The following is a 115,343-nucleotide window of genomic DNA, read 5'->3' on the forward strand; positions in this document are numbered from 1 at the left end:
AGTTCTCCTTCTCCCAACTTGGGAGAAGGGGTTAGGGGATGAGGGCAAAACTCCTCTCAAAGTAGATTTTTTCTGAAGTTGACACCAATGAGTATTGCTGTGCCCCTACCAACGTATTTGTATCATTATTAAAGTGAAACGGTATTACTCATTCGAGTTAACATCTATTCTACTTTCAATTCCTACTTCCTCTAAAGCAGGTTCTTCAAGCGTAAACTCATCAATAAGCGTAATTATCACTGCCGCCGCAGGCACTGCAAGCAGCAAACCAATAAATCCAAATAACTTACCCATTACCAGAAATGTCACAATCACCATTACCGGATGGATATTAACTTGCTTACCCATCACCAAAGGCTGAACAATGTGGGCATCTATTTGATTCATTATTAAAAATAGGATCACCACAAATACTAGCTTTATTGGTGAAATGCTCAGTGCTACTAATGCTGGTAAAAAAGTTCCAATGATCGAACCAAAGTAAGGAATTATTTCAAATAAACCCGCAATAATCCCAAATGGCAGGGCTGAGGGAATCCCCAAAATCAAAAGTCCAAATGTTGCTCCAGCACCCAGAAATATCATCGCTATCCCTGTCCCAAAAATCCAACCCCGCAATCTTATCTCACAAGCATTAAGGATTCGTTTAAACCGCTGATGATGTCGCCGAGGTACTAATCTTAAAATCCCTTTCACTAAGGAATTAGGATCGTAAGCCATGTAAAGCGCTAGAATTAATGTCGCTACCAACTCTACAGTTAAACTCAAAGCTTCACCTAAGAAAACTGGTACTCCACTCAGTAATTGTTCGCTCAAGTTCCGTAATTGTATTAGAGCTTGGGAAATGTCCGGAATAAAACTGAATTTCTGACGTAGGCGCTCAACTTCTCCTGTCAATGTATTGAGATAAGTTGGTAATGTTTTGATTAATTTTTGAGACTCGAACGTCACACTAGGTAGGACTACAGTAGCTAATACTACAACAAATCCAACGATTAATCCAATTAGTAGCAGAACAGCAAGATCCTGTGATTTGACTAACTTTTGCAAAAACTCTAATAGCGTTCGCAAAATTAAAGCAATCAATGCTGCAACAATTAAAAGTTCTAATACTGGTAAAAGTTGGTATAGGATATAGAGTGCTAGAGCTACCATTACTGCCAATGGTGCGCCACGAGTTAACTGCGACCATCCATTGTCTGTATCATCATAATTCGCCATATTAGTTATTGTTCATCCGATATCTCTTTCATCTTGCTATTATCTGTTGAACGGACTCAACAGGTTGTACCCTTCTATAAATTTACTCAAATCTTTATAATTGATTGGACAAGTGTGATTCTATTAAAATCAAAAATTCAACCATTATATTCTCAGATAATTTTATCACCATAGAAAATAAATTACTATTAACACTAGAGCTCTTGCAGAAATATTTTATGGTATTTTAAAGGGGTTGCCAGTAAGCATCTTGAGAGAATATGCAATACGAACAAACCAAAAGCTTAACCGAGGGGGAATTTAAACGCTTGTTTGGGGTAAAAAGACTACACTTTACAACTACGAACTTCAGCTTACCGGATGAGTTTTCAACAATTCTGGTATTAGTAAACCCCCTAATTTATCACAAAATATTTCTGCAAAAGTTCTATTTAAGAGCGAGCGTTTGTGGTCGTGATGAAAGCCCCCCAAAGCATCGCCTGAAACTCTTATTTTTTCGTCAACTTTAAAAAGTTTTCGGTCTACTGCAATTAGGGAGAGCGAGCGCCTCAACAAATAAGAATCCTGGTAATAGTTGCGTTTCTCGGCGTCATGAAATTCTTAAACTTCCTCAAACCCAAACCAGTCCAGCCAGCTTATGAAAATTATGCAGTAGCAGTAATAGTAGTGCCAATCCAGTTATGTCCCTTATTGATGAACTTACCTGCCACATCATCATGCTTGATAACCTTAGTTGAATCCTCTTGTGAGATGTCAAAGTTACAAGCGATGGTACTGTAGTCCACTGTGGCAGTGGCATTGGTAGAATTATTGTAAATGCCGCCACCATCCCCAGACTGATAAATACCAGAAGTGAGTTCGATTCCAAAAGCTTTATTATGCTTGATAGTGCTGTTGCCCACTGTTAGAGTGCCATTGTTGTAGATACCACCACCAAAATGTGCCTGATTGTCACTAATGGTGCTATAAGTCATGGTAACTATCCCTACTTGATTCTGTGTATAAACTAACGCACCTCTGTTAGTATAAACAAGTAAGCCAAAGTCTACGTCCTTATCATTGTAGATGCCACCGCCGGCTGTCCCTGCCCTATTGCCACTAATGGTGCTATAACTCACAGTAACAATGCCTAAATTATCCCCATTAGTGTTGTTGCCCGCATCAAAACTAGAGTTGTAGATGCCGCCGCCTTCGTCGCTAGCATAATTATGACTAATGATGCTCTTACTCACCGATAGGTTCCCATAATTGTAGATACCGCCTCCAGTTGATGCATTATTGTCACTGATAATGCCACTGCTCACAGTAACGCTACCATATCCTTCTTTACCTGGAAATGAGTCTAGGGAGGGGGAATAGATACCATCGTTATAAATGCCAGCACCTTCAAGTGCTGTGTTGCCACTAATACTGCTATAACTCAGGGCTATAGTACCAAAATTATAGATCCCGCCGCCATCTGCCCCTGACTTATTGGCACTGATGAGGCTATTATTTACAGTTATAGTGTCGGCGTATATACTGCCAATATTACTCCCAATAGAGTTTAGGGTATCAAAAAATCCATCCTGGACGGAGAGATTATAGATCCCGCCACCGTCTGTCCCTGCCGTATTGCCACTGATGAGGCTGTTATTCAGAGTTACAATTTCAGACTGCCCGCCAGCACAGATCCCGCCGCCGTATGCCACTGCCTTATTATCAGTGATGGCGCTGTTACTCACGCTTAGGCTCTTTTGGCCATTGTATCCACCAGTAAAGATGCCGCCGCCCGCGCTCGCAGAGTTGCCAGTAATAGTGCTATTACTCACTGATAGGGTGCTACTGCCGAGCACATCGCTTTCATACTCAGAGCTGATACCACCGCCAACGCCTCCGCTGCTTACCAAGTTGTCACTAATGCTGCTCTTACTCACTGATAAGGTGCTATTCTCGATGCCAATACCGCCGCCATCTCTCACTGACTTATTGCCACTGATGATGCTATTACTCACGGTTATAGTGCCATTATGACCATACATGCCGCCGCCCTCCTCCGATGAGTTGCCACTGATGGTGCTGTAGTTCACTGTGGCGATGTCAGTGTTGTAAATGCCACCACCGGAACCGTAGTAAGGAGTCGAGTTGTCACTAATGGTACTGTGGTTCACTGTGAGGCTACCAGTGTTGTCAATGCCGCCGCCCTCGCTCGCAAAGTTACCAGTGATATTGCTGTAGTTCACTGTGAGGTTACCAGTGTTATAAATGCCACCACCATCACCCTCGTAAATCTTTCCGTCGGGGTCTGTTATATTAGTGTTTGCTATGTTGCCCGTGATGATGGTGTTGTTTAGTGCGAGGCTGCCAGTGTTGTAAATACCACCACCTTCCCCGATGAGTTGTCCGTAGAGGGTGACGTTGCTATTTGCTGTGTTGCCAGTGATGATACTGTTGCTCAAGGTAAGGATGCCTTCATTGGAGATAGCACCGCCCCCTGCTGTGCCTTTGTAGCTATTGGTAATAGTCAGCCCGTTGATTGTAGCTGTTACACCACTGGCAATATCAAAAACACGGGAAGCAGTATCATCCTTAATAGTTAGCAAGTTCGGATTTGTACCTTCAACGGCAAGGTCATCTGTGATACTCAGACCACTACCAGTCAAACTGATGGTATGAGCTAGTCCATCAGTAATCAGTCCACCAAATTTGATTATGTCTTTTCCTGTCAGGGCATTGGCATCTAGAATTTCCTGCCGCAGTGAACCTGCACCACTGTTGTTGGTATTAGTAACGGTAAATATAGCCATTGATATTACTGCAATTTGTCTTGAGGTGTATAAAAATTGCGCTCAAAGTTCGTCTTGATATTACTACGACTTGCGAACATTTTTTCTACTTATGATGGAGTATTGACAAATCAGTTTTTTAAAAAGCATGAACACGCTGTTGTTAGCAGCACTGTATCAGTGCCAATTGAGAATTGGCTGTAACCCATACCATTCAAAATGGCGCAAAAGCCCAGAATACAACTCTTTTGACTTTTGAATGAGTGACTTTTGACTTCCGCGCAGTGGTACTAGGTCTACTGCGCTAAACCATATGCCTATAACTGAGCATCAGTTGGTTTTTTTTGGTTCATAACTCACCTTGAGCAGATTACTTACTTAGTTACTAAAAGAACTAGTAGTTATCAAGGGATAATGGTTGGCGCGATCGCTCCTATTGGATAATACCTGCTTGTACTGGCGTAACTCTGACTTTACCTGTGCAAGGGTTAATTTTTAAGCTAATTACTTCTACTCAATTGCAACCGGATAGTTGCGCTGTTCCCATTTACTACTTTCAATCCAGAAAAAGGTAAAGCTGATTGGCTGTTGCTGGTCATCAGAAATAGAGATGTCTACAAAATTAACTCCTAACTTTGTGGAAGTAGAAGGTATATCTTGTACAGTTTGCCAATTATCCTGTGACCAGTGCAATTGAAAAGATGCTAAAGCTTGAATTCGCAGTGTATGACCTTTTTTAACTTTGTCTATTTGACGGTTAAACTTCCAAATTTCCAGTAATTTACACTCAGAGCGATCGCCTAAATAGCGATTCGCTATCTCTGGAATAAAATCAAACACCTGACCATCATGATTTGACCGTAGCAGCTTGATGTACTCCGAGTGTGCCCACATTAAAGGCATCGCAGAACCTGTTGGTTTTCCCAAATACATATGAATCTCAGGTCTATCTGCTTCATCCCAAACCTGTTCTGGCAGCAAACAAGTGTTTGAAGCAAATCCTTCCATCGCCTTGATATATGTTTTGATATCGCCACCAGCAGCTAATTCATAATGTCCTCGCTCTCCTGTCAAGAGAGGCCAAGCACGACCTTTACCGAAACCCGTGTACGCATTGCCATCTTCTTGCTGTCCGTAGCCGTCCTGGTTATAACGATGCCAACAAGGCCCAACGGGTGTATCTACTTTCAAGACTGCATCAATTACTTTCACAGAATCAACAATAATTGGGTCATCAGGTTTACGAATTCCGTAACGCACCAATTGCAGAAATCCGCCATCGACAATTTCCTTCGCCAGAAATTCTGTTGCTTCACCAGGTGGGTGATTGCGGATGAAAATATTTCCTTGATTAGGATTTTCGTTGGGTTGAGGATTATTGATATCTGTAGGAGTAATCCGGATATAGTGCCGTTTGATGCCAGCAACTAGGGTTCCTTCGGTAGTAACTGTCCAAGCTTCAATGTGAGATTCTAAAAAATCAGCGTATTCTTCGATGAATTCTGCTGTTGCTTGATCCCCACTTTCACGAGCAAATTGAGCAGCACAAATTAGGGCGGCAATATTAGATGCCAGTGTTGATGGTGAATAACCGCTGTTTTCTTCCCAGCGTTCTTGTTGCGTAGCAGGGCCGTGACGAATTAAATAACCCGCCGCCCGTAGAATCATTGGATAAACATCAAAGTTTAAGCAATTCTTTTCTTGGTGTAATCGCCATGCCAGTAGAATCGGAAATGCCACTTCATCAAGCTGGATACCTTTCCAGTAGGGTGTGCCATCAACCCAGAAATTCTGGGCAAAACCACCGTCTTCTTGTTGGCTGGTGGCAAGATAAATGAGCGATCGCACTGCTGTTTGAGTTTCTCCAGCAGCCACTAACCCTGCAACACTGCTGACCAGATCCCGCGTCCAAACAAGGTGATATCCTCCTTGGTCTTGGTCGTTTTTAGCTTCACCCCAAGGGATGGCAAGAGATGCAATTAAAGCACCTGGATAGGTTTTGTCTTCATGGGCCAAAAGTTGACTAATGCTGTTGTTATACAACTTCCCATCATCAAAAGAAATATTTTCTAATGAGTGGATGCCCCGGCGCGATCGCTTCCACTGTTCGTTGTATTGCTGCTTCTGCTGTTCAAAAGGAATATTCAGCGACTGAAACAGTGTGGAAATTGCATTGTGCAGATTGCTGCCAAATGCCAGTCCTAAAGTAAACTCATTATTATTATCTAGATTTAGTTTTCCAGTCAAAGCCAGATTGCCATCCACAGCGCTGTCAAACTCCCAATCCATCTGGAAATTATCAGCTAAATCTGTCCAACCATCACTTTTACCTACATAGCCACAGGAAAGACGAGTAAAGGGAACCGTTGCACCCAACGCCAACCATGTTCCTCCTTTTTGAGCTATTAGAAGATCATGCCCGGCAACTTCTATAGCGTAACCATTATTACCCATACCTCCGACTTCCAGATGCGGCGCACACAAAGCGTATAAATGGAGTTGGGAAAGAAACTCTCGCTCTCCTGTTAATTTTGTGTGTTGTAAAATACAGGATAAATGCGGGTCAGCAATCACTTCCTTAATTACGGTATAACGTCCTTGTGGATCAGAATTAATAATCCGATATCCTAAACCATGAGTCCACATCGGTTCCACTCTTGATTCGAGATGGCGTTTCTCTTCGTGGAAAAAGCTTTTCCCGTCAGAAATTAGGTACTGCAAATCCCGAATTTGCGGTCTGTCCACTGTGGGATGGTAGACTTCTGTGACAACACCGTTCCAGATAGTAAACCAAATGTTACTGGAAGTAGAGTAAGCTGTTCCTACTCCATCTTTACTCGCCTGAGTCCATCGGGGATCAAGACCAGGTGAGCCAAAAGCCTGTGTTTGACCAATAGTTTTTACCATACTTTCTTGTTTGAAATGCATTTTGAAAATGCTGTAGTTGATATTTGTGGGATTAATAATTTATTCAGAAGATTGAGAAGATTTGCGAGTAGCAACTAAGGACTTTGCTTCAATAAAAATTTGTTTTATTTCTGGGTGGTGTTGGCGAAGTTTTGCTTCTAAGCTCTCCACAGTTAATGCTATTTCCTCACCTGTAAGATTTTTAGAAAACTGGATTTCTAAGTTGAGTAATACTTCCTGTGGAGCAAGCTGCATTGTTAGGACACGCATAACTTCTTGTACTCCTGGTTCGGTTTTTGACAAGGAACGAATATTGCTTATAGTTTGAGGATTAGCACTTTCACCAACTAATAATCCTTTACTTTCCCTAGCTAGTACTATTGCTACTATAGCCAAGATAATGCCAATAACAATAGAGGCGATGCCATCAAAATAAATATTATTAAATAAATCTCCTAATAAGATTCCGAGCAAAGCAACGATTAAACCTAAAATTGCGGCAGAATCCTCAACTAATATTGTAAATACTGTCGGGTCTTTGCTGTTTTTGATTGCTTGCCAGAAACTTTGCTTCCCCTTGGTCGGCAAAAACTCTTTTAAAGCCACAATCCAAGAAAAACCCTCGAATAATATTGCCATACCTAAGACAATATAATTCCACATTGGGTCTTTTAAAGGGCTGGGATTAATTAAATGAGTAATTCCTTCATAAATTGACATGCCGCCGCCAATGGCAAAGATCAGGATAGCAACGATTAAAGTCCAAAAGTAAAGTTCTTGGCCGTAACCAAACGGATGGCGATCATCAGCTGGCTTTTGGCTCATGCGAATTCCCAGCAAAAGTAACAGTTGGTCGCCAGTATCTACCATCGAATGAATACCCTCAGATATCATGGCAGAACTACCCGTAATGGCAGCGGCGATAAATTTAGTAATAGCGATCGCTAAGTTAGCCCCCATCGCCGCAAAAATGGTTTTATTAGATGAATCAGTTGCCATGATTGTAAAGAAGTAGCTATCCAAAAAATAGGGTTAAAGAGGCTCTAGGGGTAGAGGAGAGTTCCGAAAATATAGCGCTTTTCGTTTGTATGCAATACACTTTAACCTCTCTCCTAAAAGGAGGAGCCACTGCGTTGGGTAGCTCTGCTGACTTAAAGCACGTGGCGTCAGAGGCTTTGAATTTACTCCCCTTCCCTTGTAGGGAAGGGGTTGGGGGTTAGGTCTGTATTCGACTCAATTAAGAAGCGCTATAGCTTTTGCAGTCTCCAAAATAGCTTTTGTTGTCTCCGAAATAGCTTTTGTTGTCTCCGAAATAGCTTTTGTTGTCTCCAAAATAGCTTTTGTAATCTCCGAAATAGCTTTTGCGATCTCCGAAATAGCTTTTGCGATCTCCGAAATAGCTTTTGTAATCTCCGAAATAGCTTTTGCGATCTCCAAAATAGCTTTTGTAGTCTCCGAAACGAATTTATCCCTCTCCAGAACCTCCAAGTATCCCTTTGCTATTGAAACCTCTTCAACTCGATAACCAATACCCAGCCCAAACCCTTGATTTTTCGTTACTGATGCATAAGTCCTACTTCTAATTTGCCTGTCTTATTGGTAACTTCCCATTGAGTTTGTTTCCCTTCTCGCCAAAAGCGCAATCCAACTGTAGCGTCTCCTACACTTAGATTTGTCAGTTCCAAATCTGATAAGCACTCTGGTAGTGAAGGCTGTACCTTTAACTTTCGCTGTGGTGCATCGGCTTCAAGTCCTAAAATGGTGCGAATCAGTAAAAGAATCGAGCCAGCAGCCCAAGCTTGGGGAATATTGGCATCTGGATAAGGCACAGGAAAGTTATTCTCTTGGCGTTCAATTCCAGCAAATAATTCTGGCATCCGCCCAGATTGAAAATAATTAGCAGCAGCAAAAATACCCTCAGCAATACGGTTTGCTTCTTTGTGATAGCCGTAACGCTTTAAGCCGGCGGCAATTATCGAGTTATCATGCGGCCAAACACTTCCTCTTTGATAACTAATTGGGTTATAAGCTGGATTTTGAGATGAGAGAGTCCGCACACCCCAACCGCACCACATATCTGGTTGAAAAAGTCGCAGGGCCACCTTTTTCGCTCGTTCTTGGGGGACGATACCAGACCAGAGTAAATGCCCAGGATTTGAGGTGATCGATTGGATTTGCTGCTTGTTGCTATCTAAGCCAAGACAGTAAAATCCTTCTGAATCCATCCAAAATTGTTCATTGAATCGTTGATAAAGTGATTCTGCTTTTTGACGGAGGTTTTGCGATCGCTCTTTTTCTCCCCACATCTCATAAATTAAAGCTGCTTTTAGCCAAGCATCGTAGACGTAACCTTGAACTTCACACAAAGCTATTGGGGGATCAACTAATTTCCCATTCGGGTAAACCATTGATTCACCTGAATCTTTCCAACCTTGATTGGCTAATCCCTTTTTGGAATGAGTTAAGTACTCAACAAATCCATCGCCATCAAAATCGCCGTATTTATCAATCCAACTCAGTGCCTTATCTAGTGGCGATCGGCACTCAGAGAGCATCCCCAGGTCAGCATTCCAAGAATAGGTTTCAGCTAAAGTAATAATCCAGAGAATGGTAGTGTCTACCGTTCCGTAATAGGGATTGTATGGGAGTTGATTGATTTTAGTTAACTCGTCTTCACGCAGTTCATGCAGCATCTTGCCTGGTTGGGCATCATGCCAGTCATCTAACTCAGTTGCTTGTAGTTGAGCCAACCTCACAAGCGTACCACGAGCAAAATCGTGGTAAACTGCCATCGTTTGCAAGCTGGTAATTATAGAGTCCCGTCCAAAGACAGCCATAAACCAAGGAATACCAGCCGCAGGCATCCAAAACTTATGGCCGTTATCATCTACTTCAATCCGCAAGGCTCCCATATCAACAAGCGCCTGCTGATAAAATCCTTGAATATCAGCATTAGACGATCGCAACTTTGTCGCATTAGTCAGAAATTCATCACTGATCTCTCCAGCTTTTGTATTGTCAGACACAGTAGAGTTTTCTTGAGGTTTGAGGATTTCTCCATTGGCTTTGGCTGTAGTGTTGATAGAAGTATGCCATGTTTTACCAGGAGCGATCGCTACATCAAACATCAAACGACCGTTTGCATATCTTGCTGTTGAACTTGCACAAACTGTCTCAGTTACAATGCCTCGGACAAAAGAACCGTTACGGTACTCCGTAGAAAGTATTCCATCTTTCCATGTTGTTGCTGTCTCTCCCCGTGTCAAAATCTTCTTTGCTTTCACCTCAAAGATATCTGCAAAGTCTGAACGAATCGCCAACATCAGTTGAAACTCAACTGCTTCTAAGTGATGATTGGTGATCTCGATATCTTCGTGCATCCCTCCTACAATGTCGCGCCGGATGGTTACAAGCAAACTACCAGAAGGGAAAATGCCGTTGACAGTCGTAAGTTCCGGGTTTGTGAATTGGTAAAGCGCACTGTGATGCGTAATGTTACTAGAAGCTAGCAGTAAAAGTTGGTAACGATTGAGAGAAATTTCGTAATAAGAAATTAAGCGTGTATCACGAACAAAAAAACCTTGGGCTTGATTGTCATCAATGGAACCATCACTAGCTGTAACTAAAAACGAGGAACCATCGTTAATTGTGATCAGATTAGGATTGACAATAACTTTTGTGGGCATATGAGTAGAAGGCAGAATAATTTTAGATTTTAGATTTTAGATTGAACAATCTAAAATCCCAAAGACGCTCCTACGTCGCTAACGCTGCGCTATCGCTACCGCTATCACAAATCCTTGCATTAAAAAGGCAGGAGGTAGAAAGTACAGGTATAGGAGGTAGCTTTATTCTTTATTAGTCCCCAGTACCGCAAGGCGGAAGTCAAAAGTCAAAAGTCAAAATGAATACAGCGTAAGCGTTTCGTTGATTTAGAATGGGTTGTTTATTTCCGCCGCGCTGTACTAGTGCCTAATCCCTTTTTTAACAAAGTATATTCAGTTTAATTCCCCTGCCTCTACAGGCAGCACGAATTGAATGCTTAATTCAAATCCCCATTACAAAACGTAATTACGAATTACGAATTGCGAATTGCGAATTGGTTTAACCATTGTCCTCAAACCCTGGATATAAGGTCATGCCACCATCTACAAACATTGTTATACCGTTAACATAATCAGAGTCATCAGAAGCCAGCCAAACTGCTGCTTTGGCAATATCATCAACATCACCCACTCGTTTTGCTGGAATCAGTTTGAGTAAGTTCGCCTCTGCTTCTGGTGTGTCCCAAGCTGATTTATTGATTGGAGTTTTGATGGCACCAGGGGCAATACTATTGACACGAATTTTGTGGGGAGCAAGTTCTTGAGCAATACTTTGCATCATCATATTTATACCACCCTTGCTAGCAGCATAATTAACGTGCCCTGCCCAAGGTATTACTTGATGCACGGAACTCATGCAAATAATCTTACCTGCGGCAGATGAAATATCAGGCTTGACACCTCGACGCAAGAATTCTTTTGCAGCTTCTCGCGCACACAAGAATTGTCCTGTTAGGTTTAGTCCAATGACCATGTTCCAATGGTCAAGGGTCATATCTATAAATGCTGAGTCTTTTTGAATGCCCGAATTACTCACTAAAATATCAATAGTGCCAAATTCTTGGAGCGTTTTGCTGAACATCGCTTTTACTTCGTCTTCTTTGCTGACATCAGCTTGAATGGCAAATGCTTCTCCATTAGCGACTTTGATATTATCGACAATTTTTTCGGCTTTTTCAGCTTCCGAATGGTAGTTAACAGCTACTGCTGCACCTGATGCGGCCAAATGGTGAGCTATAGCTTCACCAATGCCAGAACTAGCACCTGTCACAAGTGCTTTTTGACCTTTGAGCAGGTTAGGGGAATAGCTCATAATGCTTTCGGTACTTTTAAAAGTTGCATTTGTTGCAAGTATCTGAACACTTGCATGATATTTTTGCTTTCTGAGCGTAGTATGTAAGTTGGCGATTTAGATTCTCAAATCAATAAAGTTTTGATTTTTAGAGCAAAACTTTTTTTAGTGTAAGAAATACCCAGTATTTTCCTAATCTATCTAAAGAAAGATAAATAGTATATTGTTTGACTGATTAATATTTCAATTATTTATCATTTCTGTGACAACAGGGTGTCTTTAGTTTTAAGATTTGTAAAGTTGTAATTTTAAAGCTTATTTTAATTTTAATAAAAATTTATGGTATATTCAGAGCAACTTGTGTAATTAGTTAAAGTAAAATTTTCAGTTAATCAATCTAAATGACCTAAAGAAGAGAACCATATAAGACGTTAGGCATTTTTAGCCGCCTCTAAAATGTCTGATTGGCTATTGTCAAATAGCCAATCTAAGAGACCAAATCAAGAATAATAGCAATTTTGTATAAAGCTGTTTATTTAAAAATTTACTTTCAAAATTGAAGTGCATCGCAAATTTTTAATGTTTTTTAATAGGTTTAGCTGCGGCGTTAGCAGTAGTATTCTTGACAATATGAGTGGTGCGTTAGGCGGATGGCAATTCCATGCAATGCATCTACATACTTAGATCCATGAAGGAGAAAGCGATGCCTAGTCTGTCTCTGAATAACCAAGATTTACCATACCCTGACCCTCTACACCCGATCATCGTCCACTTTGTAATCGCGATGGTGCTTTTTTCTTTCATATGCGATGTGCTGGGTTATTTCACCCGCAACGTGCGTTTGTTTGAGGTGAGTTTCTGGAATATGTTTGTTGCTTCGGCAGCCATTTTTGTAGCGGTGATTTTTGGTCAGTTTGAAGCAGGTTTGGCAAACATCTACCAAGCCGTTCAGCCAACGTTGAATTATCATACTATCTTGGGTTGGTCACTGGCGGCTATTGTCGTGGCGATCGCAGCTTGGCGTTTTGTGATTCGCAACCGCAACCCCCGAAAAATATCGGCTGCTTACCTGGGTGCTGCAACATTTTTAGTATGCCTAGTGTTTTTGCAAGTGTATTTGGGAAGTAAATTGTTTTGGGTATATGGGTTGCACGTAGAGCCTGTAGTTCAAGCCATGAAACAGGGAGTTTCACCATGAACTGGCAACTGATTGAACAGTTGAGATTGCGGCTGGGTGCTAACGGATTACCCTACGAAATTCCTGTACATCCGCAGTTGGTGCATCTAACGCTGGGTTTGTTGATCATTGGGATCGTTTTTGATATAGCAGGAGCGCTGTTTCCCTTAGAAAAGCCAATTTTCAAATTTTTGGGATTGACAGTCATCCGTTCTAGCTTTTTTGATGTCGGCTGGTACAACCTTATAGCAGCAGCAGCTATCACGTTTTTCACGGTTGCTGCTGGTTTTTTTGAGCTACTGTTGGCAAATCCACCAGTTGATCAAAAGAGTGTTTGGGGGTTAAATGCTGGTTGGACAATGCTTTTACATGGTTTGGGTGGCGTTTTGTTGTTGGGGATCATTGTAGGCATGACTGTATGGAGAGGTTTGCAACGCTACCGCTGGCGTAAAGATGCTTCCAGGCAGGTGCAGTGGAGTTACTTGTTAGCAGGCATTGCGATAATGGGCATATTATTCGTTCACGGAACTTTGGGGGCGCAATTGGGAGAGGAATTTGGGATTCACATTACCGCTGCTAATACCATTTCCAAAAATCTTTACAACAAATAATTAAACGAGAATTTATCGAATTTTATGTTTAGTGTTTTTGAATATGTATTAATGGCGTTTTATGTAGCAGTGCTGCTCATCATCAGTCGGTGGATTGGGCAGCAGGCGTTTTCTTGGATGCCTCCTCAAGCTACAACAGAAGCACAACGGGTAGATGATTTGTTTAGCTTCTTAGTCTCAATTGGAGCATTCATCTTCCTGGGGCTGGTTGGCACTATGGTGTATGCGATCGTCTTCCATCGTGCCAATCCGAAAGACTACAGCGAGGGACACCCCTCTAGAGGTAATGCGAGACTAGAAATATTGTGGACAGCAACCCCGACTTTGTTAGTAGTGTGGATTGCTTTGCAAAGCTTCAATATTTATCAGCAATTAAATATTCTCGGTCTAAACCAAATTGTGCATTTGCACACACCCCTAGAATCTGCACCTGCCTACGCCGCAACTGTCAGCGATGTCCCCAAACCTGCGTCTGAAACTATCGATGTTTTCGCTAAACAGTGGGATTGGTCTTTTCGTTATCCAAATAATGTTACTAGTAATCAGCTGCATCTGCCGATCAATCGCAGCACTCGCTTAAATCTGCAAGCGCAGGATGTGATCCACGGTTTCTACGTCCCTGAATTTCGCTTAAAGCAGGATATTATTCCAGGGCGCAAGATTAATCTTGTGCTAACACCCATTCGCCCAGGTAAATATCGGCTGAAAGATTCTCAATATAGCGGTACTTACTTTGCCTTAATGGAAACGGACGTATACGTTGAATCCCTTGATAAATATAACCAGTGGCTCACGCAAACTGCTAATAGCGAACAAACTCCAGCAAATCAGGCAGTTGCCGAAAATATCCAACCACCGAAAACATTGTTTAATAGCGGCTGGTACACCGTCGCACCGGCTCAACCTGCCGTAGCGAATAAAAGGAAGATAAATAATGACACATGATTTGAGTGAAGATATTACCGGGGATCAAGAATCGAAAAATTACCAGAACAAGTCTGAGAATACTTGGCGGGAATATTTCAGCTTCAACACCGATCATAAGGTGATTGGAGTTCAGTACATGGTAATGACCTTCATTTTCTTCCTGATTGGCGGGCTGTTGGCGATGCTCATCCGGGCTGAGTTGCTCACCCCGGAATCAAATTTAGTTGACCGTCCCCTCTACAATGGTTTGTTCACCATGCACGGGACAATCATGATTTTCCTGTGGATTATTCCCTTTAATGCAGGTCTTTCTAACTACTTAGTGCCGCTAATGATAGGAGCGCGGGACATGTCTTTTCCCTTGCTCAACGCCATCTCCTTTTGGATTCTGCCACCAGCTGGTCTTTTACTACTGTCTAGCTTCTTCCTACCTAACGGGACTGCACAAGCTGGCTGGTGGTCTTATCCACCAGTTAGTCTGCAAGTTCCAGGCGATCAGTTCATTAACGGTGAATTCATTTGGATAGTTAGCCTAGTACTAATAGGTATCTCTTCAATTATGGGGGCTGTCAACTTTGTAACCACTATCTTTTGGATGCGGGCACCAGGGATGACATTTTTCCGAATGCCCGTCTTTGTGTGGTCAGTTTTTAGCGCCCAGTTGTTGCAGCTGATTAATTTGCCTGCCTTGACGGCTGGATTGATCCTGCTGTTGCTTGACCTCTCGTTCGGTACACAATTTTTTAAACCGGACGGAAATGGCGATCCGATCATTTACCAACACCTATTCTGGTTCTACTCTCACCCAGCAGTTTATATCATGGCACTACCAGCCTTCGGCATTTTTGCTGAGGTTTTGCCTGCATTTTCTCGCAATCCCCTATTTGGTTATCGGTCAGTTGCGATCGCAACCTTAGGTATTGCTTTGATCAGCATCTTTGTTTGGGTACATCACATGTTCACCAGTGCCACCCCTGGTTGGATGCGGATGACCTTCATGGCTACCTCAATGTTGGTTGCCATACCCACTGGTATTAAAGCCTTTGCTTGGACTGCAACTATCTGGAGGAGTAAGCTGCACCTAGAGACACCAATGCTGTTTGCAATGGGAGGTGCAGCGATGTTTATTTTTGGCGGTGTTACTGGTGTAATGCTTGCTGCCACGCCATTTGATATCCACGTTAATAATACTTACTTTGTTGTGGGACACTTCCACTACATCGTTTTTAACACGATTACAATGGCAATCTTCGCGGCAATTTACTACTGGTTCCCCAAGATAACTGGAAGAATGTATGCCGAGGGTTGGGGTAAGCTGCATTTTTGGCTGACCTTTATTCCTGCCAATATCACCTTCTTTTCCATGCACCCATTAGGTTTACAAGGGATGCTACGCCGAGTTTCTTCCTACGATCCACAGTATCAAGGATGGAATGTCATCGCTAGCCTGGGGTCATTCTTACTAGGAGCATCGACACTGCCTTTTATTGCTAACATTGTTGGTTCCTGGCTATATGGAGCCAGAGCAGTCGATAATCCCTGGCACGCTACGGGATTGGAATGGACAATTTCCTCACCACCTCCGCGAGATAACTTTGAAAAGATTCCTGTTGTCAACAGACCTCCTTACGACTATGGCGATCCAAAATATTCGTTCGTGGAAAATTCTAATGATGGTGAGTCTCACTAGGGAATGGAAACAAGGGGAGACAAGGGGAAATTATTGAACAAGTCTCTTCCTTATCTCCCCCCTTTTCCTTGTCTACCTTGTCTCTTCCCAATGCCCAATTCCCAATGCCCAAAATTATGCAACGTGGCAACATTCATATAGATGAAAGTCCGATCCGTTTTGACCAGTGGCGACGACGCTTACCGAATTGGTTACAGCGCTTTCTGCCAAGTGGTGGCGGAAGTCATGAAGATCATCATGGTAAGGGAATGTTCGGGTTTGCTGTATTTCTGCTGTCGGAAAGCATCATCTTTTTGAGTTTTATCTTTACTTATGTTGTTCTGCGACTGACTACTAATAAGTGGCTACCGTCTGGTATTTCTGGCCCAGAATTATCTACACCTGTGATTATTAATACGGTAGTATTACTTTCCAGTAGCTTTATCATTCAACCAGCAGAAAATGCTCTCAAGCGTAATCAACTCAATAAATTTCGCTGGCTGTGGCTGATGACGATCGCAATGGGAACTTACTTTCTGATTGGTCTATTAATTGAGTGGAAAAATCTCGATTTCAAGATCACTACAGGATTAGTTGGTTCCACATTCTACTTGCTGACAGGTTTCCACGGTCTACACGTTCTGGCTGGTGTTGTGCTTCAGATAATTATGCTGATTCGCTCCTTCATTCCAGGCAATTATAATAAGACTCACTTCGGTGCAAGTGCGACCACTCTTTTTTGGCACTTTGTTGATGTAATTTGGGTCTTCCTTTTCTCGCTTCTCTACCTTTGGCGGGCATAAAAATGTTTAGAAATTCCAAGTATTTTCAGGAGTAATTTTATGAATTTATTCTTACAAGAGCTACCAGCCTCAGAACTCGCCCCAAAAACAATTCAGGAAACTCCAGTACCAGAGAAAGACCCCCTAATTGCACACAATTTACAAAAAGGGCAGTATGTTGGCATTGTTGGGCTGGCGATCGCTCTAATTGCTGCTGTAGGATTTTTTAGTCGCCGAGTTGAATACGCTATTGCATTCGCTGTGATCCTTAGCATTCTTTTGATTGCTTTCTTTATATTCATCTAGTTGAAGCTCTGATTAATTAAACATCCTACTTTCACAATATTTGGAAGAGACTCTATGAACAGCCCAGTTTATCAAACTGTGATTGTCGGTGGTGGCTTTACGGGACTATTTACAGCCTTACACCTAGCTCACGAACATTATCCTCGCTCTGTGATTTTGATTGATCAAAACGAGCGCTTTTGCTTTAAGCCATTACTCTATGAATATTTCGATGGCGAGATGGATACCTTCCAAGTAGTGCCACGTTTTTCGGAATTACTTAAAGGTAGTGGTGTCATCTTTGTTCAAGATACAGTTGAGTCGATAGACTTGGATCAAAAGGCAGTCAAATTAACTTCTGGAAATTCCTACAACTACAGCAATTTAGTATTAGCTTTGGGTAGCGTTACTACCTATCATCAAGTTGAGGGAGCCAAAGAAAACGCTTTTCCTTTCTGGACGCAAGAAGATGCGATCGCTCTAGAGCGGCATTTACGTGATTGTTTACATAAAGCAATCCAAACCAATGATCCAGAAGAACGCCGGAAACTGTTAACAGTAGTCGTAGTTGGTGGTGGTTCTTCCGGCGTGGAAATGACAGCAACTTTAGCTGATTTTCTTCCACTTTGGTATAGCGCTTTGGGAGGCAATTCTGATGAAATCCGTGTGATTCTCCTCAATCATGGTCAAAAAATCCTTGATGGCGATATTAACGATCCACTACGCCCAATTGCTGAGAAAGAATTACAAAAACGCACTGTACAAATTGAAATGCTCACAGGAGCTGAAGCCACTGCTATTCGTCCTAACTCAATTGAATATAAGCGCAATCAGCAAATTGAGACATTAGCAACACATACTACAGTCTGGACAGCTGGCACTTCCACCCATCCACTAATTAAAGATTTGGCAATTCCCAAAGAACATCGGGATCATCAAGGTCGCCTCCTAGTCACTCCTACCATGCAACTGCTCGACTTTCCAGAAGTTTTTGCAGGCGGTGACTGTACAGTAGTTCAGGATAATTTGCAACCACCTACAGCCCAAGTTGCTTATCAACAAGGGGCTAATATTGCCAGTAATTTGAAAGCATTAGCGTTAGGAGAAGAACTAAAACCTGCTAAGATTAATATCCGGGGAACCCTTTTGAAATTGGGGATAAATGATGCTGCTGCTAACCTTTTCAATGTTTTTGAAGTTGCAGGCGAACCTGCGCATTTAATCCGTCAAGGCACTTATTTAACGCTATTGCCAACACCAATTCATGATTTCAAAGCCACAACTGAATGGGTGGATGAAGAGATTTTTCACCACCACCTCGACTCTCAAGATGTAGGTAAAAAAGTGGTGCAAGCAGTAGAATTAGTTGGTGCTGGGCTTGTGGGCGCTTTAGTTGCCAGAAAGTTATTGAAAATGTTAGGAGACGAAGATAAAAGGGACTAATGGGACTTAGGATGTCTTGGTGATTGAGGAGTATAGCGATCGCTTCTCGTTGAAAGTTGTGCGAGGGGAAGTGGTTAAAGTTTGAAAGTATTCATCAATCATCATTGATAAAATAGAATAGGATAAATTTTGATGTTGTTTAGTCATCAATTGTGAATTTTAAAATTTATACCATGTTCTTTACTTATTACTGATTCTGCGAGGAATTATGCTGCTAACTGAACGTCGCGCCGATCGAGTAGTTCTCTACAATATCAGTTGGCAACAATTTGAAAATTTATTAGTAGACTTAGGTGAAAGTCGTGCAGCTAGAGTAGCTTATGATGATGGTGCATTAGAGATTATGACACCATTACCAAAACATGAATATTACAAGGAAATCATTGGTGACATCATCAAAGATACAGCTGAAGTTTTAGAGCTAGATTATGAGTGTTACGGCTCAACTACCTGGAAACGAGAACTAAAAAAGGCTGGGATCGAATCTGATAATTGTTTTTATTTCCAAAATGAAGCTTTAATTCGAGGCAAACTCAAGTTTGATTTAAATCAAGACCCACCTCCAGATTTAGCTTTAGAAATTGATGTTACCAGTAAATCTTTAGATCGCTTTCCTATCTATGCACGATTAGGTGTACCTGAAATCTGGTCTTATGACTCTGGAGAAATCAAAATTTACCAGTTGCAAGGAGAGGAATATCTGAAAAGGGAAACAAGTTTAGTGTTTCCTAATCTGAATATTCAAGAGATTCCATCACTAATTGAAAGATACCGCATGGCAGGAAGACGGGTTTTCCGACAAAAAATTAGGGAATGGGTTAGGGGGCAGATGGGTTAGATAGGAAAGATTTTGGGATGTGGGGTTAAAGGGGGTAAGGAGGGCGATCGCGCTTATTTTTTGGGTTTTGGTGGTCTAGCCAAAGCAGTAGTATTACCCCCTTTAGAGTTACCTTTACTTCCCCTCTCTCCTTGCCTTGTGGATAATCTTCTATACTAACGTTCTCAAGTATATATTTTTCAAATGCTGTTATAAGTTATAGTCTAGACTAGCAGCAAAAGTTTCCTCAATTGCCCATTCGTTACCCTCAAATAGTATGGGCTGAGGAAAAGGGAAAGGGGAAAAGGAGCCTTATTGATGAATACGCCTACTCATACCAATGTACAGGTGCAAAAAATTCGAGCCATTGGATTAACGGTGACAAACTGCGATCGCTCCTTGGATTTCTATACGCAAGCACTCAGTTTTGAACTCGTTTCTGACATCACTGTTGAAGGACAAGATTACAGCGACCTGCAAGATGTGACTGGGGCAAAAATTCGCATTGTTACCTTGCGACTTGGAGATGAACTAATCGAGTTGATAGAGTATCTCAACATTAAAGGAAAACCCATCCCCAGCGATTCACAAAGCAATGACCTGTGGTTTCAACATCTGGCAATTGTGGTGAGTGATATAGATCGCGCCTATGCACAAGTGCGTTCATTTCCCATTCAACCCATTTCAATTACTCCACAGACAATACCACCTGATAATGAAGCATCTGCTGGAGTCCGCGCCTTTAAATTTAAAGACCCTGATGGTCATGATTTAGAGTTAATTTGGTTTCCTGCTGATAAAGGAAAAGATAAATGGCATCAAAACAGAAATCGCTTGTTCTTAGGAATTGATCATAGTGCGATCGCTATTTCTAACACCGAGCAGAGTCTAAAATTTTACCGCGACCTTCTGGGAATGCAGGTAGATAGCCGCAGTCTTAACAAAGGTGAGACGCAAGCTCGGATGGATGATTTACCAGGGGCCGAAGTCAGAATTACAGGTTTGCGACCACCTGAAGATGGGGTGGGAATTGAACTTTTAGATTACATTACGCCTGCAAACGCTCGTCCAATACCAAGTGATTGGAAAAGTTGTGATATTACACATATGCAAATTGAGTTAGTCGTAAATGATATTGAGCAGGTTGTAGATAGGCTGCGGCAGAACGAGGTTCAGTTTGTGTCATCGCGGGTTGTGCAGTTTACTGATAGTTTATTACCTTATCAGCAAGGTTGTTTAGTTAAAGATCCGAACGGACACACAATATTGCTAATTGCGGAATGATGCAAGTGAAATTATCGCTGCTCAAAGAAGCGCTTATTCTTAACTCTTTGAGAAAAATCTTTGCAATGTATAATCATAAAATTAGCGTGAAAATATCATCTTGAGTGCAATCGCTAATATTGCAACTCTAATACCTTTTCCAAAACAGCATTAGACAGCCCAATCTCCAGCTTCGCACCGAAAAGACCGTCATTGAAATATATAGCTTGCTGTTGCTGAAATTGGCAAAATATTGCTAATACTACGCTTGCTTTATTATTCCTCAATTGATGTTTCTTCCTGCGATAAATTTGCTAACTCCGATGCTAAGGTCTCTTCCAATAGGTCTACAATTGCGTGTGCATCAGTAGGGGACTTCATTATTTCCGCTTCCGGGTCAGAGCGATTTTTAACATTTGGAATATCTTGGCGTAATTCCTCAAGCAAACTGATAATTTTAGCAATTTTCTGCTCAGAGAGCAGATTGAGTTGAAGGCTAAGTTGTGCCCGTTGCTCCGCTAACTTTTCTTGTCGCTCTTGTTTAATCAATACCCCTGTTGTCACCAATAATGAACCCGCAGTCAATGAAAATTGTAACCAAGGAAATGGAAATTCCTCAAATTTTGGTACACCTAAACGTCGTGGTAAGACATTGGGTGTTACCCACAGAATAATTGCAAGCAAAATGCTATACAGGAATACAGGACGACCAAAAAAAACGGTTACCGCTTCTACAATCCGTTGGTGTTGTGGGACATTTTTTTCGGAACGTCTGTGCAATGCGATGATAGTCTCAATATTTTGACTAATAGATTCCGGTAAGGGGGCAGTGGGCAGAATGTTTTGACGAGGTATTTGAGACGATACTTGCGGTGAATCACTTGCATTTGGTTGATTGTTGGTTTGCATTGGGAGTCTAACGTTATGAATGATTCCTTCAACTTATTAATTTAAATTTTGACTGCAAAACTATACTTAACTGTACGACAAATCGGTGATTCCGACACTTGCTAATCGCACTTCTATATGGAATTATCTATTAATACGTATACTGAAGTGATAATTTGTTTTAGTACTGAAGAAAGTTATTAGCGATGGCTACGCCCGCCGTACTCCTACGGAGAAGCAAGCGGGAGCGTAGCGTCTCGTAAAGAAGGCATCGTACCTTTTAAGCAAGCTTTAGCTAAAGCGACAGGATTGCTCTATAGTCTGAGTCTCTTCGAGTTGCACCATTATCAAAACAGCTGGCACATCGCCTACTGTTCCAGATAAGTGACCTTTTTGACCTTGCGCGTCTGCTTTCGTACCTTGGTCTTCTCCAAATGAAATTTCGCCAGGGCCCATCTCGACTCGCTGGCCGTCCATAGTCTCCACAAACCAGCGTCCCGATAGTGGGATAATCCACTGGGGCTTCGGGTTTTCATGCCAGTTTCCAACCCATCCCACGGGTAGCACAGTAAAGGTGATTGTCGCACCAGACTGCTTCAACTTAGAAAGCCACTGGGGCGAGGTATCCGGGGCTATGCCTTTTTCGATGAAGTCCTCAATTTGACAACGGGACTGGTGACTTATACCGTCGTAGTCAGTCCAGACGTGCCAGTAGTCAATTGTTGGCTTGTGTGATAAATTATTCTGCATAAAAATGGCTCTTTTTTATTGTGGAGAATTTTATCCAAAATGTATTGCGAGTGGCTCATGAGCGGCTACCAAGCTCGTCTGAAGCCATAGTGGATAGCTAAAGCGTTGAAACCATAACTATGATACATCTTGCCGTCAGCTACGATGCAGCCTTTGAAGATCAAGACGCAAACGGCATATGACGGTCGATACACTGGATTTGGTGTTACGCGTACTGGTTACTGCTGCCAATGTACCTAAGCGTTGACGGGGCGACAAACAAGTGTTAGTCAAAGTTCAATTGACCGACAACAATTTGCAGACAATCTCCACCCACAATTAGTGGGAGCATCCCAATGCAAGCCAAAAGACACAGGACTGGTACAAAAACCCTGTACAAACCTTTTTCCTTTGTGTTCTTTGCGTCCTTTGCGGTTCGTTATTTCATTCTCCGTCTAAGTCAAAATACCGTATAAAAATAAACTTGCACATTTGGGATGCTCCCCAATTAGTTGTTCCACACAAGCCAAAACCGATGGTTTAACTTCCCCTTTCACGAGGCTGAGGTCAAACAATCCTGTAACGGTTCCTTCCCTAATGTACAATCCACACAGATTTTAGGATACTTTTGCTTAAACAAGTTAATGAAGTGAGCAAGCCAGTAATTACCTATAGTTTGGCTTGCGCTAACTTGAGTCCACCCCGTTTCAAGTCCTTGTACTTCCTAAAAGTCGTCCTATACCAAGTGGCTGGAAAAGTTGCGATGTCGCAGGCATTTCAGACGAAAATGCACCAGTGATTAAAACTGCGATACCTTCTTTGCCAGACCAAGGCGTAGCTTGCTTCCCCAAAGGATACGATAAGCTTGACTACGAAACGCTAACGCAACCAACAATTAAGCAGTAAATCAAATTATTCTTGCAAACGAGGAATTACCACTGCATAACTTCAATTTTCTTAACATAAGTCAGAAGTTATTTATTTACACATCACGCGCTTTGAAAAAATTATAGATAGCAAGGGCAATGGCTAAAAGCAACACTGCATGAATTAAATTTCCGGCAATATGAAGTGTCAGCCCTAATGCCCAAAAAGCAATCAGTACAACAACGATACCCCAAAGTATACTAAACATATATTTGCTCTGAGTCAAGTAAGTTTTAATTTGTTCATATATTTTACTCCCTAACTTCACTTTGATTCTATTTGCCCTCAGAAAGGTTTATAAATTTAAATTATCTTTTTTCCTCAAGAAAATTAATTAAAAATCAGTAGATTGAAAAATGAATGTTTTATATTGTTATTGGCTCTTAGCTTGAAATTACGTTACCTTTTGCTCTGGTTAGGGTTGAGAATTCTGTTGATTTTTTGGGTAAAAGCACACCTATTCAAGTGGCTCAACTGGTTGGAGGATTAAGGTTATGCTGCAACATCTGATCACTCAACAACATTATTTCCTATTGAAGCTTTGCTCGGCACTGGGCTGTGGGTTGATAGCCGGAGTCTTCTTCGCCTTCTCGTCCTTCGTGATGAACGCCCTTGCCCGACTCCAGCCAGCACGGGGCATTGCCGCCATGCAATCGATCAATATCACGGTGATCAATCCGTTGTTTATGGCAGTGTTCTTGGGAACGGCTGCGGCTTGCATCCTTCTTTTTGTCTCCTCGCTATTAAAATGGCATCAACCTGATGCCGCCTACTTGCTCCTCGGCAGCTTGCTCTACCTTGTTGGTACATTAGGCGTGACAATCGTGTTCAATGTGCCGCTCAACGAAGCCTTGGCGAGAGTCGAGCCGGACAGCATCATAGGCGCGAGTCTCTGGTCTGGCTACCTTGCCAACTGGACAATCTGGAATCACATTCGGGCGGCAGCAGCGCTAGCAGCAGCGGCATCGCTGACGATCGCCCTCTGTTATCGAGCAGCGCAATCATAATATTGTGTGGTTAAAGCGGCTTGTGGCAACATCCAATAGCGAAACACAAATTTTATGAGTCTGCCATTCCCTTGCTACCTTTTGAAGAAAAAACGGTAAAACTTAGGTTGGCCAAGCTTTTTCCGCCATGCCTCCATGTAAGTGTAAAATACTGGAGTCAGATAGAGAGTCAATATCTGAGAGAACAGCAATCCACCAACGATCGCAATCCCCAAAGGCCGACGCGCTTCTGAACCTACTCCCGTCCCCAGAGCTATTGGGAGTGTCCCAATTAAAGCTGCCATCGTCGTCATCATAATCGGGCGGAAGCGAATCAAGCAAGCGGCATAGATGGCATCAAAGGAATTTTTCCCTTCCTTTCGCTGCGCTTCAATGGCAAAGTCCACCAGCATAATCCCGTTTTTCTTGACGATGCCTACTAGCAGGATAATGCCGATAAAAGAGTAAAGATTTAAATCAACCTGGAAAATCAGCAGCGTCAGTAATGCGCCAAAACCCGCCGAAGGCAGACCGGAAAGAATGGTGATTGGGTGAATAAAATCCTCATAGAGAATACCAAGAATCAGATAGATTACTAAAATAGACACCAACAACAGCACGCCTAAATCGTTGAAGGACTGTTGGAAGGTTTGGGCTGAACCCTGAAAGCTGGGAGTAATTGTTGAGGGTAGCATCTCACTGGCTACTTGCTTGATAGCATCTGTAGCCTGACTTAGAGATGTTCCTGGTAGGGTATCAAAAGAGATAGTTGCAGAGGGGAGTTGAGCAACGTGAGTGACAGTGAGGGGGCCGACATTCTGGGTGATATTGGCGATCGCACTCAGAGGAACCTGTTTTCCTGTACTCGATTGCACATAGAGTAGCGATAGGGCACTGGGATCTCGTTGAAACTCCGGTTTCACTTCTAAGATTACATAAAATTGGTCATTTGGGGTATAGATAGTTGATACCTGGCTGGAACCATAGGCAGCGCTGAGGGTTTGTTCAACTTCTTGGGCGGTAATCCCAAGCGTTGCAGCTTTATTGTGGTCAACTTGGACTTGGATTTGGGGAGTGCTGAGTTGTAAATCGCTGTCAACGTCCCGGAGTCCTGGTAGGGTTCTGACTTTCTCCAGAAGTTTAGGAACGTATTGGCGCAGGTCTTGTAAATTCAAGCTCTGCAACGTGAACTGATAAGTAGAATTAGTTTGTTGACCACCGATGGGAATGGCTGGCGGAGAGCGGAGGAATGTCTTAACCCCAACTACACGTCTCAACTTGGGGGTTAACTCTTGAATAATTTCGTCAGCACTCAGTTGACGTTGAGAACGTGGCTTGAGCCGAATTGTAATTCGCCCAGAGTTGACTGAGGCGTTAGGCCCACTTGCACCCACAATCGAGTCAACTGCTTCAATGTTGGGGTCTTGACGAATGATATCAACAACCTTTTGCTGGTGACGCCGCATATCATCAAAAGAAATATCTTGCGCTCCTTTGGTGTTCGCCATTAGTTGTCCGGTGTCTTCAGTGGGAATAAATCCTTTGGGAACGATGACGAACAAATAAACGGTCATTATCAGCAAAATGCCAGAACCAATCAGTGTCATCAGGCGGTATTTTAAGATCGGCTTGAGCGTCCAATCATATCCTTGCAGTAGTAAATCAAATACCCGTTCTGAAACTCGATACACCAGATTTGGTCTTTGCTGATGGGATGAAGTTAAGAATCGACTGCACAACATTGGCGTGAGACTGAGGGAAACAAAACCCGAAACCAAAATTGCCACAGCGATCGTCACGGCAAATTCATGAAATAATTTACCGATTATTCCACTCATAAACATGATCGGGATGAACACCGCCACTAGGGAGAGGGTCATTGACAAAATTGTGAAGCTGATTTCTTTTGATCCCTTCAATGCCGCGTCTAGGGGAGATTCGCCCATTTCTCGATAACGGACGATATTTTCCAATACGACGATCGCATCATCCACAACAAAGCCCACAGAGAGGGTCAACGCCATTAGGGAGAGGTTGTCTAGGGAGAAGCCCGACAGATACATTACAGCAAAAGTGCCAATAATCGCTACAGGTAGCGCCAAACTGGGAATTAGCGTCGCAGTTATGTCACGCAAAAATAAGAAAATCACCAAGACAACTAGACAAACTGAGAGAACCAAGGTAAACTTTACATCGCTGACAGAGGCTCGGATTGTTTGGGAGCGATCATACATAATTCCCATCTCAATCGATTTGGGAACTTGTTCACGTAGTGTAGGTAAAAGTTTCTGAATGGCATCAACAATATTTACAGTATTAGCTCCCGGCTGCGGCTGCACGGCAAGAACAACGGAATGGCGGTTTGTTACCTTCTGATCGCTATACAAATTTGAGACTTTGACGTTTTGTTCACTGTCAATCACCTGCCCCAAATCCTGGAGACGCACGGGCGCACCATTTTTATAAGTTACAATCAGCTGGCGATAGCTGGCAGCATCGGTGAGTTGACCGTTCGCCTGAATCGTATAGGTTTTATAAGTGTTAGAGAGACTGCCGGTTGGTAAGTTGACATTTCCCTGTTGAATTGCAGTTTTTACCTGAGTTAAACCAATTCCCCGCGATGCCAACTCTCGCGGGTCAAGCTGGACGCGGACTGCATATTGCTGTTGACCAAATACCTGTACTTGAGCAACACCATTAATCATTGAGATTGGCTGACCAACTGTTACCTCTGCGTATTCATCTACTGTAGAGATTGGCTGTGTCTCAGAATACATATAGAGGAAGAGAACTGGTGAGACAGACGGGTTAACTTTGCGGTAAGTGGGGGGGTGAGGCATTCCGGCGGGCAGTTGTCCTGCTGCTGCTGAGATGGCTGCCTGCACATCTTTTGCAGCATCCTCCACTCTGCGGCTAAAGTCAAATTGTAGGGAAATGTTGGTGCTGCCGGTTGAACTGGTGGAATTGAATGAATTGAGTCCGGCAATTTCAGTAAACTGTCTTTCTAGGGGTGCGGCGACCGAAGATGACATTGTTTCTGGAGTAGCACCAGGGAGACTAGCTGAGACAGAAATAAAAGGATATTCAACGTTAGGCAGCGCACTGATGGGTAACAGGAAATAACTCATCAGACCGAAGATGAGGATACCCATCATTACCAAGGTGGTCATGACTGGACGACGAATGAAGAGTTCTGAAAGGTTCATGGGTTGTGTTATCCCAGAAATGTGATCGGTATGTGCAATGAAATCGCTGAGTCTGTATTGTTTTAGGTTTATATTTCATAAGGGCAAATATAGGACAATCCCTTTCCACTCCGACTGATCGCTGTAATTAACCAGCAGCAGTAATTCATCAATTGCCTGTCTAATCGGCATCCGGTCATTCACTACAAACAAACCCAACATTTGCTCTCCCTTTAACAATCGCTCGTAAGCGAAATCTGGCATTGTTGCACGGTCATGAGTAAGGAGTATGCGATCGCTTGCTGCTGCCCAATTTAAAATTGCTGGGTCATCTACTTCCTGCAAACCAACATCCTGAACCCGAAGTAAGTCAAGATTCGGTTGACGCAGAAATAGTCCTCGCACAATATCGCCATTGAAATTCTCATCGCTCAATAACTTCAGCATTGACATTTTTTAAGATTATTGCTGGGCTAATAAGCGAGAACGAATTAGGCTCAAATCAGGTTGAACATTTGACAAACGTTGATGAACAGATTCAGCTAATTGTTCACGTTCAACGAGGTATGCTTCCACAGCATCTCGATGTCGAAGGTAGTAACCAATAGTCAGGTATACATCAGATAATGACAAGGATGAGTAACGCCCAACAATAGATTCAGGAGATGCACCATCTTGAAAGCTACGAATCACCATTTCTAGCAAAACCCTTGTATTACCTACTCGAATTGCACCTGTTGCATCTTCACTTAAGGGAGGAATTTCTTGTTCTATTGTTAAAGTCATAGTGTCATTATTCCAGAAACGCTAGGATCTAAATTTTAGTGTGGTACTACTTGGTAATTGGTAATTTGTAATTCGTAAGGCTATATTACCTGTTGAAAATCACGATCGTCCGCCTGTAAATGAGAAGACTCGACGGAACTTAACTTGACTGAGCTTTTTCCGCCACGATTCCATGTAGATATAGAACACGGGCGTTAAATACAGGGTCAATATCTGAGAAAATACCAGTCCGCCTACAACTGCAATACCTAGAGGACGGCGGGATTCTGAGCCAGCCCCAAATCCGATCGCTATTGGTAAAGTTCCCATGAGTGCTGCCATTGTCGTCATCATAATCGGGCGAAAACGCACCAAGCAGGCTTGATAAATCGCCTCAGATGGCTTTTTCGATTCATTTCGCTGGGCTTCAATGGCAAAGTCTACCATCATGATCCCGTTTTTCTTGACGATACCTACCAAGAGAATTATGCCGATGAAGGAGTAAACATTCAGTTCGACATGGAATATTATCAGCGTTAACAATGCGCCAAAACCTGCTGAAGGCAAACCGGAAAGAATCGTAATCGGGTGAATGAAATCCTCATAAAGAACACCCAAAATCAAATAAATTACTAGAACAGCGATCGCTAACAGTAAACCTAAACTCGGCAGTGAACTTTGAAATACCTGGCTTGCGCCCTTAAAGTTGGTGCTAATGCTAGCAGGAATCACCTGATCAATCAGTTTTTCAATCTCTTGGTTGGCATTTCCCAAGGAAACACCAGGAGCGAGGTTAAAGGAAATAGTGGCGGCGTTCATCCGACCGTTATGATTGACCATTAACGGGCTGACTCCCTGAGATAGTTTAGCGAATGTCTTTAGAGGGACTGCCACTCCAGTGCTGGAGTTAATGTATAAAGTCAACAGAGCGTTGATATCCTGCTGATACTGGGGTGCTAATTCCAGAATCACCTGATACTCATTGGTCGCTGCATAGATGGTTGATACTTGGTAAGAACCGTAGGCATTTCTCAGGGTATTTTCGATTTGCTCGGCGGTGATTCCATAAGTTGAAGCTTTATCGCGGTCAATGTCAATTTGAATTTGGGAAGCAAACTGTAAATCGCTGTTGACATCCTGGAGTTCTGTCAAGTTTTTCATCTTGACAACAAGTTGAGGAACATACTCCTGTAAGGGTTTGACATCAGAACTCTGGAGTGCTAATTGATAAAGTCCTGTACTTTGTTGAGCGCCAATCGGAATCGCTGGGGGATTTTGTAAAAATACTTGGATACCTGGAACAGTGGCGAGTTTGGTTCGCAAATTTTGAATGATTTCATCAGCACCAAGTTGGCGCTGCGATCGCGGTTTTAACCGAATAAACAAACTCCCGGAATTGGCTGCAACTGCTGCCCCACTGCCACTAGCACTGGCTCCCGCCCCGATATTGGAGTTGACTGCATCTATGTTTGGGTCTTGGCGGATCAGGTTAGCAACTGTCTGCTGATGCTGGACAAGATTATCGAAGGATGCATCTTGGGCTGCTTGAGTAATGCCTGTAATTTGTCCGGTATCTTGGCTAGGAATAAAGCCTTTGGGAACTATCACCAACAGCCCAACTGTCACCACGAATAGAACAACGGATAAAATCATCGTAGTAAAGTGATATTTTAAGACTTTTTTCAGACTCCAATCGTACAGACCCAGCAAGCGATCGAACACATATTCGGAAGCTTGATATAACCGACTTTGATGGGCATGATCCACAGGACGTAGAAAACGGCTGCACAACATCGGAGTCAGACTCAAAGACACAAAACCAGATACGAGAATTGCAACTGTGATCGTCACAGCAAATTCATGAAATAATCGTCCCAGCACTTCACTCATGAACAACATGGGGATGAAGACTGCAACTAAGGAAAGCGTCATTGATAGGATTGTGAAACCAATTTCTCTCGACCCATTCAACGCCGCTTCTAGGGGACGTTCCCCCATTTCCATGTGACGGACGATATTTTCTAGCATGACGATCGCATCATCCACTACGAAGCCCACAGAAAGGGTCAAGGCCATCAGCGACAAGTTATCTAGTGAGTAGTGCAGCAAATACATTACTGCAAAGGTGCCAATCAGCGAAACGGGTAATGCCAAACTGGGAATCACTGTGGCCGAGAGGTTCCGCAAAAAGAGGAAAATTACTAAGATAACTAGAGCGATCGTCAAAATCAACGTAAATCTGACATCATCCACTGAATCTCGAATCGACTGAGACGCATCATAGAGAACCCCAATTTCCACGGATGCCGGAATCTGGCCTCGCAAATTCGGAAGCAATTTCTTAATCGTGTCTACGACCTGCACCGTATTGGTTCCAGGCTGTCTTTGAATGGTGAGAATAATCGCGCGGGTATTGTTGTACCAGCTTGCTACCTTGTCATTTTCTACACTGTCAATGATTCGACCCAGTTGATTGAGATAAATGGGCATTCCATCTTTGTAAGACACAATCAGCTGGCGATAAGCAGCCGCATCCTGAAGTTGTCCATTAGTCTGGACTGTAAAATTCTTATGATTTCCCGAAAGACTACCGGTAGGCAAATCGACGTTACCCTGTTGAATCGCCGTCGCCACCTGATCTAGCCCAATTTGCCGTGTTGCCAATTGCTGCGGATCAAGTTGAATTCGAGCCGCATACTTTTGGGAACCGTAAACAGCTACCTGTGCCACCCCATTGATTGTAGATAGCTTTTGCGCCAAATAAGTCTCGGCATAATTGTCTACCTGGGAAAGAGGTAGAGTAGGAGAGTCCAGATAAAGGTAAAGAATCGGTTGATCAGCAGGGTTAACCTTGCTGTATGTAGGAGGATTGGGTAAATCCGTCGCAATTTGCCCCGATGCTCCCGATATCGCTGCTTCCACATCCTGCGCCGCATCATCAATATTCCGGCTCAGGTTAAATTGCAGGGTAATTTGAGTCTGTCCCAGAGTGCTAGTTGAGTTGAGCGAATCAAGTCCAGCAATGCTAGAAAATTGCTTCTCTAAGGGACGGGCAACCGATGCTGCCATCGTTTCCGGGCTGGCTCCCGGTCGAGCGGCACTTACCTGAATTGTGGGATAATCCACACTTGGTAAATCGCTGATTGGCAGCAAGCGATAACTCATGAAACCGAAGATTAAAATCGCCGCCATCACCAGAGTTGTCATGATCGGGCGACGGATAAATGGTTCTGAGAGGTTCACGAATCACCTCCGCCTGAGTTGGGGCGTTCTCCCCCCTGCTGCCTACCCCCTGCTCCCCTTCCTCTTCTTGAGGAATTTCCATTGGCATTTGAGTCATTGCGGCCTGTTTTGATGCGGATTTTGCTACCTGAAACGAGATTCGCCTGACCATCGGTGACAATTTTATCACCTGGTTGCGGCCCTTTCTCAACCACATCTAGCCCCTGAATGGTGCTGCTAACTGTAACTGGAACATTTTGTACTGTCATGTCTGGCTTAACTACAAAGACAAACTGTCCATCCGGGCCATTCTGCACCGCTTGGCTGGGGACAACCGTTGCATTCGGTTCTTCGGTCAGGGTTAGCGTTGCGTTGACAAATTGACCGGGAAATAAATGTCCCTGAGTGTTGTCAAAGTCGCCAATCAGTTGAATTGTCCCCGTAGTGTTATCGACCGTATTATTGACAAATGCCAAAACACCTGGTACAGGATGAGCTTGATTATCGGGGAACGTTACATCTACCTTCAGCTTGCCATTCTGCATATACTTTTGTACTTGGGGCAGATTTGTTTCGGGAATGGAAAAAGCAACTTGAATCGGGCGAATTTGGGTCAGGGTAACAAGTGGAGTTGTGCTGTTGGCTTGCACCACATTGCCCAGAGTCACCAGAATATTGCCAGCGCGACCATCAATTGGCGCATAAATTTTGGCGTAAGATAATTGCACTTTGGTATTGTCCAATGCTCCCTGGTCGGAACGGACAACGGCCTGAGCATTAGCGATCGCAGCTTGATCGCCCTGAACAACAGCTCCGGCATTAGTCAGCGCCACTTGATCGCTTTTCAAAACTGCTTGAGCATTAGCGATCGCTTCTCGATCTGCTTGTAGGGTTGCTGTACTTGCCTGACTGTTGGCAACATATTGCTGTGCTTGATCCAAACTGATCGCGCCCTTCTTATACAACGAACCATAGCGATCGCTCTGTCCTTTGGCAAATTTTTCTTGCGCTTGATCCTTGGCTAAAGTCGCCTGGGCTTGTCGCACCAAGGCTTGGTCTTTGACTAAAGTCGCCCTAGCTTGGTCTACCTGACCCAAGTCTCTAGCTAATGTAGCTTTTGCTTGTTGTACCGAGGCTTGGTCTTTCGCTACAGTTCCTTGAGCTTGCTGGATTGCAGCAGTTTGCGATCGGTCATCCAGGGTAAACAAAAGTTGTCCCTTTTTCACATCTTGACCTTTCTTAAAATAAACTCCAATGATCCGTCCACTAGCTTCGGGCGTAATTGATACTGTAGACCCCGATTGCACATTGCCAATCGCCTGCAATTGTACCGGAACCGTTTTTTGTGTCACCATTGCCACAGTTACAGGTGTTGCTTGCTGCCGATTACGCCCAGATTTTTCAGTTTTGTCTGACTTGGCTGCACCCGCATGTATACCCAAAAAACCCAGCCCAGCCAGCAATATCACCCCCAAAATTACCATACTAATCTTTCTTGGCGATCGTGGTAGCTTCGGCTCTATACTGTTTTCAGTCAAACTCTCATTAGCAATTTCATGGTTCATCAGAACCTCCACTGGATTTTAGTTTATTAAAAACAGAATTCAGTATGATCGGACTTAAGTAAAATATCTCTCAAACTCTCATTTCTCCGTGTCCTCTGCGCTTTTGCGGTTCGTTATTCCGAACTAATTGATTAGTTGCCATCATTTTCTGCTTGGCTTTTTTCCCTTGATTTAGCTGCTGAAGTAATTGCTGTTCACTTAACTGCATCTGGTTAGCCCATTCTGGCAGTGTGGGCGTCTGCTTTAATTCAACAGCCAGTTTTTTGGATTCAGCAAGTTATTGTCATCATCTGTTGAATTTGTTGGGTACAAAAAATTTCTTGTTCCTGGGTTAACAGAGGTATCCGTCCAATTTATTGAAGATAAGTACGTACTGTATCAGTTGTATATTGAAATGTTTTGCTTGTGTTATAGCTTTGGGATCTGGAGATGTTAAGTTATTCATAGTAAGTTAGCCTCTGCCTATTAATTAAGGGATTTTTTATTAGGAAAAAACCGCAGATAATGACTCGACGAGCCATAAAGGTTTTTATAAAGAAACCAAGTATCAAGCACTAACTCCAAAAGAGCAATCAACACCCAAATTGCTAGAGAAACAATTACAGGTAGGCTGAGATCAGGGAACTTCCTTTGCAAATCGATAATGCCAAATAACAGCAAAAATAAGAGCGAAACTCCCAGGAGAAAGGACAACTTGATGATCGCAAGAATGAAACGGCTCATCTCTAGGATGCGATTGTAAAGCCTGGAAAATCCCTCTAAGATTTCTTCGATGTTATTGATGACAAGTAAAATTTGTTGTCGGTGCAGATGGGTAGCTAAGGAGCATTGTTGCTGCACTTGCGCCCATTCATATTCATTCTTGAAATTATCTAAAAGCTTGTCCAAAGGTAGCATCTGGGAACTAGTTGCCCAAATTGGTAAATCTTTTAAATGCAAGGGAACTAAATAGTTAATTAACGCTATCAGAGTTTCAGCAAAATTACTGAGTTCGGGGGGAAGAGACTGAGTTAGACGAATGAGTTGGTCAATCTGAATCTGAAGTGTATAGTAGTCCTCATGCTGCCTTTGAGCGATCAACTGACTATTAAACGTCAAGAAAACAATTAACACCCCCAATAAAGCAGCTAGGGACTGGGATACAGCAGAAAAGAATTCAATCGCCACCTGTTTAGGCACTGTCAGCCAGGGGGCATTTTCCCGCATAGCAAAAACCAGAGTGACAACAAATGCAAGTCCGATGATCGCGAGTTGATGGTGGGTAACAGTAGCTATGACTGTCCGCACTAGGGGAGTGTTACTGAGTTTAACCAGGATTTGCAGACCTGGGACTGGTTCACAAATTTGAAGTCGTTGGGCTTTGCGGGTTGACATGATTGAAAGTGGCGATAGTAGATATTGTCAAAAGTATTCCATACACTTATTCGCCACGCTGTAAACTTACATGATTGGTCACAGACTGAATCAATTTGCTCTCTTCAGCAACCGCCCTAGCATACTGAGGATCAGCTAATGTCCCCAAGGTTCGGTTTTGCACTAATGCTTTCAGTTGTGCCTTAGTTAACTCCACAGTAATATCTGGTACAATGCCTACATGATTGATATCTCGACCTTTAGGTGTGTAGTATTTGGCGATCGTTAGTTTCAGCGCTGAACCATCAGAAAGTGGCTCTACAGATTGAACTAAACCTTTACCGAAGGTGCGAGTCCCTACTAACGTGGCGCGATTGTCATCTTGTAACGCTCCTGATAGAATTTCGCTGGCGCTGGCAGATCCCTTATCGACTAGTATCACTAAGGGTTTGTTGGTGAGAGGATGTCCCGACGCCTTGTAACTATCTTTAACTTGGTCTCGATTTACCAAAGACACGATCGCCCCTTGTTTCAACCACATACTGGCAATTTGCAAACTCGCATCCAGAAGTCCACCTGGGTCTGAACGCAGATCCAAAACGTAGCCCTGCACCTGCTGTTTTTCTAATGCTTGAATTGCTCGATGCATCTCTTTAGCCGCCGTTTGCGTAAACTCTGGCAAACGAATATAACCAATTTTACCTACTGGCGTTGTTTGCGTGTTGTAAGTTACAGGATGGATAGCAATATTTGCGCGGGTAAGTTTGAAAGTTTGCAATTGGCTACCCCGTTGAATCGTGAGTACTACCTTAGTTCCCGCTGGGCCAAGAATCCGCTTCACGGCATCCTCAATTTTCATCCCCTGAGTTATTTGACCGTTAATCCGGACAATTACATCGTCGGGCAAAATACCCGCCCTAAAAGCAGGCGTTCCTTCAATCGGGGCAATAACGGTTAAGGCTTTAGTTTTTTCATTCTGTGCCAGTTCCAGCCCTACACCACTGAGGTTGCCAGAAAGGTCGTTATTTAGGGCTTGAAATTCCTGGGGGTCGAAAAACTCCGTGTAGCGATCGCCTAATTTAGCCACCATTTCTTGAATTGCCCCATAAGCCTGTTTCTGGGAACTATAGGAGCGGTTAACATACTGCTGGCGAATTGCTTTCCAATCTTGATGGTTAAAGCTGACATCAACATAATTTTTATCTAGGATTTGCCACACCTCATCCACGAGTTTTTGGGGGCTAGTTTGGGGTTTACCTAGAGCTTTGGAAGCGTATAAACTTGTTCCTGCTAGGATTGCGGCAATAACGGCGAGTTCTATCTTGACAATCAATTTTTGCTTTAACATACTTCAATTATTGAAGAATAATACAGAATTCAGAATGCAATCACTGTGGGACTGAATATCCCCAGACGTACATAATTACTTCTGAATTATAATGACTAATTACTGAATTCTGTTTTGAGAAAACTACTAAGAATTATCTTGAGATTTCCCTTTGCGGTGGGGATAGGCAGTCTTAAAAATATCCTGAATTTTAGTTTTTTGTTCAGTCGTGAGATTCAGGCTCAACACTGCCTTACGCATTTTTTCACCTTGTTGCAATTTCGCTGACAATTGCTTTACTTGATCTGGGGTTAGAACTGCCTCAACTTGCTTGCGAACTGCTTCACGCTTTTCGGCGCGTTCTGGCGTATTCGATGCCGGAGAGTTTGTCGTAGAAGTATTAGATACCTTTGTCCCATTGTCCCCTTGAGACACATCTGGAGACTTAGAACTAGTGCAACCTGTCATTCCTCCAATAAAGATAGTTGCAAGTAGCAAGGTTGGTAAAATTATCTGTTTTTTAATCATTTACTTCTCTGGTTTTTGTTGTGTGTAATCCGACTGTTCTGACCAAAGAGGTAGGGGGCAGGGGGCATTGGGGATTGGAGATGAGTCTTTAATACTCGCTGACGAGTCTTTGAACTCCGTTAATGAGTCTTTGATACTCGTTAATGAGTCTTCGATACTCGTGAACGAGTTTTTGAACTCACTCCCTTGCCCCCTGCCCCTTTTCCTCTTCAGTGACTGTTTAAAAGATGTTTGAAAAGTTACTGCTTTACTCACACCAGCTAATCTTAAAAGTTGGGATGGGTTTGTGCATGAGCTAGAATTCCTAACCTGACCAGTAAAAAAGTACTCAAGTTATTGTGACTTTTTTCCTAATTTAGAAATAATTAATCAGTCGAAATGGCTCTATCGATACTAGAGACAGATTCGTTATATAAGGAAGAAGAGTTTCATCCTAAAATTGTGAAAATACCTATGGTTTTGTTACAAAGACCATTGAGTTGGAACAGTTCTATGGTTCGCTTGACCTACCCATCGTTTCGTCTATTGCTTTACCTAGAGTGGCTGTTATTAGCCACGGCAATGTTCATGGAAGTTCTGCTGCCGTTTGAGTTGTCCTGGTCGTTGCCGCTACGAGTTGTGGCGATCGCAACTTTCAGCTTGATGGGCTTGAGACTACCAATGGTGAAGCTGGAAACAAAATTACTTTATACAGCTCTGGAATTCGGTTTAATTTTGCTGCCAACAACTCAACATAGCTTATCTAGTCGTTCCGTTTTCCTCCTGTGTCTGGTACTGGTGATGCGGAGTTGTCTGGTATTTAAGCAATCAGGACAGTTGCTTGTCTTGGGTTTATCTCTGCTTACTTATGGAACACTGCTTTTGTCAAGACCGATTGTACCTAAGAATTTTATGCCAGATTTGATCGCTATGTCTTGGGATTGGCGATTAAGTAATATATTATTGTTTAGCTTAACGTTAGTATTCGCTTTGTTGTTAATTAATGCCCTGCTTGCAGAGCGCCAAAGTCGAGAGCAGTTAGAAATTGCCCATCAGCAATTAGAGATAACCAATCAACAATTGTGCCAGTATGCGCTACGGATTGAAGATCAGGCAACCTTGCAAGAACGCAACCGAATTGCCCGCGAAATTCATGATGGGTTGGGACACACTCTAGCCGCCCAAACCATTCAAATTAATAACACCCTGTTGTTCTGGGAATCAAATAATCACAAAGCATTGACATTTCTCAAACAAGCAAAGCAATTAGGGGCTGAGGCACTGCTGGAAATTCGGCGATCGCTTTCTGTTTTGCGTTCAAATCCTTTGCTAGGGCAATCTCTCAAATCTGCCATTGAAAAGCTGCTGACAGATTTTCAGCAAACCACAGGTATTGAACCTTCCTGTAAAATTGATCTACCGCACACTTTACCAACAGAAGTAAACACCGCCCTTTATCGCATTGTGCAAGAATCGCTGACAAATATTTGCAAACACGCTCAGGCAACGAGTGTCACCGTTGGACTACTGGCTCACGCTGGGATGATTCATTTGTCAATCGAAGATAATGGAAAAGGGTTTAACCCTACTCAAAATACAACCGGGTTTGGACTACAAGGGATGCGAGAACGGGCGGTTGCACTGGGCGGTCAGTTGAATCTCCACAGCCAACTAGGAACAGGTTGCTGTATTTCTGTTTCTTTGCCACTATCAAAGCTAGCTTATGATTCGGATTTTATTAGTTGACGATCAGCATCTTATTCGCCAGGGACTTAAGAGTATGCTTGAGTCGAATGCCCAGATGCAGGTAATCGGTGAAGCGGAGAATGGGCAACGGGCACTCGAGGTGATTGCGGCACTGCAACCTGATATTGTGCTAATGGATATCCGAATGCCTGTAATGGATGGAGTTGCGACAACAAAGGCGATCGCTCAACAATATCCTGAGATTAAGGTTCTCGTCCTCACCACCTTCGATGATGATGAGTATGTTTACCAGGCAATGCGGCTGGGTGCAAAGGGCTATTTGCTCAAGGACACCGAACCTGATGAACTAATGTTGGCAATTCGATCCGTCTACAAGGGACAAACCCTACTCGGCCCAGGATTGTTTGAGAAAGCACTTATGCCTATTGCCGCACCTGTCCCGTCCGTGGAACCCCCTCCAGAATTGGCGCAACTTACACCCAGAGAATTAGATGTATTGCGGTTAATTGCTTGTGGAGCCAATAACCGTGAAATTGCCGAATCGCTGTTTCTTTCAGAAAATACTGTTAAGAATTATGTTACCAATATTCTGAGTCGGTTGAATTTACGCGATCGTACTCAAGCCGCTTTGTTTGCCCATTCGTTGTTTGGTGGACTTAAATAGGCTAAAGCTTTCTTCTCTCCTGCCTTATCCAAACGACAAATTTTTACGCCGACCTACTTAGCCCGGATTTCTCACAAGCAATAAAAAATCAATTTACATCACCTGATGTCAGATATTTTTTCGATACATTATCAACTCGAATTTAAGTTGGAAAATAAATTAAGTATAAATCCGTAGCTATAAAACGAAATAATCACTATTTTTGTCTTAGTACTAAAATGCGATCGCAAAAGGGGAGTTGCTTCAGTGGCACAGGTAGTGATTAGGCTCAATATTTACCTTAATCAAGGGAGAATTGTATTTTATCTCACAAGATTTCTTGTTGGACAAGTGGGTTTTGTGGGATATTTTGTACCCGACTTAATGCATTTAAAAATGGCATAGAAGCAAAGATATACCATTCCAAGCTCTTCGATTCACTACCTGATATTTTATTTGATGTTATTGTTTTTAACATCCCTTTCTTAAACAAGAAGATGGACTTTTATTTTACTTTTCTTGAGTATTTTAATTGATTGACAAAAAGTGTTTTACTTAAACTCGGCATCGCAGAACTTTTCGGTATAGTGAATTTGTTAGACAGCGCCATTTTTAAGTAACTATCACTACCTCTCGATGGCTACATCAGGCAGGCGACTCCACTCATTCCAAGAGCCATCGTAATTCCGAACATTCGGATAGCCCAATAAATACTTCAAGACAAACCAAGTAAATCCAGAACGCCCACCGATGGCACAGTAGGGAAACACTTCCTTATCAACCGTAATCCCCTTACTGTTATAAAGATTTTTCAATTCGTTGAATGATTTAAAAGTTCCATCCTCGTTGAGAGTTAAGATATGCTCAAGATGCACTGCACCTGGAATATGCCCGGTGAGTTCACCTTCTTTTGGTGGCTGATTGAAAAACCACTCACCAGAATATTCTTCAAGTGTTCGGACATCCAACAACACGCGTAGGCGTAGCCCGTCGTAGACATCGCCTAGACCAATCGATGTCTGAACTTCATTATGTAATACTCTGAGACGATCATCAGGAGTTTTGGCATGGTAATCAGTGTCAGGAAACGTAGATAACTCAGTTGCTAGTGGACGACCTTCTGACTTCCATTTCTGGTAGCCGCCATTGAGAACTCGTACATTCTCATGCCCAAAGACTTTCAACAACCAGAAAATCCAGGCTCCTATACCAGGATAACTGCCATAGGCAATCACTGTTGTGTCATTAGTGATGCCTGAACGTGCCATCAACCTCTCAAAAGCGATCACATCCAAATTCATCTTTAAATCGGGCAATAGTAAGTCTGTAAAGATGTTCCAGAAAACAGCGCCAGGTATGTGAGCATTTTTGTACGGCTCTGGACTGATATCCACTTCGATAATGCGGACATTTGGCTTGTTGAGATGATTTGCAAGCCACTGGGTATCAACGAGAACGGATGGATGAGCGTATTGGGACACTTAATATTTCTCCTGTAATCACGCTAAAAGAATTAAAAGTTGTGTTTCCTTTTCGGATTTAGTCTTGATTGTGCTTGGGAAATACGATGTGCGATATCTGATGAACTAAGGTTGTGGAAATAGAGAATAAGGAAAAGCCGATGAGTGGGTGGAACACTGCTAAAGGAAAAGAAGTTTTCAAGTGAATTGTGAGAAATTGCAGTCCCAGCAGCACGGGGATACTTGCTGTAAGGCTCTGGACTCTTGGGGGAAACGGAATCAAAAACACCCATATCAACAAAATTAGTGAGAGTCCGCTGTATCCTCGCACGAGCCAAATATGTAGGTTCCACCAATCAGAGTTGTAGAAGTAAGCCAGTCCAACACTGAATACTTGGATTGCTAAACAGAGATTGAAAAACACTGCTGCGATAAAAAAACTGATTTGAATCCAGCGCACGGATATTTGTGTGTCATCAATGCCAGAATTTACAGTCATGGTAAAGTAATCCAAAAAAAGCAAACAAATTAGTCATTAGTCATTGGTCACTTGTACTGAGCGAACGCGAGTGCGTCTTTAAGAGTTGCCGAATGTAGCCCAAGGTAGAGAAGTATTAGTCATTAGTCATTGATAAAGAGTTTTTTGGTACATACCTCGCAAGAGAGTGGGCGAAAAAAAACTTTCTTGACTTCGGACTAATGACTCCGCGAAGCGGTTTGATGTGACTAAAGCTAAGATAGGTCTGGTTGCTATATTGCGCCTAGACCTCAAACGGGTACACTTTGCCAATCATGATTGCTTTAATCGCTCTATTTCATGCAATTGCTCAAGCTAAAGATGAACAGACGTTGCGATCGCACATATCTACAGAAATGAGTGAGTATTTTTCAGCTACACGATGTGGGCTGTTTTTGTTTGCTCAAACTTCTTTAGTTGACAGCAATATCCCAAAAGCACTGCAAATTGCATTATCACCTCAATCCAATCCAGTTGTGCCCTACTTGGTAGAACACCATGCTCCTGTTCATGAAGCTTTGGTAGTAGAACCTAAGACGTGGAAGTTGATTTGTCCTCGTGCTGACCACTGGCACGTGATGGCAGGGCCAATTGTCAGCACTGGTCAGTTAGTCGGCGTGATAGGTTTTACCCGTAAGCAAGGAATGCCTGCATTCGACTCACAAAACCTGACAGACTTGAGTGCGCTTTGTCTACACATTTCAACTTGGGTGGCAACGACGCGATGCCTACGGCGAGCTACGCCTACACAACACCTACTATTACAGACAGAGCGTTTAACAGCTCGTGAACTGCAAATTGCTTCCTTGGTGGCTCAAGGACAAACCAATGCAGAAATTAGTGCTGAACTTTGGATTACTGAAAACTCTGTCAAGCAAGCCTTAAAAAGAATGTTTCGCAAGCTTGAGGTTTCATCTCGTGCTCACATGGTTGCAAAGCTTTCCACAGTTTCAAAATAAATGAGCTTTTATTCGCCTCATTAATGTAATTGAATCATCGCAATGTTTTAGTTTTGATTGAGCGTGGCAAGGTAAATACTTTCTTTTCCATGCGGCTGCTTGTTGTGGAACTCAACGGCCGAAACTAAGAGATCTGATAGTGCCAATGTACTATATTATTTGATTGTTTCTAGAATAGTATGCTGACTCCAATCGGTGAATTGGATGAGATAGTCATGATAGCCACAAGGCTATTTGAGTCAATTGATTTGGAGAATCGCACTATTAGGTTACTGGGCATTTCGTTGTCTAATCTGGATAACGTCAAATAGTCCCAAGTGATTCAATTGCCAAACGATGCTTGTCAATATATGGTAAAAAGCAGGTCTTTCATTTCCTGGAAAACAAATGCTCACATAAAATTATGTAATCTTGTGGCTAGTTGAGAGGAGTCAGCGAATACCAAAAAATCAATTATTCCAGTGGAATTTTGATTGACAGTTATGATTATTTAATTATTAGAAAAGCCACAGAAATGAGCGTGCATACAAAAGCAAAAATAATTGCATGTTCCACTTTACTACTAATAATATTTATTGCAATTGCTATACCTAATATGAAAACAAATACTAATATTTTTAGAAGATTTTCTGATTGCCAATCAATTAGTGGCTCATCAATAGATGTTGCCATTGCTTGTATTAATAACTGTTGAAGTTGTATATTCATTTCCAGCTACTTTTTCCAATTTATTTGTTAATTATATAAAAACTAGCTTTAGTCTTGGTCTTAAGTCTTCTATCGTCAGGCATATTAGAAGGTAGAATTACGCAAGCAAGCTGGAAATATTACCTTTGATAGATTTTTCCTGATTTTCCCAAATTTAACAAAACTTTGATACTTAATATTTTACAGGTTTAAAAATAGGTAGACGTTGATTAAAACAGAAGCAAGTGCAGATTAAACTATTAAAAAAAGTGATTGCTTCAACATTGCGATCGTACATTCATAGTGCAGTGCCGAAAGCAATCACACCCAAATCGCATGGAACGATTAAAATTATAGAATAACTACTATTTTATGCTCAAGAAATCCTTAGTTATGCTCATCGTGGTAAATAGAACGGGAAATAGCGTTTTCTCGGCGGTTGAGTTGTTGCCGCACTTTTAATTGCTGCCAAAATCCCAGCCGCTTATTTTTAGCATTAGCTTCTGCAATTAAAAATTGGGTTTTGCTATCGTTCTTAAACTACTCAAACTGTGGCGTTGAAAAAAGCTCCAAATTGCCCTACTGGCATTAAAACCAAGCTGAATGTTTAACTGATTTAATTTAGTATCGCTTGAAGTGCCACCAGGCCAGAAATGCCCACCATTGACTATAGCTAACTGCAAGACTTCTGAGTTGTTTCTACAACCTGAGTAACGAAAAGCTTTGACTCGCAAGCGATTACTAGATTTAGTCCCAGTTAACTTTTGAAATTGAGATGAGAAAGCGCATTGGTCATGCCTTCGCCAAAAATTTACTGTTTCTGGAATAGAAACAAGTGCTTCTTTTTGACTAATGCGATCGCCATCATAATGTACACTTAAATCCTTCGTACCATTAATCATCATTATTGATACAGAAACTGAAGGATGACAACTGGGCACAAATCGAGCAGTTAGAGAGCCAGCTACTGATGCGAAAGCAGCAATTTTATTAGGCAGCTTACAGGCCAAAGCTTGAGTGAGTATTCCACCTTGAGAAAAACCAGTGGCATAGATTTTACGGCTGTTGATATTTCTAATTCGCTCTATATGTTCAATTAAAGCTGCTACAAATGAAATATCATCTACCTTTTTTCTCAGGTGACCTGTAAAGCTCCATTGATGGTCAAGTCCATTTGGATAAACTGCAATAAACCCTTTTTGATCTGCTAAATTATTGAAGCGAGAAACTTTAGCAATGGAATTACCGCTCCCACTATCTCCATGAAACACTAAAACTAACGACATTGCGTGTTTAGGGTTGTAAGATTTTGGTGTATATATATAGTATGTACGTAATTGTCCCTGGTTTATTAGTTTTTCATAATTTTCGCCCTGCAATATTTTTTCTTTAGGTCTACTTTTTGCTTCTACTTGAAGAGAATTAGAAGTCACTGCCAAAGTAGTTGAAAATAAGCAAATAAAAATATATTTAGAAAAAGAATATTTTTTATACATGTGTATGATTAATTCTATTTATAAAATTCTGTTCGCCTTAAGATTGTTTCTAGCATTTTCAATGTCAGTGAAAATAGCAATATCTACTGATGAGAAAATCCATCTTGATTATCATTGGGGAGAATACCAATAGTTAAACCATCACCAGATTTTGCACCTTTACTTATTGCATCCATTATCCCTACATTTTTACTGCCAGTGAGTAAAATCCATCCTTGTTTGGCAATAAGTTGACCTAGTACCGCAAGGCGGAAGTCAAAAGCCACTTGTACTGAGCGTAGCCGAAGTAAGTGGGCGGGAAAATTTCCAAATATGTAACGAAATATAAGTTCAGTAGATACCTTACAAATACGTTATTTCACCATTTTTACAAAACTAAACATATGTCGGTTTTATCGTGCCTACCTACTTAAAACTCACTCGTTCAAAAGTATTATAGAATGGGATTTTTAGAGTTTTTAAATGGTTACTCGTCTTGCAAAGTGACGCTCCTGCGTCGCTTTAAGCGAAGCTATGCCGTAGGCTTTACGCTGCGCTAACTGATGCCTACGGCAGGCTACGCCAACGGCGGGAACCGCCGCTCAACGCCAGTTCCTTTAAGTGGGGGAACCCCACCAACGGACTGGCTCGACTTTGCGCTATTTACGCGCCCGACGTACTAGTGTATAAGCATTTTGCTTTCTCATTTGCTGTCGCATTTTCTTCCCTGCCCATCACCACAATAATAATTTTTCTCAGAGAATTTTAGATTATAGCGGTTTTCAGGAGCAGAGGAGCAGAATGTTTTATGCTTTAGTATCTGCTATCTTGAGGTAGTACGATATTTGTTAAAATTTATGTAAAATTATCATAAATTTTCAGTGAAATTACTGCCATAGCTGTTAATTAATATGTTATTTGCTATATTATTTTGATGTCATCCTCCAGTTAATAAAGTAATTTTTATGACATATATCCAAAATTTCTCAGTGTCTATGCTTGGAGCAGCTTTAATTGCCTTGGGCACAGGGCAAATAGCGCAGGCAGTACTATTAATTGAATCAGAGTCAGCCCTAGTAAATCTTGATGCTAAAGAAGTGTTATTTACTATAAATTTTAATAGAGTGCCGGACTTTTTCACAGTTGATCAAGTCGGCAGGCAAGCCGACTCTTTCCAATACTTTATTGATGCAGATGGGGAATTGCCTGTATTTAGAGGTTCTCCATACTATAGTGAACTTGAGTCAATTATTCGCGGAGAAGAAATTCACGTTGCAGGTGACGTTCGGATACGTGATGTCTTCTCAATTGGCGCATCGGAACCAAATTCAGGAGGTTGGGGTAAGATTCGGGGTTCAGTACCATACAGCCTCGATGGCACTGTGCTAAAATTTTCAGCACCTCTAGAATTTATCGGTGATTCAGACGGTTTGTTTAGCTATCAATTAGAGTTGTACGAGTTTGGTGGAATCTCCGATTTGTTAGGGGATAAGAAGTCTACTATTGCCAGTGTTCCCGAACCTAATTTTGCATTAGCTGCATTAACTTTTGGAGCATTAAGTGTAGGCTTACGGCGGAAACGTAAACATAAATCAGCCCCCAGTCTTATAAATCAATATGGTTCAATTAAGGCTTGATCTTCGATCTGACTTTTCACGGTATCTGGAAAACCTCTCTTCTTCATCTCTCTCCTTTTAGAAAAGAGACTTTGAATTTTCCGCCTTTCCGTGTCGGGAAGGGGGTTAGGGGGTTAGGTTTTTTGTGGGCTTTTTCCACATAACGTGAAAAGTAAGGATCTTCGATAACCCATTAAAATAATTCGTAATTTATAATTAAGTTTTCTAACGGGGATAAAGACAAGAACCACAAAACTTGCCACTTGTTAGTTGCTCTTGACTTAAACCGACAGAATTAGTTAAAAAGGGGGGAACTATAGCAATACTGTTCAGTAGAAACGTTGGAATGCAACGTCTCTACAATTAACGCAAGCTGGTTTTAGCAGCCTGCCACGCGTGCCAAATCGGCATGGTAAACAATCCCCACGCCAAACCCGTAATCAACCCAAAAGGCATAACCAGATAATTATTAAAACTCCACAAACCAAAAACCTCTGCTGCCAATTCCAAAGGATAAGCCATCATCATCACACTTGCGATCGCCACACCACTCCAGCCATACTGACTTAACCAGTAAAATCCCTTACCACCAGTTAGCCCATACAATAGGCGAGTAATCAACAAACCCATGACAGTGCCATAGCAGCGCATACATACAGCCATAATAAACGGTGGTGCTAAATCTAACCCCATAGTTGGTTGCGGACATACATGATTACCCATGAAATAAATGATGTCCGCAATCCCAGGAAGCAAAGACACCCCAGACGCAGCCAGAAAGGGGGCCACTGGCGGGCCAAAAACCATCCCCGCCAACATAAAATCAGCAATCAAGCTGACCCAATTAACCTGCAATTCTTCACTGAAAGCTACTCTTGTCATCTCCCTCTCTCTGCGTCCTTTGCAACGGCAGTCGCTACAACGGGGGCAACCCCCGCCCCGCAACGCGCTGCCTCTTCTTTGCGGTACCCTCTAGCCGCTTTGCGTCTACGTCTGTTAACGTACCTTAGAAACATAGGGACTTGTCAACTTATCCAACTGCTGAATCAAAAGACTGAGAAACAACCCTACATCCGTCACCACACCCACCGATTCTACAGAACCGCGATCGCTTAACTTAGTGACCACAGCTGGATTAATATCCACACATACCATTTTCACCCCCGCCGGAGTCATATTCCCCACACCAATGGAGTGCAGCATTGATGACAGCATCAAAATCATCTCCGTACCTTCGAGGTGTTTAGCATAATCCTCCTGGGCTTTAATCAAATCCATTTGGGTATCAGGCAAAGGCCCGTCATCCCGAATCGACCCAGCAAGCACAAAAGGCACATTATTGTGGACACATTCATACATCACGCCACTTTTAATTGCCCCTGCCTCCACAGCTTTGGGAATGCTGCCATAACGACGGATACTATTAATTACCTTGAGGTGATGGCGGTGTCCACCATGCACGGCAATACCCCGCTTCATGTCTACACCCAAAGAAGTGCCCATGATATTTTGTTCAATGTCATGAACTGCGATCGCATTACCAGCCAACAGCGCTTGCACGTAGCCTTCCCGAATCAGTTGCGCTAGGTGTTCCCCGCCACCAGTGTGAATCACCACCGGTCCAGCCGTGACAACTACCTTACCACCAGCATCGCGGATTTTCCGCAATTCCCAAGCCACTTGCTCAACGACTAATTCCACACGCCGTTCGCTGGAAACACCCGCCGACATAAAGCTAAATTCTTGGGTGCTGCGTTGTTCCCGCGATTCAGTTTTACGGATGGTGCGGATACCTAACACGTCTACAATTACCTGTTCGCCAACTTCTAAATCGCGGAGTATCTTACACCGAGCGACTAAGCCATTAGCAGTTTGGCTAATTGCGATCGCCCCATCCATCCGCTGATTTTCCACCTTCACCCACTGACCATTAATCCGCACTTCGGTGGGATAAATCGTACTGACGTAGAAATCATCGGGCGCAACGCCATCTTGGATTACAGGCTCCAGTTTGGCGTCTCGCTCATCATGCGGTAAATCTACAGCACCCAAATCAATCAACATTGAGATGATTTCTTCCATCACCTCATGGGATGGTGCTGATACCCTCACCTCCGCTGCTGAAGTACTTTGTCGCTGTTCTCCTAAATTGAAATTCAGGACTTTGAAGCTTCCCCCAGCATCTACAATCAAATCCAAAGCACGGTTAATTAAGCCTGCATCTAGCAAGTGTCCTTCCATGCGAATGACGCGGCTTTCTACTGAGACATTGGCATGAATTTCATCCCTAACTGGTTCTGTCACCCGTAGAGTTAAGCATTTAGCCGCACCACCAGCTTTGAGAAATTCCGTCAGCGGCGTTTCTAGCACTTGGAAACCTACATCTACAAGGCGGGTTTTCAAAGCATCACTCGCCCTGTTCATAATCACGATGCTATCCACATTCACCGCATTACAAGCGAAGTTGACTGCATCGGCTTCTTCAATTGCGATTAGCTTTTCTGGTGCGACTCGCATTTCGATTAAGCGGTTGGAGTAAGAATCAAAAGCGCCTGGATAGTACAGCAAATACCCATTTGCTAGAGGACAAAAACAGGTATCCAGGTGATAGAAACGTTCGTCTATGAGTCGCAGGGAGAGCACCTCAATATCTAGCCATTTAGCTAGATAAGGGTGAGAATCTAATTCTGAGCGGAAACCATATCCCGCCCATAACCACCGTCCTTCTCGATCCAGCAGTGCGTCCCCTGCTCCCTCAAAGGGCAAATCTTTAGGAAGTTCATTGACTGTATAACCATTTGCCTCAAACCATTGTTTGAAGAAAGGCTCCTCTCCCTGACGTTCTTTGTGCAAAAAGCGACTGAGGACGACGTTATCCCCTAGTAACAAGCCAGCGTTGGCGGTAAAAACCAAATCAGGCCAACCTTTTTGGGGTGATACTAAGTCTACAATGGCGTGTTCTTTAAGAATCTGGTGTAGTCCCTGCCACTGTTCCACAGCGCGATCCCGCGATGACTTGTGAATATTCCCTTCCATCCAGGGATTAATCACATAATCCACATCATAGTGGTCAGGGGGACACATTAAAAAGCGAATACGAGAAGTCATAAAAATCTTACAAGCGTTTAGATGCTACAAGCTTACTTTGAATACAGATTTTAGTTTTTCTACATTGTCTAAAATCTGCTACTAGAGCTTCTATCTTTTGATAGTTGAAGGCTTTACAAAGGCTTCGTTCTTAATTCTATTACTGGAAGAGACAAAGTGAAGGGATAAGTACAGAAGCTGGCAAAATGACGTCAGGCTAAGAAAAGAATGAGTTAGTACTGCAAAGCGGAAGTCAAAAGTCACTTGTACTGAGCGTTTTGCCCTGAGTGTCCCTTGCGCGTCTCTAAGAGTTGCCGAAGCGAGCCGTAAAGCCTGCGGCATAGCTACACTTAGGGCGCAGCTCAAGGTAGAGAAGTAAAAGTCACTCATTCAAAAGAATTATATTCCTTGCTCTTGCGCCATTTTGAATAGTAGGTTTATTTACGTGCCCGCTGTACTAGGTAAGTCATGAATAGGCGATCGCTAGCTTAGTCTACTCGATAAACCAGACTCAGGATCTTCCTGTGTTACAAGGTTGGGGTTTAAACAAACGTTAACGTACCTTTGGTTTCATACCATTTCTTTGTGAGGCTGCGCCAAACCTTTTTGACTTTTTATTTCTTTCTTTGTATCCTTCTCTACCTCTACGAGACCGGAGGCGAATGCGCCCTTTGCGGTTCGTTCCTCATATAGTTTGACATATTTGACATATCTTTATACAGAATTGGTATCAATGCTACTCGAAGGTATATTTTTAGTATTTTCATCTAAACTTTATCAAATCTTTTTCCTTTTAACACAGATATTTTTGGTTTCGATTAATTTATATTATACGATTAGAAATTAATAACTGTTGTATTTAGTATCAAAGATTATTGCCAAAAACTGCAAAATAATTGAAACTCATTTTGGGTATATAAAATATTTTTAACTCAAATATTTTTAGACACTTTGATACTGTTTAAGTGTTAAATTTGGAGAAAAAATCTAGATATTTACTTGCTATTATGCTAGATATTAAGAGTTATAAAAGGGGCAAATCTAAAATTTTTCTAAATTTAGACATTAATTTTATATATGAAGATAATGCGTTAACTTTCAGATAACCATTTAAATTAAACTCCTGAAAAATTCCATTAGCTATAATAAATTAAAAATACATATTTTTAATTTATAGCTTAGATAAATCCTAATCTTTCCATTAGGATGTTCTGAGATAATAATTTAGTTTTGCCATTATCAACTGGCTATTAAAAATGTCTGAATTGCCTATTAAAAACGTGAATATAAATATTTTAATCTAGTGATTCATACTTATCACAGTGGGTGACAACATCCACAATTTGCAATTTATGAGTTAATCTGAATCTGACGGTTGAGCAGCATAAAATAGTTGTAGCGTTTTGCAATACGTCTTAGAGTAGCATTGGAACCAAAATGTATACTAGGAAACGATTATGACCATAAGAGTAAAATTTTACTACAGTTTATTAAGTTTTTGAGGAGATGAAGATTGGATGAAAAAGCAATTGTCACAGAACTGGATTATTTCTAAATCTGGGTTACGTTTTTTAATCATCATCCTATTAGTATTAGGTATATTTTTTCGCTTCTTCAATATTGACAAAAAAATTTATTGGGGTGATGAAGTTTTCTCATCATTACGCATATCTAGCTATATGCAATCAGAAATGAATGAGCAATTAAGTAATGGTCGTTTAATCAGCATAGAAGATTTGCAGAAATATCAGTATCCCAATCCGGAAAAAAACACAATTGATACAATTAAAGGACTTATTTTAGAAGACTCACAGATTTTGCCGCTATACATTTTGATGACTCGGTTTTGGGTAGAGTTGTTTGGCAATTCTGTAGCAGTGACAAGAAGCTTTTCGGCATTTATTAGTCTGCTCACTTTTCCTTGTCTTTATTGGCTATGTCAAGAATTATTTGAGTCTTCACTAATAGGGTGGATAGCCATAGGTTTAGTAGCCGTTTCACCTGTTCATGTTGTGTATGCACAAGAAGCACGAGCATACAGTTTATGGATAGTAGCCATCTTAATATCGAGCCTAGCACTGCTGCGAGCCATGCGTCTTAAAACAAAGGTTAGTTGGTGCATTTATACAGCAACATTGGTACTAGGGTTTTATAGTCATATATTTTTTACCTTCGTTGCTATTGCACAGGGAATTTATGTAGTTGCAATCGAACGCTTCCGATTCAGTAAAACATCGATTTATTATCTGCTCTCATCGTTTGCGGGGTTTATAGCTTTTGTACCTTGGCTGTGGATTATTATTACCAACCCTCAGCCGGAAGCAGTAACTTGGGCGAATGCTAAACAAACATTATTTGCGTCAGTTGCAAGGTGGGCTGGTATCTTTAGTCGGACGTTTCTTGATTTAGGTATTAGCCCTAGCGATCCAGGAAAACTTAAGATTGCCTTAATTCCTTTTATTTTAATTATTTTAGCTCTCATCAGCTACTCAATTTATGTTCTATGTCGAAGAACCTCTAAAGAAGTTTGGTTATTTGTCTTAACCTTGATTGGGTCTGTAGGGCTTCCCCTACTAATAGTAGATTTCGTCTTTCAAAAGCGATACGCTACTAGTCGATATACACTTCCTTCAGTTTTAGGTATACAGTTAGCTGTTGCTTACCTATTTACCACTAAGATCACGTCTATTTATACTAAAATTTGGCAAAAAAAGTTCTGGTCACTGGTAGCGGTTATAGTAATTATGGGCGGAATTATATCTTGTATCGTCCACTCTCAAGCCCAGATTTGGTGGAACAACCTGCCTCAAAAATACCAAGAATATCCGAAAATTGCTAACATTATTAGTCAAGGTAATAAACCACTTTTAATTAGTGATACTGATAACATACTTCCACCAATACAAATGCTTGGTCATCTAGTTGCTCCAAAAGTGCAATTTCAAATTGTAGAACCAAATAAGTTACCAGAGATTACTAATGGCTTTACTGACATATTCTTGTTCAAGCCCTCTGACTTCTTAAAAGCTGGAATTGAGAAAATTTATAACTCCAAGTTACAGCAGATCAACGACTTTCTCTGGAAAATAACAAAATCCACCTAAACCAAAAATAGAGGTGCATCTAGCGTTTGGCAGACTGCAATGCAGAACCTAAAAGCAGACAGTTAGTATTTGAATATTAAACTTCTTGCATAAATATTTTTTGCCTCACGCAGAGACGCAGAGGCACACAGAAAGTGTCTAAAATCAGGACTTTTGCAAGAAGTCTATTTTTCGTAGGTTAAAAATTAATATCAATTAGCCTCATAAGTGGCACAATTAGAGCCAAAATATACTTTAATTAAACCCATAGTTTAAGTATATACTCATATGGCTGCGGCTTATGTCATTGCCTCTTGACCACCCGCTAAAATTTGAAATCAGACTGCCATCTTCCCATCCTCAGTTATTAGAAGGACTGGACATATGGCTGCGCTTAGGTTTGATATCCGATACCCAAGTTAGGCAACTATGCCAAGAGTTTCTCGTCTGTACGGTGGTGTTGCAACCCCAGGCTGAAGCTGAAACAAAGGTAGCGTTTGTAACCTCTGACCCCGTGCAGCAGTTGTCTGTAGCAGCTTTACAATCTAATAGTCGTAGACAACTGCAACAAAAACCAGCTAAACCCAATTTTATCAGCACAATGTTGCAGTCCTTGGGGGCAGAACTGAGTGTGCGTTGGCTGCTTTTTCTAGGGGTATTCCTGGTAGTGGTGTCCTCTGGGGTACTGGCTGCGAGTCAGTGGGAGAGGTTTCCTGCTTCTGGACAGTATGGAGTTTTATTTGCTTATACTTTGAGTTTCTGGGGATTAAGCTTTTGGGCGACTAGGCAAAGCAACCTTAGATTGACGGCTCAGACATTGCTGATTGTTACGCTTTTGTTAGTCCCAGTGAACTTTTGGGCAATGGATAGCTTTCGGTTGTGGCAAAATCCTGTGGATTGGATTGTAGTTGCGATCGCTTGGCCTACTCTCACCGCTATTACTGTTTTACTCTATAAAAATCGGACTATTTTTGCTAATTTACATAGCGGTAAATTACCTCTAGTAAATATTCTGGGGCTGAGTTATTTGCATTGGGGTTGGCAATTATCAGGATTTCCCTTGATTGCCGTTTATGTGGCAATGATCGGCACAACAATCATTACCGTTTATCACAATCTTTACCACCAGCCTAATACTGTCAGCCAGGAAGATCGGCGCGATGTCTACGATGGGCTACGCCTACGCCAAAGATTAAGTATTAGTTTACCTGCTGCTGTAATTATTTATGCCTTGATAGTGCTGCTAATGCGGGCGATTTTTATTGCTGGGGTAAATGTCACGCAGTTGGGGTTAGCTATTGGAATTTGCGGCTGGTTGGTGACTTGGTTAGCACAGCAAAAGGAGAGGGGAGGAGGAGCAGGGGGAGCAGAGGAAGTAACAGTAATATTCTCCTCATCTCCCTCATTCCCTTTACTCTGGGAAGAACTCGGTGGCATTTTACTCTTCTTGGGTTGGCTGGTTTCGGTAGTAAATTATCCCTGGCAAGCAATAGCTGTAAGTGGTTTGGGTTTGTGGTTTGTGGGAAGTCGCTTGCAGCGGTACAGTTTCAAGGTTGACTTAGCAGCAGTTTTTGCCATCGGCTTACAGACGATTTGGCTCTTTTGGCGGTTAATACCTGATGACTTACACAAATGGGCGATCGCAATTGGCACTCAACTCACCAATTCTCAAAATGAACCTTGGGCGTTACTGGGGGTAGCTTTATTTCCCTACATAGTTTTGATGGTGGCGCTCACAGATAGCCTGTATCGCACCGAAAAGCGAGAATTAGCTAAGTTTGGCGAACTGCTCACCCTCTTATTTGGAACTTTTTTAACAACGATCGCTTTAGGAAATCCCACATTGCGATCGCTAAATCTGCTATTTTCCACCACCACTCTCGCATTTGTCACTCAACGCCGCTCCCCCTCATCTCTTGTGTTGATATATCTCACTCACATCATCGGGGTGCTGACGTTTTGCTCTACGATTAATTGGTTATTGCCAACCCTGAGTCAACAAGCTTGGGCAAGTATTTTATTGGCTCTGATGGTTGCAGAATGGAGATTTAGCCTAGAGGAAGGACTATGGCAAGGTAGTGCATGGGACATCGGTTTAGGACTAGCCGCCGCTAGTTTATTCCTATTATGGATGAATGCAGAATCATCTTGGTATAGCATTGCTGATGACCGAGCTTATTGGGGAGTTATTTGGCTAGTTACGCCTTTAGCTCTTACAGGTGTTGCCAATGCCACAATTATCGAGCGTCAGACTACTAGCCGTTACTTGAGTGTCTTGGCTGTAGGAGTTGCCCAGCTACTTACTTTACAGCTACCATCAACCCGATTAATCGGTTTGGCTGTGGCTGCGGGACTGATGTTCGTAAATACGCGCTATTTGCGAAACCAAACATCTGCGCTAATTACAGAAGGATTTGTTCTGAGTTTTATTGGGGCGCTGCTATGGACGGGTGTGCCTGGTTTACCTCGCCTCGCGCTAGCAGGTTGGTTTGTCGCAGGAGCGATCGTTATTCTAAGTCTCTGGTTAGCACGGACAGTTTTGAGCCGGCGCGGTAACGAATTAGCAGTGATATATGCAGCCGCCAGTGATCAATGGGCGATCGCATTGTGTGGTTTTGAGTTGTTGGGTTTGACGCTGCACTCAGTGCTGATTTACCAAGGGTTTACTACTTCGGGATTTTTGTACTTAGCTGCCACTGCTATCACTTTGGTAGCCATTGTTTATCGCAGTTGGCAAGAACCGACAAATTGGGCATTTTATGGCATCGGTTGGTGTTTAGAATTGTTAACTGCCCAGGTGTTTGGATTTGGGGAACGCTCAACTGTTAGGATTGCGATCGCAAATATTGCCTTGGGTTTAATTGCTCAACTTGTCGGAGAGTGGTGGCGACGACGATACCGATTAGAAAGGCTTCCTAGCAGCTTTCACATTTTGCCATTAATTTATGCTGCATTCAGTGTATTGCTGCGTTTGGACACTTTCACCGAGTGGACTGGTTTGTATTCTTTGGGTGTAGCTTTAATTATCGTTGGCGTGGGGCGACGGCGCGAGAACTTTAAACCCCTGCTGTACTTAGGAATCATTGGCTTATCCATTTCTGCCTATGAACTTTTATTCTATCAAATGTTACAAACTTCAGGAGGAGCATTAGGTGATGGATTGATAGCCATGTCTGCCCTTGGTACTAGTATCATGTATGCTTACCGCATTCTGTCGCCTTGGCTTGTCAGCTACTTACGCCTGACTCCCCAAGAACTAACAGAAATTGCCCATATTCATTGGGCTTGGAGTAGCTGTTTATTAATAGCTGCCATTCCTCTTCCCATTGGAGTTAACCGTTTGGTGGGATTGGCAACTGGGGTATTTTTAATTCGTTATGCCATCTTTCAAGGACGAAATTCGCGCACTTCCCCCAGCATCTTGGGAGAAATTACAATAGCCGAGATGTGGGTTTACCTCGGCTTATTAGAGATAGCCGGGATGAGAGTTTATTGGCGCGAGACAGCAGTGGGAAGATTTTGGGCTGGGCCGTTACTTCCTTGGAACGGTGCGATCGCCTGTGTGGTAGCCTATTTTCTGTACATCCTGCCTTGGGAAAGTTGGGGTTGGTCTAAAAGACCTTGGCAGCAAGCTGCCTACATCGTACCACTGATAATTTTATGGGAAACCAGAGTGCGAGTTTACCCCATTACCTTGCTACTCGCAGCTGGATTTTACATCTTCCTCGCGAAGGTGGGTGAAAACATCCGTTTTACCTATATTAGTGTGGCGCTCATTGATTGGGCACTTTACCGTTGGTTTAATTCCTTACATCTAACTGATTCTTTATGGTATGTAACGCCAATTGGGTTATCACTGCTTTATATTGCTCAAGTGGATTTTCAACTGAAGCTACCAGAGTACAAAACATCTCGTCATATTCTGAGAGTGCTAGGTAGTGGTTTAATTTGTGGGTGGGCAATTTTATTTCATCAAGATACAGCCTGGATACCGGGGATTTTCAGCCTTATCGCCATCTTTGCTGGATTAGCTTTGCGAGTGCGGGCTTTTCTCTACATTGGTACAGCCACTTTTTTAATCACTACAATCTATCAATCGGTAATTTTCAGCTTGCAGCATTCCTTTTTAAAATGGGTTGTTGGCTTACTAGTTGGTATCCTGCTGATTTATATCGCCGCCAACTTTGAAACCCGTCGCGCTCAAATAACTTCCTTAATTCGTAGCGCCATTGATGAATTTCAATCATGGGAATAGGGCCGCGCTTTTGCGGCGGTTAAACCGAAATTTTGATAGCATATTTGGCATTAGACCGTGGTCTACCATGTATTCTCGCGCTGTTTCCTGATTTCCACTGAAAAATAAAGCCCCCCATTACTGTTGTCAGAATCGACGCATCGTTCATTGTTCTGCGCTTGTCTTCAAGATGTCCAATAGCTTTGAGGATATCGTCAGTGATACAGTAGATCGCAATAATTTCGTTTATCATTTTCCTTTCGGAGTTTCTCTCCGCAAGGGATTTTACTCTATTTCTTTGTCCCGTTTTATCTAACTAGCAACTTGGGTTATGGTACTTTAAACAGAAGTATTAGAATAAATACGTTTTGTTGCTTAGAAAGGGAGTAGCTATTTTGTTGACTATCAAAGCTTTGTCAGTAGTTTGTACAAGCACGTTGTTACTCGTATTGGGTGTTAATGAAATAGCGTCTGCTTCTTCCTTTAATTCGACACCTGTATTTAACAACGTTGCTAACTACACTACTACTATTAGCGGAGATAATAATCTAGCTGATATTTACTATCCTAATCCAACAGACTTAAAAAAAAGCAATTATTCCTTTCCAGTAGCGCTATTACTACAAGGTGGACTAGTTGACAAATCAAATTACTCTAATTACGCTCGACAAGTTGCACGCTATGGATTTGTAGTAGTGGTGCCAAACAGCAAGCGTCCAGATCCAACATATGGCGACGAAGCATTATTACCCCAAACTACCCAAATTGATACAGCTTTACAACAAATTATAGTTGAAAATGAAAATGCTAGTTCACCTATTGTAGGCAAGCTGGATACAGAGAAAGTAGGATTATTAGGTCATTCGTTAGGCAGCATCGTAGGATTATCTGCAATTGGAAATTTATGCTTGGTGACACAAACACCAACATGTCCGGGTTCTTTCTCACGACCCAAACAAATTGTAGCAGGAGCATTCTTTGGTGGTAATCTTCGCGATAAAAATGATGTTTATCCTCCTATTAACAACGATGGAATACCAGTTGCACTCCTGCAAGGTGATCGTGATGGCAGAGCGCTGCCTTTCCGGGCTAGTTTAACTTATGACAAAATTAAAAATCCACCCGCTGCACTGATTAATATCAAAGGTGCCAATCATTTTAGTATCATAAATACAAATAATCCTGCTGGTGCAATTCCTGACCCGATAAATGCTACACTTAATCAGGATGTAGCTATTGAAACAATTGCTCGGTGGAGTGGTTTGTTTTTACGTGCAAGTATTCTTAATGATAAAAACGCTTTTAATTACGTTTATTTCACAGGTGATGCTACTGACCCTAATGTGACAGTAGAGAGTAAACGTGTTTCTGAATCGGCATCGACTGTTGCACCTTTGGGGATATTGTTTGCTTATTTTACGATTACTCAACTACGAAAAAGAATAAATGAATCAAAACGTCATTTTAAAAGCAATGCCTAAAACAGTCCTCGTTACTGGAACATCCAAAGGAACTCCGCTAGTGAGTTGTTACATACTCTTTCAAGGATGGCTACTTTTAAGCCGACTTACCAGGTTCTTCGTACTCCCCGTTCACACACGCTCACTGCATTTGGCAGTGTTACCTTTCCTCTCGTATTAGTATGTAGGCTCCACGAGTTGGGGCACGCAGGATATTTAGTATAATACAATATACTACAAAATTTTGCTCTGGGGCGATTTCCTACATTTTTTAATTAAATGTTCATGTAAATCATAGATGGGTTATTATTGTGATCTTTGCCACTTAATCTACCTTCTTTATGTTTATTTAATTACAAACCTAACCAGATAGGTATTCTAAAAGTTCGGCAGTCGCTGCGTTTTTCATAGTTCTAGCTCTAACAGATCCAACGTGATGAATATTATTAATTAAATATTCTTCGTCTAATGACAACAGCGATTCGATAGTGGTTACTCCAACTCCTTTAAGTTTTTCTTTTTGCCAATCGGTTATATCAAGAACATCAATACTTTGCTGAAGCTGCATCCTTACTATTATGGCAATTTCCTCATCTTGAACTTCTTGGAGATTTTGCTGAGGCAAGCTTTGATAAGCTAGATGAGTTGCTCCAAACTCATTAAATCTTCTAATATCTAAATTTCTACCAAGAACTTCAGAATAAGATTGAGGATTGGGAGCAAGAGATAAGATACAGCCATACTTAATTTCATAACGAGATCCAATTTTGGAATGGCTATTTCTTACACCATCATCTATTTTTCTAATAATTCCCGTATAGCAGAGAAGACGAAGTGCCTCTTTAACCATTTCTGGCACATCTTTATGAATCCAAAAGTAAACCGTCAGTTCTTCTTTACCTTCTTTAATTTGCCATTGATTTTTGTTGTGAATTGCTGTTAAAATATGAGTTTCTATAAAATTTCTGCCCCAATCTATTAAAGCTTTATGGCCTATGTATTTCTCACCTAACTTCGTATGTTCAGACCATATATCAGCACGGTAATAGTTTCTAACTACAGATTCTACCTCTGAAGTATTAACTTTGTTACTCTTGGAGAGAGTTTTGAAAAGAATTCTTGGGTTTCCACTAGCCGATAAAGCCAGAGTATTAAATAAACTTCTTTGCTTTTCAAAAGCAATTTTTACTGGTTCATCTGCTTGTTTTTGAAAAATCTCCCACATAAAATCAAGATAACCAGCTTCTAGAATATCTCTTTCAATTCGCTTAAATGTAGCATCATGAGTTATCTCAAAAAAACTACCATAATGAGTTACTCCAGGATATACGGCGGCATTACATGAGATGTAGGGCGATCTGAAATCGCGAAATAAAGTAAAAAATTGTCTTTGTTGTTCTGGTCTAAAAACATGGGCCGCTTCATCAAAAAAGAGACTAATTCGTTCTAAACCTAATGTTATACAAATATCTTCAAAGGCATCTCTTACATCGCTAATATCAGGTATGTTAATTATATTTACTGTATTTCCTGGATTTTGGTAGGATTTTTCATAGTTATCTACAATCTGCTCCAACTTAGTCTCTAATCGAGTTTGATCCTGGTTTGTATTATCTGAAAGGAGAGAACAAGCATACGAGCTAACTATAAGTCCTTTTTTACATAATTCTTTTAAAACCTCTCTAATCACTTTAGTCAACATCCAATGCCTGAACTGTAATGGATCTGAGGTATGAACTAGAGAACTTCCTCGGAAAGCAACGTAAACTGGTAGTATTTTTAATTCATTAAAACTGTTTTCTAACTCTATTCTGGCAACAGCCATCAAGAAAGATTTTCCAGTGCCTCTACTTCCTTCTAAAACTGTAGGTACAGGTGATTTAAAAAGGTTAACTATCTCTCTATCAAGCTGACTGCCAACGAATAAATCAAGAACTTTATCAGATCTAATGTCCTCAGTTCTATAGTAAAAGCCTGTCGTCATTTTCCCTCTACTGCACCACCAAAAAATAAGCGTATTTCGGGTATATATTGCAATTCATCCATCACATGAACTTCAATTTTATGTAATCTTTGCGGCTCTATCTCCTTTAAGTATCTCATACTTAAAAGGAAGTGACAAGTCGAGCTTATCAATTGAAACCTTTGTCTATATTGTTCAATTAAATTTTCATTCACAGACAAACTTGGTTTTTCTCGATTCCAAGTTGAGTAGTTACCATGAACAAATTCAGAAAGTTCTCTATAAACAGAATTAGCCGTATTGCGGTGAGCATTGATATGAGTAGATAACTCAGGAAAGAATACATTAGAGAATCTCTGAGATAGAACACCATTATTTTCATCATTGATCGTTTGCCATTTTAAATCTCTTGAACCATTTTTCCATTCAAGGTATTCTAATCTGTAAGCAGAAAAGTAGACAGATCCGAACAAGAGTTCTAAAGACAGCCTAAGAGAGGCGAAAGATTGTCTATACATCCCAGACAGCAACGATAGACAACTAAATTCTACTTGTTCAAGAGAATAATCAATCATCTGCTTTTCCTGACTGGATGGAATAACATCCATCCACTCTTGAATTGAGGCTGAGTAATCATACAGTTTTCCTAGAAAATTACAATGATTAACAGATACTTCAAAAATCGTATGGGTTGCTTCACTAATAGTTTTATAATATTCTTTTGCATTCACGATGGTCTCACAAGAGCTAGTTATATTTTCATTCGATTAGCATTTGTTCGATGTAATCTTTTCTTCAAGTTTTTTGGTTAACCTTTATAAAATAGAACTGCTCACTAACTTTAGCTAATGAGCAGTTTTGCTATTATAACCTCACTTATCCTCTCGCACAGGCGACGGCATGTCCAAAATCTCCATCAGCAAATCCAGACGAGAGGGGCGCGTCAGAAGTGGGACGATGTTCGGTAAACTGTAGTAGTCACCCGCGAAAGTGAACGTATCTACAGGTGCTTGCTGCTGCTTGAGTTGACTCTCCACCCAGTCGTAATGAGTACCCACACGGACAATCACCACATTGGGCATTATCGCCAACTCCCGGCAGTAAGTCTTGTAGACTTCACCGAAGTAAGGAGCCGCATTTTCACCCTCGTCCGTCACCAGAATTATCTGGTCAACTACCTGCTTCTTCTTCCGCATTGCTTCCAATGCACAGCCGATGCTAGTACCACCGCCTGCCTTGATGTGCTGGAAGGCACGCTCCCAGTCGGTCAACTCCTTGCCGTTTGCCGTAACAGCGTAAGGAATGGTGTCAAAGGCGTAGACAAACAGTTCTGCCTGAGTGATACCAGAGATGAGGGCAGCGAGTTGCAAACCCGTCGCGATCGCATTCTCCATTGAGCCAGACTTGTCCACCAGTAAGGCAGTTGGACGAGCGATCGCACCACGCTGCTTCACCTGTTCATTAGTCACTTTTTCCAATCGGGCAACGGTGTCTGCGTCAAAATCTGCGGCGTCTGCGGCAATCTGTGCTTTGAATGCTGAGACACGCCCACTCTTAGACGCTTCTTCCAGCTTGGAATCAATCAGCTTCTTGACTTCTGGGTGATCCATTGCACCTCTAGTCTGGAGAGACTTGAGGTTGTTGATCGCTTCTTGGGGAGACATGCTGTTGATTAACGCCACCAGCACAACTGGTGTGAGTTGCTTGATCGCACCAATTGCGATCGTGTAAGGAATATTGAACTCCACAATTAGCCGTGCCTGTTCTGCTGCACTTTCTGCCTTAGCAAGCTGCTTCAGGACATTTGCTAAGGAACCCTCTGGAGGAGTATCGCCAAACAGAATCGCATTTGCCCGTTCATTTGGCTTGATATGCAGTGAAGCATATAAGTGCTTCATTGCCTTACGACCTCGCAAAGCGGCGCGATCAAACACAGCCGGATTGCTCTCCCGTACCTTCAAGTAACGCCGTACCGCAGTCCGAGCGGAACGAGGCAGCTTGTTTTGCTGCTGCTTCATGAAGTCCACCACACGAGCCACCTGATAGGGTGGAAACTCTTGCAGCATCATAAATCCAGCATCTCGGTGTTCAGTGAAATTGCTAGTTAGCAAGTGAGCAACAAATACTTCCTTATGGTCGCGGACATTACCATGACGCTGATACCAGACTGCCAGGTGTCCGTAGAAAATTGGATCGAGTTCAACAATTAACTTGTGAATTTCTGCGACTTGCTCAAGTTTGCGGTGAGGAGTTGTGAGCAAACTGTTGAGCATTTCCAGGCGCAGGTCACGTTCTGCGGTATTCATAGGAACCTCCTTTAGGAATTTTGGATTTTGGATTTTAGATTTTGGATTGCAATCTAAAATTCAAAATTGAAGGAGGCAGATGTTGCACGCGTGGCGATAAAGTCACCGCGCAAGTTGTAGAAGCATTGTGTATAACTTGTGCAAAATTATCTAAGCTTCTGCGATCGGGGCGCGGCAACAACTGCCGATAGAATGTTATTTGAGAGAAGCGATCGCTCCTGTTTCCTCTAGTTGCTGCTTGAGAGTTTGGGCTGCTTCTTGGTTCAATCTTGACTGAACTACTTGAGGCAGAGAGTCTACAAAGTCTTTTGCTTCTTTGAGTCCCAGTCCGGTGATTGTGCGAATGACTTTGAGTAAGGTAATCTTTTTCTCTGCTGGAACTGATACCAACACAACATCAAACTCTGTCTGAATTTGTGGTTGAGTCTCATCTTGATCACGTTTGTCAATCCGAACTAATTTCGGTATAGAACTATCAACATTGAAGGCTCCTTCAATTTGCTTCACTAATTGAGCGGTTTCTTGAAGAGTTAAAGACTTGAGTTGTTCTAAAATTTCTAAAGTTTTCATAGACATAGCAACCTCCAATGAGCTGCACTTAACTCATAGTTGAAATAAAATAAGATCACCTCGTGCAAGTCGAAAAAGCTGTTGATTCACACACGGGATTTGAACCCATAGTTGCTTGATCTCAAATCAAGTGCCTTACCATTTGGCTAGTATGTAAGCTTTTTCAGTTAGGGCACGAAGTGAAAATTTTAGTTTTTAGAAAGTTGATTCAAAATAAATCGAATTTCCTTTTTATTACACTGCCGTTTACTAACAGCGTAAATCCTTTCACCTCTATACATCGCAGCAGAACGATGAATTATACCTTTGACAGCATCTGTCACATAATCAGTTGGTGGCGGTGGAAAATCTTCAAAGGTAATTAAATACCAAATCTCGTTTAGCTTATGGTATTGATGATAATTATCAATGATGACAATATCAGTTTGTTCCTGCTTTAGCTTCTGCTTTCGAGGTACTTTCTCGGCTGCACAAAGAATTCCAGTTTCCGGATGGATATAGAAGCGATCGCAATGGTTTGCATCTAGCTGAATTCGATACCCTCGGTAAGGCTTGCTATAAAAACTACCATCAATTATTTCTACATACCGTTCAACGTAGTCCCATACATGATCGATAACATGTTGTCCTGCCATTGTATGGGGATCTAATCGTTGACACAGTTTGCTATAAACGTCATTCCAAGGCTGTCCAACTTTCGAGCGTAAAAACCGACGCAGGGGACCAAGATGATCTGAAAGATACTTGGATTTATTTATTGGTTTAATCAGGTAGGGATTCAACAATCCATCCTGACTCGCGTCCTCGGTGATTTTGTCTAATTGCTTTTTAAAGCCAGTCACCTTTTTGAGGCTAATTTTCATCCCACCGCGAGGACGCTCAATTACAATCTCGCTCAAACGATGTTCGCTCATATCTCACGTTGTTTAAATGCAGTTGTACTAATTGAGTTGTTATTAAACATGAGTTAGCTAACATCATTGAACTCACCTCTGGATACGTGATTGAGTTAAGGTTATAGACAAATACGATTTAAATAATTAAAATTCCGCACAAGTTAGCAAAGCAGTTTTCACAGTTGCCTATACCAATTTGGCTACGCTCCCATCAAAGGGAGCGACAGGACTTGTTCGCGTAGCGTTCCCGCAGGGTACCTGCATATCCGTTGCCGGATGGTGTGTAGGCTTTACAAGTTAGGGCGCGGAAAGAATAAGACATTAAAGAATCTATCCAGGAATTTTTAACCGTAAATAGCTTCAGGACGGATGATCAAATCACCATTGGGACGGCGATCAATTACGTAAGCACAAAGGCGATCGCTATTTACATCTAAATGCCGAGCAACTCGCTCCTTCACCGCTACATCATTCATGCCTGCTGCAATTCCTAGTTGTGTTTTTGGGACATCAACAGAACGTCCTTCAAATCGAATATGAACCATTGCAATCACCTCTTGTTTTAATTACGAATTGATATTATATGGATCTGATCGGGATTGAACCGATACCCTCCCTGTGAGAGTTACACTCACACCTCGTGCAAGTCGAAAAAGCTGGTCGTGGTGCCACACGCAGGAATTGAACCTGCACTTATCGTTTTAGAGACGATCGCTCTACCATTGAGCTAGTATGTAAGCTTTTTCTGTCAGGGCACAACTGATATCCGGGAACTCTACCATTAGAGCTACAGATCCAAGGAGAGCATAATTGCGATGCTCTTATCTTGCTAAGGAAGCGTCTACACAACTTCAACCGCAGTAAAGTCTAGTGGAGCCGTCGGGAATTGTAGGCTTTGCCTTCCCGTTCGCGCTAGCGTTGCGTAGCAAAGGGTACCCAAATCCTGCAACCGTCCGTTTGTTGGCTTCGGAGTAGTTGAACACCAATCGCGGCCCCAAAAGTGGGCACTGCCGAAGGAAGTTGCTATAGCGTTTTCCCAAAAAGTGGCATCTATGCAATTGTTAAGGTTTCGAGAGGTTTTAATTTTGCCTTTTGAGGAGGCTTTTTTCTTTATACTACAAATGTAGTACGTAATCAATATAATGTCAAGGGGATACTACAAATTTCGCATTCCGATGTGAGTCATGAATAGTTACCAGCCGCGATCGCACTCAGAATTTGGTTTTCTATCAGTTCTCGGACTGTCAGTAGATCACAAACTTTTTTCCAAAGGACGATCACCTGCAAATTTTGTAGTCTGTGATACTTTTTCTTGGCTGCTGTTTAAGCAAATAGGTAAGACATTGATAAGAATCGCTTATGAACAGGTAGCAACTGAGTTGCTAACAATTAGCCTGAGGGAAGATAAATATCTTCAACAACTTTATGTATTTGATCAACAGCTTGATACAAGAAGGCTAACATTTGTTCAAGATTAAATAATTGACAATAAATTAATCTTCCACTTTTTCTAGTACGGCTAATTTGTAGCCATCAAAGGTTGACCCATATGTTGAATAGAATAAAAGAGACATTAAGGAATACAAAACTAAGAACTAGCTTTTTATTTATTGTTTTAATTTTGCAGCTATTATTAAGCATATAACTAATTTTTATTCTATTTTTCTATAACTTTGATGGATAGAAGATAAATTGGCTTTTATATCATGAACTAAATAAGTAAAGTGTTCTACTTTTATTTGATGTCGTTTGACATTTTTATAATTATAAATAATCTCTAATGCAAAGGTGAACAAATTATTTTGACTTCCGCACCTGATCATAGTAGATATGGGTTCATAGCTTTTTATTATTTTAAAAAATTATTTAATTATTCCTTTCAATTCTATTTTTCTTGCTGGCATGAACAGTCAGTTGACAAGAATGCGTAAAACCTGTTTGATGGAAATTAACTAACTGACAAGTCTGTCGCTCAACCGAGAAATTATGAAAAAAGTAATCATCATCGGCGGTGGAATTGGCGGTGCTGCAACTGCACTCGCCTTGAGTCGTGCTGGTTTTAAGCCTGTCGTATACGAGCGAACCAAAGAGCTGCGAGAAGTCGGGGCTGGGATTGCACTTTGGGCAAACGCAACCCATATCTTAAAGAACTTAGGCTTATTAGAAGAAGCGATGCAGGTTGGTTATCTGACCACAAACTATCAATTCAATTCACAATCTGGCAAGAAGTTAGTGAACGTCGCGGTCAATGGCTTTGAGTTGCCCGTTATCGGAATTCATCGTGCTGAATTACATCAGCTTTTGTGGCGTAATGTACCCAATGAAAAACTTATTTTAGGAGAAACTTTTGAGCGATTTGAGCGCCAGAATAATCAGGTTCATGCCTATTTTGCTTCAGGTTTGAGCGTTGAAGGGGAGGCGCTGATTGGTGCGGACGGGCTGCGATCGCAGGTACGAGCCACGATTTTAGGGGATGAACCACCCACTTATCGCAACTTCAAGAGTTGGCGAGGTTTGACAGATTGTGTTCCGAACAGATACCGTCCTGGCTATATTCAGGAATTTTTAGGCTGCGGTAAAGGATTTGGCTTCATGATGCTGGGTAAAGGAAAAATGTATTGGTATGCAGCAACCACTGCACCGAAAGCACAACCGGATGCCGCAGTGGGGCGTAAGAAAGAGCTGGAGAGAATTTATCAAGACTGGTTTCCAGCCATTCCTGAGTTGATTGCAGCCACTGACGAAGCCAATATTTTGACGACCGATCTCTATGATCGCCCTCCAACTCAACCTTGGAGTCAGCAGAATGTTACGCTACTAGGTGACGCTGCCCATCCGATGCTGCCAACGATGGGGCAGGGAGCCTGCACTGCTTTGGAAGATGCGTGTGTCATTGCAAAATGCTTGAAAGAACAACCTGATCCGATTAGTGCCTTTCGACACTATGAATCGCTACGATTCCCCCGTATTAAGGCGATTGTCGAACAGTCCGTGCAATCTGGCAAGATGGGCGAATTGAATAACCCTTTGGCGGTGGGACTTCGCAACACCTTTATGAAGGTGATGGGTTCAGCTATTAGCAATAGTTTCAAGTCACTCCATGCTTACCGAGCCTAGCTACCCTCAGATAACTTTTCAACTACGCCCCCACCGATAACTCAGGCAGCAGAACTACTAATTAGCGTGCAAGTAGCAATGGAACCAAAATGTCAGTAGATCGCAAATTTTTTCCCAAAAGATAATCTCTAACAAATGAGTCAGTTCAAATAAGTACTATAAAATATACAATTTATTAAAAATAATATCATTCTTTAAACGGTTTCAGGAAGTGAAATAATGAAAGGGTTGTGTATCGTCTTGTGAAAATAATTGACTTTTCCATCAGAACAATTAGCTATAACAGAATTTTATGGTTAAAAATTAGCCGTAAGCGAAAAGGTAGAAGATTAATTTATAGTCAATTATTTAGTCTCAAACAAATGTTGGCTTTTCTAGGTCAAGCTGTTGACAAAATACATGAAGTTGTTGAAGGTATTTATCTTCCATCGGGCTAATTCTCAGAAACTCAGTTACTATCTGTTTATAAGCGATTCTTATCAATGCCCCACCTACTTGCTTAAACAGTAACTGATAAAAAGTCTCATTGAATACAAAAATTACAAGTGATCGCCCTTTGGGAAAAAGTTTGTGATCTACTGACTGTGGTTGTGATGTTGAAACTTGGGTTAGTAAGTGTGGATTTGTGAAATTTCGCCGCGAAGCAAATTTGTGCTGGACTGCCCTCTTGGATCCGACAGATGGTAATTGCCATCTGGTTGATTCCACACAGGACTTACGCAAAATTATGAAAAAACGAACCGCAAAGGACGCAAAGGACACAAAGGAATGGAGTTTTAAAGGATTCTTGCGTAAGTCCTACCACAGTTAGAAGAGTAAATAAACCGTTCTGCCGACTGTGGCTAGGGCGGTTTTGTTTTTGCGTAGCTTGCCGCCGCAGGCATCGCGCTAGCGATCGCCTCTTCGACAGCTAAGAATCTAATCAGATGCGATCGCTTGTTCTCAATTCCGACGGAAATTACTCTTACGTTGCTTGTGCCTTGCGACTTCCTTGCGCTTGTGTTTTTCCAAAGGCGTTTCAAAGTGACGATGCTTTCTCATGTCTGGAAAAATACCTGCTTTAGAAACTTCCCTCTTAAATCGACGTAAGGCTGACTCTATTCCTTCATTTTCGCCCACAAATACTTGGGTCATTTTCATCTCCTACTTAATTGGTACTGGGCAATTTTAAGCCATCCAGTAGACCGGAGCGCAAAAAGGGCAGATAATGATTCTGCCCTAAAGACGTTAAAACTTAATTTTTTATCTCAAAGCTTAGTAGCGTCCTCGAGAGTATCCTCCACCACCACTATTGCCGCGACGGTCACCACCAAAGGAACCACCTCTATCTTCCTTCGGTTTAGCCTTATTCACTTTCAGGTCGCGTCCCATCCATTCAGCACCATCAAGAGCTTCAATGGCAGCTGTTTCTTCAGCTTCTGTACCCATCTCTACAAAAGCAAAGCCGCGTGGCCGTCCTGTTTCACGGTCAGTAGGCAACTGAACCCGCTTTACAGTACCATGTTCGGCAAAAACTGAGTTGAGGTCATCTTGTGTGACCTCGTAGGATAGATTACCTACATAAATTGACATGCATTATCTCCAAAATCATAGGTGTGTAGAGATTTAGATTTCGGAGACAAGCTTGTTAAGACCAAAAGGGAAAAGCCTGTCAATACTAAAAACAAACACTGTAACCGAATTTTATTCTCACTTAATTACCTTAGCACATCATTCAGTTCTTACCCACCCTAAAAAAGGAAGTACTAAGAGTCAGAGCGCTACGCGCGGGACTAAGGATTGGGGATTGGGTATTGGGAAGAATTATAATCCCCAGTTCCCAGTCCCCAGTCCCCAGTCACCTTATAACATTGAGTAGCAGAAATTCCCCAAATAATTGCAAAATAAATGCAGTTCGTCATTGTTACTACTTGGAAATGCCGACTACATTTGCTGACGCACAAAATTTACTTTCTGACCTCATCGCCCGCAACTGTGAGCGTGTAGACTATCTGATGATTCGCCTTGAAGAAGCAGAAGCGACTGATATCTTGTTGCGTGGCGACAAGGTAGAAACCCTCAGTGAAGGCATCTCCATTGGTGGACATATTTGCGCTTGCTATAAAGGTGGATGGGGGTTGAGCTGCTTTAACCAACTGACGACAATTAAGGATCGGATAGAAGAAGCGATCGCTGCTGCGCGGATGGTTGGTGATGAAGAAACTTTACTTGCACCCGTTGACCCGGTGCAAGCAGTATGCATTCTACCCCTAAAAGGCACCGACCCCCGAAACATCCCACTCTCGAAGAAAAAACAATTGTGCGATCACTATGCCCAATTGCTCAAAAGCGTTGATCGCCGGATTACCACTACCTCAGTGCGTTACGGTGACAGCGCCCAAAAAGTGATCATTGCTACCTCAGAAGGGACTTTGATCGAGCAATCTTGGGTGGATATGGAAATGCGCTTTGCCGCCACCGCCAGAAATGGCGAAACCGTACAAACTGGACGGGAAACTACAGGCTCTCGCAAAGCCTACGAAGATTTAGCTGATTTGGATGAACAGGTCAAAAGTGCTGCCCAAAGAGCGATCGCAGCTTTATCTCTGCCATCAGCAAAAGGCAATACCTACACCGTAGTTATTGACCCAATTCTCACGGGTTTGTTTGTCCACGAAGCCTTCGGACATCTTTCTGAGGCCGATATGGCTTATGAAAACCCCGATCTGCTGGAAGTCATGACCATTGGAAGGCGGTTTGGCCCAGAAGAACTCCAAATTTTTGATGGTGCTGCCCCAGAGGGACATCGCGGTAGCTATTTTTACGACGATGAAGGCACGCCTGCCACTACTACTCAACTAATTAAAGACGGAGTTTTAGTTGGACGTTTACATTCTCGTGAAACCGCTGGCAAATTGGAGGAAGCGCCTACGGGTAACGCCCGCTGTCTCAACTATCACTTTACTCCCATTGTGCGGATGACAAATACCTGGATTGAACGGGGTAAAACGCCAGTCAAAGACTTATTCACCGATATCAAAGAAGGAGTTTATGCCCGTAATTGGTTAGGTGGGATGACGAATGGGGAAATGTTCACCTTTAGTGCTGGGGAAGCGTGGATGATTAGAAACGGCAAAATTGCTGAACCTGTGCGGGATGTGACGCTTTCGGGAAATGTATTCCAAACTTTAGCGGATATTGAGGCAATTGGTGATGATTTTTACTGGGATGAATCCGGCGGTTGTGGCAAGGGAGGGCAAAACGGTTTGTCAGTGGGTTGTGGTGGCCCTAGTCTGCGAATTCGAGATGTAGTGGTTGGTGGAGAAACGTAAACCCCACCCAACCGTTGTCGCACTAAGTTTGTATTAAACAAGTTTGTAGTAAGCACTTTAGTGCTTATTACAGCTTTGCGTAAAATCGTAGCGTTTTTAATGCAAGGGGACGCATTGGTATTGTCAGTCGATGCATTGGCATTGTCAATCGATGCATTAGCATTGTCAGCCAATGCATTGGCATTGTCAGCCGATGCATTGACATTACCAAATTTAATTCGCTACAAATTAATGAAATGCTGTACTTAGTATTTGGGACAGACTACTAGTTTCAGGGGAGAATGACTCAATTCAAATTAATTTGCTAGCCAGAAAGCGACGTTACGCACATAGGTTTTGATATCTTCTAAAGCGCGTGGCTCTTTTTTCATGCCATCTCCTGGTGGCTCATCTACAAAAGTGGGACAGCCTTTGTTAATATCCCAGTTGTAATCTACTAAATGATGGAAGCTAGAGTTAGCTACTCCTCGTCCTAGTATATTCCCCTGTTCATCTTGATGATGCTCGATCGCTACAACCAGATTGAAGTTACGATCTGTAACTAAACTTTTACCAAGGGCAATTACCCGCGCGTTTGTATTGCCCAAAGACACGCCAATTCCACCTTCGTGGGGATGCGTTGGGAAAAATTCGATCCTTCCCGAAGGGGAATTGGGATTTTTTAAAAGTTCGTGAATGGGTTCAACAAGGGTAATTTTTTGATAATCGCCGTTAGCTCCAGAATGATAGTTGGGCCAGGAAATATAAGTTGTGTATGAGTCATCTCGGCTCCGGCGAGATTCATCGGGATCGGGATTTTTTGTGTTGAAATAGTGGACATCACCAATGTCAACTAAACCACACATCGAACAGCCCATATCCTGATGATCGCGTGTTGCTAGAATACCGCCGCCGCGTTGCCGAAAAGCATTAATTCCGGCAATGTCTTTTTCGGTTAAACCCTTATCCACCTCTAAGCCAAATAGCCAAAGTTGATCAAAATCTGATTTGTCGAGACTACTTAAAACTGGATCACTACCTACTGCATCTGATTCGTAATCGCGTCCCGTAACTTCAAACAAGGAGTTTCCTGCTTCGTCTTTAATCGATGCTAAGTAATCTTGTAACATCGAAAAACGAAAAATGCTCCAGTCATCTTCAGTTGTAGGAATCGTAGTCTGCAAAAGAATACGAATTGGTTTTGTCATAACCTCTGCCAGACGAACACCACAATTGAGTATAGCGATCGCTTTGCACTAATGCTTAAATTTTTAAATTCCTCAACATCTGTCCCAAGGATGAAAGGAACTCACAACTCTAGGTAGTAGCGCCACTAGTTAAAGATAGCTAATATAAATAAAACTAATTTTATATTCACTCTGGTTGATTCACCATACCAATCTCCAGTAGCGCGTGCTGGCGATTTACTGCCTGTCTGGATAGCCTCAATTAAACGTTCCTTAGCACAGTGACAGATATGAAAGCAGATCAACTCCTGAAAAACTATGCTGCAGGTGTCAGAGACTTTACTGGTGTCAACTTGAGCGAGGCAAACTTAAGGGAAGCCAATCTCAGTGGAGTAATTTTAGATAGAGCAATTTTAGATGGAGCTAATTTGAGTCACGCTAATTTAGCCCAAGCCAGTTTGGTTGAGGCAGACTTAAATGGAGCAGATTTAAGCAATGCTAATCTCAGTGGTAGCAACTTAAGCGGAGCTATTTTAGATGGAGCCATCTTGGATGGAGCAGCAATGGAAGGAGCTAATTTGAGTCAGGCTGATTTGACGGTTGCTAAACTGATTGACACTAACTTGAGTGAGGCGGATTTGCAGGAAGCAAACTTGATAGCGGCGAATCTAGATGGAGCCGATTTGAGTGGTGCAGATTTAACTGTAGCCGACTTATCCCAGGCAAATCTCACTCAAGCAGATTTGAACCAGACAAATTTGAGCGGAGCAAATTTGGATGGAGCCAATATAGAAGGAACAATCCTGGATGAGAATGTGTAACGCATTCCCCATAACTAAAGTTGGAGGCTTTTGTCAACGATATAAACCAAAATCAAAACAAGTCTTGCCGGATTGTTGGGGAAGTAAACTGCTGGCTGGACACAAAATTAGCCGAAGCAAGGATAAGCACAAATGCTCGCCTGGTCATTAGTCATTTGTGTTTCTAAGGACAAAGGACTTTTGACAAAGGACAACCCTCACTAGTTAATGTGCAATTTTCTTTGCGTAACAGCTTATCTACAACTGGGTGTTTGTCTCTTCAAATAAATCACTACCAGTCCTCGAATTACCCCACCCTAACCCTCCCCGATGTATTGGGGAGGGAACGAGAATCTCTTGTTTCCCCTTTACAAGGGGGGATTAAGGGGGGTAATTCGACTTATATGTACACCGTAGCCTACTAGGGGAGGGGCTGCTCTTGAGAGGTCACGCAGGGGAATCACAAGTAATTTATCGGACATGATATCAGTCGATGCATTGACATTGTCAGTCAATGCAATGGCATTGTCAGCCGATGCAATGGCATTGTAAATCGATGCAATGGCATTGTAAATCGATGCAATGGCATTGTCAGCCGATGCATTGGCATTGTCAGTCGATGTAATGGCATTGCAGGTCAAGAGACTTGTGTGTACACCGTAGCCTAAAAGGAGAGAGGTTTGGATGATCGCCCAGATCAGAACTCAAAACGCCGAGATGAGAACTTGGAATGTTGCGTAAGAGTCTATAACTCGTGTATACAGATTATCCGCTTGCAAGAAAAAGTAACGTAAATATATTTTCTACACACAAGGATACTACTTTGAAAAAGTTTGCTACAAGTAGTGTTATTTCCGATTGTCATAATTAAAACAATTGACTCTCAACTATCAATGGTGAACTCTACCCTCGTTGTCACACTTTATATCAACCCTATGACAGGGAATGATACTAATACTGGTTCACGGTTGAGTCCGTTTAAAAGCCTCACCCGTGCCTTAAAAGAAACAAAAATCCCCACGAGAATTCATTTGGAATCGGGGACTTACAGCGCCGCTAGTGGTGAGGTGTTTCCACTGGTCATCCCTGGAGGGGCGACAGTGGTGGGTAACGAAGCGAACAAAGGTGCAGGGATTGTAATTTCCGGGTGTGGCGAGTATCAAAGTCCTAGCTTTGGTATGCAAAATATCACGCTGCTCTTACTAGATAATGCGAGTATTTTAGGTGTAACTGTCACCAATCCCTCAGCAAAAGGTACTGGTATCTGGATTGAATCGGCTGCACCTACTTTAGCTAACAATACTTTGAGTGACTGTGGGCGGGAAGGTGTATTTACCACTGCTACTGCCAAACCCGCAATTTTAGATAACATATTTGTGCAAAATACAGCTAGTGGGTTAGTGATAGCAGGTCATAGCCAGGGAGAAGTACTACGAAATCTATTTCAAAGAAATCCTTTAGGCATAGCAATTAGTGACTTTGCTGCTCCGGTGATCGCAAATAACAAATTATCAGAAAATCGCACGGCGATCGCACTTTCTCGCAACGCTCAACCTGTGCTGCGTCAAAATCTCATTGTTAAAAATACCCAAGGTGGTCTATTAGTCAATGGCAATGCAGTCCCTGACTTAGGTAATACCGAAGATCCAGGCGATAATATTTTTCGCGATCATAGTGAATTTGATTTGCACAATGCCACTACACAAAAGCTGGTTTCCGTAGGTAATCAGTTGAATCCTTCTTTAGTCAAGGGCTTGGTCGAATTGATCCCAGCCAATCAAGTAGCGGTTAGCACCAGTTTCTCTAGCGTCCCGACAGAATCCCCATCTCAAAAACTCCCGACGTCTCCCCAACTAGATGGACATTGGGCAGAACCATTTATTCAAGCATTAATGAACATGGATTTAACTCATGGTTTTGCCGATGGTAGCTACCAGCCAGATAAACCCATGACTCGCGCCCAGTATGCTGTTCTAGTGGCGATCGCCTTTAACTCATTTCCCAAAATCCCAGCACCTGATTTTACGGACGTACCCAAGGATTTTTGGGCTTATAGCGCTATCCAAATCGCGGCTAGCGGTGGCTTTGTTGGCGGATTTAGCGATCGCACTTTCCGCCCCGATCAAAATGTACAGCGGCTACAGGTGATTGTCTCCCTAGTAAACGGATTGGGACTACCAGCTGCTGATAGCGATGTTTTAAAAGTATATAGCGATCGTCATAGCATTCCCGACTATGCCCGGACAGCCGTAGCCACTGCTACACAACGGGGAATAGTTGTCAACTATCCAGAGAAGAAAGTGCTTGCACCTTCACGTTCGGCAACAGGCGCTGAAGTTGCAGTAATGGTTTATCAGGCATTAGTCGCTATTGGGCAAACATCTGCAATTAAATCAGTCTATGTAGGGTTGCATTCTAGAAGTTGATAAGTAGAATAGGAAACACTGCTTATCGGCTTAGTAACTCGTGGAAAAAAAAACCATGTAGTTAAAAGCACGCTAGGCTAATATGCGATGGGTGACAAATCTTAGACCTATTGCCTAAAGCTAATAGCCCCATGTTAACAACACTTCCAGACACCTCTGCCAACTTAGCGATCGCCTTATTAATTAACTATAGTTTCGATCTCAGTGGGTATAGTGCCAATGAGCTAGTTGAGCGTTGGCAAACGCAATATCCCCTTAATTGGCTACACCTGGCAGTGATTGAGGCACTATATCAAGGTCGTTATAAAGCGGTTTCTGTGCAGCAAATTTTAGTATTTTGGCAACGCCGGGATCAGGCTACATATCATTTCAACATGGAATTTGAACGGATGATTTGTAGCAAATTTCCTCAAAGCTTAACCTCATCGGCTGCACCAGCCCTACCGCCTGCCAAGAAAAATCCTTCTGTAGAGAAAGTGACGAGTCCTCAATTACCACCAGCTAAGATTCGCAACGACTATCAACACAGTAATACTGCAACTCTACAACTGAAAAGTTCTGAACAAAAGGCATCTTTAAGTGAAGAAGAGGGAAAGCAGGAAGATAGAGACGATAAAACCGTCTTGAAGTCTCCGCTTTCTGGGAAATTTACCTCTTCGGCAACACTTCAGCTATCGTCTGCTGTCAGCCCTCGGCAAACTTCACAAGAAAGTCCACCGTCCTCTCCATCACTAAGTTCTCATAAACGACAGCCAAAACTGCTCCCACCTGCTGCTATTCATGCCCCAATCGGGCAATTTACTCCAGAAAAAAGCGATCGCTCTGAATCTTTTACATCTAAACTCAAAGCGATGACTGGCGAACAGAATCCGCCAATTGTGGGCAGTGGGGAGTAGGAGTGGGGGGAAAAGGAGCAGTTCTTGAGCAGTGGAAGCAGAAGTGGAATAATTAATGCCCAATGCCCGATGCCCAATACCTTTTAGATTTTTACTCTGCAACTAACTGCTTAAAGCGCTTATCATTGGCAATATCATCAAAATCGAGGTCAATTGCTGCGTCTTCTTTATACCTGGGATTAAGTTCAATTGCTTGTTGTAGAGTTAGCACAGATAGTTCAACTTGTCTTTGCAGTGCATAACAAGCTGCTTTGTTGTAATAGGCACTGGCATAATCTGGCTTAATTTCTAACGCTTTGTTAAAATTAGCGATCGCTTCATCATCGCGTCCCAATCTTACCAAAGTATAACCGCGTTTATCCCAGATTTTGGGAGAATTGGCTTGGAATTCTAGCGCTTTATCCAAAGACGCTATTGCCTCTTCGTATTGTTCCAATGCTACTAGGGAAAGACTGCGATTCAACCAAGCGACTGCATCGTCAGGTTTGATTTGTGTAGCTTTATCAAATGAGGTAAAGGCTTGCTGATGCTGTTGTAAGTTCCCAAAAGCAACGCCGCGATCGCACCAAGCTTGATGATAATCTGGCTGAATCTGAATAGCTCTATCATAGGAAGCGATCGCATCTTTATAGCGTTTCAACCTCCCTAGAGTTAAACCTCGTTTCAACCAAGCCACAGGTTCATCAGGTTGGATTTTAACCGCTTGGTTGTAAGCTGCGATCGCATCTTCATAACACCTTTCAGAAAACAGTGTATCTCCCTGTTTTACATACTCATCAGCAGTGAATTCCGGTTGTTGTGGCTGTTCCTGTATTTCTTCCTTTACTTCAGAATTTACAACCTCTGAGATGGATTCAGGTGTAATTTCAGTTAGTTCTTGAAGGATGATATCCTTTCTTTCTTGTGCATCCAATTGTAACTCAGAAATTTGAGAGGCAAACTCAGTTTCTAATCTTTGTAAATTCTCTACAATGAGATTTTTTTGTTGTTGAGCATTTAATTGCAATTCTGAGAATTGCGAAGTAAATTCAGAACCCGAATTTTCTAAATTCTCAATGATTAACTCTTTGCACTTTTGAGCATCTACTTGTAATTTGGATAGTTGAGCAGCAAAGTCTGACTGCAATGCTCCTAAACTCTCAACAATTTTATTTTTTTGTTCTTGAGCATCCCCCTGTAATTCAGATAATTGAGATTTTAATTCTTTATCTAATATTTCTAAATTTTCAAGTGTGATATCTTTTTGTTTTTGAGCATCTAGCTGTAAATTTGATAATTGATCAGCAAATTCTAACTGTAATGCTGCTAAACTTTCAAGAACTATATTCTTTTGCTTTTGAGCATCAGACTGCCATCCAGAAAGTTGAGATGTCAACTCAGACCTTGATACTTCTAAATCAGCAACGGCTAGTTCTTGCTGTTGTTGCACACCTAACTTTAAATTAGACAGTTCCTCTGCCATCACAGATACTAATTTCCCTAGATTATCCAGTGCTATATCTCTTTGTTGTTCGGCATCAAGCTCTAACTTAGATAGCCCAGAAGCAAATTTTGATTCTAAAGTTTCTATATTTTGTTGAGATTTTATGAGTTCAGTTTCTAATTTACTTAATACCTGTGCTTTAGCTAAATCTAGTTCAGATGTAATAGTAGATAAATTTTCTTGCTCACTTTTAATTTTTTGTTTTAAAGCAATCGTTTCCTGTTCTAATTCATCATTTATTTTTTTAGTTTCTTGAATAACATTTTCAGCTTCTTGCTTAACGGTAGTTAGCTGATTTTGTAATTTTTCCATCCCCTGTAGTTGTTGTATTGCTCTATCAACAATTTCACTGATTACCACCCGTCGTAAGAGCCAAAATAAAGCAATGATTGCGACTGGAAATAGACTTAATATAACTAGCCAGACATTGAGTAAGATAGTTGTACGGCTAAAAGCGCTATTAAAATCAGATTGGACTTGCTGTTGAATTCGCTTTTCAGTTCGTAGTCGCACTAATTCTTCCCGTTCCTGATTCGATAACACCGGAGTAGGAGTTAGTACTGGGGAGGGTGGTGCAGATTGTCCACTGGCAATTTCAACAGATAACAGTAAGGGTAAAAAGACAATAGTGCTTTTTACAATTAAAGCGAAAACAGCTTGATTTTTGCTCTTCATAACAACCATCTCAGTCTGTTGGTCAGTTTTTGAAGCGGCGTGCCTCTCTCCAATCTATAACAGAATTAAGTAGTCAAATGTTGTACAGGCAGTGGGAAATGCTGAATAAACCTTAACTAATCTGTTCCCTCATCCCTTAATGTAGGTAAAACTTCGGTGGTGGAGTGCAGTCAAGTTTTTGACAATTTTTTGGTGAAGTACTATTATAACATTACTAAGTTGTAGCTATTGCCAAAGACGGCAAAAACCAAGCAGCACGAATAAGATTTATCAACCTGTGGAAGACAGATTGCAGGAGCATCGACGCTTTCTTAGACCATTCACCGAACTAGGTTCAGACTTTGTTCTTACAAATGGCAGGGCGTTGAAACTGGAATTTGTCCCTGTACGCGAAGTGCCAAGTGTGCGTACTTCGCACTAACATTAGATTATCTAGGGTAACAGATTACTTGTCCAAAAATTAACTTAATAAAGGCGGTAGAAAATGAGTCGCATAAATCCTTATACACTACAATTGCAGATTACCCGAATGTTTGAGCAAGGGCAATCATTTTTTGCCACAACCAAGGTACAGGAATGGTTGAAAGAACGCAAACACAATCCAGAAGATTATGACATTATTTTCCATAAAAAACCCGCGCCTCCGGGTTCAAAAGAAGTGATGGTAGTGGAAATTGAATTACGCCGCAAAGATGGACAACCTGTAGATCCTTGGTTGCAGGAACAAGCAAATCTCCATGCCTGATTTTAACAACTAGGAATTTTCAATTTAAATTCATAATATCTTAACATAATTTACCAAAATCTAGCGTTCCCAATTGCGGAACGCTCTTTATTATCTTTGTATTTAAATTGCCCAGAACAAAATCATATTGAAGATATCTGGTTGCAGGCTAAAACATTGGGTTCGTTCGCGCAGCGTCTTGTAAAGCCTGCGGTATAGCTACGCTTAGGACGCAGCTCAAGGTAGAGAAGAGACGTTTTTGTGGCTTAATTCCTTTCTTCTCTGATTAACCGTTGCGGAAGTGGAGGAGTTGAGTCAAACAGAACAAAGCGATCGCTCGAAAGCGACTAATGCCCTGTAAAATAATGTTTGACTGTTACTGTCGTTGCCTATGGTTAAAATAGGCTATTTATATAGTGCGAAAGGGGGCTTGCTGAGATGCCAAAGAAGAATCAAAGCAATTCAAAGTGTAATGTCAAACCACAAACCTCAATTTTATCAGGTGTGATTCGACAAAGCTAACTATCTACTCCCGATGATATATCTAGGCGATCGCACCTGCAACACTACGCACCGAAGGATTTGTAGCAAAGGGTAATCGTTTATTGGAGAGCGAATTTACATAACTTTGTATCCAGACCGAAAATATCTGAAGGTTCGGATTATACCAAATATGCGGAATGGATATTTGCGCTCAAGGAATTAGCACCACAGGACTATCAGCATTCATTCTTTTAAAGGTAAAGATGATTTGACTGAGGCAAACTTTAACGGCAGCAGGTATCCAAGGAGCAGATTTTAAAGGATATTTTAAAATTAATCTCTTGTATTCTGATTTTTGAAACTGATAATGTCATAAGTGAAAAATACTATTAATCTTGCTTACCTGTAGAATTGAGGATATAAGTGATGGCTCTCATTGATGAAGTTAAACAGATTTGCGATCGCCTAGCCTCTGTTGGTTGGCGAGACTTGCTACTCCAGCAAGGGCTAGATATCACCGCAACAAACCTCCAGCAAGAATTAACTAAAGAACTACCAGCTATCAATCGTCAGATAGTAGGGTTTGAAGATTTTGCCTTTGAAGGGAAACGAGCAATAGAAGCAGGAAATCCATCTCAGAGCTTGCTGTTTCATGCCTTGGCTTCACCCAATGTTGTGAATAGCAATCTGAGTGCATATCCCACCCTAGTGGAACTCGAAATTATTGAAAATTTTGTTTATGGAGTGCAACCTCCTTCTTTGCAAGATTTGCAAGTTCTGGCTCAAAGACAACTAATAGCAATCGCTGTGTTTGCCTCAGAATATCGTCCTGCTTCGGAAACTGTCCACCGTCAGCACGCTGATATCTGTTTTTCGCGCACAGGTGTGGCGCGAGTCGGAACTGCTCAACCGCTATATAATGACAAACTGCGCGGATTTCTCCCAGCCGTTGAAGGTGACTTGAAAGAAACTTTTCGTGTTTTGCCAGTGCGTTATTCTGCCTATATTGCAGTTCAACGCACTGGTAATTTCCAGACCTTTGGCCCGTTGCGTTTTCAGGATGGAGATGATAAAAGACTATTCTGGGTTCCTCTCCACAAGCTATTCAACGGTACAGAATGCATTCGTGGCTTTGACTTACAAGTGGCTTTAAATGCTCATCATCTCAATCAAAAACTGCGGCGGATTCATTTAGTATTAAAAAACACAGGCTGGGATGAACCAGACATTAGTAACCCGCCATTTATTTTTACAGAAGGCATTGCTGAATTTACAACAGCGCCTGACTTTAGCACAGGGCTTTTAGTTCCAGTTGTTCATCCAAATCTAGTTGAAGCGGCTACTTACCAAGGGAAGCCGCTCACCTTTAAAGTTCCACCAAATAGTCCAACTCTATCTTCTAGCCTCGCAATTCCTGCGGATCAAACGACACAAGCAAGACACGCTCCAGAGTATGTTCATGTGCGCCATAAAATATTGCCCAATGGTCAACAAGAAAATCTCAACGACCAGAAAGATGTAGAGGCGGTTGTGAAAGCAGGTGGCTACGATGCTCAACACTACCTTGACTTTACAGGCGATGGGTCGATTGAAGCAATATGTCCAGAGTTGGCGGTGGCAATTCCTCGCAACGTACCTGCCTATTCTTTAGTAACTGCACCAGATTTTTTTCCCAGCTGCGACCAGCGAGAGCTATTAGAATGGACAGAGCAATCAGTACCTAGCAGACTCAGACAGAATCTCTGGCAAGTTATGCCAGAAACATTATCTGACAATCGCTTTGCTCCCAACCTGCAATTAGAAGATGTTGATTTTCGACCAGAAGATAAAACTGTAACTGCAATTGTCTCGTTACCTCGTCAGGGTTCGATGCAACAAATGCCGTTGAATGGTTCCCCAACAATCCGACAAGCATATCTTCCAGATGCGGCGGCTGGTGTGTTTGCTCCTGGTTGGGATGTCAGTTTTGATCGCACCAACGAAGTGGAACACTTAGCAAGCTACGGCTTAGGCAGTCCTTTTCCAGAAGACTCCAAACTTTGTGCTGCACTTAGTACATTTTGGCCCGCAGTCGCTCCTGATGCAGCCCGGACGTTTCAGCCAAATCCCCTTTGGCCTACCGTCAGCCCGTTAACAGATTTAGAAATTGGTCAGGTTGGCAATCTACCGTGGGATGGAATATCTGGGCCTCGACGGGTGACGAAGGATGGCAAAGAGTTGATAGAATATTCAGATTTTGCTCATGCAGATTATGTAGAAAACTCTTTGCAAAAGAAATTTTCGCTCTCATTAACGGCTAAGGTTGATGTGCGTGAATACGAAGCCAGAGTGTTGGCAATGGCGAATGTTTACCAAGTCTTAAGGATCAGACCTGAAGATAGGGGAAAATGGAGCGTGTTTTCGTTCCAACCAGTGCAACCGACCAATTCTGAATTACAACAGGCACAAACTCAAACAGGAACTAGGCTTGGTGGAAATATCTATCGGTTTGAGATTTATCGTTATGGAGATTCATTTTTAGACCCAGAAGATTCTCGAAAACGCTTGGTTGAAATCGAAGAAACTGTGACGCTGTTTGTTACACCAGTCAATATTCTGTTGAAACGCTCTAATGGAAGCTGGTCTAGAAGACGTGTCTAATCCTGATGTGCTTGTAGTTGGGGGTGGGCCGGGTGGTTGCGCTGCTGCTATTCGGTGCGCCCAACTAGGCCTAAAAGTTGTCCTGATTGAGTCGAAACCATTTCCTCGTACACACCCTGGTGAAACATTACATCCTGGTGTTGAACCACTACTTAAGCAGTTAGGGGTACTTGAGCCAGTGTTAGCAGCTGGCTTTCTTCGTCATCAGGGAAACTGGGTGCAGTGGTCAGCCGGGAGGGAGTTTGTCCCTTTTGGCTCAGACGATTCGGGAACATGGCTAGGATTTCAAGCCTGGAGAGCCGATTTTGATACAATTTTGCTCAATCAAGCAAGAGCGCTTGGTGTAGAAATTATACAACCTTGCCATGCTTGTAGGTTACTAATTGATGAGTGCAGAGTAATTGGTGTTGAGACATCCCAAGGAACTTTTCAGGCAGTTAAAATCATTGATGCTGCCGGAGATCATCATTGGCTTGCTCAACAATTAGGGTTAGAAATCTCTTATCATTCCCCACGTCTAATTAGCTATTATGGTTACGTAACAGGAGAATGCCCAGCACGAGATCATGCTCCGGCGATCGTTGCTGATTCCTGTGGTTGGACGTGGACTGCGAAAGTGCGAGCGCAACTTTATCAATGGACGCACTTATCATTTAGAGAGCATAAAATCCCAAAAGACTGGCTACCCAATGAACTCCAAGGGTTAAAGATTTACCAACCAATGCGGGCGGCTAATGTCAGCTGGCGAATCGTTTCACAACCAGCCGGATGTGGTTACTTTATCATTGGGGATGCAGCAATGGTACTTGACCCGACATCAAGTCATGGGGTTCTTAAAGCAATTATGTCTGGTATTTGGGTTAGCCATTCAATAGCATCAGAACTGTTAGGTAATTTTACAGAACAACAAGCTATTGACCAGTACTGTCTATGGATTCATAACTGGTTTCGACATGATGTAAAAAACTTAAGTAGCCTAATTGCGAAGTTGCATAGTCCTTCCTTTTGGATCTAATATCATGTCCGCTTAGTGAGACTTAGACAAAAAACACCCATAAAATAGCCTCAAATCTATATACAGAAAGACTTTGACATCATTAGGCTTAATTTGTTGATATATCTGGGTTTGAGGCATTTTTGAGTATTTGGTGTATTCCCCTTACTCTGTATGGGTTTGAGGCTTGTTTGTCTCGGTGTTTAAATCATAAACCACGTCATACTCACTCCAGAAAAGTTGATACTCCAGTTCCCCAAGCTCTGGCGTTGCGCCAAGGCAAATTTTCCCAGTCCCCAGTTCAATGGATGAACGAAAAGTTTTGTAACAATTGTGGCTGGTTTGTGTAAAAGTCGCGCTCAATACATGAGATATATATAAATTCGCAACTTAGGGCGTTCTGATTCGAGGTCTTTTATGAGTAATGACTGGAGAAAACAATTAGATGAACAACTTAAAGACTTAGCGATCGCAGCCCAACAATACACACACCTAACTAAGGAAAAGCGGATAGCCTTAACACGTTTGATTAATGCTATTTGGCAGTCAGGTAAGCTTGTTCATCCTTATAAAGGTCAATTTCAACTACTTTATCAAGATATCTATGATGAAGCAGTACAAAATTTATTTTTCTATCTTTGTCAAGACAACAATATTAATAAGTATGACCCAGAACGCGGTGAAGTGATGACTTGGATAAATATGCTATTAACTAAACGTTTTTTTCCAGAGGCTATACCCAAAATTATCGGTAAACAAAATGAAATAAATCTCGAAAACTCTTATCTGGAAAATATACACTCATCTCAACCTATGTCTTTATTTGAACAAGTAAGAGAATGTATAGAAACTGACCCAGAATTCATTTTTTGCAAGGAACATATCAAAGGTCATCCAGAAGCAAATTTTCAAGCTATAGCTAAAAGAAGATGTTCTGGCATTTCCTGGAAAGAGATTTCGGCAGAATGGGGTATTGGAATCACATCTCTTCATAGTTTTTATCAACGTTGTTTGAAAAAATTTGCTACTAAATTTCATGAATATTTATATATTTAATGTTTAATATCATCTAATCAGCTAGGCAAGAATATGAGCAAAATCATCAACGTTTTAACATTTTCAGCCCCAATACCTGTGGATGGAAGGCATCGAGCAGAGGAGTTACGCAGACAACAAGCCACGCAAGCAAAAAGCGAACAAGTTTATCTCAATACTTTATCTGTGTCTTTTGTAAATTATTATTTATGTTGCATGGGATTTGAGACAGACTTGAATAAAAGTGATAGTTGGAATGTCATACAACAGACACTTATGGATATTGCTGATTTGTCGCTAAAAAACTTGGGCTTATTAGAATGTCGTCCAGTATTAGAAGATGCACAATTTGTTTATGTGCCGCCGGAAGTACAGTCAAATCGAATTGGCTATGTAGCTGTGCAGATCAGCAAATCATTTAGAGAAGCGAAATTGCTGGGATTTGTCAAGCAAGTACAAACTGATTTATTACCCATTAACCAATTGCAACCTTTAGATAATCTTTTGGAGTATTTAGAAGAACTTTCTCAATTACGGATTGCTGAAATAGCTGATAATTCGCTAGACTCCAATCAGAGTTTAGTTAAATTGAAACAATGGTTGGAGAATATTTTTGAAGCTGGTTGGCAAGAAATTGAGACTCTTTTAGGCACTCAAAGTGTCAATCAAGCTTGGAGTCTAAGAAGTAGCAATGGTGCTTTTATTAGTAGGGGCAAGCTGATTAATTTAGGAAAAGTTTTGAAAGATCGAGAAGTGGTTTTAGTCGTTACCCTGCCCCCAGACAACGAGCAAGAAATTGACATTATTGTAGAAGTACATCCGACAAATGGGCAAGATTATCTGCCACCAAATCTCCATCTAATGGTGCTGGATTTTCAGGGAACATCTGTGATGGAAGCCCAAACAAGAAGCAGCAATAAGAATATTCAATTGGAATTTAGTTGTGAGGTGGGAGAACGTTTTAGCGTTAAACTTACTTTGGAAGATATCAGCATTACAGAAAATTTTATCATTTGTTAAGAACAACAGCAGAGGTGCTGCCAATGAGAAAATTAGTTGTGCTGAAGCTAGATGGCAATTTGCATTTAGGCGTGCAGGTAACGCTGGAGATTGGAGAAGAGGGCAAACGCCCTACTACAGAAATTACTGGCAAGCTGCCCTCCAATTTAGATATGGCAACAGCAATTGATCAATGGCAATCCACATATCGCAGCTTGTGGAAATTTACCCGGATCAAAGCCAAAAAAATTATTTACGATGGTTCTATCTCCCAACGACGTAAGGAGTATGATACAAAAGCTAGTGAGGTGCGGGAGCATCTGAATAACTGGTTGCTGTCAGAGTCTTTTCGTCCCGTGCGGGAAAAATGGCTCAAACATCTGATGCCAGATGAAGAAGTGCGGGTGTTGATTCGCACTCATTGTTTGCAACTCAAGAAACTTCCCTGGCATTTATGGGATTTGGTAGATCGGGATTACCTCAAAGCTGAAGTTGTTCTCAGTGTTCCAGAATCAGAACCAGTAACAGCCGCATTGCAGACATCCATAAGCAGAAATAAAATTAGAATTTTGGCAATTTTAGGCAATAGTGACGGCATTGATGTGGAGCAAGACCGCCAATTACTAGAGAAATTACCTGGTGCCACTACAACTTTTTTAGTAGAACCTGAATATTCAGACATCGATGACAAATTGTGGAAACAACCTTGGAATATCTTATTTTTTGCAGGTCATAGCAAGAGTGAGGGTGAAGCTAGTTGCATCTATATTAATCATACAGATAAATTAACAATTGATGAACTCAGATATGCCCTGATAAATGCTGTTGCCAACGGGTTACAATTAGCAATTTTTAACTCCTGTGATGGATTAGGATTAGCACGAGAACTACAAGATTTACAGATTCCGCAAATTATTGTCATGCGGGAACCAGTACCAGATAAGGTGGCTCAAAAATTTTTAAAGCATTTTCTGGAGGTTTTTTCAACAGGACAATCTATATATGCTGCGGTTCGCACTGCCAGACAAAGGCTCAAAGGAATAGAAAAGGAATATCCAGGTGCAAGTTGGTTGCCAGTAATTAGCGAACATCATGCCGTAGTGCCAATGACTTGGGCAAAGCCCCGAATTCCCAACATTCGCCGCCTTGGAACCTTGCTACTATTGAGCTTGCTAATAACTGTTGGTGTGCTAGGGGTAAGACATCAAGGAGGATTGCAAACATGGGAGTTGCTCTTATATGACAATTTTATGCGATCGCGTCCACAGGAAAAGCAAGATTCGCGCCTATTGATCGTCACTGTAACTGAAGACGATCTTTACCTCCCAGAGCAGAAGCAAAGAAGTGGCTCACTGTCAAATCTTGCACTAGCGCGACTGTTAGATAAACTTGCACAGTACCAAGCGCGAACCATTGGCTTGGATATTTATCGTGATGAACCGATACAACCTAACCAGTCCTCTTTAACCACTCGTTGGAAAACAGATGACAATTTCTTTGCAATTTGCAAAGTTAGCGATCGCACCCAAAACTATCCCGGAGTTTCACCTCCAGAAGGAGTTCCACCAGAACGCCAAGGATTTAGTGATATTGTTCCCGACTCAGACAATGTTTTGCGTCGTCATTTATTAGCAATGCAGCCAGCTAACCCAACATCTCCTTGTATTGCACGCTACGCACTTAATGCCCAACTGGCATTCCACTATTTGGAGAAAAAAGGGATTTTTGCGAAATACACTCCCCAAGGAGATTTGCAGCTAGGTAACATCGTTTTCAAACGGTTGCGATCACGAAATAGCTTTAAAACCGAATCGCAGATGGGAGGCTATCAAATATTGCTTAATTACCGCTCTTATCAAGGTTCACCTTTAGAAATTGCCCCTAAAGTCACACTCACAGATGTTCTTAGAGGAAAAGTCAACCCCGAACAAGTCAAAGACCGAATTGTTCTCATTGGTACTACTGCCCAAAGCTTCCGTGATTATAATCTCACCCCCTACATGACCGAACAGGGTTTTTCTCAGGAAGTACCAGGAGTGATTTTACAAGCGCAAATGGTGAGTCAGCTGGTGAGTGCTGCGATCGATGGCCGACCTTTAATATCAGTTTTGCCTGTTTGGGTTGAAGTGTTATGGGTTTGGGGTTGGTCTGTGGTTGGAGGTGCGATCGGCGTAGCCGTGTCGCAGACACTCGCTTGGCGCTATCGATCAAGACTATATCTATTACTAACAGCAGGAGGCGTACTAGGCGGCTTATACATTCTTTGCTTGATTCTCTTTTACCAGGGCATTTGGGTTCCCCTGGTTCCGTCAACCTTAGTTTTAGTGCTGACTGGCGGCACAGTAATTTACCTATCTTCACAACAAAGTCAGCAACAACTGATTTCTACAACTTGAGGTATAAAACAGATGAAATTGTTTGCGCGAAAGATTCAACTTTTCCTCGCCATCAGTTTAACACTCACGAGCTGTATCCAAGTGCAGGCAAAGCCTGGAAACCCCAACAGACAATTAAATCAATCATTGATTTTCGCTGCGCCGCCTCCACCACCAGACATCGGGGAACCAGGTAAACGAGCGGAAGCAGGTAGCCGTGGCTGTAGTCAGAACCTGAACAAGTCCCTAAGTTCCTCTCCAAAGCAGCTCACAGCTTTGGTGCCCGTTTATGCAAATTCCGAATTGGTGTTTGGAACAACGATTTCTGAGCATCCTAGTTTCTTATTCTATGTTCCTTATACATCCGACTTTGCATCTGGAGAGTTTGTGCTAGAAGATGAAGCACAAAATCAGAATATTTACAAAACTCCTTTAACGGGGACATCAGGAGTGGTAAACCTTCGCTTGCCATCGAAAGCAGCACCTTTGGAGATAGGTAAGCGGTATCATTGGTATTTCAACATTTACTGTAAGAAGGATAAGGATGAGCAATTTCTTGGTTATATTGAAGGATACGTAAAACGGGAGCAACTAAAGCCTACTTTGAAAACTCAATTGGAAAAAGCAACACCACGCCAGCAAGTAAACCTTTATGCGGCTAATGGTATTTGGTATGATGCGTTGAGCGTTGCTAGTCAACTGCGTCGCACCAATTCGCAAGATACTTCTTGGACAACGCTGTTGCAAGCTGTTGGTTTGAATGATTTTGCAACTGAACCAAAGGTGGAGTGCTGCAATTTAGAAAGTAAGTAGTGAAGGGCGATCGCGTTTGCACAAAAGTCAGCGATCGCCCTACACTTACTCAATGGTTAAGTTGATTAACTTGCAGCCGCAACTGACTTTTTGCGATTAGAACGCTTGCGCTCTGATTTTTTCTTCAGTCCAACTGCTTGGGCTTGATCACTATCTGACCCATATTGCCCACGCACAACTTCTTTCATCGCTAATACAGCATTGTGAAATTCCCATTCTGCTAATCGGGCAGCATCGGTAGCAGCACGGTATAAAGCTAGTTTCTCAGTTTCGGCTTGTTGAGAACTCAACATAGCCTGATAAGTTTGCTGTAAATTTGCAGCAGAGGCATCAGCACGGGTTGTCTCATAGGTGCTGATTGTTTGCAAACCGTGCAATGAAGTAATATCTTGACTAATTGATTGAGCGGGCAAACGGCGTGTTGTATCTTGAACAGGCATAGAGGTATACCGTTAATAAAATATACCTTTAATATGCCCATTGCAACTCTCAAGTTAACAGTCAGGCGAGGTTTTTAACTTATGTAAACCGATGTAATGGCATTGTAGGCGATACAATGGGATTGTAAGTGGATACAATCGCATCGTCAGCCGATGCATTAACAATGCAGTCCCAGTGAAGTCTAATGTTAACTTGCTCTACAAGATGGAGGGTTAAACCAAGGACTATGGGGCGTGGTGGGAGCATTTGCTGTTAGGACAACTTCCCCTTTTTCGTTTAGTACCCACCCAGTAGCTTCTATGATGCGTTCTGGTATGGGGGTAGTTGTTTTACTGGTAAAATATGGGCGATCGCGGCGATCACTGCTGGGATTGAGAGTAATCAAATCTACTTGCACTGCGTCAGTGCTAAGAGCTTCACCTGGGTTAGGGGGCAAGCCGCCGCGCCCAGTTATAGTAAATTGGTTCTTAGCTATGGTTCCACCAGCAGCACAACTTTGTGTCACTTTGGTGTCAACTGGTATTGTTGGCAGGTTGACTAAGCCACTGTTAAGGTCTACATCAGGTGTGTTGATTTCTACATTACCACTTAACTGAGAACTTGCCCCAGTAGCAGTAATGTCACTTGTGCTATCAGATGCCACATCTCGGAACTGTGTGCCAAAGATACCTTGGGCATTGATTCGCACATTTCCCCCACGGAAGTCTTGAGAATTGGCGCTGATGTCACTATTTTCAAAACCAATGAGGAAATCAGTGTCAATGTTGATGTTGCCACCGATAACGTTTTCGCCCGTGGCGTTGGTGAAGATGTTGCTATTGCGACTCATTAACAAATCTTGTGAGTTAATGTTAATTGTCGCCTGCTCTCTATTGGGGTCAACTTTAGCGCTTTGTGTGTTACCAATAATTAAGGCGTTGTTGTTTAAACGAATAGAGCGAGCATTTAACGTCATGTTGCCTGCCTTTCCTGTTCCCAAACTCTGCACGGTTATTGCAGCTCCATCTTGCACTAGTAAGTTATTAGTTTTAACAGTTAAATCGCCTGCATCCCCTGTTGAGTTCGCCTCTGTGGAAGTAAACAAGCCACCACCAAATAATTGACCTCCAATGAGTTCTATGGATTTTGAGGCAGTCACATTCAAGCTTCCTCCTGACCCAGATTTCAAAGTATTAGCAGATATCACTGCACCATCCCGGACACTCAACTGCCGTGTTTGAACTGTCAAGTTTCCAGCAGATCCGGTACCATCTGTCTGAGTATACAAGCCGCTAGAAAACGACCCGTTTGCTGAAGTACCAATAAGTTCTATGGATTCCGAGGCAGCCACGCTCAAACTTCCTCCCGCTCCCGAACTACTAGGAAAAGTTCCAGCAGATACCTGTGCGCCATCTCGAATACTCAATCGCTGCGTTTGAATTGTCAAGTTTCCAGCAGACCCACTACCGGAAGTACTAGCATACAAGCCACCACCAGATAATCGACGACCAATTCCAACGAGTTCTATGGATTCTAAAGCAGTCACACTCAAGTTTCCCCCCATTCCTGAGCTAAAAGTACTAGCAGATAACTCTGCGCCATCCCGAATACTTAACTGCCGCGTTTGAATCGTCAAGTTTCCGGCAGCTTTGGTACCAGCTGTTGCAGTAAACAAGCCGCTAGGATCCAGAGTATATGGTGAGGAGCCAATGAGTTTTATAGATTCTGAGGCAGTCACGCTTAAGTTCCCTCCTAATCCCGAGCTACCAGGAAAAGCACCAGTAGATATCTGTGCACCATCTCGCACACTCAACTGCCCCGTTTGAATCGTTAAGTCTCCGGCATCTCCGGCACCATAAGTACTAGTAGATATCTGTGCATCATCTCGGACACTCAACTGCCCCGTTTGAATCGTCATGCCCTTGCTGGAGCCAGTACCTTCTGTCTGATTAGAAAATATAGAGTCTGCGATTTCTATGGATTCCGAGGCATTAACGCTAAATTTTCCCCCGGCTCCAGAACTTCCACTAAAAGTAGTGCCACCTAGCACTTGTGACCCATTTTGGACACTCAACTGCCGCGTTTGAATTGTCAAATCTCCAGCATTTCCGACACCATAAGTGCCAGTCCTTATCTGTGCACCATCCTGCAAGGAGACGGAATTGCGGGCATTGATGTTCACACTACCGGCATTTCCCTGTCCAAAGGTACTAGTAGTTATTCCAGCACCATTCTTCACCGAGAACGAGCCAGCTATGATATTGATGTTACCACCGTTACCTACGGCTTGAGGTTCCACCCAAGCAGTTACCCCACTAGTGGCTCCATCACTACTTACTCCATCAAAGGAAACTGTATTGCGGGCATTTATATTTACATTTCCCCCATCACCTTGTCCTCTAGTCCGCGATTGCAGTTGTGCACCGTTTGTCAGCGAAAGTGACCCAGTGGTGATATTGATGTTGCCACCCTTGCCCACAGCTCTTGGGCGCACCGTATTAGCAATTAAGCTCTCATTGGTAAGATTTATTGTCTCCGGTACACTAATATCTATATCTCCCGCCTGAGAATCAGCAGATCCTAACCCTGAATCTATTCCTGCTAGCAAAAAACTTCTTTCACCTGCCGCCATATTGAAGTTTTGGGCATTAATGGCAATACTACCGCTATCACCAGCGCGTACATTCACTTCAGCGCCATTGCTCAAAGAAACATCGCTTCTTTCTACACCATCCGGAAAACTCAAGCTCAGATTATTACCATCGCCATTCAATTTAACTGTTCCCGCACCTGCTAACCCACCTAACTCCACTCGCCCACCAAAAGCAAACAATCCTCCACCATCCATATTGATATCACCGCCGACCAATAGCAAACTTTTACCATCTGGTACACGTAAACCCGTTGCTGTAAACTCAAAAGATGGATTTAAACCAGAGTCTGCAACTGAATTATTTTGGATAGATGCAGTTTTGATTTGATTAAATAGTAAGGCGGAAGGATTGACTGTTAATAGTGATGAAGAACTTTCTGGATTAGTAGCACTAAAAAAACCTTGATTGCCAAACCCAATTGCATTAGCTGTCGTCCCTACAAAAGAACCACCAATATTCAACGAAGCATTACGCTCAAAAATAATCCCACTAGGATTAATCAAAAACAGATTGGCTGTGCCATTAGCATAAATTAAGCCATTAATGGTAGAAACTGACCCACCTGTTACCCGACTGATAATATTTTGAATATCCGCAGCATTATTAAAGAAAGCAGTACTTCCATTTGGAACGGAAAACTCCTGAAAACTGTGGAACAAATTTTTGCCTGCTTGCGTTCCTCCTGTGATATTAAAGATGCTGCCATCTGGTGTGACGATGGAATTATTGGGTAGAGTCCCATCTGGAGTAATTTGAGCATTAGCGTAATTGCACCAACAATAAAATACACTAAATGTCGCAATCCCTATAAACCAGCCCCAACGATTACTCATCTCGGACATTGCACCCCCCTAAGCAAACAGCAGTTGCAGAACTTTGGTTATGTCACACCACTAATGTGGGTTGATTGGTGGTTGAAGTCACCTTTGGATAATTCTCAGTTGCGATCGCGTTAGTTTTACGCAAAACTTGCTAATTTATTTACATAAATTTATACAACATAATTCATCAGCCGATACAATGGCATTGTCAGTTGATACAATCGCGTTGTCAGTCGATACAATCGCATTGTCAGTCGATGCAATCTTGGAACTAAATATCATAATTACAGCCAATTACCTAGCAGAACGTAGGGGGCCCAATACATGGGACGTTCGTACTTGGAATTTCGTAAAAGAGCCAGTTGGGCGCGACGCAGTGCTTCGGCTTTAGTCAGTTTTTTGTTAGCTAACTCTTGGTAAAAGTGACTCATCAACACAGTGGAAGACTCATCATCCAAGTTCCATAGAGAAGCGATCGTACTCCGCGCTCCTGCTTGGAAAGCAACACCAGCAATTCCCAGTCCAGCCCGTTCGTCCCCAGCAGCTGTTTGACAAGCACTCAAGATAAGCAATTCAATAGCTTCGGGTCGGTTTTGCTCTATAGTTCGCACTAATTGATTAAACTGCTTGACATAAATACGGTCTTTCCAAGCGACAATAAACGTTTCCTCAGCTTTAGAGCTAAACTGACCATGAGTTGCAAGATGAACGACTGGGAAAGATAGAGAATTAATTCGGTTCTGCAAAGCTGATCTGGTAAATTCTTGATTGAGAAGTATGCTGCTAGGTACTTGAGAGCGGATTTCTTCTAACTCAAGCTTGACGTTGGGTAGTGCAGAAAATCCAGAACTTGGTTCAGACAATCCTGCGACTATTGCCTTTAATTCTTTGTGCAATGGTTTGGGTTCAATCAGTTGCAAACCAGGGGTGAGTGCAATGGCATACTTCTCAATCAAATATTGTTTGCCGTCATAAAGAGCCGCCATCGGGATATTCCGCAAATACCTATCAAGGACAAACACCAAAGTAGGAACCTTGCTGTCAGCTAAGTCAGCTTCAGCAGGTTTAATTAGCCAGTTGTAGACCTTTTGAGATAAAGATTGAATCTGTCGCCGTGTGTGCGGCTTTGTTAAATTTTCCTGTAGTTGCTTTAAAGTACTTCGCACTTCCTCTTCACCTACAGCAGTAGCGTAGTGCAGCCAGCGTTTTTGCGGTAACTGCAAAATCACCTCTAGTCGGTCTGGCAAAATAAATGGATAGATGACTGCTGCCGTTGTTTGGTCTTGTTTTTTACTTGAAATCTGAGCATTCAAACACGTGTTACGAAAAAAGTTGTCAAGTTCTGCTACTTGGAGCAATTCGATTGTATTGCTGGCTTTTTCGATATTTTTTTGACTAGGTTCGGAATTTTCCCCTGGTTGCAAAAGCAACTGTACTAGTTCCCGATATACAGGTTCGACTTCATCCCGAAAGGAAAATTTAACCTCCGGATTAACTGCAACTAAGTCGTTACGTAAGGCTTGGAGGTTGTTAACTGCTTCCGTGTAGGCTAAAGTAGCTCCTTTTATATCTCCTTTGTTTTTGAGCAAACGTCCCAGTTGCCATTGCCAGCGATAAGCAATATCCTTAGCATCAATAGCTTGAGCCATCAGCAAGGCTTGCTGGGTAAGGTTTTGTGCATCAGACCTCTGCTGAGTTTGTTCGTACACTTCTCCCAAAACACCAAGGGCATAAGATTCAGTGCGTCTATCTTGCAAGCTTTTCGCTTGTTGGACAGCAGTTGAAAGTATTTGAGCAATATCCAACCATGAAGGAGTGTCTGCGGTGGTATCTTTTTTGAATTGTGTTAAACTCTCGGCAAAATTGATCCGAGCAGATATTGCTGTGCGACTGGCGGGTAAGTCGGCAAGCTGAGTTTGGATTTGAGACAATAACGCTGGAAAATCTTTGAATTGCTTAGTTTTCAGTAGTAGCCTAAGTTGATTGACTTGAGCTTGGATGCGCGTGATCGGTGAGAAGGCAGCACTGGCAGCTTTCTGATAATAATCTATAGCTTGTTGAGTTTGCCCTAAAGCGCGGACTGTATTGCCTAAACTAAGCAGAATATCACCTGTTGCTTGCTTATCTGGCAACGATGAAGCTACTTCTAAACTTTGCTGTAATTTCTGTCGGGATTGTTCTAAATCACCCGTGACTTGCAGAACATTGCCGAGACTACGCAGTCCTGTAACTTTAACAGGTGAGTTGGGTTGAGTTTGCAGGATTTTAGTACTTTCTTCTAACGTCTTTTCGGCTTGACGATAAAATCCTAAGGCTTGTAAAGCTTGCGCTTGGTTAATGTGATTTTGAAGAACTGCCTGTTGATTACCTATTTTGGTATAAATGTCAACTGCCTGTTGCCAAGTGTTGAGGGCATCTTCAGCTTTGCTTTGAGCTAGTTGCAGGCGACCTTGGATATCTAGAACTTGAGCGTAGATTTGAAAACGGTCTTTGGGGTCTAGATTTTGGGCAGTTTGTAAGAGATTGAGACTTTGAGCGATCGCACCTTCTGCTTGACTCCAGCGTCCCAGTTGCTGATTAGCTAATGATAGATTACCCAATGTCATCGCTTGCCTGAGTTGATCTCCATTGGCTTTGAATGCAGAGATAGCTTGCTGCCATATTGTAGCAGCCTCAGCAAACCGTTCGACTTCATAAAGTTTTCTTCCTTGTTCAACTAAGTTTTGGGCAAGGGCATCGCTTTGAACAATTGAGTTTTCCGCAGTCATATGTGCGAAAGTAGGCGGCAAGAAAAGAGCGCCTAAGAACATAGCCAAAAGCAGCAGTACACTTAAAAGGCGTTTGATTTTCCCTAATCTAGATTTTTTTCTTGCCATGTTTTTGCCCTGACTCGCACCACATCTTTACTAAAAATAGATAGTGTGGCGTTGCTATATCAACCTCCCTGGTGTTGATTAAACGCACGGCAATCGGCTGGACTCTGCCAGGAAGAATGAGGCGTGAGTGTGGGTGCAGAGCTAGTGAGAATGACATCGCCATTAGCAGCAATTACCCAACCAGTAGCTTCTACTATGCGAGTTGGTATTGGGCTAGTAGGATTTGTGGAAACTGCTGTAGTAGAAGGTTTACTTACTTCTGGGTTGAGAGTCACCAAATCTACCTGCACTGCATCAGTGTTGAGGGCATCACCCGGTAATGGTGGTAAGCCACCGCGTCCAGTGATTGTAAAACTGCTCTTAGCTACAGCGTTACCTGCGGTACAAGTCTGTGCTACTTGGGTATCAACTGGTACGGTTGGCAAGTTAACTAAGCCACTGTTAGGGTCAATATCCGGCGTGTTAAGTTCTACAGTGCCGTTTACACCAAACTCAGAACTAGCGGTGATATCCGAAAGAGAAGTTGGGAACTGGCTCTTTTGAATGCCATAGATACCAAAGGCTTGAATATCTACTCTTCCACCGTTGCCTGTGTAAGCATTAGCAGTGATGTCGCTATTTTCGCTTGGGACAGCAACAATGAAGCCCGACGGGGCATCAATATTAATGTTGCCACCATTACCACCAGCTTGTGCCGTGCCTGCGGTGGTGGAAATTTGAGCGCCACGACGTAGAAGCAGTAAATCAGTTTGTAAGTTGATGTCGCCACCGTTACCCGATGCAGATAGGGCGTTGAGTCTGCCACCGTTGTCTAAGGTAACTCTAGGTGAGGTAACGAGAATATCTCCAGCAGTACCCGTCTGGCTTTGGGAGTTAACGAACAAGCCAAGGTTAAAGTTAGAACTCTTACCAGAAATGTTGAAAAAATCAGCAGCATTAACTTTGATTGTGCCTGCATTCCCTTGTCCAAAAGTTGAGGCAGTAAGTTGAGCGCCATCTCGTAATGAGAAAGAACCAGAATCGATAGTAATATTACCCCCATTGCCAACTGTCCCAGTTTCCACCCGACTGAAAATCGTACTAAAAAGACCATTTTTCTCCCCAGCAATATCAACAATGCCTGTAACATTAACATTGACATTCCCCGCATCTCCCCGTCCTGCTGGTTGGGTATTAAATGCTTCACGAGTAATAGTTTGCAGTTGAGCGCCATCAATTAGTGATAGTGTTGCAGCATTGATGTCGATATTACCTCCCTTACCTACACCTCCAGCTTCCACCGTACTGAAGATGTGAGCATCTGCAAGGTCAACAGCATTTTTTGCACTTACTGTCACATTCCCTGCATTCCCAAGTCCCGAAGTTGAAGCAGTAAGAAAAGCGCCGTCTCGTAACGAGAAGGAACCAGAATCGATGGTAATGTTACCCCCATTGCCTTCTGTCCCAGTTTGCACACTGCTGCCAATCGTACTAAAAAGACCGTTTTTCTCCCCAGCAATATCAACAATACCTGTAACATTAACATTGACATTCCCCGCATCTCCCCGTCCTGCTGGTTGGGTATTAAATGCTTCACGAGTAATGGTTAGCAGGTTAGCGCCATCGATTAGTGATAGTGTTGCAGCATTGATGTCGATATTGCCACCTTTACCTACACCCCCAGCTTCTACCTGAAGATGTCAGCATATGCAAGGGAAACAGCATCTCGTGCCCGCACTGTCACATTTCCCGCATTCCCTTGTCCAAATGTTGAGGCTTCAAGTAGAGCACCATCTCATAACGAGAAAGAACCAGAATCGATAGTAATATTACCCCCATTGCCTTCTGTCCCAGTTTGCACACTGCTGCCAATCCCACTTAAACCGTTTTTCCTCCCAGCAATATCAACTGACCCAGTAACATTAATATTGACATTCCCCGCATCCCCCCGTCCTGCTGGTTGGGTATCAGATGCACCACGAGTAACAGTTAGCAGTTGAGCACCATCAATTAGTGATAGTCTTGCAGCATTGATGTCGATATTGCCTCCCTTACCTACACCTCCTGATTCTACCGTACTGAAGATGCCAGCATTACCAGCGAGGGAAACAGCATCTCGTGCCCGCACTGTCACATTCCCCGCATTACCTTGTCCCGAAGTTTCGGTAGAAAATAGAGCGCGATCGCGTAATGAGAAAGAACCAGAATCGATAGTAATATTACCTCCATTGCCAACTGTCCCCGTTTCCACACTGCTTAAAATCCCACTATGTAAATCATTTTTCTCCCCAGCAATATCAACAGCGCCAGTAACATCAACATTGACATTCCCCGCATCCCCTCGTCCTGCTGGCTGGGTATCAGATGCACCACCAGTAACAGTTTGCAGTTGAGCGTTATCAATTAGTGATAGTGTTGCAGCATTGATGTCGATATTACCTCCCTTACCTACGCCCCCAGCTTCCACGGTGCTGAAGATGTTAGCATTTGCGAGGGAAACAGCATCTCGTGCCCACACTGTCACATTCCCTGCATTGCCTTGTCCAAAGGTTGAGGCTGCAAGTTCAGCGCCATCGCGTAACGAGAAAGAACCAGAATCGATAGTAATATTACCCCCACTACCTTGTGACCCCAAACGCACAAAATTGCGAACACTACTCTCACCAGCAACTTTGATTTTCCCAGTAGCATTAAGTGTAATATCTCCTGCAACAGTTTCAGGTGTCCCCAAACCTTCCCCAATACCAGCACTTAGGAAAGTTCCTTCTAAAATCTCTAGATTAGAGGCATTGACTGCAATATTACCGCCACCAGCGCCTTCTACATATATTGCAGCTTGATTGGTAAGGGATACCTCAGTTCGCGTCACATTCTCAGGAAATATCAAGCTGAGATTATCGCCATCTACACCCAGCAAGACAGTACCAGGTTCGCCCAACCCTCCTAATTCAACTCTTCCACCATTAGCATTTAATTGTCCCCGATCCATGCTGACATTACCACCCACCAGCAGTAAATTCTTACCATCTGGTACTCGTAAACCAAATGCGTCAAAGCCTGCTGGATCTTGTCCTGCAAATGCAACTGAGTTATTTTGAATCACCGCGTTTTGATTAATCTGATTAAATAGTAATGCTGAAGGATTAATAGTCAACAACGGTAAAGGGATATTTTTATCAGTAGCGCTAAAAAATCCGAAATTTTCAAATTGCAGTGCATTCGCTGTACTCGCCACAAATGAACCACCAATATTTAAGCTGGCATTTGCACCAAATACAATTCCATTGGGATTAATTAGAAACAGATTAGCCGTATTATTAGCGCGAATTAACCCATCAATTTTAGAAACTGATCCACCCGTTACCCGACTGATAATATTTTGAATATTTACAGCATTATTAAAGAAAGCAGTGCTGCCAGTTGGAACGGAAAACTCCTGAAAACTGTGGAACAGGTTGCTTCCAGCTTGGGTTCCCCCTTCAATGGTTCTGATGTTGTCTTGTGTTGTAACACGAGAATTATTGGGTAGAGTGCTATCGGGGGTAATTTGGGCTAAAGCACAATGGAAAGAGGAAGCGATCGCGATCGCTCCACCTATCCCTATGCAATCCAGTATCAATTTCCAGCCCCGATTCCTGCTAGTAATCATCTGGTTAATTTACCTCCACAAACAGACAGTCTTTGAGTGATACAGTCTATCAACAATTAAGATGGAAAAGAATACAGCAATCTTAAATCATTGTGAGAGAGCAAAAGGCTGAAAAGCTTATAAATACGTATTTTTAATCTCTGTATTTTCTCACGATTCAATTCGGATTGCTATATAAACCAAAGGTAGTTACGACAATGCGATCGCAATCTAAGGCATTGCGTAAGCAATCAGGATGAAAACTTTCAGACAGCAACAAACTATAAGTGTGGGTAGATCGAAAAATAATGCGAACTTCGTCTTTGGCAAAGCAAGCTAAAGGCCCATCTTCTGATAAAAACTCATTTTGATATTGCAATAGTAATTACGCCTTATGAGAATTAAGCCATAGGATGCTGTTCAAAAGTAAGCACGTCAATACCAAAACGCTGACGCAGAAAAATACGCAGAGTATGACTGGTAATTTTAGCGGCAACATGGACGCAGATACCGTCAACTTTCTTTATCAGCAGACGTTCAGTAATAATTATAATTATGATTTACTGGCGATTTTATTTTTTGGAAGTCTTTTAAACCAAACTCAAAATAATTCAAAATATTCTTTTTGCTCCCAGTTAGTCACCTGCTTTAAATACTCTTCTGGTGGTTGATCAGTGACGGACTGCAAAAAGCGATTAATTTCACTCTGTTTCATCTTAATGATGAAATTTATGAACTGCTGCCCCATTTTTTGAGAAAAAAGTTCGCTTTGGCTCAAATATGAAATCGCCTCTGGCAAACTTTTGGGTAAGGTCGGATTTTCTGTAGTGTAAGGTGACTCTGTTGGGAAACCAGGGTCAAGTTTATGATCTATACCATCTAACCCAGAAATCAATTGCGATGCCATGTAGAGATAGGGATTGGCTGCTGGTTCTCCAACTCGGTTTTCAATGTGGGTAGTGGGGTCATCAAAACCGCCTTGTAATCTAATCATTGCCCCTCGGTTTTCTAATCCCCACCCTGCACGGTCAGGGGCTAGAGAATAAGGCCTAAATCTTTTGTAACCGTTAATTGTCGGGGTTGTGAACACAGAAGCAGCATTGGCGTGTTTGAGAAGACCACCAACGAAGTGTTTACCTAAATCTGAGATGAGGGTTTTGGAGTTTGCAGACATGAAAGCGTTCTCATCTGTGGTTCGGTCTACAAGGGATTGGTGCAAATGCCAGCCATTGGAAGAACAACCTTGCAGTCCTGGACGACACATAAATGATGCGATATAACCTTGTTGACGGCAGATTTGCTTGGTCGCCATTCGGAATATCATCATTGTATCCGCAGCTTGCAATGCAGGAATCGGGTCAAAGGTAAATTCAAATTGACCAGCACCCCCTTCGTTTTCTACACTCCTTAAAGGCAATCCCATTTCAACTAAGTTTTCTGCCAGAAGGCGCAGCAAATCGTGAATCTCTGGATTGTGGGATTCTAAAAGGTATTGGAAGCTATGCTCTACGGCGCTAACTTTGGCAGGTTCACCGGGTTTTCCAGAAGTACCAACATCAGCGATCGCTAACATTGGATCTGACAACTTTGCCAGATACCACTCAACTTCTAAGCCGACAATATGCTCCAACCCTCTTTGATGTAACTCTACCAATGATTGGCGCAAAATACCGCGACTGGAAAAGGGCATTGGCTGACCATTTTGAAAGTACTCATCACAGAGAATAAAGCCAGTACGTTTTGCCCAAGGCACAATTGTGAAAGTATCAGGGTCAGGAACAGCCACAAGATTTGGCGCACCTGTCATCAGAGGCATGTCTAAGCTACCACCGGGAACGAAAGGGTTAAATACTATTGCACCACCAGTATCAAACAGGAATGTCCCTGTGCTGATTTGCATACCGTTTTCCAGGGCGCTGAAAAAGGCTTGGGGTAAGAGCGACTTACTGCGAACAATGCCATGCTGGTCTGACCAAGCGGTACGAATCAACAATAGATCCTGTTCTTTAACAACAGCCTTGATCTTTGAAGATGCTTCTTTTTGGATTTCTGTCCACAAGTGATGACGCTCAATAAACCCAGGTCTTTTCATTTGGATTGCCTAATCATGTTCAACTGGTTGTGCGGTTAGTTTGAAATCAGCCTTCATTAGGCGTTTCCATTCTTGGTAATAACCGCGAATTGCTAACTCATCGGTTACAGGCCCAGTGATTACACCATCTTCATCTAGATGATGGCGATCGCTGATGCCAAACCCGCGATTCATCGCCACCCACTCGATTTCGGGAATACTTAGCCCCCGATGACATTCGGCAAAATTGATCATATCGTCAGGAATGCCAAAACTGGGAAAATCTTCTTGAGTTCTCATCCGCAGAACATTAACTTCATCTGGGACTCCAGATATCGTAGTGGCATATATTGTTAATTGAGTGCGATCAACAGCTAGCGGTTCAATCACTTCGATTTGATTGCCAACAATTAGCAGGTTAGGGAAAATACTTAAATTCATCTGCGAACCAATGGACAAATCTAACCAATGAGGAGCCTGATCACCCCACTTTTCTCGGATATTTGCTTCATAAGCTTCCCGCCCTGGCTGGGGTCGTTGTTGTTGCCAGAAAGCCCCATCTCGTTTTTCGTAACTGGGGCGCTGATCGATGAACATATGCCCATGACCAAGGTACTGCACATACATCGGTCCTTCATCAGGATTGTGGCTAAAATATTGCATGTCTTTTTCGGATTCTAAACGATTTGCTACAGCTAGCAGAGAACGGTGTGAAAACGCGACATGATAACCATCAGCGGCATTATCGTAGGTAAACTTCCAGTTACCTTGATAAATCATTTTATGTGCGCTACTTTGCACTGTGATTTGAGCATTCGGAAAACGGTCAATCCACTGATCCAATAAATCTTTGGCTCGTCCGAGATAAGCGATTAAGTCTGGTGCTTCACAATTCAAAGTCCCAAAGATAAAACCACGATAGCTTTCTACCCAAGGAATTTGTCCCAGGTTAAATTCTGGGCGATGGAAGTCAGCAGCGTAACCCTTTGCCCAAGGAACTCCTGTGAGTTTGCCCGTGTTGCTATAAGTCCAGCCATGATAAGGACAGGTAAAAGTTTTTGCACAACCGCGAGTTTCACGGCAAACTGTCGCGCCTCTATGGGTACAGCGGTTGAACAAAGCGCGAATTTTATCTTGGCGATCGCGCAGGATAATAATTGGACGATGCCCTAGATTAGATGTTTTAAAATCGTTAGGGTTGGGTATTTCGCTTTCATGAGCAAGGTAAACCCAGGTTCCCCCGAAAATCCGAATCATTTCCTCTTGGAAAATTCTCGCATCCGTATAAACACAACGGTGGACTCGTTCTGACTGAATTAGATAATCCCAATCATAGCCTTGCTTGACTTCGCCGTTTCCATGCAGCATGGTTAGCTTTTCTCAAAAGAAATTTGACGAATAACTTGATGTGATATTGCTAACTTTAAGCTAATACCTGTCTCAATTACACATTTTTTCCCATCTAAACCTCCGGGGTACTCCCGCCACATCGGTACTCCGATTGGCGGTGACGGGGGATAGGAGGGCTGGCTGAGTGGGGTGACGCTCGTTCCTCGCTACCGCTTCGCTAACGATACCCCCTTTCGTCAGCATTTTTCTTAATTGCTCGGACTATTTTGCTTCTCAACATAAGACTTAAGTTCTTCAAGAGTAACGCCACCACACGAAGCAACAAAGTATGCACCTGTCCAAAAGACGGGTTTGCTGTAGAACCGATTAACGTGTTCATGAAACTCCTTGCGAATCAAACGACTAGATACTGTTTTAAGGTTATTCACTAGCTTGCTCACTTCCACATCCGGTGGATAACTAATAACCAAGTGAACATGGTCTGGTTCTGCGTTGTACTCAGTAACTTTACTCCTCCACTTGGCACATGTGTTTTCAAATATCTCTTGCAGTCGTTTTAGCATCGCTTGATTGATAACCTTTCTTCGGTATTTTGTTACAAACACTAAATGAATATTAAGGCTATAAACTACTCTGTGTCCTATATTGTAAGTCATGCCACCAAGTGGTATTATGACTATATGTTACTCACTTACCAGTTCAAACTCAACCCCACTCTTGAACAAGTTATCATTCTTGAAACTTGGGGGGAGTTGCTGCGTCGTCACTGGAACTATGCGCCAGGGGAAAGATTGGACTGGTTAAGACGTACAAGGTCACAGATTGACCGATGCAGTTTAGTTTCTGAGCCAATTGGTGAGATCCCGAACAAAGTTGATTACTACACACAAGCAAGCGACCTCAAGTTAACTAAAGAGCTATTTCCTGGCTACAAAAACATCTACGCCGACTGCCAGCAACAAAACCTGATGAGGTTGGACAAAGCGTGGAAACGATGGTTACTGCCTGATAAGTTTGGCAACAGAGGAGGTAAACCACGATTTAAAAAGCGTGGCGATATAAGTTCATTTACCTTCTTGCGTGTTAACTCACCCAAAGCAGGCGCACACCTGACAGGCAGCACTCTCAAATTATCCAAGATTGGCTGATGGACAAAGTGTTGCAGTGCCACAGTATTACCGTAAGGCACAATCTATATTAGCCCGTCAGCAACGCCAACTTGCTCGTAAGGTCAAAGGGTCTAAGAGTTACCAGAAGCAGGCGAACTCGGTAGCTAGGCTTCACTTGCACGTTGCAAGGCAAAGAAAAGAGTTTCATTATCAAGTTGCTCACTGGTTGGTTAACTCATACGACTTAATTATTTTTGAGAACCTGAACATTAAAGGATTGGCCAGAACACGATTGGCTAAGTCAATACTAGATGTTGCGTGGGGTGCGTTCCTTCAAATTATGCAAGCAGTAGCGGTAAAACGCGGCAAGCTGACACTTGGAGTTGACCCTAGAGGCACGAGTATTAATTGTTCAAGTTGCAATGAAAGGGTTGAGAAAACCTTGGCAGTCCGTGTTCATAGTTGTTCTTGTGGATTAGTCATTGACCGAGATTGGAACAGCGCATTGAATTTGTTAAAGTGTGGGTCGGTTGGACTACCGATTTCTGGCTGTGGAGGCTTAGACAATAGTCAGCTCGTGAAGCAGCAAGTCTCTTATGTGAATTTGAGATGCTCCCGCTGAGAGTGCTTGCAATTAGCGGTGAGAGTTGTCACTTTCTATAACTTGATGAATAGCCGCCAAAAGGCGATCTCTGGTCACACAGCCGTCACTTCCACGACCCGCCTGGGATTTATTGAGTGCAGCCTCCCCTAAAACTCTTGCAGCAGAGGTGGAATGCCATTGGTGTTTTGCCATTTTTAGGACAAGTCTCATCAAAGCAAGAAACTGAGGTTTTCATGACCTTGATCCGCATCAATTAAATTTACCTGCTTGAGAGCTATTTTCCATTTGCCATGCTGCTGGTGCAACCTGTGTCCATACCAACCAGCAAAGGTTTGCGTCCGCCCTTGGCGAAATTCATGGATGAGAAAGTTGGAACGAATTTTGACTTCTTCTTCCTTTGCACACGAAAATATTTCAATGTTACTAATTATTCGGCTAGTACGCGATCGCGGTGTTTGAGCATAAGCAAAACCACACTGCAACCAATATACCTTATCTTCCAAGCGTCTGTGGTCATCGAAAGCGATGGATACTTCTTTTCTTGGGTCTCCACCACCTGAAGTGCTGGGAATCCAATAAAGGCATTTGCTAGTAAATAACCTCAACCAATCATCAAATTTTCCATCATCCAATAACCGTGCTTCTAGAAACAGTAACGCTTTGCACTCTAACTCAATTGATTGATTAACTGGTTTTCCTCCATTCTCCCACTCTGGAAATGTTTTAATTAATTCACTATAAAATCTTTCATCCACGTAATAGGAATCTCGTGAACTTTTGGTGTTATCTTCTTTGTTAACTGACACAATTTACTTCTTTTAATACCTAGATATTATTTTAGTTTACCGTCTCAAACACTACTAACCCAAGTTGCTAGTTATGTATTCAGGCGATGCCTACGGCGGTAAACTACGCATGGGCCAGTAAAGCAATAAAATCCCCTCCAGAGGAAAAAATCGGAGGGGCTTGTGTTAAATAAAACTATTGTTATCTATAGTCATCCACTTAGAGTTTGCCTTCAAGCAACAGCGTCCAGCCACTGATCAGGTTCTTGGTAATCTCTTGCAGACCAAAGCCAACCCCAATCCCAGACCACCCACTGCGACTGCCAGAGGTGCCAGGTTCAACCCATTGGCTTGTAGGGCAATCACGAATCTCAAGCTACCCGCACCGTAGCTCAGGAGGGTTGAGATCGTTTCCCGATGCCCCTGACTCATCCCCAATTTCAACAGCAATCGCTGCTTGAGTAAACGCTTCAGCAGAGTCGAGAGGATAGTAATGATCAAGAATGCCAGCGCCAGTTTTAGTAGCCACAGCAGGGAGATTGACGCATCTTCAACTTTAAAAAGGGTCGCTTTGATGAATTGATCGCCATTGAATAGAAATTGCTGGAGTTGAGAATTCATCGAGTCCGATCGTCTAACGCATCAATGAGTTGAACTAATGGTGCCTGATGCCTTTCGATAAATAAACCAATACAAACGCGATCATTCCTACCGCTCCCATTGCCTTGTCTACTGTTATCAATACGGCAGGAATAAGTATTAACAGAAGCAATAAATTGTGCTTGAATATAAACATCTTGAATCGTTTTTGTGTATAGTAAGACAAAGTTTCAACTAAGGGGAAAATTATGAACATTCGACTGATTTTCTTCTCTGGAGTTATAACGGGACTGATCGGTTCAGTGATTGGCTTAGGAGCCGCTCAACTGGGTCAACGCGACTTCAATCACCTGAGGTATGAAGGTAAATCGTACCACAACTTATATCGAAACTATGCGCTGATTGGAGCAGGATTAGGCTTTGTCGCCGGCGTTGGACAGGCCTGTGTTCGAGAGTTAAAAGCACAACGCGATCAAGAAGAAAGCTAGGACTGCTCAAATGGCAGAGCTTATTGACACTCCCCCGTTACACCGTGCTAGCGGTTAACGGGAGATTCTTGTTTATCAGAAACACGCTTTTTGGTAGAAGTACCAACGAGTCTTACTGCTTCTCTACAAGCTTGAAATTCGGTATGTCCTACCGTTTGTTAAATCTTTAGTTTCAAATAATATTGCGGCAAAATATTTGCCTGTACTTGTTTTAGAAACAGTTACGGATTTAATCCTACCATCAACACTCTTTGAAAGACTAGTCTTTAACAATGTCAAGCTTAGGTAGTTTTAACCCACCATTTTTGATTGAACAACTTTCAGGAGAACGGATTATTGCTTAGAGTGCCTACTTTGGAATTTAGGAATTGAGCATCGTTTAGCAAAAAAGTTCTTAAATGCAGATTCCAAATTCTGAAGTGATTGCTGAAGAACAGCAGTGGGTTCTTGCAATCATTCATAATCAGGCAGTTTCTTTAACTGAGTAAGGTCTTTAGCCATCTGGCAATAAGTCATACCCGAACCCGTTTTCTCATATTGATTATTAGTTTTATTCAGGTAAAAATTCCAAACAAAACGAGCGCATCCAAAGTTTTAAGCTAAGGATGCTTCCTGGTCTTTGCTTGGATAAATTCTTACCTTCAATACGTCTAGCATCAACATGATTTTTTAAAACTGTAGTGGTAATATACTATTTACGCTCCACTTAAGATAGGACTTACGCAAAAACTCTCCCAAACTTTTATTTCTGTGTGTTCTCTGCGGCTCTGCGGTAGCCTTCTGTTCTCCTGTCAAAGACGCTCCGCGAACGAGAGGGTTGTCTGCAACAAACTTTGCGTAGCTGGCTTTTGAGTAGGGATACGCCAACGGCAACGCCTGCCATAGGATGCCCGTTCGCAGAGCGTCTCGTAGAGAAGGGCTGTAGGGCGAAAGTTTTTTCATATAGCACAGGTGATCAGACGAGCGAAGAAGTAGTTCGTCATTTTTGAGCCGAAAGGGGAATTCCACCAGCGGGAGGGATGACAGCCTTTTGGTGCATTCAGGGTATAGTCCAGTTCGTCACATTTTTGCCACTGACCATTGACTCGCCAGCCGACTTGATCGCCAAAACGTTCAATCACAGAATTGTCCTGAGCGATCGTCGTATTGAGACTCCCGCCGACACTTTGATACAGTTGAACCTGAGCGCTAAACCCAAAGCGCTCCTGGCTGTAGGTTGTCCACAGTTTGTCAATAACGCGCAGTTGGTTACACGAGAACTGCCTGACATCATTGGGAGTAATGGATTCTAGCTCAGTGTGCCCGGTAATTTCCAAAATCACTTGAATTGTTTCTAAATCAGCTTCTCGCCATTTGCCTGCTGCCAGTAACTCACTTAACCGCTGAAATCGATAAACATCTGCAACCAAAAGTAAGGTTGCTTCAATTTTCTCAACTCGTTCTGAAAGCGACAAGGGTTGAGTTTTCGTTTCGAGTTGGGTTGGGCGATCGCCGAATGGAGCATCCTTCTGGTCTGGATTTGTAGACATTGTTTGATCCTCTTATTTATCAATGACCGCCACCATGAAAGAATAAAGAATAAACGAGGACTATAACGGCTGGAATAAAGATAAGATGGTCTACCCAATCATCCAACTCCCAATCCCCGAATAATTTCCTGAACATCCACTTGTCCTCCTGAAGTTTAATTCTGTCTTATTCGCTCTGCAAAGACGCTTGATGGTTGAACGTTGTAGTTGCTACCTCTTCTTGATTCTGAGTCGATTCAGTCGGTGATTTATCTGCACTTGCACCGGGTTTACTCGGTCTACCGGGACGCAAGAATCGGTCTTCTAGATTCTTGATGATGACGTAGAGAACGGGGACTAAAAACAAACTCAAGATCGTTGAGAAGGTGTAACCGCCTAAAAGCGCTGTACCGAGTGCCCAGCGGCTCATTGCTCCTGCTCCTGAGGCAACCACCAGGGGATAGAACCCCAGTATCCCTGCCAGTGCCGTCATCAAAATGGGGCGTAACCGCTCTTCAGCCGCCCGAATGGCAGCTTGTGTGATGTTCATGCCGAGTTCACGAGATTGATTGGCGAATTCTACAATCAGAATCGCGTTCTTACTGGCAAGACCAATCAGCATGACCAGCGCCACCTGGGCGTAAATATTGTTATTAATTACTGGCCATACACCACCTGCTTGAAAGACACTAGCCCGAAAAACAATCGCACCGAGCGCACCCAAAATCGCTAGCGGCACCGTCATCAAAATGATCAGGGGATCAATATAGCTTTCGTATTGCGCGGCTAACACCAGGAACACGATGACAAAGGCTAAACCGAAGATAATCGGTGCTGCACCCCCGGAGGATTTTTCTTGAAACGCCGTTCCCGTCCACTCGTACTCAAATCCAGGCTGCAATGCTTGTTTAGCAACCTCCTCCATCGCCGCGATCGCCTGTCCAGTACTATAGCCCGGTGCAGGGGCAACATTAATCTTGATCGCCGGATAAACATTGTAGTGCGTGACGATCGGCGGATAAGATATCTGTTCAGTGCGGACTAACGTACTCATTTGCACAAGATTGCCATTTTGCGATCGCACATACAGCCGACTAATATCTCCTGGGTTGGAGCGGAAGCTTCCTTCGGCTTGAGCATAGACTCGGTAAAGTCGTCCTCCCAACACATACTGGTTGACATAATTTCCACCCAGATACGTCTGCATGGTTCCGAAAATGTCATCAATATTAATGTTTTGGGCTTTAGCTTGGTTGCGATCAATCGACACTTGCATAATTGGGGCGGCGGTTGTGAATTGGGTAAACACACCTGCCACTTCTGGGCGCTGTCGAGCCGCCCCCATGAATTGTTGAGCGCTAGCCACCAGGGCTTCCATCGGTAGGGCGGCTCGATTCTGAATAAAAAGCTCCAAGCCACCAGTGCTGCTCAATCCATCGACTGGCGGTGCGTTGGCAGCAACTAATCGAGCCTCAGCGATCGTAAATAGCTCCTGGTTCACTTTCTTCAAGATGCCGAAGACTGAATGCTCTGCGCCTGCCCGCTCTCCCCAGGGTTTGAGCTTCACAAAAAACAACGCCTTATTGCTAGCGTTTCCTTCAAATCCAAACCCTGCTAAACCCGTGATACCCTCAATATCTGGATGTTTCAGAATCATTTTCTCCACTCGCTGCACGAGCGCATCCGTGTAATTCAGAGAAACACTGGGCGGACCTTCTCCGATGATAAAAAAGTATCCTTGATCTTCTTCGGGAATGAATCCTTGGGGGGTTGTGATGTAAATCCAGCCCGTAGCAACCAATGCAGCAATAAAGACGACCATCACCCCCCATCGCACGCGCACGAGAAATTCCACTGATCGCACATAGCCGCCTTTCATCCAGTCGAAAAATCGGTTAAACCAGCGAAACAAAATGGCGAGCGGCCCATGTGATTGGCGAGGAGGACGCATGAGGATTGCGCCCATACTAGGTGAAAAGCTGATGGCGTTAAAGGTGGAAATGGCGATCGAAAAAGCAATAATCAGCGCAAATTGTTTGTAAACAATGCCCGTTGTCCCTGGGAAGAACGAAACCGGAATAAACACCGCCATCAACACCAGCGAAGTGGCAATGACAGCAGACGTGAGTTCTTCCATTCCATCGAGAGCGGCTTGCATCGGTCGCATTCCCTGGGAGAGCTTTTCGGCAATGGCTTCCACCACGATAATCCCGTCATCCACAACCAGCCCTGTGGCGAGAATCACACCGAACAAGGTCAATTGGTTGAGGGTAAACCCAAAGACAAAGGCGCAGGCCATCGCGCCAATCAAAGACACGGGAATGGCAAGGGCAGGAATGATGGTAGTCCGCCAGTTTTGCAGGAAGATGAAAATGACTAAAAATACTAGCAAAATGGCTTCGATTAAGGTTTTAACCGCTTCATTCAGCGCTGCCGCAATGAACTCTGTATTATCGAGTGAGAGCGTCGCTTTGATACCGGGGGGAAACTTTTTCTCTAACTCGGTTATCCGGCTTCTGACTAACTCTGCGGTATTCCAAGCATTCGTTCCAGGGAGCTGGTAAACCAATAACGTTACAGCCGGATCATTGTTAAACAGAGAAGCCGTGCTGTAGTCCTCTGCACCCACTTCGGCTCGCCCCACATCGCGGATGCGCGTGATCGTGCCATCTTTACCAACCTGCACGACAATATCTTCAGCTTCCTGCGGCGTAGAAAACCGCCCTACCGCCCGCAACGCCATTTCATATTGCTGTGACTCTGGCGTGGGCTGCTGCCCAATGCGTCCAGCCCCCACCTGAATATTTTGCTCAGAGATGGCTTTGATCACATCTTGGGCTGTCACCCCTCTGGCAGCTAAATCATCTGGATTGAGCCAGATCCGCATCGCATATTTTCGTTCCCCAATAATCACGGCATTTCCCACGCCCTGAATCCGTTTCACCTCATCCAGAATGAACTTATCGACATAGTTGCTCAAAAAGACGCTGTCGTAGAAATACTTCCCCTGTTCATCTTTCTTGGAGGCAATGGAATAGGCAAGCGTAATCGTGGGAGATTGTTTCTGGGTTGTTACCCCTGTCTGGTTGACTACGGTCGGCAGGGCAGCTTCAGCCACCGCCACGTTATTCTGAACCAGTACCTGAGCTGTGTTGCGATCGATCTCAACTGGAAATGAAATATTAATGCTGGTTTGTCCATTGTTGGTTGTTTGGGACGACATATAAACAACCTGCTCTGTGCCGTTAATTTGTCGTTCCAAGACCGTCGTGACGTTCTCTTCTGCTGTCTTGGCATCAGTACCCAAATAATTAGCGGTGACAGAAACTTGTTTCAGCGCCAGTTCCGGCAGCTTGTCAAGTGATAACAGCGGCAGACAAATGCCGCCGATCAGCACAATTAGAATTGTGCAAACGGTGGTCAAAACAGGTCGCTTAATAAAGTTGCTGGCAATGCTCATAGTGATGAAGAGATACGGCAAACTCAACGATAAGCGGTTTTAGTTACGGGCTTGTGGACATAGCACGACTGGACGTATTGGCATTATCTGATTGAATTGGCGCACCGTCAACCAGACTTTGAATCCCTGATACAATTAACTGCTCTCCTGACTTGATGCCTGAAATGACTTGATAGCTTTGATCTTGAATCACACCGAGTTTCACGGGGCGTTGCCGTGCCACCTGAACGGTTTTTCCATCTTTGGATTCGCTTTGGGCCACAAACACAAAATCTTGTGCGCCCACTTGAGAAACGGCAGCCGTGGGAATCAATATCCCTGGCTTGGTTGCCCAGAATAATCTGGCTCGAACATACTGTCCATCTCGCAGTCTGCCACTCTGATTGGGAAACCGAGCCTTAGTCAAGATGCCTTGTGCGCTTGTATCGACTTGAGGGGAGATATAATAAATGCTTCCCGTACCTAGAGGTTTGTTCGTTTTAGGATCGACTAGGTTCACGGTCAATCTGGGACGCAGTTGGGCAGCGTAGTTGGACGGCACCGAGATTCGCATATCGAAAGCGTTATTGCTAGTGATGGTGGTAATGGTTTGACCAGTATTCAGATAGTCGCCAACTTTGACCTGAAAGTCGCCCACAATGCCACTGATCGGAGCCAGCACCTTTTTATAATTTAAATTCACGCTGGTGGCCGCTGTCTCAGCTTGAGATTGTTGCACGTTTGCTTGGGCTTGAGCAATAGACGCTCGATCGGCGTTGACCTTCTTTTTAGCCGCATCCAGTTTGGCTTGAGCCGTTTCCAGATTATTCTGGGCAATATCCAGTTGCTCTCGCGCCTGTGCCCCCTCGCTGACCAGTCCCTTTGTTCGGTTAAACTGGATTTGCTGAAGCTTGACATCAGACTGAGCGCTGACCCGATCGGCTTCGGAGGCTTGCAGTTGAGCTTGAGCCGTTACCACAGTTGAGCGCACTGAATTTGTCCTCGATTTAGCACTGGCAACATCGGCTTGCGTTTGATCGAGACTGAGGGCGGCAATCAGAGTTCCCTGCTTGACGCGATCGCCATTAGTAACCAAGATTCTGTCAATGCGACCTTGTATCTGAGGCTGTAGGGTGACTCTCTCGTCAGCTTCTAGCGTTCCGACAAACTCAGAGCTTTCTTTGAGCGTTGCCGTGGCAACTTCTTGCAGTTTAACTGCCGCTGGTGGCGGACCTTTAGCTGTTGCTGCCGGATCTTTTTTTCCACAACTACTCAGCAGGAGGGCAGTGAAGAGTGCTGCACTCAGCAAAGGATGACTGATTCTGATGAATTTAGCTGGCATAGGCTTGATCAACACAGGCAACAGAACTCCAAAATCAACGTATTCGCATCGAACCACTGAGACAGACCACGCTGCAAAGCAGCATGTTTGGAGCTCCCTGCTACATAAAATCTAGACAATGCTAGATATTACTTGACGTTTCAACGGGAGCATGGGAGCGGTTATCCCTTAACATTTAGACACGGTTTAGCCAACCGTGCATATTTTTCGAGAATTTTAGATGCATTTAAATCTCGGTCAGTAGTATGCTGACATCTCTGACAGACATAAACGCGCTCAGATAGACTAATTTCTTGAATGGCTCCACAATTTGAACAAGTTTTACTAGATAAGTAAAATCTATCAACAAATATGACAGTTCCACCATATCTAATGACTTTATATTCTACTTGTCGCTTTCATTCATAAAAATTAGCATCACTGACAGCACCAGCTAACCGATGATTTTTCAACATCCCAGAAGTCTTCAAATCTTCTAAAGCAATTACTGCGTGGTTTTTGCACATAATTAATGTAGTTGCTTTCTGGTTGGCATCTTTACGTATATTAGTAATCCGTCGATGCCGTTTGGATATTCTCAGTTTTCGTTTTTTATAACGATTACTACCTTTAACTTTCCTTGCCATTTGACGCTGTCATTTAGGTAAGGTTTGACTCGCTTTTTTGAAAGCTTTTGGATTGACAAAAAGCCCTCCTGTTGATAATGTTGCTAAAACTTTTATCCCTAAATCAACCCCGACATAATCATGTTTTTTATGAGTGATTTCTGGTTCTATTTCATAAGAGAAAAAAATGTACCAATCTCTCGCTGATTGAGAGATAGTCAGCTTTTTGGTTGTTGTGTGTGGTAAAGATTCAGAAGTTGAAACCCAGCCAATGGTTGGACAATTAATGCGTTTACCACCTGCATTAATTGTCCAACTATCATTTCTGCCTTTAATTTTAAACTTGGGATAATCTGCTCGGTTATCAAAAAAGTTTTTAAAGGCTTTCCCTAAATTATCAAAAGCAAATTCTGTGATTTTTTGACAAATACCTTTTTCTTTAATCCAAGTCAAAAATGGTTTGACTTCATTATTAAAGAACTTTTTCAAAATCAAGTGATTTGGTTGATATCCTGACTGATACAATGCTGTCCATGTTGCCAGTCCCCAGTTGTATGTAAATCTGGATATGCCAGCGTATTTTGACATCATAATTTTTTGTGATGATGTCAATTTTAGCTTGGTTTTGATGGAAGTCATTAACACCAATTTACTCGGAATTAGCAGTAATGTTTCACGTCATCACATAACTTGTCAAAGTAAGTCTAGGAGGTTGATGTAAATTTTCTTAAAATAGGTGGACGGTTTTTTGGTACAGTTTGTCGATCAATGTCAGATTTTGTCACGGAAATAAGTAGGTAGGCACGATAAAACCGACATATGTTTAGTTTTGTAAAAACGGTGAAATAAGGTATTTGTGAGGTATCTACTGAATTTATATTTCGTTACATATTTTGACTAAAAGATGGCTCCAAAGCCGCTATTTCCAGTCGCCAACGAGTTCGACGACAGCGTGTCCGGTGATGCTTTTACCCAGCACTTTGCCAGAAACTGTGCTGACACCCTCATATTTGTGAGCGTTGATTAAAAAGACGACTTCCTGCTCACGCACCTTCGGCTCAACTTCAAGTGTGCGAGATAGGGAATCGTACCGCCGCCGTGGGTGGAAATGAATCCTTTGTCGTCGGTTTTGATCGCTTGGGGCAGCCAGTCGGTTCTCGGAACCGCTCCAATAAAGGTGAAAACGGCATTGACATCGAGCGATCGCCTCTCACCCGTTTTGTGGTTGCTCACCTCGATGGAACGGAGGAGTCATCCCCCTGGAACTGGCTAATTTCGGTGTTACACAGTAATTCAATATTGTCCATCTGCTCGATGCGACGAATTAGATAGCGGGACATACTCTTGGACAGGTCATCGCCCCGTATCAGCAGCCAGACTTGCTCTACGTGTTCAGCCAGAAAGACAGCCGCCTGTCCGGCAGAATTCGCGTCACCAACCACAACACCACCTGCGAACCACTGCACATTTGCGCTTCGGTTGTGGTTGCTGCATAGTAGACGCCTGCATCGTCAAAGCGATCGCGTCCCTCGATGTTCAGCTTGTGGTATTCAACTCCCGTGGCAATCAAAACACATTTCGCTGCAACCTGCTCACCGCTATCCAGATGCAGCACGGCAATGCCATTCTCGAACGCCAGTTTAACAGCCTGGTAGGGTAGTGTAAGTTGCGCCCCAAACTTGTAAAAGAGAACTCTTAGATAGCATCTTCTCTCAACATTTTTATTCAGCTTTTTATTATTTCACTTTGTTTATATTAAGGATATGTCTATTCCCAGTAACCCCAAAAATCTTGATGCGCGACGTTACAACTAAGTTTATTTTGAGAAATCATCTGTTGTTTTTCAAGCAACCAAGTGTTTAACTCATGTTGTAAAGTTGCTTCTTGAATAATTTCTGGAATCGATTGTTCCATAAATCCTAAAATGAACTCAAGAAAGACAGAATCGCTGTTACTGATTTCCCACGGACTTTCTCCTTGTAATACCTTCATGCCAATACCCTTCATTGCTTCCCACATAAAGGAACCGCATTCAGGCCCCATCCCTCTGCCGAAGTATTGATGGCGCTGCATATGCTGATGGTAGTATTTAATAAAGTACGAATCGTTGTCGGAAGGAGGAATAAAATTCATGCCAGTATAGTTAATAGTAGCTAGCATCGGCAATTGGTACTTTTTTAAACATTCGAGTAGTGTCTGAAACTGCTTTTCGCTAAATAAATCGAACACTGCATTGGCGACAGCTAAGTCGAAAGTATTTAAGTCGAGCAGATTCTCCAAATCCAAAATAGAGCCGACAATTCTGTGGATGGTAATTTTATGGACTTGATTTTTCAAGACTAATCCTGAGTTTTGCAATTGTGACTCATATCCATTTTCCTGCGCCCAGAGGATTAGTCTATCAAAGGCGATTTCCAAAAGTTCCTGATTTTGTTCGACTAAAAACCACTCCTGCTCCTGGGAAATTTTATTAAAGTAATAGCGGCAGTTAGCTCCTGTACCCGCTCCCAAATCAAGAATTTTGAGATTCTTGTACCTTTGCAGATATTGTTGGCAGCTTGTCTCCACATTTAAATTACGCGCTTTAGCATCATAAAAAATACGAAGTTCTAGCCATTGAGCTAATTTTTGGTTTTTATTCATTAGTCCTTGTTAAATGCTTGTAAGAAATCCTGATAAGTTTTATCCCAAGAGTTAAAAGATAGGTTAGAGATGTGAGCCAAAGCATTTGTCCGTAATTGAGTCAGTTCATTACGCACTGTAAGCAGCCTTGTGAGTGCTTTGAAAAACTGCTCCTGCTTACCTGGCTCAATTAGTATGCCATTGCCACCATCCTCAATCCAGTCAACAATTGCTCCCGTTGCATAAGCTAATACGGGTAGCCCGTGAACAACTGCTTCAGCGGTAGCCATAGAGTAACTCTCATAGGTAGATGGGGAGAGATAAAGAGCGCATTGGGGGAATAAGTCAAATATAGCCTGTTGCGGAAGGTAGCCATGTAAAATGATACAATATTCCATTTGCGATCGCTTTATTATCGCTAGAATCTCCTCCGTGTAACTGGCGTTTTGTTTGCAGTCACCAATCAAATGCAGCCGAAAATTTTTCGCCTGCATCTGGGCTAACATTTGTACTAAATCGAGTTGTCCTTTGCCTTGAGAAAATGTTCCTACAGTAATCAGATTTATCGGCTCTTTTTCAGAAAGTTTCTTGGGATCAGACAAACGGGACTTTTGAACCTTTTCCATCCCTGGAAATGCTACTGTAATCTTATCTTTTTCTATGCCTTTAATTGAGAGGTAATCTCGCATTTGCAAGCTGGGAACAATAATCCCATTTACAGCTTTTAGCCATAGTTTTTCGCCAATCCAGAGGGCTTCCTTTTGCTGATTTGAGTAGTAGATATTCCTCGACTCAAGATAGTGAAGCATCAGGTAAATCCGCTGGAAATAAAGACTAAATTTCGCAACAGAAGCTTTGAATTCAGGAATTGTCAAATAGAGTCCATCAAGCACAAAGGCGTAGTTCGCAGGCAAGGCATTGAAACGCTCAATCAGCTCGGTAACAGGACTATTTAAGGCGTAAAAAAATCCTTTGCCTCTGGCTTCCTGCTCTAGGCGTTTGATAATTTCTAAATTGTAAATCGAGCCTCCTGATACATGACTCAATTGAGGCTGAATAAAATAGATCGTGCTCGCTTCATACCTGAGCTTCATAGCTTCCCCAAGCGATATGACTTTCCTCCAGGGTGACTTTAAGAACGCCTTTGAAAAAAGAACTGACCTGTTTGCTAATTTGTTGGTGGATATAATAACCCATGTATTCTGTCGTTGTATTTATTCCCTTAAATTGTTCAAGAGTATCTAGATTTTGGTAATTTAACGGTTCTAGAACTTCTTTGAGAATTGCGATCGCCTGACCGATATCAATCACTAAGCCATCTTTATCCAACTGAGCGACTTTGAATTCAGCTGTGATTATATAGGTTGCTCCGTGCAGCTTTTGAGCAGGGCCAAAAATTTCCCCTTGGAAGCTGTGGGCAATCATGATGTGGTCTTTTACTGCAACAGAAAACATGATTTTTAATACTTAATTAACGGCGAAACTGGATGAACTTTACGGTGATATAATGACACAAATAAACTTCCACCCCTTGACCTACGTTTTCAATTATCCTCAGTGCTGTTTATACTCCTGTAATCTTTTCGACGCAAACTGCAAAACTTGGTGGGTGCGTTGCGGTCTTT

98 protein-coding genes, 1 tRNA gene and 4 pseudogenes are annotated in these 115,343 nt (G+C 42.6%); 38 read left to right on the plus strand and 65 right to left on the minus strand.

Annotated features, from left to right (window positions below; translation table 11 throughout):
* Positions 1-144 precede the first annotated feature (144 nt).
* From V7L29_RS25500 to V7L29_RS25530, 7 genes are all read right to left on the minus strand, one after another.
* Positions 145-1,221 carry an AI-2E family transporter gene (locus tag V7L29_RS25500; protein WP_334690433.1) on the minus strand — a complete coding sequence of 359 codons (1,077 nt, stop codon included), beginning with the start codon at positions 1,219-1,221 and terminating at the stop codon, positions 145-147.
* A gap of 644 nt (positions 1,222-1,865) precedes the next feature.
* The gene (locus V7L29_RS25505; protein ID WP_334737186.1) at positions 1,866-4,007 is read right to left on the minus strand and encodes a beta strand repeat-containing protein; all 2,142 of its coding nucleotides are present in this window, start codon (positions 4,005-4,007) and stop codon (positions 1,866-1,868) included.
* A 489-nt stretch (positions 4,008-4,496) separates the two neighbouring features.
* Positions 4,497-6,893, minus strand: coding sequence for a glycoside hydrolase family 15 protein (locus V7L29_RS25510; protein WP_334737187.1), 2,397 nt, complete (start codon positions 6,891-6,893; stop codon positions 4,497-4,499).
* A 60-nt stretch (positions 6,894-6,953) separates the two neighbouring features.
* Positions 6,954-7,892 (minus strand): cation diffusion facilitator family transporter, encoded by a 939-nt coding sequence (locus tag V7L29_RS25515; RefSeq protein ID WP_334737188.1) that lies wholly within the window; start codon positions 7,890-7,892, stop codon positions 6,954-6,956.
* 234 nt (positions 7,893-8,126) lie between these two features.
* Positions 8,127-8,381, minus strand: a complete 255-nt coding sequence (locus V7L29_RS25520; RefSeq protein WP_334737189.1) for a hypothetical protein — start codon at positions 8,379-8,381, stop codon at positions 8,127-8,129.
* A 68-nt stretch (positions 8,382-8,449) separates the two neighbouring features.
* Entirely contained in the window at positions 8,450-10,579 is a 2,130-nt protein-coding gene (locus V7L29_RS25525; RefSeq protein ID WP_334737190.1) for an amylo-alpha-1,6-glucosidase, read from the minus strand.
* A gap of 418 nt (positions 10,580-10,997) precedes the next feature.
* Complete coding sequence (locus V7L29_RS25530; RefSeq protein WP_334688432.1) at positions 10,998-11,810, minus strand: SDR family oxidoreductase; 813 nt, start codon at positions 11,808-11,810, stop codon at positions 10,998-11,000.
* Between the two features lie 682 nt (positions 11,811-12,492).
* On the opposite strand from V7L29_RS25530, the gene V7L29_RS25535 reads away from it, so the two are divergent.
* The 7 genes from V7L29_RS25535 to V7L29_RS25565 all read left to right on the plus strand — a co-directional run bounded on the left by V7L29_RS25535 (position 12,493) and on the right by V7L29_RS25565 (position 18,683).
* A complete protein-coding gene (locus V7L29_RS25535) occupies positions 12,493-12,987 on the plus strand; it encodes a DUF2231 domain-containing protein (protein ID WP_334688431.1) in 495 nt (164 codons plus the stop codon).
* The gene (locus V7L29_RS25540; protein ID WP_334737191.1) at positions 12,984-13,577 is read left to right on the plus strand and encodes a DUF2231 domain-containing protein; all 594 of its coding nucleotides are present in this window, start codon (positions 12,984-12,986) and stop codon (positions 13,575-13,577) included. Before V7L29_RS25535 ends, V7L29_RS25540 begins: the two co-directional genes overlap by 4 nt.
* Before the next feature lie 24 nt (positions 13,578-13,601).
* Positions 13,602-14,522 carry a cytochrome c oxidase subunit II gene (locus V7L29_RS25545; RefSeq protein WP_334737192.1) on the plus strand — a complete coding sequence of 307 codons (921 nt, stop codon included), beginning with the start codon at positions 13,602-13,604 and terminating at the stop codon, positions 14,520-14,522.
* Positions 14,512-16,194 carry a cytochrome c oxidase subunit I gene (locus tag V7L29_RS25550; protein WP_334737193.1) on the plus strand — a complete coding sequence of 561 codons (1,683 nt, stop codon included), beginning with the start codon at positions 14,512-14,514 and terminating at the stop codon, positions 16,192-16,194. The genes V7L29_RS25545 and V7L29_RS25550 overlap by 11 nt, the downstream gene beginning before the upstream one ends.
* Before the next feature lie 116 nt (positions 16,195-16,310).
* Positions 16,311-16,976, plus strand: coding sequence for a cytochrome c oxidase subunit 3 (locus V7L29_RS25555; RefSeq protein ID WP_334688438.1), 666 nt, complete (start codon positions 16,311-16,313; stop codon positions 16,974-16,976).
* A gap of 39 nt (positions 16,977-17,015) precedes the next feature.
* Complete coding sequence (locus V7L29_RS25560) at positions 17,016-17,261, plus strand: hypothetical protein (protein ID WP_334688427.1); 246 nt, start codon at positions 17,016-17,018, stop codon at positions 17,259-17,261.
* A 54-nt stretch (positions 17,262-17,315) separates the two neighbouring features.
* Positions 17,316-18,683 (plus strand): NAD(P)/FAD-dependent oxidoreductase, encoded by a 1,368-nt coding sequence (locus tag V7L29_RS25565; protein WP_334688426.1) that lies wholly within the window; start codon positions 17,316-17,318, stop codon positions 18,681-18,683.
* 6 nt (positions 18,684-18,689) lie between these two features.
* Here the strand turns inward: V7L29_RS25565 and V7L29_RS25570 are convergent, their stop codons facing one another.
* Positions 18,690-18,830, minus strand: a complete 141-nt coding sequence (locus tag V7L29_RS25570; RefSeq protein WP_334688425.1) for a hypothetical protein — start codon at positions 18,828-18,830, stop codon at positions 18,690-18,692.
* Between the two features lie 61 nt (positions 18,831-18,891).
* Between V7L29_RS25570 and V7L29_RS25575 the strand changes: the two genes are divergently transcribed.
* Together V7L29_RS25575 and V7L29_RS25580 are read left to right on the plus strand one after the other, a co-directional pair.
* Positions 18,892-19,521 carry a Uma2 family endonuclease gene (locus V7L29_RS25575; protein ID WP_334737194.1) on the plus strand — a complete coding sequence of 210 codons (630 nt, stop codon included), beginning with the start codon at positions 18,892-18,894 and terminating at the stop codon, positions 19,519-19,521.
* A 297-nt stretch (positions 19,522-19,818) separates the two neighbouring features.
* Positions 19,819-20,784: a VOC family protein gene (locus V7L29_RS25580; protein ID WP_334688423.1), complete on the plus strand. Its 966-nt coding sequence runs from the start codon at positions 19,819-19,821 to the stop codon at positions 20,782-20,784.
* A gap of 255 nt (positions 20,785-21,039) precedes the next feature.
* Here the strand turns inward: V7L29_RS25580 and V7L29_RS25585 are convergent, their stop codons facing one another.
* The 3 genes from V7L29_RS25585 to V7L29_RS25595 form a co-directional block, all read right to left on the minus strand.
* The gene (locus V7L29_RS25585) at positions 21,040-21,672 is read right to left on the minus strand and encodes a DUF1003 domain-containing protein (protein ID WP_334688422.1); all 633 of its coding nucleotides are present in this window, start codon (positions 21,670-21,672) and stop codon (positions 21,040-21,042) included.
* 270 nt (positions 21,673-21,942) lie between these two features.
* Positions 21,943-22,401: a cupin domain-containing protein gene (locus V7L29_RS25590; protein ID WP_334688421.1), complete on the minus strand. Its 459-nt coding sequence runs from the start codon at positions 22,399-22,401 to the stop codon at positions 21,943-21,945.
* A gap of 961 nt (positions 22,402-23,362) precedes the next feature.
* Positions 23,363-23,515: a lmo0937 family membrane protein gene (locus V7L29_RS25595; RefSeq protein WP_334688420.1), complete on the minus strand. Its 153-nt coding sequence runs from the start codon at positions 23,513-23,515 to the stop codon at positions 23,363-23,365.
* Between the two features lie 286 nt (positions 23,516-23,801).
* Here V7L29_RS25595 and V7L29_RS25600 point away from each other — a divergent pair, with 286 nt between their 5' ends.
* Positions 23,802-24,314, plus strand: coding sequence for an anthrone oxygenase family protein (locus V7L29_RS25600; protein ID WP_334688419.1), 513 nt, complete (start codon positions 23,802-23,804; stop codon positions 24,312-24,314).
* Between the two features lie 74 nt (positions 24,315-24,388).
* Here V7L29_RS25600 and V7L29_RS25605 read toward each other — a convergent pair whose 3' ends face one another.
* From V7L29_RS25605 to V7L29_RS25645, 10 genes are all read right to left on the minus strand, one after another.
* On the minus strand, positions 24,389-27,499 hold the full coding sequence (locus V7L29_RS25605) for an efflux RND transporter permease subunit (RefSeq protein ID WP_334737195.1): 3,111 nt from the start codon (positions 27,497-27,499) through the stop codon (positions 24,389-24,391).
* Between the two features lie 75 nt (positions 27,500-27,574).
* On the minus strand, positions 27,575-27,931 hold the full coding sequence (locus tag V7L29_RS25610; RefSeq protein ID WP_334737196.1) for a DUF5615 family PIN-like protein: 357 nt from the start codon (positions 27,929-27,931) through the stop codon (positions 27,575-27,577).
* 9 nt (positions 27,932-27,940) lie between these two features.
* Positions 27,941-28,264 carry a DUF433 domain-containing protein gene (locus tag V7L29_RS25615; protein WP_334737197.1) on the minus strand — a complete coding sequence of 108 codons (324 nt, stop codon included), beginning with the start codon at positions 28,262-28,264 and terminating at the stop codon, positions 27,941-27,943.
* A gap of 99 nt (positions 28,265-28,363) precedes the next feature.
* Entirely contained in the window at positions 28,364-31,486 is a 3,123-nt protein-coding gene (locus V7L29_RS25620) for an efflux RND transporter permease subunit (protein WP_334737198.1), read from the minus strand.
* Positions 31,483-33,030 (minus strand): efflux RND transporter periplasmic adaptor subunit, encoded by a 1,548-nt coding sequence (locus V7L29_RS25625; protein WP_334690094.1) that lies wholly within the window; start codon positions 33,028-33,030, stop codon positions 31,483-31,485. Before V7L29_RS25625 ends, V7L29_RS25620 begins: the two co-directional genes overlap by 4 nt.
* A gap of 70 nt (positions 33,031-33,100) precedes the next feature.
* Positions 33,101-33,238 carry a hypothetical protein gene (locus V7L29_RS25630; RefSeq protein WP_334690093.1) on the minus strand — a complete coding sequence of 46 codons (138 nt, stop codon included), beginning with the start codon at positions 33,236-33,238 and terminating at the stop codon, positions 33,101-33,103.
* A 61-nt stretch (positions 33,239-33,299) separates the two neighbouring features.
* Positions 33,300-33,383 carry a sigma-70 factor domain-containing protein gene (locus V7L29_RS35630; protein WP_442944263.1) on the minus strand — a complete coding sequence of 28 codons (84 nt, stop codon included), beginning with the start codon at positions 33,381-33,383 and terminating at the stop codon, positions 33,300-33,302.
* A 112-nt stretch (positions 33,384-33,495) separates the two neighbouring features.
* Positions 33,496-34,404, minus strand: a complete 909-nt coding sequence (locus V7L29_RS25635; RefSeq protein ID WP_334737199.1) for a hypothetical protein — start codon at positions 34,402-34,404, stop codon at positions 33,496-33,498.
* A 46-nt stretch (positions 34,405-34,450) separates the two neighbouring features.
* Positions 34,451-35,731 carry a S41 family peptidase gene (locus tag V7L29_RS25640; protein WP_334690091.1) on the minus strand — a complete coding sequence of 427 codons (1,281 nt, stop codon included), beginning with the start codon at positions 35,729-35,731 and terminating at the stop codon, positions 34,451-34,453.
* A gap of 126 nt (positions 35,732-35,857) precedes the next feature.
* The gene (locus V7L29_RS25645) at positions 35,858-36,238 is read right to left on the minus strand and encodes a hypothetical protein (protein ID WP_334690090.1); all 381 of its coding nucleotides are present in this window, start codon (positions 36,236-36,238) and stop codon (positions 35,858-35,860) included.
* A 378-nt stretch (positions 36,239-36,616) separates the two neighbouring features.
* On the opposite strand from V7L29_RS25645, the gene V7L29_RS25650 reads away from it, so the two are divergent.
* Both V7L29_RS25650 and V7L29_RS25655 read left to right on the plus strand, forming a co-directional pair.
* Entirely contained in the window at positions 36,617-37,963 is a 1,347-nt protein-coding gene (locus tag V7L29_RS25650; protein ID WP_334690089.1) for a sensor histidine kinase, read from the plus strand.
* A complete protein-coding gene (locus V7L29_RS25655) occupies positions 37,941-38,588 on the plus strand; it encodes a response regulator transcription factor (RefSeq protein WP_334737200.1) in 648 nt (215 codons plus the stop codon). Before V7L29_RS25650 ends, V7L29_RS25655 begins: the two co-directional genes overlap by 23 nt.
* A 605-nt stretch (positions 38,589-39,193) precedes the next feature.
* Here the strand turns inward: V7L29_RS25655 and V7L29_RS25660 are convergent.
* On the minus strand, positions 39,194-40,048 hold the full coding sequence (locus V7L29_RS25660) for a sulfurtransferase (protein ID WP_334737201.1): 855 nt from the start codon (positions 40,046-40,048) through the stop codon (positions 39,194-39,196).
* A gap of 58 nt (positions 40,049-40,106) precedes the next feature.
* Entirely contained in the window at positions 40,107-40,526 is a 420-nt protein-coding gene (locus tag V7L29_RS25665) for a DUF6220 domain-containing protein (protein ID WP_334737202.1), read from the minus strand.
* A 293-nt stretch (positions 40,527-40,819) separates the two neighbouring features.
* On the opposite strand from V7L29_RS25665, the gene V7L29_RS25670 reads away from it, so the two are divergent.
* A complete protein-coding gene (locus tag V7L29_RS25670) occupies positions 40,820-41,503 on the plus strand; it encodes a helix-turn-helix transcriptional regulator (RefSeq protein WP_334737203.1) in 684 nt (227 codons plus the stop codon).
* Between the two features lie 179 nt (positions 41,504-41,682).
* The gene (locus V7L29_RS25675; RefSeq protein WP_334690084.1) at positions 41,683-41,814 is read left to right on the plus strand and encodes a DinB/UmuC family translesion DNA polymerase; all 132 of its coding nucleotides are present in this window, start codon (positions 41,683-41,685) and stop codon (positions 41,812-41,814) included.
* 175 nt (positions 41,815-41,989) lie between these two features.
* Here V7L29_RS25675 and V7L29_RS25680 read toward each other — a convergent pair whose 3' ends face one another.
* From V7L29_RS25680 to V7L29_RS25690, 3 genes are all read right to left on the minus strand, one after another.
* Positions 41,990-42,211, minus strand: a complete 222-nt coding sequence (locus tag V7L29_RS25680; protein WP_334690083.1) for a hypothetical protein — start codon at positions 42,209-42,211, stop codon at positions 41,990-41,992.
* Positions 42,212-42,699: 488 nt separating this feature from the next.
* The gene (locus V7L29_RS25685) at positions 42,700-43,686 is read right to left on the minus strand and encodes an extracellular catalytic domain type 1 short-chain-length polyhydroxyalkanoate depolymerase (RefSeq protein WP_334737204.1); all 987 of its coding nucleotides are present in this window, start codon (positions 43,684-43,686) and stop codon (positions 42,700-42,702) included.
* A gap of 83 nt (positions 43,687-43,769) precedes the next feature.
* Positions 43,770-43,952, minus strand: coding sequence for a hypothetical protein (locus V7L29_RS25690; RefSeq protein WP_334737205.1), 183 nt, complete (start codon positions 43,950-43,952; stop codon positions 43,770-43,772).
* 678 nt (positions 43,953-44,630) lie between these two features.
* Here V7L29_RS25690 and V7L29_RS25695 point away from each other — a divergent pair.
* Positions 44,631-45,302, plus strand: a complete 672-nt coding sequence (locus V7L29_RS25695; RefSeq protein ID WP_334737206.1) for a hypothetical protein — start codon at positions 44,631-44,633, stop codon at positions 45,300-45,302.
* Between the two features lie 342 nt (positions 45,303-45,644).
* Here V7L29_RS25695 and V7L29_RS25700 read toward each other — a convergent pair whose 3' ends face one another.
* Positions 45,645-46,163, minus strand: coding sequence for a DUF2085 domain-containing protein (locus V7L29_RS25700; RefSeq protein ID WP_334737207.1), 519 nt, complete (start codon positions 46,161-46,163; stop codon positions 45,645-45,647).
* A gap of 114 nt (positions 46,164-46,277) precedes the next feature.
* Positions 46,278-48,389 carry a bifunctional arginine dihydrolase/ornithine cyclodeaminase gene (gene argZ, locus V7L29_RS25705; RefSeq protein WP_334737208.1) on the minus strand — a complete coding sequence of 704 codons (2,112 nt, stop codon included), beginning with the start codon at positions 48,387-48,389 and terminating at the stop codon, positions 46,278-46,280.
* A 1,496-nt stretch (positions 48,390-49,885) separates the two neighbouring features.
* On the opposite strand from argZ, the gene V7L29_RS25710 reads away from it, so the two are divergent.
* Both V7L29_RS25710 and V7L29_RS25715 read left to right on the plus strand, forming a co-directional pair.
* Complete coding sequence (locus V7L29_RS25710) at positions 49,886-51,472, plus strand: glycosyltransferase family 39 protein (protein WP_334737209.1); 1,587 nt, start codon at positions 49,886-49,888, stop codon at positions 51,470-51,472.
* A 280-nt stretch (positions 51,473-51,752) separates the two neighbouring features.
* A complete protein-coding gene (locus V7L29_RS25715) occupies positions 51,753-55,706 on the plus strand; it encodes a DUF2157 domain-containing protein (RefSeq protein WP_334737210.1) in 3,954 nt (1,317 codons plus the stop codon).
* A gap of 12 nt (positions 55,707-55,718) precedes the next feature.
* Here V7L29_RS25715 and V7L29_RS35635 read toward each other — a convergent pair.
* Positions 55,719-55,938: pseudogene (locus tag V7L29_RS35635) on the minus strand (IS982 family transposase); the annotation flags it as partial.
* A 142-nt stretch (positions 55,939-56,080) separates the two neighbouring features.
* On the opposite strand from V7L29_RS35635, the gene V7L29_RS25720 reads away from it, so the two are divergent.
* The gene (locus V7L29_RS25720) at positions 56,081-57,166 is read left to right on the plus strand and encodes an alpha/beta hydrolase family protein (protein ID WP_334737211.1); all 1,086 of its coding nucleotides are present in this window, start codon (positions 56,081-56,083) and stop codon (positions 57,164-57,166) included.
* Positions 57,167-57,506: 340 nt separating this feature from the next.
* On the opposite strand, the gene V7L29_RS25725 is transcribed toward V7L29_RS25720, so the two are convergent.
* From V7L29_RS25725 to V7L29_RS25755, 7 genes are all read right to left on the minus strand, one after another.
* A complete protein-coding gene (locus V7L29_RS25725; RefSeq protein ID WP_334737212.1) occupies positions 57,507-59,129 on the minus strand; it encodes an ORC-CDC6 family AAA ATPase in 1,623 nt (540 codons plus the stop codon).
* Positions 59,126-59,839 (minus strand): hypothetical protein, encoded by a 714-nt coding sequence (locus tag V7L29_RS25730; RefSeq protein ID WP_334737213.1) that lies wholly within the window; start codon positions 59,837-59,839, stop codon positions 59,126-59,128. Before V7L29_RS25730 ends, V7L29_RS25725 begins: the two co-directional genes overlap by 4 nt.
* Before the next feature lie 141 nt (positions 59,840-59,980).
* Complete coding sequence (locus V7L29_RS25735) at positions 59,981-61,414, minus strand: vWA domain-containing protein (RefSeq protein WP_334737214.1); 1,434 nt, start codon at positions 61,412-61,414, stop codon at positions 59,981-59,983.
* 195 nt (positions 61,415-61,609) lie between these two features.
* The gene (rplL, locus tag V7L29_RS25740; RefSeq protein ID WP_334690806.1) at positions 61,610-61,990 is read right to left on the minus strand and encodes a 50S ribosomal protein L7/L12; all 381 of its coding nucleotides are present in this window, start codon (positions 61,988-61,990) and stop codon (positions 61,610-61,612) included.
* Positions 61,991-62,071: 81 nt separating this feature from the next.
* A tRNA-Ser gene (locus tag V7L29_RS25745) sits at positions 62,072-62,140 on the minus strand.
* Positions 62,141-62,172: 32 nt separating this feature from the next.
* Positions 62,173-62,898 carry a hypothetical protein gene (locus tag V7L29_RS25750; RefSeq protein WP_334690805.1) on the minus strand — a complete coding sequence of 242 codons (726 nt, stop codon included), beginning with the start codon at positions 62,896-62,898 and terminating at the stop codon, positions 62,173-62,175.
* Positions 62,899-63,224: 326 nt separating this feature from the next.
* On the minus strand, positions 63,225-63,425 hold the full coding sequence (locus V7L29_RS25755) for a hypothetical protein (RefSeq protein WP_334691272.1): 201 nt from the start codon (positions 63,423-63,425) through the stop codon (positions 63,225-63,227).
* Positions 63,426-64,064: 639 nt separating this feature from the next.
* Between V7L29_RS25755 and V7L29_RS25760 the strand changes: the two genes are divergently transcribed.
* Together V7L29_RS25760 and V7L29_RS25765 are read left to right on the plus strand one after the other, a co-directional pair.
* Complete coding sequence (locus tag V7L29_RS25760; RefSeq protein WP_334737215.1) at positions 64,065-64,358, plus strand: hypothetical protein; 294 nt, start codon at positions 64,065-64,067, stop codon at positions 64,356-64,358.
* Between the two features lie 508 nt (positions 64,359-64,866).
* Complete coding sequence (locus V7L29_RS25765) at positions 64,867-65,997, plus strand: FAD-dependent monooxygenase (protein WP_334737216.1); 1,131 nt, start codon at positions 64,867-64,869, stop codon at positions 65,995-65,997.
* A 942-nt stretch (positions 65,998-66,939) separates the two neighbouring features.
* On the opposite strand, the gene rpsU is transcribed toward V7L29_RS25765, so the two are convergent.
* Complete coding sequence (rpsU, locus tag V7L29_RS25770; RefSeq protein ID WP_334691276.1) at positions 66,940-67,131, minus strand: 30S ribosomal protein S21; 192 nt, start codon at positions 67,129-67,131, stop codon at positions 66,940-66,942.
* Positions 67,132-67,251: 120 nt separating this feature from the next.
* The gene (locus V7L29_RS25775; protein ID WP_334691277.1) at positions 67,252-67,569 is read right to left on the minus strand and encodes an RNA recognition motif domain-containing protein; all 318 of its coding nucleotides are present in this window, start codon (positions 67,567-67,569) and stop codon (positions 67,252-67,254) included.
* A 344-nt stretch (positions 67,570-67,913) separates the two neighbouring features.
* Between V7L29_RS25775 and V7L29_RS25780 the strand changes: the two genes are divergently transcribed.
* On the plus strand, positions 67,914-69,308 hold the full coding sequence (locus V7L29_RS25780) for a TldD/PmbA family protein (RefSeq protein WP_334690826.1): 1,395 nt from the start codon (positions 67,914-67,916) through the stop codon (positions 69,306-69,308).
* A gap of 120 nt (positions 69,309-69,428) precedes the next feature.
* Positions 69,429-69,557, plus strand: coding sequence for a hypothetical protein (locus V7L29_RS25785; protein ID WP_334737217.1), 129 nt, complete (start codon positions 69,429-69,431; stop codon positions 69,555-69,557).
* A 47-nt stretch (positions 69,558-69,604) separates the two neighbouring features.
* On the opposite strand, the gene V7L29_RS25790 is transcribed toward V7L29_RS25785, so the two are convergent.
* Positions 69,605-70,495 (minus strand): hypothetical protein, encoded by an 891-nt coding sequence (locus tag V7L29_RS25790; protein WP_334690827.1) that lies wholly within the window; start codon positions 70,493-70,495, stop codon positions 69,605-69,607.
* 269 nt (positions 70,496-70,764) lie between these two features.
* On the opposite strand from V7L29_RS25790, the gene V7L29_RS25795 reads away from it, so the two are divergent.
* Entirely contained in the window at positions 70,765-71,295 is a 531-nt protein-coding gene (locus V7L29_RS25795; protein ID WP_334690828.1) for a pentapeptide repeat-containing protein, read from the plus strand.
* Positions 71,296-71,642: 347 nt separating this feature from the next.
* On the opposite strand, the gene V7L29_RS25800 is transcribed toward V7L29_RS25795, so the two are convergent.
* Positions 71,643-71,915 (minus strand): hypothetical protein, encoded by a 273-nt coding sequence (locus V7L29_RS25800; protein WP_334737218.1) that lies wholly within the window; start codon positions 71,913-71,915, stop codon positions 71,643-71,645.
* A 252-nt stretch (positions 71,916-72,167) separates the two neighbouring features.
* Between V7L29_RS25800 and V7L29_RS25805 the strand changes: the two genes are divergently transcribed.
* Both V7L29_RS25805 and V7L29_RS25810 read left to right on the plus strand, forming a co-directional pair.
* Positions 72,168-73,700, plus strand: a complete 1,533-nt coding sequence (locus V7L29_RS25805; RefSeq protein WP_334737219.1) for a DUF1565 domain-containing protein — start codon at positions 72,168-72,170, stop codon at positions 73,698-73,700.
* A gap of 131 nt (positions 73,701-73,831) precedes the next feature.
* Complete coding sequence (locus V7L29_RS25810) at positions 73,832-74,596, plus strand: hypothetical protein (protein ID WP_334737220.1); 765 nt, start codon at positions 73,832-73,834, stop codon at positions 74,594-74,596.
* Positions 74,597-74,687: 91 nt separating this feature from the next.
* Here V7L29_RS25810 and V7L29_RS25815 read toward each other — a convergent pair whose 3' ends face one another.
* Positions 74,688-76,754 (minus strand): tetratricopeptide repeat protein, encoded by a 2,067-nt coding sequence (locus V7L29_RS25815; protein WP_334737221.1) that lies wholly within the window; start codon positions 76,752-76,754, stop codon positions 74,688-74,690.
* 484 nt (positions 76,755-77,238) lie between these two features.
* Between V7L29_RS25815 and V7L29_RS25820 the strand changes: the two genes are divergently transcribed.
* From V7L29_RS25820 to V7L29_RS25850, 7 genes are all read left to right on the plus strand, one after another.
* Positions 77,239-77,499 (plus strand): hypothetical protein, encoded by a 261-nt coding sequence (locus tag V7L29_RS25820; RefSeq protein ID WP_273764067.1) that lies wholly within the window; start codon positions 77,239-77,241, stop codon positions 77,497-77,499.
* A gap of 888 nt (positions 77,500-78,387) precedes the next feature.
* Positions 78,388-80,601: a hypothetical protein gene (locus V7L29_RS25825; protein ID WP_334737222.1), complete on the plus strand. Its 2,214-nt coding sequence runs from the start codon at positions 78,388-78,390 to the stop codon at positions 80,599-80,601.
* Positions 80,573-81,616 (plus strand): NAD(P)/FAD-dependent oxidoreductase, encoded by a 1,044-nt coding sequence (locus tag V7L29_RS25830; RefSeq protein ID WP_334737223.1) that lies wholly within the window; start codon positions 80,573-80,575, stop codon positions 81,614-81,616. Before V7L29_RS25825 ends, V7L29_RS25830 begins: the two co-directional genes overlap by 29 nt.
* A gap of 396 nt (positions 81,617-82,012) precedes the next feature.
* A complete protein-coding gene (locus V7L29_RS25835) occupies positions 82,013-82,651 on the plus strand; it encodes a sigma-70 family RNA polymerase sigma factor (RefSeq protein WP_334691404.1) in 639 nt (212 codons plus the stop codon).
* A gap of 33 nt (positions 82,652-82,684) precedes the next feature.
* Positions 82,685-83,650: a DUF1822 family protein gene (locus V7L29_RS25840; RefSeq protein ID WP_334737224.1), complete on the plus strand. Its 966-nt coding sequence runs from the start codon at positions 82,685-82,687 to the stop codon at positions 83,648-83,650.
* 23 nt (positions 83,651-83,673) lie between these two features.
* Positions 83,674-86,025: a CHASE2 domain-containing protein gene (locus tag V7L29_RS25845; RefSeq protein WP_334737225.1), complete on the plus strand. Its 2,352-nt coding sequence runs from the start codon at positions 83,674-83,676 to the stop codon at positions 86,023-86,025.
* Between the two features lie 12 nt (positions 86,026-86,037).
* Positions 86,038-86,817, plus strand: coding sequence for a DUF928 domain-containing protein (locus V7L29_RS25850; protein ID WP_334737226.1), 780 nt, complete (start codon positions 86,038-86,040; stop codon positions 86,815-86,817).
* 65 nt (positions 86,818-86,882) lie between these two features.
* Here V7L29_RS25850 and V7L29_RS25855 read toward each other — a convergent pair whose 3' ends face one another.
* From V7L29_RS25855 to V7L29_RS25870, 4 genes are all read right to left on the minus strand, one after another.
* Positions 86,883-87,257: a hypothetical protein gene (locus tag V7L29_RS25855; RefSeq protein WP_334691408.1), complete on the minus strand. Its 375-nt coding sequence runs from the start codon at positions 87,255-87,257 to the stop codon at positions 86,883-86,885.
* Between the two features lie 188 nt (positions 87,258-87,445).
* The gene (locus tag V7L29_RS25860) at positions 87,446-90,724 is read right to left on the minus strand and encodes a two-partner secretion domain-containing protein (RefSeq protein ID WP_334737227.1); all 3,279 of its coding nucleotides are present in this window, start codon (positions 90,722-90,724) and stop codon (positions 87,446-87,448) included.
* Positions 90,725-90,996: 272 nt separating this feature from the next.
* Positions 90,997-93,588, minus strand: a complete 2,592-nt coding sequence (locus V7L29_RS25865) for a CHAT domain-containing protein (protein ID WP_334737228.1) — start codon at positions 93,586-93,588, stop codon at positions 90,997-90,999.
* A gap of 59 nt (positions 93,589-93,647) precedes the next feature.
* Positions 93,648-95,042, minus strand: a complete 1,395-nt coding sequence (locus V7L29_RS25870; RefSeq protein ID WP_334737229.1) for an S-layer family protein — start codon at positions 95,040-95,042, stop codon at positions 93,648-93,650.
* Between the two features lie 70 nt (positions 95,043-95,112).
* Between V7L29_RS25870 and V7L29_RS25875 the strand changes: the two genes are divergently transcribed.
* A complete protein-coding gene (locus V7L29_RS25875; RefSeq protein ID WP_334737230.1) occupies positions 95,113-95,262 on the plus strand; it encodes a hypothetical protein in 150 nt (49 codons plus the stop codon).
* Positions 95,263-95,362: 100 nt separating this feature from the next.
* Here V7L29_RS25875 and V7L29_RS25880 read toward each other — a convergent pair whose 3' ends face one another.
* The 6 genes and pseudogenes from V7L29_RS25880 to tnpA form a co-directional block, all read right to left on the minus strand.
* Complete coding sequence (locus V7L29_RS25880) at positions 95,363-97,216, minus strand: two-partner secretion domain-containing protein (protein WP_334737231.1); 1,854 nt, start codon at positions 97,214-97,216, stop codon at positions 95,363-95,365.
* Positions 97,217-97,373: 157 nt separating this feature from the next.
* Positions 97,374-97,574: a DUF4135 domain-containing protein gene (locus V7L29_RS25885; protein WP_334694169.1), complete on the minus strand. Its 201-nt coding sequence runs from the start codon at positions 97,572-97,574 to the stop codon at positions 97,374-97,376.
* Between the two features lie 22 nt (positions 97,575-97,596).
* Positions 97,597-97,734: pseudogene (locus V7L29_RS35640) on the minus strand (IS982 family transposase); the annotation flags it as partial.
* 62 nt (positions 97,735-97,796) lie between these two features.
* A complete protein-coding gene (locus tag V7L29_RS25890) occupies positions 97,797-99,287 on the minus strand; it encodes a glutamine synthetase family protein (RefSeq protein ID WP_334737232.1) in 1,491 nt (496 codons plus the stop codon).
* Between the two features lie 9 nt (positions 99,288-99,296).
* The gene (locus V7L29_RS25895; protein WP_334737233.1) at positions 99,297-100,634 is read right to left on the minus strand and encodes an aromatic ring-hydroxylating oxygenase subunit alpha; all 1,338 of its coding nucleotides are present in this window, start codon (positions 100,632-100,634) and stop codon (positions 99,297-99,299) included.
* A 230-nt stretch (positions 100,635-100,864) separates the two neighbouring features.
* Entirely contained in the window at positions 100,865-101,272 is a 408-nt protein-coding gene (tnpA, locus tag V7L29_RS25900; protein ID WP_334737234.1) for an IS200/IS605 family transposase, read from the minus strand.
* On the opposite strand from tnpA, the gene V7L29_RS25905 reads away from it, so the two are divergent.
* On the plus strand, positions 101,252-101,764 hold the full coding sequence (locus V7L29_RS25905) for a helix-turn-helix domain-containing protein (RefSeq protein WP_334737235.1): 513 nt from the start codon (positions 101,252-101,254) through the stop codon (positions 101,762-101,764). The genes tnpA and V7L29_RS25905 overlap by 21 nt on opposite strands.
* Positions 101,757-102,347 carry an RNA-guided endonuclease InsQ/TnpB family protein gene (locus V7L29_RS25910; protein WP_334737236.1) on the plus strand — a complete coding sequence of 197 codons (591 nt, stop codon included), beginning with the start codon at positions 101,757-101,759 and terminating at the stop codon, positions 102,345-102,347. Before V7L29_RS25905 ends, V7L29_RS25910 begins: the two co-directional genes overlap by 8 nt.
* Before the next feature lie 12 nt (positions 102,348-102,359).
* Here V7L29_RS25910 and V7L29_RS25915 read toward each other — a convergent pair whose 3' ends face one another.
* From V7L29_RS25915 to V7L29_RS25925, 3 genes are all read right to left on the minus strand, one after another.
* On the minus strand, positions 102,360-102,521 hold the full coding sequence (locus tag V7L29_RS25915; protein ID WP_334737237.1) for a hypothetical protein: 162 nt from the start codon (positions 102,519-102,521) through the stop codon (positions 102,360-102,362).
* Between the two features lie 17 nt (positions 102,522-102,538).
* Positions 102,539-103,135 (minus strand): aromatic-ring-hydroxylating dioxygenase subunit beta, encoded by a 597-nt coding sequence (locus V7L29_RS25920; RefSeq protein ID WP_334737238.1) that lies wholly within the window; start codon positions 103,133-103,135, stop codon positions 102,539-102,541.
* 237 nt (positions 103,136-103,372) lie between these two features.
* On the minus strand, positions 103,373-103,735 hold the full coding sequence (locus V7L29_RS25925; protein ID WP_334694162.1) for a hypothetical protein: 363 nt from the start codon (positions 103,733-103,735) through the stop codon (positions 103,373-103,375).
* 227 nt (positions 103,736-103,962) lie between these two features.
* On the opposite strand from V7L29_RS25925, the gene V7L29_RS25930 reads away from it, so the two are divergent.
* Positions 103,963-104,202: a hypothetical protein gene (locus tag V7L29_RS25930; protein ID WP_334694161.1), complete on the plus strand. Its 240-nt coding sequence runs from the start codon at positions 103,963-103,965 to the stop codon at positions 104,200-104,202.
* A gap of 453 nt (positions 104,203-104,655) precedes the next feature.
* Here V7L29_RS25930 and V7L29_RS35645 read toward each other — a convergent pair.
* From V7L29_RS35645 to V7L29_RS25960, 7 genes and pseudogenes are all read right to left on the minus strand, one after another.
* A pseudogene (locus V7L29_RS35645) lies at positions 104,656-104,787 on the minus strand (helix-turn-helix domain-containing protein); the annotation flags it as partial.
* 353 nt (positions 104,788-105,140) lie between these two features.
* Positions 105,141-105,731: a GUN4 domain-containing protein gene (locus V7L29_RS25935; RefSeq protein ID WP_334694160.1), complete on the minus strand. Its 591-nt coding sequence runs from the start codon at positions 105,729-105,731 to the stop codon at positions 105,141-105,143.
* 166 nt (positions 105,732-105,897) lie between these two features.
* A complete protein-coding gene (locus tag V7L29_RS25940) occupies positions 105,898-109,170 on the minus strand; it encodes an efflux RND transporter permease subunit (RefSeq protein WP_334737239.1) in 3,273 nt (1,090 codons plus the stop codon).
* Positions 109,171-109,213: 43 nt separating this feature from the next.
* Entirely contained in the window at positions 109,214-110,491 is a 1,278-nt protein-coding gene (locus V7L29_RS25945; RefSeq protein WP_334737240.1) for an efflux RND transporter periplasmic adaptor subunit, read from the minus strand.
* 161 nt (positions 110,492-110,652) lie between these two features.
* Positions 110,653-110,874, minus strand: a pseudogene (locus V7L29_RS25950) (zinc ribbon domain-containing protein); the annotation flags it as partial.
* Positions 110,875-110,889: 15 nt separating this feature from the next.
* Entirely contained in the window at positions 110,890-111,117 is a 228-nt protein-coding gene (locus V7L29_RS25955; RefSeq protein WP_334737241.1) for a transposase, read from the minus strand.
* A 9-nt stretch (positions 111,118-111,126) separates the two neighbouring features.
* Positions 111,127-111,735: an RNA-guided endonuclease InsQ/TnpB family protein gene (locus tag V7L29_RS25960; protein ID WP_334737242.1), complete on the minus strand. Its 609-nt coding sequence runs from the start codon at positions 111,733-111,735 to the stop codon at positions 111,127-111,129.
* A gap of 459 nt (positions 111,736-112,194) precedes the next feature.
* Between V7L29_RS25960 and V7L29_RS25965 the strand changes: the two genes are divergently transcribed.
* Entirely contained in the window at positions 112,195-112,428 is a 234-nt protein-coding gene (locus tag V7L29_RS25965) for a hypothetical protein (protein ID WP_334737243.1), read from the plus strand.
* On the opposite strand, the gene V7L29_RS35650 is transcribed toward V7L29_RS25965, so the two are convergent.
* Positions 112,326-112,538: an NAD-binding protein gene (locus V7L29_RS35650; protein ID WP_442944264.1), complete on the minus strand. Its 213-nt coding sequence runs from the start codon at positions 112,536-112,538 to the stop codon at positions 112,326-112,328. The two genes, V7L29_RS25965 and V7L29_RS35650, sit on opposite strands and share 103 nt — an antisense overlap.
* Here V7L29_RS35650 and V7L29_RS25970 point away from each other — a divergent pair.
* Positions 112,441-112,740 carry a hypothetical protein gene (locus tag V7L29_RS25970; RefSeq protein WP_334737244.1) on the plus strand — a complete coding sequence of 100 codons (300 nt, stop codon included), beginning with the start codon at positions 112,441-112,443 and terminating at the stop codon, positions 112,738-112,740. The two genes, V7L29_RS35650 and V7L29_RS25970, sit on opposite strands and share 98 nt — an antisense overlap.
* A gap of 123 nt (positions 112,741-112,863) precedes the next feature.
* Here V7L29_RS25970 and V7L29_RS25975 read toward each other — a convergent pair whose 3' ends face one another.
* Genes V7L29_RS25975 through V7L29_RS25985 form a run of 3 tightly spaced genes read right to left on the minus strand, consistent with a single transcriptional unit; the run spans position 112,864 to position 115,173 of the window.
* Positions 112,864-113,739 carry a hypothetical protein gene (locus tag V7L29_RS25975; protein ID WP_334737245.1) on the minus strand — a complete coding sequence of 292 codons (876 nt, stop codon included), beginning with the start codon at positions 113,737-113,739 and terminating at the stop codon, positions 112,864-112,866.
* Complete coding sequence (locus tag V7L29_RS25980) at positions 113,739-114,764, minus strand: glycosyltransferase family 4 protein (RefSeq protein WP_334737246.1); 1,026 nt, start codon at positions 114,762-114,764, stop codon at positions 113,739-113,741. The genes V7L29_RS25975 and V7L29_RS25980 overlap by 1 nt, the downstream gene beginning before the upstream one ends.
* Positions 114,765-114,795: 31 nt before the next feature.
* Entirely contained in the window at positions 114,796-115,173 is a 378-nt protein-coding gene (locus V7L29_RS25985; protein WP_334694151.1) for a 6-pyruvoyl trahydropterin synthase family protein, read from the minus strand.
* Positions 115,174-115,343 lie beyond the last annotated feature (170 nt).

Origin of the sequence: Nostoc sp., assembly GCF_036916575.1 — a bacterium.
Taxonomy (GTDB): Bacteria; Cyanobacteriota; Cyanobacteriia; order Cyanobacteriales; family Nostocaceae; genus Nostoc.

Bases quoted from the DNA above. Each gene is read 5' to 3' on its own strand.
- V7L29_RS25565 (WP_334688426.1), top strand. From the start codon at position 17,316: ATGAACAGCCCAGTTTATCAAACTGTGATTGTCGGTGGTGGCTTTACG.
- V7L29_RS25500 (WP_334690433.1), bottom strand. From the start codon at position 1,221: ATGGCGAATTATGATGATACAGACAATGGATGGTCGCAGTTAACTCGT.
- V7L29_RS25760 (WP_334737215.1), top strand. From the start codon at position 64,065: ATGAATAGTTACCAGCCGCGATCGCACTCAGAATTTGGTTTTCTATCA.
- V7L29_RS25915 (WP_334737237.1), bottom strand. From the start codon at position 102,521: ATGGCAAAACACCAATGGCATTCCACCTCTGCTGCAAGAGTTTTAGGG.
- V7L29_RS25685 (WP_334737204.1), bottom strand. From the start codon at position 43,686: ATGTATAAAAAATATTCTTTTTCTAAATATATTTTTATTTGCTTATTT.
- V7L29_RS25935 (WP_334694160.1), bottom strand. From the start codon at position 105,731: ATGTCTACAAATCCAGACCAGAAGGATGCTCCATTCGGCGATCGCCCA.
- V7L29_RS25630 (WP_334690093.1), bottom strand. From the start codon at position 33,238: ATGCAGTTAAGTGAACAGCAATTACTTCAGCAGCTAAATCAAGGGAAA.
- V7L29_RS25930 (WP_334694161.1), top strand. From the start codon at position 103,963: ATGAACATTCGACTGATTTTCTTCTCTGGAGTTATAACGGGACTGATC.
- V7L29_RS25610 (WP_334737196.1), bottom strand. From the start codon at position 27,931: ATGTCAATGCTGAAGTTATTGAGCGATGAGAATTTCAATGGCGATATT.
- V7L29_RS25810 (WP_334737220.1), top strand. From the start codon at position 73,832: ATGTTAACAACACTTCCAGACACCTCTGCCAACTTAGCGATCGCCTTA.
- V7L29_RS25545 (WP_334737192.1), top strand. From the start codon at position 13,602: ATGTTTAGTGTTTTTGAATATGTATTAATGGCGTTTTATGTAGCAGTG.
- V7L29_RS25750 (WP_334690805.1), bottom strand. From the start codon at position 62,898: ATGAGCGAACATCGTTTGAGCGAGATTGTAATTGAGCGTCCTCGCGGT.
- V7L29_RS25675 (WP_334690084.1), top strand. From the start codon at position 41,683: ATGCTGACTCCAATCGGTGAATTGGATGAGATAGTCATGATAGCCACA.
- V7L29_RS25795 (WP_334690828.1), top strand. From the start codon at position 70,765: ATGAAAGCAGATCAACTCCTGAAAAACTATGCTGCAGGTGTCAGAGAC.
- V7L29_RS25860 (WP_334737227.1), bottom strand. From the start codon at position 90,724: ATGAGTAATCGTTGGGGCTGGTTTATAGGGATTGCGACATTTAGTGTA.
- V7L29_RS25695 (WP_334737206.1), top strand. From the start codon at position 44,631: ATGACATATATCCAAAATTTCTCAGTGTCTATGCTTGGAGCAGCTTTA.
- V7L29_RS25865 (WP_334737228.1), bottom strand. From the start codon at position 93,588: ATGGCAAGAAAAAAATCTAGATTAGGGAAAATCAAACGCCTTTTAAGT.
- V7L29_RS25530 (WP_334688432.1), bottom strand. From the start codon at position 11,810: ATGAGCTATTCCCCTAACCTGCTCAAAGGTCAAAAAGCACTTGTGACA.
- V7L29_RS25855 (WP_334691408.1), bottom strand. From the start codon at position 87,257: ATGCCTGTTCAAGATACAACACGCCGTTTGCCCGCTCAATCAATTAGT.
- rplL (WP_334690806.1), bottom strand. From the start codon at position 61,990: ATGTCTATGAAAACTTTAGAAATTTTAGAACAACTCAAGTCTTTAACT.
- V7L29_RS25945 (WP_334737240.1), bottom strand. From the start codon at position 110,491: ATGCCAGCTAAATTCATCAGAATCAGTCATCCTTTGCTGAGTGCAGCA.
- V7L29_RS25830 (WP_334737223.1), top strand. From the start codon at position 80,573: ATGGAAGCTGGTCTAGAAGACGTGTCTAATCCTGATGTGCTTGTAGTT.
- V7L29_RS25555 (WP_334688438.1), top strand. From the start codon at position 16,311: ATGCAACGTGGCAACATTCATATAGATGAAAGTCCGATCCGTTTTGAC.
- V7L29_RS25640 (WP_334690091.1), bottom strand. From the start codon at position 35,731: ATGTTAAAGCAAAAATTGATTGTCAAGATAGAACTCGCCGTTATTGCC.
- argZ (WP_334737208.1), bottom strand. From the start codon at position 48,389: ATGACTTCTCGTATTCGCTTTTTAATGTGTCCCCCTGACCACTATGAT.
- V7L29_RS25515 (WP_334737188.1), bottom strand. From the start codon at position 7,892: ATGGCAACTGATTCATCTAATAAAACCATTTTTGCGGCGATGGGGGCT.
- V7L29_RS25735 (WP_334737214.1), bottom strand. From the start codon at position 61,414: ATGAATACCGCAGAACGTGACCTGCGCCTGGAAATGCTCAACAGTTTG.
- V7L29_RS25715 (WP_334737210.1), top strand. From the start codon at position 51,753: ATGTCATTGCCTCTTGACCACCCGCTAAAATTTGAAATCAGACTGCCA.
- V7L29_RS25700 (WP_334737207.1), bottom strand. From the start codon at position 46,163: ATGACAAGAGTAGCTTTCAGTGAAGAATTGCAGGTTAATTGGGTCAGC.
- V7L29_RS25815 (WP_334737221.1), bottom strand. From the start codon at position 76,754: ATGAAGAGCAAAAATCAAGCTGTTTTCGCTTTAATTGTAAAAAGCACT.
- V7L29_RS25570 (WP_334688425.1), bottom strand. From the start codon at position 18,830: ATGACTAAACAACATCAAAATTTATCCTATTCTATTTTATCAATGATG.
- V7L29_RS25580 (WP_334688423.1), top strand. From the start codon at position 19,819: ATGAATACGCCTACTCATACCAATGTACAGGTGCAAAAAATTCGAGCC.
- V7L29_RS25725 (WP_334737212.1), bottom strand. From the start codon at position 59,129: ATGACGACAGGCTTTTACTATAGAACTGAGGACATTAGATCTGATAAA.
- V7L29_RS25615 (WP_334737197.1), bottom strand. From the start codon at position 28,264: ATGACTTTAACAATAGAACAAGAAATTCCTCCCTTAAGTGAAGATGCA.
- V7L29_RS25505 (WP_334737186.1), bottom strand. From the start codon at position 4,007: ATGGCTATATTTACCGTTACTAATACCAACAACAGTGGTGCAGGTTCA.
- V7L29_RS25895 (WP_334737233.1), bottom strand. From the start codon at position 100,634: ATGCTGCATGGAAACGGCGAAGTCAAGCAAGGCTATGATTGGGATTAT.
- V7L29_RS25755 (WP_334691272.1), bottom strand. From the start codon at position 63,425: ATGGTTCATATTCGATTTGAAGGACGTTCTGTTGATGTCCCAAAAACA.
- V7L29_RS25805 (WP_334737219.1), top strand. From the start codon at position 72,168: ATGGTGAACTCTACCCTCGTTGTCACACTTTATATCAACCCTATGACA.
- V7L29_RS25975 (WP_334737245.1), bottom strand. From the start codon at position 113,739: ATGAATAAAAACCAAAAATTAGCTCAATGGCTAGAACTTCGTATTTTT.
- V7L29_RS25645 (WP_334690090.1), bottom strand. From the start codon at position 36,238: ATGATTAAAAAACAGATAATTTTACCAACCTTGCTACTTGCAACTATC.
- V7L29_RS25605 (WP_334737195.1), bottom strand. From the start codon at position 27,499: ATGAACCTTTCAGAACTCTTCATTCGTCGTCCAGTCATGACCACCTTG.
- V7L29_RS25835 (WP_334691404.1), top strand. From the start codon at position 82,013: ATGAGTAATGACTGGAGAAAACAATTAGATGAACAACTTAAAGACTTA.
- V7L29_RS25635 (WP_334737199.1), bottom strand. From the start codon at position 34,404: ATGTCAACCCGCAAAGCCCAACGACTTCAAATTTGTGAACCAGTCCCA.
- V7L29_RS25880 (WP_334737231.1), bottom strand. From the start codon at position 97,216: ATGATTACTAGCAGGAATCGGGGCTGGAAATTGATACTGGATTGCATA.
- V7L29_RS25765 (WP_334737216.1), top strand. From the start codon at position 64,867: ATGAAAAAAGTAATCATCATCGGCGGTGGAATTGGCGGTGCTGCAACT.
- V7L29_RS25850 (WP_334737226.1), top strand. From the start codon at position 86,038: ATGAAATTGTTTGCGCGAAAGATTCAACTTTTCCTCGCCATCAGTTTA.
- V7L29_RS25790 (WP_334690827.1), bottom strand. From the start codon at position 70,495: ATGACAAAACCAATTCGTATTCTTTTGCAGACTACGATTCCTACAACT.
- V7L29_RS25585 (WP_334688422.1), bottom strand. From the start codon at position 21,672: ATGCAAACCAACAATCAACCAAATGCAAGTGATTCACCGCAAGTATCG.
- V7L29_RS25825 (WP_334737222.1), top strand. From the start codon at position 78,388: ATGGCTCTCATTGATGAAGTTAAACAGATTTGCGATCGCCTAGCCTCT.
- V7L29_RS25780 (WP_334690826.1), top strand. From the start codon at position 67,914: ATGCCGACTACATTTGCTGACGCACAAAATTTACTTTCTGACCTCATC.
- V7L29_RS25600 (WP_334688419.1), top strand. From the start codon at position 23,802: ATGCTGCAACATCTGATCACTCAACAACATTATTTCCTATTGAAGCTT.
- V7L29_RS25540 (WP_334737191.1), top strand. From the start codon at position 12,984: ATGAACTGGCAACTGATTGAACAGTTGAGATTGCGGCTGGGTGCTAAC.
- V7L29_RS25665 (WP_334737202.1), bottom strand. From the start codon at position 40,526: ATGACTGTAAATTCTGGCATTGATGACACACAAATATCCGTGCGCTGG.
- V7L29_RS25960 (WP_334737242.1), bottom strand. From the start codon at position 111,735: ATGACTTCCATCAAAACCAAGCTAAAATTGACATCATCACAAAAAATT.
- V7L29_RS25955 (WP_334737241.1), bottom strand. From the start codon at position 111,117: ATGGCAAGGAAAGTTAAAGGTAGTAATCGTTATAAAAAACGAAAACTG.
- V7L29_RS25840 (WP_334737224.1), top strand. From the start codon at position 82,685: ATGAGCAAAATCATCAACGTTTTAACATTTTCAGCCCCAATACCTGTG.
- V7L29_RS25940 (WP_334737239.1), bottom strand. From the start codon at position 109,170: ATGAGCATTGCCAGCAACTTTATTAAGCGACCTGTTTTGACCACCGTT.
- V7L29_RS25575 (WP_334737194.1), top strand. From the start codon at position 18,892: ATGCTGCTAACTGAACGTCGCGCCGATCGAGTAGTTCTCTACAATATC.
- V7L29_RS25890 (WP_334737232.1), bottom strand. From the start codon at position 99,287: ATGAAAAGACCTGGGTTTATTGAGCGTCATCACTTGTGGACAGAAATC.
- V7L29_RS25985 (WP_334694151.1), bottom strand. From the start codon at position 115,173: ATGTTTTCTGTTGCAGTAAAAGACCACATCATGATTGCCCACAGCTTC.
- V7L29_RS25525 (WP_334737190.1), bottom strand. From the start codon at position 10,579: ATGCCCACAAAAGTTATTGTCAATCCTAATCTGATCACAATTAACGAT.
- V7L29_RS25925 (WP_334694162.1), bottom strand. From the start codon at position 103,735: ATGAATTCTCAACTCCAGCAATTTCTATTCAATGGCGATCAATTCATC.
- V7L29_RS25775 (WP_334691277.1), bottom strand. From the start codon at position 67,569: ATGTCAATTTATGTAGGTAATCTATCCTACGAGGTCACACAAGATGAC.
- V7L29_RS25550 (WP_334737193.1), top strand. From the start codon at position 14,512: ATGACACATGATTTGAGTGAAGATATTACCGGGGATCAAGAATCGAAA.
- V7L29_RS25595 (WP_334688420.1), bottom strand. From the start codon at position 23,515: ATGTTTAGTATACTTTGGGGTATCGTTGTTGTACTGATTGCTTTTTGG.
- V7L29_RS25560 (WP_334688427.1), top strand. From the start codon at position 17,016: ATGAATTTATTCTTACAAGAGCTACCAGCCTCAGAACTCGCCCCAAAA.
- V7L29_RS25655 (WP_334737200.1), top strand. From the start codon at position 37,941: ATGATTCGGATTTTATTAGTTGACGATCAGCATCTTATTCGCCAGGGA.
- V7L29_RS25625 (WP_334690094.1), bottom strand. From the start codon at position 33,030: ATGAACCATGAAATTGCTAATGAGAGTTTGACTGAAAACAGTATAGAG.
- V7L29_RS25670 (WP_334737203.1), top strand. From the start codon at position 40,820: ATGATTGCTTTAATCGCTCTATTTCATGCAATTGCTCAAGCTAAAGAT.
- V7L29_RS25680 (WP_334690083.1), bottom strand. From the start codon at position 42,211: ATGAATATACAACTTCAACAGTTATTAATACAAGCAATGGCAACATCT.
- V7L29_RS25845 (WP_334737225.1), top strand. From the start codon at position 83,674: ATGAGAAAATTAGTTGTGCTGAAGCTAGATGGCAATTTGCATTTAGGC.
- V7L29_RS25535 (WP_334688431.1), top strand. From the start codon at position 12,493: ATGCCTAGTCTGTCTCTGAATAACCAAGATTTACCATACCCTGACCCT.
- V7L29_RS25650 (WP_334690089.1), top strand. From the start codon at position 36,617: ATGGCTCTATCGATACTAGAGACAGATTCGTTATATAAGGAAGAAGAG.
- V7L29_RS25710 (WP_334737209.1), top strand. From the start codon at position 49,886: ATGAAAAAGCAATTGTCACAGAACTGGATTATTTCTAAATCTGGGTTA.
- V7L29_RS25820 (WP_273764067.1), top strand. From the start codon at position 77,239: ATGAGTCGCATAAATCCTTATACACTACAATTGCAGATTACCCGAATG.
- tnpA (WP_334737234.1), bottom strand. From the start codon at position 101,272: ATGACTTACAATATAGGACACAGAGTAGTTTATAGCCTTAATATTCAT.
- rpsU (WP_334691276.1), bottom strand. From the start codon at position 67,131: ATGACCCAAGTATTTGTGGGCGAAAATGAAGGAATAGAGTCAGCCTTA.
- V7L29_RS25510 (WP_334737187.1), bottom strand. From the start codon at position 6,893: ATGGTAAAAACTATTGGTCAAACACAGGCTTTTGGCTCACCTGGTCTT.
- V7L29_RS25590 (WP_334688421.1), bottom strand. From the start codon at position 22,401: ATGCAGAATAATTTATCACACAAGCCAACAATTGACTACTGGCACGTC.